General features: G+C 63.7%; 97 protein-coding genes (1 of these 97 running past the window's edge). 36 read left to right on the forward strand and 61 right to left on the reverse strand.

Annotated features, from left to right (window positions below; genetic code table 11):
* From shc to SO156_RS19210, 5 genes are all read right to left on the reverse strand, one after another.
* Positions 1 to 1944, reverse strand: a 1944-nt coding sequence (gene shc, locus SO156_RS19190; RefSeq protein WP_498535895.1) for a squalene--hopene cyclase, incomplete at its 3' end; no start/stop codon positions are given.
* Between the two features lie 53 nt (positions 1945 to 1997).
* The gene (gene hpnE, locus SO156_RS19195; RefSeq protein WP_498535896.1) at positions 1998 to 3254 is read right to left on the reverse strand and encodes a hydroxysqualene dehydroxylase HpnE; all 1257 of its coding nucleotides are present in this window, start codon (positions 3252 to 3254) and stop codon (positions 1998 to 2000) included.
* Entirely contained in the window at positions 3254 to 4093 is an 840-nt protein-coding gene (gene hpnD, locus SO156_RS19200; protein WP_498535897.1) for a presqualene diphosphate synthase HpnD, read from the reverse strand. Before hpnD ends, hpnE begins: the two co-directional genes overlap by 1 nt.
* The gene (gene hpnC / locus SO156_RS19205; protein WP_458147565.1) at positions 4083 to 4967 is read right to left on the reverse strand and encodes a squalene synthase HpnC; all 885 of its coding nucleotides are present in this window, start codon (positions 4965 to 4967) and stop codon (positions 4083 to 4085) included. The genes hpnD and hpnC overlap by 11 nt, the downstream gene beginning before the upstream one ends.
* A 183-nt stretch (positions 4968 to 5150) precedes the next feature.
* Positions 5151 to 5393, reverse strand: a complete 243-nt coding sequence (locus tag SO156_RS19210; RefSeq protein ID WP_498535898.1) for a hypothetical protein — start codon at positions 5391 to 5393, stop codon at positions 5151 to 5153.
* 460 nt (positions 5394 to 5853) lie between these two features.
* Here SO156_RS19210 and SO156_RS19215 point away from each other — a divergent pair, with 460 nt between their 5' ends.
* On the forward strand, positions 5854 to 6351 hold the full coding sequence (locus SO156_RS19215) for a hypothetical protein (protein ID WP_498535899.1): 498 nt from the start codon (positions 5854 to 5856) through the stop codon (positions 6349 to 6351).
* 250 nt (positions 6352 to 6601) lie between these two features.
* Here the strand turns inward: SO156_RS19215 and SO156_RS19220 are convergent, their stop codons facing one another.
* The 4 genes from SO156_RS19220 to SO156_RS19235 all read right to left on the reverse strand — a co-directional run bounded on the left by SO156_RS19220 (position 6602) and on the right by SO156_RS19235 (position 13105).
* Positions 6602 to 8968, reverse strand: a complete 2367-nt coding sequence (locus SO156_RS19220; RefSeq protein ID WP_458147567.1) for an efflux RND transporter permease subunit — start codon at positions 8966 to 8968, stop codon at positions 6602 to 6604.
* Between the two features lie 205 nt (positions 8969 to 9173).
* Positions 9174 to 9956, reverse strand: coding sequence for an ethanolamine ammonia-lyase subunit EutC (eutC, locus tag SO156_RS19225; protein WP_458147568.1), 783 nt, complete (start codon positions 9954 to 9956; stop codon positions 9174 to 9176).
* A gap of 6 nt (positions 9957 to 9962) precedes the next feature.
* Positions 9963 to 11549, reverse strand: coding sequence for a B12-binding domain-containing radical SAM protein (locus SO156_RS19230; protein ID WP_498535900.1), 1587 nt, complete (start codon positions 11547 to 11549; stop codon positions 9963 to 9965).
* A gap of 173 nt (positions 11550 to 11722) precedes the next feature.
* Positions 11723 to 13105: an ethanolamine ammonia-lyase subunit EutB gene (locus tag SO156_RS19235; RefSeq protein ID WP_498535901.1), complete on the reverse strand. Its 1383-nt coding sequence runs from the start codon at positions 13103 to 13105 to the stop codon at positions 11723 to 11725.
* A gap of 305 nt (positions 13106 to 13410) precedes the next feature.
* Between SO156_RS19235 and SO156_RS19240 the strand changes: the two genes are divergently transcribed.
* Complete coding sequence (locus tag SO156_RS19240) at positions 13411 to 15150, forward strand: methyl-accepting chemotaxis protein (RefSeq protein ID WP_458147571.1); 1740 nt, start codon at positions 13411 to 13413, stop codon at positions 15148 to 15150.
* Between the two features lie 9 nt (positions 15151 to 15159).
* Here the strand turns inward: SO156_RS19240 and SO156_RS19245 are convergent, their stop codons facing one another.
* The 15 genes from SO156_RS19245 to hpaR all read right to left on the reverse strand — a co-directional run bounded on the left by SO156_RS19245 (position 15160) and on the right by hpaR (position 34444).
* Positions 15160 to 15384: a LapA family protein gene (locus SO156_RS19245; protein WP_458147572.1), complete on the reverse strand. Its 225-nt coding sequence runs from the start codon at positions 15382 to 15384 to the stop codon at positions 15160 to 15162.
* A gap of 73 nt (positions 15385 to 15457) precedes the next feature.
* Positions 15458 to 16033 (reverse strand): HdeD family acid-resistance protein, encoded by a 576-nt coding sequence (locus SO156_RS19250; protein ID WP_458147573.1) that lies wholly within the window; start codon positions 16031 to 16033, stop codon positions 15458 to 15460.
* Positions 16034 to 16163: 130 nt separating this feature from the next.
* Positions 16164 to 17687: an FAD-dependent oxidoreductase gene (locus SO156_RS19255; RefSeq protein WP_458147574.1), complete on the reverse strand. Its 1524-nt coding sequence runs from the start codon at positions 17685 to 17687 to the stop codon at positions 16164 to 16166.
* A gap of 25 nt (positions 17688 to 17712) precedes the next feature.
* Positions 17713 to 18339: a GTP cyclohydrolase I FolE gene (gene folE, locus SO156_RS19260; RefSeq protein WP_458147575.1), complete on the reverse strand. Its 627-nt coding sequence runs from the start codon at positions 18337 to 18339 to the stop codon at positions 17713 to 17715.
* A 119-nt stretch (positions 18340 to 18458) separates the two neighbouring features.
* On the reverse strand, positions 18459 to 19352 hold the full coding sequence (locus tag SO156_RS19265) for an alpha/beta fold hydrolase (RefSeq protein WP_458147576.1): 894 nt from the start codon (positions 19350 to 19352) through the stop codon (positions 18459 to 18461).
* A 124-nt stretch (positions 19353 to 19476) separates the two neighbouring features.
* Entirely contained in the window at positions 19477 to 20304 is an 828-nt protein-coding gene (locus SO156_RS19270; protein ID WP_458147577.1) for an HD domain-containing protein, read from the reverse strand.
* A gap of 259 nt (positions 20305 to 20563) precedes the next feature.
* Positions 20564 to 22258: an ATP-grasp domain-containing protein gene (locus SO156_RS19275; RefSeq protein ID WP_498535902.1), complete on the reverse strand. Its 1695-nt coding sequence runs from the start codon at positions 22256 to 22258 to the stop codon at positions 20564 to 20566.
* Positions 22255 to 22935 (reverse strand): formyltransferase family protein, encoded by a 681-nt coding sequence (locus tag SO156_RS19280; RefSeq protein ID WP_498535903.1) that lies wholly within the window; start codon positions 22933 to 22935, stop codon positions 22255 to 22257. The genes SO156_RS19275 and SO156_RS19280 overlap by 4 nt, the downstream gene beginning before the upstream one ends.
* A gap of 275 nt (positions 22936 to 23210) precedes the next feature.
* Entirely contained in the window at positions 23211 to 24089 is an 879-nt protein-coding gene (locus SO156_RS19285; RefSeq protein ID WP_498535904.1) for a transglutaminase family protein, read from the reverse strand.
* Positions 24086 to 26605 (reverse strand): circularly permuted type 2 ATP-grasp protein, encoded by a 2520-nt coding sequence (locus SO156_RS19290; RefSeq protein WP_498535905.1) that lies wholly within the window; start codon positions 26603 to 26605, stop codon positions 24086 to 24088. Before SO156_RS19290 ends, SO156_RS19285 begins: the two co-directional genes overlap by 4 nt.
* A gap of 27 nt (positions 26606 to 26632) precedes the next feature.
* Positions 26633 to 29902 (reverse strand): transglutaminase family protein, encoded by a 3270-nt coding sequence (locus SO156_RS19295; protein WP_498535906.1) that lies wholly within the window; start codon positions 29900 to 29902, stop codon positions 26633 to 26635.
* Positions 29903 to 30093: 191 nt separating this feature from the next.
* Positions 30094 to 31617: a UxaA family hydrolase gene (locus tag SO156_RS19300; protein WP_458147583.1), complete on the reverse strand. Its 1524-nt coding sequence runs from the start codon at positions 31615 to 31617 to the stop codon at positions 30094 to 30096.
* 157 nt (positions 31618 to 31774) lie between these two features.
* A complete protein-coding gene (locus SO156_RS19305) occupies positions 31775 to 32551 on the reverse strand; it encodes an HpcH/HpaI aldolase family protein (RefSeq protein ID WP_498535907.1) in 777 nt (258 codons plus the stop codon).
* Positions 32552 to 32676: 125 nt separating this feature from the next.
* Positions 32677 to 33762, reverse strand: coding sequence for a malate/lactate/ureidoglycolate dehydrogenase (locus tag SO156_RS19310; protein ID WP_458147585.1), 1086 nt, complete (start codon positions 33760 to 33762; stop codon positions 32677 to 32679).
* 163 nt (positions 33763 to 33925) lie between these two features.
* Positions 33926 to 34444: a homoprotocatechuate degradation operon regulator HpaR gene (hpaR, locus tag SO156_RS19315; protein WP_498535908.1), complete on the reverse strand. Its 519-nt coding sequence runs from the start codon at positions 34442 to 34444 to the stop codon at positions 33926 to 33928.
* 117 nt (positions 34445 to 34561) lie between these two features.
* On the opposite strand from hpaR, the gene hpaH reads away from it, so the two are divergent.
* The 6 genes from hpaH to SO156_RS19345 all read left to right on the forward strand — a co-directional run bounded on the left by hpaH (position 34562) and on the right by SO156_RS19345 (position 40936).
* Positions 34562 to 35368: a 2-oxo-hept-4-ene-1,7-dioate hydratase gene (gene hpaH / locus SO156_RS19320; RefSeq protein WP_458147610.1), complete on the forward strand. Its 807-nt coding sequence runs from the start codon at positions 34562 to 34564 to the stop codon at positions 35366 to 35368.
* A 30-nt stretch (positions 35369 to 35398) separates the two neighbouring features.
* Complete coding sequence (locus SO156_RS19325; protein WP_498535909.1) at positions 35399 to 35797, forward strand: 5-carboxymethyl-2-hydroxymuconate Delta-isomerase; 399 nt, start codon at positions 35399 to 35401, stop codon at positions 35795 to 35797.
* The gene (gene hpaE, locus SO156_RS19330; protein ID WP_498535910.1) at positions 35790 to 37328 is read left to right on the forward strand and encodes a 5-carboxymethyl-2-hydroxymuconate semialdehyde dehydrogenase; all 1539 of its coding nucleotides are present in this window, start codon (positions 35790 to 35792) and stop codon (positions 37326 to 37328) included. Before SO156_RS19325 ends, hpaE begins: the two co-directional genes overlap by 8 nt.
* A gap of 104 nt (positions 37329 to 37432) precedes the next feature.
* Positions 37433 to 38416 (forward strand): 3,4-dihydroxyphenylacetate 2,3-dioxygenase, encoded by a 984-nt coding sequence (gene hpaD, locus SO156_RS19335; RefSeq protein ID WP_458147589.1) that lies wholly within the window; start codon positions 37433 to 37435, stop codon positions 38414 to 38416.
* Between the two features lie 3 nt (positions 38417 to 38419).
* Complete coding sequence (locus SO156_RS19340; RefSeq protein ID WP_498535911.1) at positions 38420 to 39289, forward strand: fumarylacetoacetate hydrolase family protein; 870 nt, start codon at positions 38420 to 38422, stop codon at positions 39287 to 39289.
* Positions 39290 to 39310: 21 nt separating this feature from the next.
* A complete protein-coding gene (locus SO156_RS19345) occupies positions 39311 to 40936 on the forward strand; it encodes a thiamine pyrophosphate-dependent enzyme (protein ID WP_498535912.1) in 1626 nt (541 codons plus the stop codon).
* An 89-nt stretch (positions 40937 to 41025) separates the two neighbouring features.
* Here the strand turns inward: SO156_RS19345 and alkB are convergent, their stop codons facing one another.
* The 4 genes from alkB to SO156_RS19365 form a co-directional block, all read right to left on the reverse strand.
* Positions 41026 to 41679 (reverse strand): DNA oxidative demethylase AlkB, encoded by a 654-nt coding sequence (alkB, locus tag SO156_RS19350; protein WP_458147592.1) that lies wholly within the window; start codon positions 41677 to 41679, stop codon positions 41026 to 41028.
* Between the two features lie 9 nt (positions 41680 to 41688).
* Positions 41689 to 42435 carry a 2OG-Fe(II) oxygenase gene (locus tag SO156_RS19355; RefSeq protein WP_458147611.1) on the reverse strand — a complete coding sequence of 249 codons (747 nt, stop codon included), beginning with the start codon at positions 42433 to 42435 and terminating at the stop codon, positions 41689 to 41691.
* 147 nt (positions 42436 to 42582) lie between these two features.
* A complete protein-coding gene (locus tag SO156_RS19360) occupies positions 42583 to 43269 on the reverse strand; it encodes a DUF2848 domain-containing protein (RefSeq protein WP_458147593.1) in 687 nt (228 codons plus the stop codon).
* Complete coding sequence (locus SO156_RS19365) at positions 43262 to 44614, reverse strand: amidase (RefSeq protein ID WP_458147594.1); 1353 nt, start codon at positions 44612 to 44614, stop codon at positions 43262 to 43264. The genes SO156_RS19360 and SO156_RS19365 overlap by 8 nt, the downstream gene beginning before the upstream one ends.
* Positions 44615 to 44815: 201 nt before the next feature.
* Between SO156_RS19365 and SO156_RS19370 the strand changes: the two genes are divergently transcribed.
* From SO156_RS19370 to SO156_RS19380, 3 genes are read left to right on the forward strand one after another with little or no spacing between them, the layout of a single operon-like run.
* Positions 44816 to 45229, forward strand: a complete 414-nt coding sequence (locus SO156_RS19370) for a Zn-ribbon domain-containing OB-fold protein (protein WP_458147595.1) — start codon at positions 44816 to 44818, stop codon at positions 45227 to 45229.
* 3 nt (positions 45230 to 45232) lie between these two features.
* Positions 45233 to 46372 (forward strand): thiolase C-terminal domain-containing protein, encoded by a 1140-nt coding sequence (locus tag SO156_RS19375; protein ID WP_498535913.1) that lies wholly within the window; start codon positions 45233 to 45235, stop codon positions 46370 to 46372.
* A 53-nt stretch (positions 46373 to 46425) separates the two neighbouring features.
* Positions 46426 to 47340, forward strand: a complete 915-nt coding sequence (locus SO156_RS19380) for an SDR family NAD(P)-dependent oxidoreductase (protein ID WP_498535914.1) — start codon at positions 46426 to 46428, stop codon at positions 47338 to 47340.
* Positions 47341 to 47403: 63 nt separating this feature from the next.
* Here SO156_RS19380 and ppc read toward each other — a convergent pair whose 3' ends face one another.
* Positions 47404 to 50214 (reverse strand): phosphoenolpyruvate carboxylase, encoded by a 2811-nt coding sequence (ppc, locus tag SO156_RS19385; RefSeq protein WP_458147598.1) that lies wholly within the window; start codon positions 50212 to 50214, stop codon positions 47404 to 47406.
* A gap of 264 nt (positions 50215 to 50478) precedes the next feature.
* Entirely contained in the window at positions 50479 to 50883 is a 405-nt protein-coding gene (locus SO156_RS19390) for a YccF domain-containing protein (RefSeq protein ID WP_458147599.1), read from the reverse strand.
* Positions 50884 to 50910: 27 nt separating this feature from the next.
* Between SO156_RS19390 and SO156_RS19395 the strand changes: the two genes are divergently transcribed.
* The 3 genes from SO156_RS19395 (at position 50911) to SO156_RS19405 (ending at position 54757) form a co-directional block, all read left to right on the forward strand.
* Complete coding sequence (locus SO156_RS19395; protein ID WP_498535915.1) at positions 50911 to 51321, forward strand: hypothetical protein; 411 nt, start codon at positions 50911 to 50913, stop codon at positions 51319 to 51321.
* A 208-nt stretch (positions 51322 to 51529) separates the two neighbouring features.
* On the forward strand, positions 51530 to 53140 hold the full coding sequence (locus tag SO156_RS19400) for an arylsulfatase (RefSeq protein ID WP_458147612.1): 1611 nt from the start codon (positions 51530 to 51532) through the stop codon (positions 53138 to 53140).
* Positions 53141 to 53290: 150 nt separating this feature from the next.
* Positions 53291 to 54757: an arylsulfatase gene (locus SO156_RS19405; RefSeq protein ID WP_498535916.1), complete on the forward strand. Its 1467-nt coding sequence runs from the start codon at positions 53291 to 53293 to the stop codon at positions 54755 to 54757.
* Between the two features lie 390 nt (positions 54758 to 55147).
* On the opposite strand, the gene SO156_RS19410 is transcribed toward SO156_RS19405, so the two are convergent.
* Positions 55148 to 56695 (reverse strand): acyl-CoA synthetase, encoded by a 1548-nt coding sequence (locus tag SO156_RS19410; protein WP_498535917.1) that lies wholly within the window; start codon positions 56693 to 56695, stop codon positions 55148 to 55150.
* 141 nt (positions 56696 to 56836) lie between these two features.
* Positions 56837 to 57646 carry a crotonase/enoyl-CoA hydratase family protein gene (locus SO156_RS19415; RefSeq protein ID WP_498535918.1) on the reverse strand — a complete coding sequence of 270 codons (810 nt, stop codon included), beginning with the start codon at positions 57644 to 57646 and terminating at the stop codon, positions 56837 to 56839.
* A gap of 105 nt (positions 57647 to 57751) precedes the next feature.
* On the opposite strand from SO156_RS19415, the gene SO156_RS19420 reads away from it, so the two are divergent.
* Both SO156_RS19420 and SO156_RS19425 read left to right on the forward strand, forming a co-directional pair.
* A complete protein-coding gene (locus SO156_RS19420; RefSeq protein ID WP_498535919.1) occupies positions 57752 to 58624 on the forward strand; it encodes an SDR family oxidoreductase in 873 nt (290 codons plus the stop codon).
* A gap of 230 nt (positions 58625 to 58854) precedes the next feature.
* On the forward strand, positions 58855 to 60435 hold the full coding sequence (locus SO156_RS19425; protein ID WP_458147605.1) for a fatty acid--CoA ligase: 1581 nt from the start codon (positions 58855 to 58857) through the stop codon (positions 60433 to 60435).
* 117 nt (positions 60436 to 60552) lie between these two features.
* Here SO156_RS19425 and SO156_RS19430 read toward each other — a convergent pair whose 3' ends face one another.
* A complete protein-coding gene (locus tag SO156_RS19430; protein WP_458147606.1) occupies positions 60553 to 61827 on the reverse strand; it encodes an acyl-CoA dehydrogenase family protein in 1275 nt (424 codons plus the stop codon).
* A gap of 209 nt (positions 61828 to 62036) precedes the next feature.
* Between SO156_RS19430 and SO156_RS19435 the strand changes: the two genes are divergently transcribed.
* Positions 62037 to 62816: an enoyl-CoA hydratase-related protein gene (locus SO156_RS19435; protein ID WP_458147607.1), complete on the forward strand. Its 780-nt coding sequence runs from the start codon at positions 62037 to 62039 to the stop codon at positions 62814 to 62816.
* A 247-nt stretch (positions 62817 to 63063) separates the two neighbouring features.
* Here the strand turns inward: SO156_RS19435 and SO156_RS19440 are convergent, their stop codons facing one another.
* From SO156_RS19440 to SO156_RS19450, 3 genes are read right to left on the reverse strand one after another with little or no spacing between them, the layout of a single operon-like run.
* Complete coding sequence (locus tag SO156_RS19440) at positions 63064 to 63441, reverse strand: DUF6285 domain-containing protein (protein WP_458144307.1); 378 nt, start codon at positions 63439 to 63441, stop codon at positions 63064 to 63066.
* 2 nt (positions 63442 to 63443) lie between these two features.
* Complete coding sequence (locus SO156_RS19445; RefSeq protein WP_458144308.1) at positions 63444 to 64430, reverse strand: phosphotransferase family protein; 987 nt, start codon at positions 64428 to 64430, stop codon at positions 63444 to 63446.
* A 10-nt stretch (positions 64431 to 64440) separates the two neighbouring features.
* Positions 64441 to 65229 carry an enoyl-CoA hydratase/isomerase gene (locus tag SO156_RS19450; protein ID WP_498535920.1) on the reverse strand — a complete coding sequence of 263 codons (789 nt, stop codon included), beginning with the start codon at positions 65227 to 65229 and terminating at the stop codon, positions 64441 to 64443.
* 170 nt (positions 65230 to 65399) lie between these two features.
* Here SO156_RS19450 and SO156_RS19455 point away from each other — a divergent pair, with 170 nt between their 5' ends.
* The 3 genes from SO156_RS19455 (at position 65400) to SO156_RS19465 (ending at position 68258) form a co-directional block, all read left to right on the forward strand.
* Positions 65400 to 66179: an SDR family NAD(P)-dependent oxidoreductase gene (locus SO156_RS19455; RefSeq protein ID WP_498535921.1), complete on the forward strand. Its 780-nt coding sequence runs from the start codon at positions 65400 to 65402 to the stop codon at positions 66177 to 66179.
* 132 nt (positions 66180 to 66311) lie between these two features.
* Positions 66312 to 66689, forward strand: a complete 378-nt coding sequence (locus SO156_RS19460; RefSeq protein ID WP_498535922.1) for a VOC family protein — start codon at positions 66312 to 66314, stop codon at positions 66687 to 66689.
* 294 nt (positions 66690 to 66983) lie between these two features.
* Positions 66984 to 68258 (forward strand): acyl-CoA dehydrogenase family protein, encoded by a 1275-nt coding sequence (locus SO156_RS19465; RefSeq protein WP_498535923.1) that lies wholly within the window; start codon positions 66984 to 66986, stop codon positions 68256 to 68258.
* Between the two features lie 125 nt (positions 68259 to 68383).
* Here the strand turns inward: SO156_RS19465 and yghU are convergent, their stop codons facing one another.
* Positions 68384 to 69265 carry a glutathione-dependent disulfide-bond oxidoreductase gene (yghU, locus tag SO156_RS19470; RefSeq protein ID WP_498535924.1) on the reverse strand — a complete coding sequence of 294 codons (882 nt, stop codon included), beginning with the start codon at positions 69263 to 69265 and terminating at the stop codon, positions 68384 to 68386.
* A 387-nt stretch (positions 69266 to 69652) separates the two neighbouring features.
* On the opposite strand from yghU, the gene SO156_RS19475 reads away from it, so the two are divergent.
* Complete coding sequence (locus SO156_RS19475; RefSeq protein WP_458144314.1) at positions 69653 to 71167, forward strand: acetyl-CoA acetyltransferase; 1515 nt, start codon at positions 69653 to 69655, stop codon at positions 71165 to 71167.
* Positions 71168 to 71598: 431 nt separating this feature from the next.
* Here SO156_RS19475 and SO156_RS19480 read toward each other — a convergent pair whose 3' ends face one another.
* Positions 71599 to 71949 carry a hypothetical protein gene (locus tag SO156_RS19480; protein WP_498535925.1) on the reverse strand — a complete coding sequence of 117 codons (351 nt, stop codon included), beginning with the start codon at positions 71947 to 71949 and terminating at the stop codon, positions 71599 to 71601.
* Between the two features lie 665 nt (positions 71950 to 72614).
* Between SO156_RS19480 and SO156_RS19485 the strand changes: the two genes are divergently transcribed.
* Positions 72615 to 73595: a helix-turn-helix domain-containing protein gene (locus SO156_RS19485; RefSeq protein ID WP_498535926.1), complete on the forward strand. Its 981-nt coding sequence runs from the start codon at positions 72615 to 72617 to the stop codon at positions 73593 to 73595.
* Between the two features lie 303 nt (positions 73596 to 73898).
* On the opposite strand, the gene SO156_RS19490 is transcribed toward SO156_RS19485, so the two are convergent.
* The 7 genes from SO156_RS19490 to ltnD all read right to left on the reverse strand — a co-directional run bounded on the left by SO156_RS19490 (position 73899) and on the right by ltnD (position 85838).
* Entirely contained in the window at positions 73899 to 75605 is a 1707-nt protein-coding gene (locus tag SO156_RS19490) for a methyl-accepting chemotaxis protein (RefSeq protein ID WP_498535927.1), read from the reverse strand.
* Between the two features lie 604 nt (positions 75606 to 76209).
* Complete coding sequence (locus tag SO156_RS19495) at positions 76210 to 77412, reverse strand: efflux RND transporter periplasmic adaptor subunit (protein ID WP_458144319.1); 1203 nt, start codon at positions 77410 to 77412, stop codon at positions 76210 to 76212.
* A complete protein-coding gene (locus SO156_RS19500; protein ID WP_498535928.1) occupies positions 77399 to 80584 on the reverse strand; it encodes an efflux RND transporter permease subunit in 3186 nt (1061 codons plus the stop codon). Before SO156_RS19500 ends, SO156_RS19495 begins: the two co-directional genes overlap by 14 nt.
* 397 nt (positions 80585 to 80981) lie before the next feature.
* Positions 80982 to 82673 (reverse strand): methyl-accepting chemotaxis protein, encoded by a 1692-nt coding sequence (locus SO156_RS19505; RefSeq protein ID WP_498535929.1) that lies wholly within the window; start codon positions 82671 to 82673, stop codon positions 80982 to 80984.
* Positions 82674 to 82853: 180 nt separating this feature from the next.
* Positions 82854 to 84131 (reverse strand): 3-oxo-tetronate kinase, encoded by a 1278-nt coding sequence (gene otnK, locus SO156_RS19510; RefSeq protein ID WP_498535930.1) that lies wholly within the window; start codon positions 84129 to 84131, stop codon positions 82854 to 82856.
* On the reverse strand, positions 84128 to 84910 hold the full coding sequence (gene otnI / locus SO156_RS19515; protein ID WP_498535931.1) for a 2-oxo-tetronate isomerase: 783 nt from the start codon (positions 84908 to 84910) through the stop codon (positions 84128 to 84130). Before otnI ends, otnK begins: the two co-directional genes overlap by 4 nt.
* Before the next feature lie 13 nt (positions 84911 to 84923).
* Positions 84924 to 85838 carry an L-threonate dehydrogenase gene (gene ltnD / locus SO156_RS19520; RefSeq protein WP_458144324.1) on the reverse strand — a complete coding sequence of 305 codons (915 nt, stop codon included), beginning with the start codon at positions 85836 to 85838 and terminating at the stop codon, positions 84924 to 84926.
* Positions 85839 to 85956: 118 nt separating this feature from the next.
* Here ltnD and otnC point away from each other — a divergent pair, with 118 nt between their 5' ends.
* Entirely contained in the window at positions 85957 to 86616 is a 660-nt protein-coding gene (gene otnC, locus SO156_RS19525) for a 3-oxo-tetronate 4-phosphate decarboxylase (protein WP_458144325.1), read from the forward strand.
* Positions 86617 to 86904: 288 nt separating this feature from the next.
* Here the strand turns inward: otnC and SO156_RS19530 are convergent, their stop codons facing one another.
* From SO156_RS19530 to SO156_RS19555, 6 genes are all read right to left on the reverse strand, one after another.
* Positions 86905 to 87609, reverse strand: a complete 705-nt coding sequence (locus SO156_RS19530; RefSeq protein WP_458144326.1) for an ABC transporter ATP-binding protein — start codon at positions 87607 to 87609, stop codon at positions 86905 to 86907.
* Positions 87593 to 88324, reverse strand: coding sequence for an ABC transporter ATP-binding protein (locus SO156_RS19535; protein WP_254106997.1), 732 nt, complete (start codon positions 88322 to 88324; stop codon positions 87593 to 87595). Before SO156_RS19535 ends, SO156_RS19530 begins: the two co-directional genes overlap by 17 nt.
* A complete protein-coding gene (locus tag SO156_RS19540; RefSeq protein WP_458144327.1) occupies positions 88321 to 89298 on the reverse strand; it encodes a branched-chain amino acid ABC transporter permease in 978 nt (325 codons plus the stop codon). Before SO156_RS19540 ends, SO156_RS19535 begins: the two co-directional genes overlap by 4 nt.
* On the reverse strand, positions 89298 to 90176 hold the full coding sequence (locus SO156_RS19545) for a branched-chain amino acid ABC transporter permease (RefSeq protein ID WP_458144328.1): 879 nt from the start codon (positions 90174 to 90176) through the stop codon (positions 89298 to 89300). The genes SO156_RS19540 and SO156_RS19545 overlap by 1 nt, the downstream gene beginning before the upstream one ends.
* Before the next feature lie 34 nt (positions 90177 to 90210).
* On the reverse strand, positions 90211 to 91455 hold the full coding sequence (locus tag SO156_RS19550) for an ABC transporter substrate-binding protein (RefSeq protein WP_458144329.1): 1245 nt from the start codon (positions 91453 to 91455) through the stop codon (positions 90211 to 90213).
* Between the two features lie 87 nt (positions 91456 to 91542).
* Complete coding sequence (locus tag SO156_RS19555; protein WP_498535932.1) at positions 91543 to 92358, reverse strand: putative hydro-lyase; 816 nt, start codon at positions 92356 to 92358, stop codon at positions 91543 to 91545.
* A 120-nt stretch (positions 92359 to 92478) separates the two neighbouring features.
* On the opposite strand from SO156_RS19555, the gene SO156_RS19560 reads away from it, so the two are divergent.
* Positions 92479 to 93396: a LysR family transcriptional regulator gene (locus SO156_RS19560; protein WP_498535933.1), complete on the forward strand. Its 918-nt coding sequence runs from the start codon at positions 92479 to 92481 to the stop codon at positions 93394 to 93396.
* A 30-nt stretch (positions 93397 to 93426) separates the two neighbouring features.
* Complete coding sequence (locus SO156_RS19565; RefSeq protein ID WP_498535934.1) at positions 93427 to 94677, forward strand: Zn-dependent hydrolase; 1251 nt, start codon at positions 93427 to 93429, stop codon at positions 94675 to 94677.
* A gap of 31 nt (positions 94678 to 94708) precedes the next feature.
* Here SO156_RS19565 and SO156_RS19570 read toward each other — a convergent pair whose 3' ends face one another.
* From SO156_RS19570 to SO156_RS19580, 3 genes are all read right to left on the reverse strand, one after another.
* Positions 94709 to 95437 carry a DUF4163 domain-containing protein gene (locus SO156_RS19570; RefSeq protein ID WP_498535935.1) on the reverse strand — a complete coding sequence of 243 codons (729 nt, stop codon included), beginning with the start codon at positions 95435 to 95437 and terminating at the stop codon, positions 94709 to 94711.
* Positions 95438 to 95489: 52 nt separating this feature from the next.
* Positions 95490 to 96014, reverse strand: a complete 525-nt coding sequence (locus SO156_RS19575; protein ID WP_498535936.1) for a hypothetical protein — start codon at positions 96012 to 96014, stop codon at positions 95490 to 95492.
* Positions 96015 to 96217: 203 nt separating this feature from the next.
* Positions 96218 to 97291, reverse strand: a complete 1074-nt coding sequence (locus SO156_RS19580) for a tartrate dehydrogenase (RefSeq protein ID WP_458144335.1) — start codon at positions 97289 to 97291, stop codon at positions 96218 to 96220.
* A gap of 178 nt (positions 97292 to 97469) precedes the next feature.
* Between SO156_RS19580 and SO156_RS19585 the strand changes: the two genes are divergently transcribed.
* Positions 97470 to 98246, forward strand: coding sequence for an SDR family oxidoreductase (locus SO156_RS19585; protein ID WP_458144336.1), 777 nt, complete (start codon positions 97470 to 97472; stop codon positions 98244 to 98246).
* A gap of 131 nt (positions 98247 to 98377) precedes the next feature.
* Positions 98378 to 99796 carry an amidase gene (locus SO156_RS19590; RefSeq protein ID WP_498535937.1) on the forward strand — a complete coding sequence of 473 codons (1419 nt, stop codon included), beginning with the start codon at positions 98378 to 98380 and terminating at the stop codon, positions 99794 to 99796.
* 152 nt (positions 99797 to 99948) lie between these two features.
* Here SO156_RS19590 and SO156_RS19595 read toward each other — a convergent pair whose 3' ends face one another.
* Both SO156_RS19595 and SO156_RS19600 read right to left on the reverse strand, forming a co-directional pair.
* The gene (locus SO156_RS19595) at positions 99949 to 101055 is read right to left on the reverse strand and encodes an amino acid ABC transporter permease (protein ID WP_458144338.1); all 1107 of its coding nucleotides are present in this window, start codon (positions 101053 to 101055) and stop codon (positions 99949 to 99951) included.
* A 2-nt stretch (positions 101056 to 101057) separates the two neighbouring features.
* Positions 101058 to 102245, reverse strand: a complete 1188-nt coding sequence (locus SO156_RS19600) for an amino acid ABC transporter permease (protein WP_498535938.1) — start codon at positions 102243 to 102245, stop codon at positions 101058 to 101060.
* 107 nt (positions 102246 to 102352) lie between these two features.
* On the opposite strand from SO156_RS19600, the gene SO156_RS19605 reads away from it, so the two are divergent.
* From SO156_RS19605 to SO156_RS19620, 4 genes are all read left to right on the forward strand, one after another.
* Positions 102353 to 103225: a MurR/RpiR family transcriptional regulator gene (locus SO156_RS19605; protein ID WP_498535939.1), complete on the forward strand. Its 873-nt coding sequence runs from the start codon at positions 102353 to 102355 to the stop codon at positions 103223 to 103225.
* Between the two features lie 3 nt (positions 103226 to 103228).
* Entirely contained in the window at positions 103229 to 104578 is a 1350-nt protein-coding gene (locus SO156_RS19610; RefSeq protein WP_498535940.1) for an aspartate aminotransferase family protein, read from the forward strand.
* Between the two features lie 12 nt (positions 104579 to 104590).
* Positions 104591 to 105604, forward strand: a complete 1014-nt coding sequence (locus tag SO156_RS19615; protein WP_458144342.1) for an amino acid ABC transporter substrate-binding protein — start codon at positions 104591 to 104593, stop codon at positions 105602 to 105604.
* Between the two features lie 162 nt (positions 105605 to 105766).
* Complete coding sequence (locus SO156_RS19620) at positions 105767 to 106417, forward strand: aspartate/glutamate racemase family protein (RefSeq protein ID WP_498535941.1); 651 nt, start codon at positions 105767 to 105769, stop codon at positions 106415 to 106417.
* Here SO156_RS19620 and SO156_RS19625 read toward each other — a convergent pair.
* A complete protein-coding gene (locus SO156_RS19625; RefSeq protein ID WP_458144344.1) occupies positions 106414 to 107058 on the reverse strand; it encodes a TetR/AcrR family transcriptional regulator in 645 nt (214 codons plus the stop codon). The genes SO156_RS19620 and SO156_RS19625 overlap by 4 nt on opposite strands.
* Positions 107059 to 107217: 159 nt before the next feature.
* Here SO156_RS19625 and SO156_RS19630 point away from each other — a divergent pair, with 159 nt between their 5' ends.
* The 5 genes from SO156_RS19630 to SO156_RS19650 are packed head-to-tail and all read left to right on the forward strand — an operon-like array spanning position 107218 to position 112010.
* The gene (locus SO156_RS19630) at positions 107218 to 107427 is read left to right on the forward strand and encodes a ferredoxin (protein WP_458144345.1); all 210 of its coding nucleotides are present in this window, start codon (positions 107218 to 107220) and stop codon (positions 107425 to 107427) included.
* 53 nt (positions 107428 to 107480) lie between these two features.
* Positions 107481 to 108701, forward strand: coding sequence for a cytochrome P450 (locus SO156_RS19635; protein ID WP_458144346.1), 1221 nt, complete (start codon positions 107481 to 107483; stop codon positions 108699 to 108701).
* A 29-nt stretch (positions 108702 to 108730) separates the two neighbouring features.
* On the forward strand, positions 108731 to 110053 hold the full coding sequence (locus SO156_RS19640) for an MFS transporter (RefSeq protein WP_449383252.1): 1323 nt from the start codon (positions 108731 to 108733) through the stop codon (positions 110051 to 110053).
* 19 nt (positions 110054 to 110072) lie between these two features.
* Positions 110073 to 110738 (forward strand): sulfite oxidase-like oxidoreductase, encoded by a 666-nt coding sequence (locus SO156_RS19645; protein WP_458144347.1) that lies wholly within the window; start codon positions 110073 to 110075, stop codon positions 110736 to 110738.
* Positions 110739 to 110786: 48 nt separating this feature from the next.
* On the forward strand, positions 110787 to 112010 hold the full coding sequence (locus SO156_RS19650) for a bifunctional alpha/beta hydrolase/OsmC family protein (RefSeq protein WP_498535942.1): 1224 nt from the start codon (positions 110787 to 110789) through the stop codon (positions 112008 to 112010).
* Between the two features lie 205 nt (positions 112011 to 112215).
* On the opposite strand, the gene SO156_RS19655 is transcribed toward SO156_RS19650, so the two are convergent.
* The 4 genes from SO156_RS19655 to SO156_RS19670 form a co-directional block, all read right to left on the reverse strand.
* Positions 112216 to 112707 carry a hypothetical protein gene (locus SO156_RS19655; protein WP_498535943.1) on the reverse strand — a complete coding sequence of 164 codons (492 nt, stop codon included), beginning with the start codon at positions 112705 to 112707 and terminating at the stop codon, positions 112216 to 112218.
* Between the two features lie 51 nt (positions 112708 to 112758).
* Positions 112759 to 113133: a hypothetical protein gene (locus SO156_RS19660; RefSeq protein ID WP_498535944.1), complete on the reverse strand. Its 375-nt coding sequence runs from the start codon at positions 113131 to 113133 to the stop codon at positions 112759 to 112761.
* 392 nt (positions 113134 to 113525) lie between these two features.
* On the reverse strand, positions 113526 to 114602 hold the full coding sequence (locus tag SO156_RS19665) for a YeeE/YedE family protein (RefSeq protein WP_498535945.1): 1077 nt from the start codon (positions 114600 to 114602) through the stop codon (positions 113526 to 113528).
* Between the two features lie 110 nt (positions 114603 to 114712).
* Positions 114713 to 115343, reverse strand: the 3' portion of a protein-coding gene (locus SO156_RS19670) for a quinone oxidoreductase family protein (RefSeq protein WP_458144350.1). The gene runs 374 nt beyond the window's last position; 631 of the gene's 1005 nt are visible here — the last part of the coding sequence; its start codon lies beyond the right edge, outside the window; the stop codon is at positions 114713 to 114715.

Raw genomic sequence — 115343 nt, forward strand, 5'->3', positions numbered from 1 at the left:
TACCACTCTGCTGTTGGTGTTCCGCAAGTTCCGATACCGCGCCAGCGCCCACAGCGGAAAGAACTTCGGGTAACCATGATACCGTAGATAGAATACGCGGGGAAAGCCCGTCGCCGTGTAGCGCTGCTCGTCCCACAGCCCTTTTTGGTTCTGTGTTGCAATCAGGTACTCCACCCCGCGGGCGACGGCCGGATGATCGACCTCACCGGCCGCCATAAGGGCAAGCAAGGCCCATGCCGTTTGCGAGGCGGTCGAGGGCGCGGCCTCCCAACCCTTGTAGTCGAGCCGGTAGCTGACGGCGTCCTCGCCCCAGCCGCCATCCTTGTTCTGGATCGAGACCAGCCAGTCGGCGGCCTTGCGAATCATCGGGTCGGTGTGGCCGACCCCGGCCGCATTCAGCGCGCACAGCACCGACCAGGTTCCGTAGACGAAATTCATGCCCCAGCGGCCGTACCAGGACCCCTCCGGGTGCTGGGTCCGCCGGAGATAGGCGACCCCATCGGCCACGTGCTTGCTGGTCTTCTCGGTCTCGCCGAGCTGGGCCAGCATCGAAATGCAACGCGCGGTGACGTCCTCGGTCGGCGGATCGAGCAGCGCGCCGTGGTCGGAGAACGGAATGTTGTTCAAATAATATTCGAGGTTGTTCACGTCGAAGGCAGCCCAGCCGCCGTCGTCGCTCTGCATGCCTTCGATCCACTCCCGGCCGCGGTCGATCGCGGCGTCATAGCCGGCCGCGCCATGCTCCCGGCGCATGCGGTCCATCGACATCACCACGACGGCGGTGTCGTCGAGATCGGGATAGTGGGCGTTGTTATACTGGAAGGCCCAGCCGCCGGGGCGCGTCTCCGGCCGCTTCACCGCCCAGTCGCCCTTCACATTGAGCTCCTGCTTTGGAATCAGCCAGTCGAGGCCCTGCTTCGCAGCCGGTATGGCTTGCGTGCCGCCGGCCTCGAGCAGCGCGTGGGCGGTCAGCGTCGTATCCCAGATCGGCGAGACGCAGGGCTGGCAATAGGCTTCGTCGTCCCTGATCACGAGCAGCTTGTCGATGCCCCGGCGCGTGGTCGCGCGCGGCGGATAGCTCTCGTCCTTGCCGAGCGCGTCGTACATCATGACGATGTTGGCCATCGGCGGATAGATCGCGCCCATGCCATCCTCGCCGTTCAGCCGCTCCTTGGTGAAGGCGAGCGCCGCGTCGATCGCGCGCTTGCGCAGGCTCTTGGGAAACAGCGGCTCGATGACGCGCAAGATAGCATCGAGCGAGCGGAACAGCACGAACCAGGCCATGCTCTGGTGCGGCGCCTTGGCGGTCATGCCGATCGACCGCGGATCCTGGAGAAACAGCTCGTCGATGCCGACGCCCTTTGGATTCCGCGCGCGCGGCTTGAGCGCCGCGAGCACCATCAGCGGCACCATCGTTGTGCGCGCCCAATAGGAGATCTTGTTGAGGTGGAACGGCGACCAGAACGGCAACAGCACGATCTCGACCGGCAGCACCGGCACCGCGCGCCAGGTCACGACGCCGAACATCGCCAGCGTGAAGCGGGTGAAGACGTTGCTGTGAATCGCGCCACCGCGCGAACGGATCGCCTCGCGCGCCCGCACCATATGCGGCGCGTCGATGGAATCACCGATGATCTTGAGCGCGAAGTAAGCCTTCACGCTCGCGCTCATGTCGAACTCACCGTCATGCACCAAGGGCCAGCCGCCATGGGCGCCCTGCACACGGCGCAGATAGTTGCCGATCTTGGTCTCGAGCACGGCGTCGACCGGCTCGGCGAGATGGTGGCGCAACAGGATATATTCGGCCGGAATGGTGCAGTCGGCCTCGAGCTCGAATACCCAATGGCCGTCCGATTGCTGAAAGCCGAGCACCCCTTGCGTGGCCGACGCAATGCTCGATTCCAAGACTTCGCGGTCGTTCGCGCTCTTGTTCACCGAATGCATCTCGCTCGATATCTCCGATAGTTGCTGGGAAAATTGACCGGGACCAACGCCCGTCAGGTCCGCTGTGCGGCCAGGGCCAAATCGGCGGCGCGATCGCCGGACCGGACCGATCCCTCAATGGTTGCTGGCAATCCCGTAGCAGTCCAGTCGCCGGCAAGAAACAGGTTTTTCAGCGCGGTGACCGGCCCGGGACGCAAGGAATTCTGCTCGGGCGTGGCGGCAAAGGTGGCGCGACGCTCGCGCACGATCTGCCAGGGTGGCAGCTCGCCGGCAACCCCGCCCGCCTTGCAGACGTCATTCCAGATCGTCTGCGCGAGTTCTTCGCGCGGCATCTCGACCAGCCGGTCGCCATTGCTGATGGTGACGGACAGCCGGTTGGGGAATGCGAACAACCACTCCACGACACCGCCGATCACGCCCAGGATGGGGGCCGAGCCCGGCGGCGGCTCAAAGCGGAAATGCGCATTCACGATGGCGCGGAATTGCGTCGGCGTTTTCAGGCCCGGCAGCAGTGAAGCGGCAGCACGCGGCGGCACGGCCATCACAATCACATCCTCGGGCCCGATCGCGACGACATCTTCACCGCCGAAATTGAGCGCGCTGACCTTGCCGTCCGTGGTCGCGTACGAGCGCAGCTCATGGCCGAGCTGCACGGAATGGCCGCGCTCGGCCAGGAACTTCACCGCGGGCTCGATCAGCACCGCGCTCAGGCCGTCGCGCGCAATCAGCGGGCGGCAGGCCTGGCCGCCGGCGAGCAGCGTCTCGCGCACGATCGCACCGGCAAGCCCCGCCGAGCCCTCGGGTGGATCGACGTTGAGCGCCGCGAGCAACAGCGGCTGCACCAGACGATGATATAGCACGCCCTCGCAGGGGATCGACTTACCAACCAGCGTCTCCTCCGACGCCCAGATCAGCGGCGCGAGCTTGAGATAGTCGGTCAATCCCGTGTCGGGGACACGACGGCTCTCGTCGAACACCCAACCCGGCAGGCGGCTGTCGCCGAGATCGAGCTGCCAGCGCTGCCCGGTCTTCAGATCAACGAAGGGAAACTGCGCGCGCGCCGGACCCACCAGCCCCGCCTCGGTGCCTATCGAGCGTGCATAGGCGAGCGCGTGACGGTTGCCTGACAACAGGAGATGGTTGCCATTGTCGATGACGAGATTGGTCGCGCCGTCGAAATAGGAGCGGCAGCGGCCGCCGGCCTGCTGCGTCGCCTCGTGCACGGCAACCTTGAAGCCGGCATTGACGAGCCGCACGGCGGCAGAGAGGCCGGAAATGCCGGCACCGATGATGTGAGCTGTCTTTTGCATCAGAAAAAAGCGTAGCGGAGAAGGATGGCGATACGTGCGACCTTGGACACACGCACCGGCGCGCGGGGCGCGGCAAAGCCGCGTTCGAGCAGGAGGTCCAGAATGGCGTGATAGTATTTCGACATGATCCGCGGCGCACGAACCGCGCGGCGCTTGTTGCGCGCCATGATCTCGTCCGACTTCTCGAAATGCGCTTTCGCGCGCTGGGCGAGCGGCAGGCACACCTTCGGCAGCGCGCGCTCGACAATCACGCGGGTCGGATCGTTGGAGGTGATGCCGGCATGCAGCAGGCCTTCGCGAGGCAGATAGAGCCGGCCGAGGCCAGCGTCCTCGTCGATGTCGCGCAGGATGTTGGTGAGCTGGAGCGCGCGGCCGAGATGATGGGCGAGCAGGATGCCATCCTCTTCCGGCATGCCGAACACCCGCACCGACAGGCGTCCAACGGCACTCGCGACGCGATCGCAGTAAAGATCGAGGACCGCCATGTCGGGCGCGCGGATGTCCTGCGGCACGTCCATCTCCATGCCGTCGACGATGGCGACGAAATCCTCCCGCTTCAGCCCGAAGGTCTTCACGGAAGCGACGTAGTCGGCAAGCCGCGCCGGCGGATGGCCCTGATAGAGCGCGTCGATGTCGTTGCGCCATTCCTGAAGCGCGGCGAGGCGTTCATCACGCGGGCCGTTGGAATCTGCGATGTCGTCGACCTGGCGGCAGAAGCTGTAGATCTGGAACATCGCCTCGCGCTGGTCGCGCGGCAGGATGCGCATCGCGGCATAGAACGAGCTGCCGGATGCAGTCGAGCCATAATTGGCGCCGGGCGAGGTCGCCTCAAGCGTCATGGGCCGGCCCCGGATTGGAGATTGGCCTGCGCCCGAAGGCGCGACGGCCAATTTCACCGGCGATACCGGCGAGGCTGAAGGTGAGGAGCTCGAGCTTGTTCAGATGCACGCGCTCGCGCAGGGGATCGCGCACCTTGAGCAGGCGCACGATGCGGTCCGCATAGGCCTGGATCACCGAGATATCGACGCCCAGGCGGAAGTCCCGCACCTCGGCGGAAAGCGACTTGCTCTCGTTCAGGAGCTCTTCGTTGCGCGCGGCGAGCGCCTGGAGGCAGGCCAGCATCTGCGGCGGCGAATGATCGCCGCCGAGCTGCTCGACCGAGGCGCCGCTGGCAGCCAGCGCATCGCGCGGCAGGTAGACGCGGTTGAGCGCGCGAAAATCCTTGCCGCAGTCCTGGAGATGATTGTTGATCTGGAGCGCCGCGCAGAGCGCATCCGAAGCGACCCAGGTCGAGGTCGCCTCGCCGTGCACGTCGAGCATGAAGCGGCCAACCGGCATCGCCGAATAGCGGCAGTAGTGGATGACCTCGTCCCAGGTCTCATAGCGCAGCTTCGTCACGTCCATGCGGAACGCGATCAGCACGTCCAGCGCATGGCGCGGCGACATACCGCGCTCGGCCAACGCACGGCGGAGAATGACGGCCTCGGCCTGCGAGTCGCCGTTGCCGTTGAGCTCGGCCTCGAGCAGGTCGAGATAGGCGAGCTTCTCTTCAGGCGGCAACGTCGCATGGTCGGCGATGTCGTCGGCCGTGCGGACGAAATTGTAGAAGGCGAGGATCAGCGCGCGGTGACGCGGATGAATGATCCACGACGCGACGGGAAAATTCTCGTCGCGGTCACCCTTGCCGGATCGCAATTCGCTCGCAGAGGTCATCGGGGACTGGTTAACAATCGTCTGAACAGGAAGGCTTTTTTCTTCGGCGCGCGGCCGAGCCGTCGCGGCCCCCATATAGGGGAATATGCCGGCAAAACCAACCTGTCTCGCGGGTCCCCTGCCCTCACGAAGCACGGCCGCCGCAAAGGCGGGCCCGTGACCGCTCACGGGCCGCGCACAAGCTTACTGGTTGTGGGTCTTCAGGACCTGGTCGCAAGCCTGCGAGATCTTGGCCCGGTTCTCCTTCAGGCAGGCCAGAATCGTGAAATCGCCCTGGTCGATGACCGGACGGCAGAACTTCTGCACGTCACGCGTGCAGGCCTTCTGCTCTTCGGCCGTGCCGCGCCCCTGCTGGGGCTGCTGTGCGAACGCCGCGGTCGAAAGGGATGCCGACAGCAGGGTGAGAGCGAGGAGAGATTTACGCATTGTAGTCCTTCATTCTGACGGCAGAATCTCTCCGTTCCCGGACAGCACAGGGCGGACGACCGGAACGGATTGTTCTGATGGCGTTGCCGCGGAGCACGCAGCAGTGGAGACATCACAAGCACTGGTAAATGCGGCCAAATTGGCACCAAGTCCACCACATCGCGCCTTCGCAGGGCTCTGATTGGCAGATGTAAGAGTTTGATACTATGAGATTATTCAGGCAGCCGGTGTTTTGCCGTGGACCTGTTGCAGACATGCATCGCAAGCCCTTGCATATGTCATCGAATAGGCACAGCTGAAACCCATGCGGGGAACGTTGAAAACGGTCGCGATCGTTCGCGGCTCTGACACCTCACAGGGGTATGGTTTGAACCTGCCAGCGGGTGGGGACACTAAACTTTCGATGCGGCGAGACGTTCTATTAGGAGCGAACGTCATTCAGAAAACGGGATATTCGAACATGAAATTCTTTGGACGGTCTGGACTGTCGATCAAGGCGGCAGGCATTGGCGCCGCGCTGCTCTTCTCGGTTTCGGCGAGCCACGCTCAGTCGTCCGGACCCTTTGCAGGCTTCGACGGCGCGTGGTCGGGCACCGGCACGGTGGCGCTGTCCGACGGCTCCACCGAGCGCATCCGCTGCAAGGCAGACTACAAGGTCGCGGCCAGCGGTCTCGGCTTGAAGCAGGCGCTGCACTGCGCCAGCGACAGCTACAAGTTCGACCTCACCAGCGACGTGACGAGCCAGGGCGACCGCATTTCGGGCAATTGGAGCGAAGCCAGCCGCAACATCTTCGGCAATCTGCAGGGCACCGCAGGCGGCGGCCAGATCGACGTATTCGTCGAGGCCAACGGTTTTGCCGCCAACCTGACGCTGCGCACCAACGGCAACAAGCAAACCGTGCAGATCAGCTCCAAGGGCGAGATCCGCGGCGTCAACATCACCATGGTGAAGAGCTGAACGCTTCACTCACCCGATGAGTGGACGACATGGCCCCTGGCTCTCGCGAGCCGGGGGTTTTTCATAGGAGGGACCACATCCGCAGAACTCAAGGCCGTCGGCCTCCTCGCCCCGCATTCCGCCTCGCGGGTGACACTCCGGTACTCAAAGTCTCGCACCAGACGAAGTTCCGCGAGGACGATTTCAAGTTCAATCCGTACGGGATCGTCCGGATCGAGGCGTGAGCCAGAGGCTCGCTAGCCGCTCTCGCTCAGATCGCGCGCTTGTCGGGTCCTTGCAGCTTCTCGTGCAGGTTGATCAGCCACATCGCCGTTGGGCGCAGGATGAAGAGGTCGGCTACCAGCGCTGCGACCATCGAGAAGGCGCTGAGCCAGCCGAACAGGCGCAGCGACGGCAGGTCGGAGAACACGGTCACGACGAGGCCGCAAGCGAGCACCACCGTGGTCAGGATCAGCGCAGGGCCGACCAGCACGGTGGCGCGCTCGACCGCAAGCGCCGAGGAGACCCCGGGCTTGCTCTCCAGCCTGAGGCGATTGAGGAAGTGGATGGTCGCGGAGAGGCCGAGGCCGAATGAGACGGTCAGTGCCACGACGCTGGCGAATTGTAGCCCCTCGCCCATCGCCCACAGCACCGTTCCCGACATCACCACCGGGAAGATGCCCGGCAGGATGCAGGCGAACATCACCACCCAGGAGCGGAAGGCGAGGCCAATGAAGATCGCGACCAGCGCGAATTCGACGGTGAGCCCGCGGTTCAGCTTCTCGATCATGCTGGCCGAGTTGCGGGCGGCGATCGCCGCAAGACCGGTCACTGCGACCTCGTAGCCGGGATGCTTCTTGCGAACTGCGTCGAGCTCCTGGTCGAGCTTGTCGACGATCGGCAGGAGCTGGCTCGAATCCTTGTCCGGCACGCGGCCTGCGACCACGACCGCGTCCTGCTCGGCGTCGATGAATCGTCGCACCAGATGCTCTGGGATGACGTTCACATATTCCTTCAACGTCGCGACGTCCGAGCTGCCCGCCTTTTCCGTCAGCCAGCGACGCAGCGTCTCAAGCGACCAGACGTTACCTACGCCGGCAGCCTTTTCGACCGTTTCGTGGACTTCGGCGATGGTCTGCAGCGTTTCCGGCGAATAGAGCGATTCACCCTTGGGGAAGGTGATCAGGACGTTGACGGGATTGGCGCCGGTCAACTTGGCGTCGAGCCGGTTGCTGGCCGCGACGGCCTGCCGCTTGTCGGGCACCTGGTCGGCAAGGCGGTAGCGCGGCTGGAGGTTGGCGTAGATCACCCCGAGGCTCGCCACGAACAGCACCGCGATCAGGCTGAACAGGCCCGGCCGGCCCACCATGCGCACCGCGATCCAGTAGCAGAAATTGCGCAGCGCCTGCACGCCGGCGTCCGCGCTCTGGAATTTGACGGCAAAGATCTTCTCGTTGCGCACGAACAGCACGCCGAACACCGGCACCAGCGAAAGCACCGTGACCAGCGCGATGATGGTGGCGGCGAGGCCCGCCTCGCCGAATTTGCGGATCAGGTCGGAGTCGGAGAATTGCAGCGCAATGAAGGAAATGCCGGCGGTGCCGTGCGTCAGCACGCAGGCCGGCCCCACCACCAGTACCGCGTTCCTGAACGCGGTGAACTTGTCCTGCCCTGCGATCAGCCGGTCGCGCGCCGCGAAGGTGAGCTGCATGGAGTCGGAGAAGCTGATGACCATGATGAGCGGCGTCATCACGTTCAGGAACATGTTCAGATTGAAATTGGCCCAGCCGAGCGCGCCCAGCGCCAGCAGGATCGCGATCATCGGCGGGAACGCCGCGACAACCATGAAGGAGATTTTTCGGAAGAAGATGATGGCGATGACGCAGCCGGCGAGAATGCCGAGGATGTTGTAGGTCAGCCCGTCGCGCTCGACCGCGTTGCGGATCTCGAGCTGCATCACCGGCACGCCGGAGAGCTGCACGCTGAGGCCGGTGTCGCCGAGGTCCTCCTTCATCAGCGCGCGGATATCGCCGACGACCTTGCCGAGCTTGCTGGAGGCAACCACCTCCGGATCGAGGGAGAGCACGACCAGAGCGAGGGTGCCGTCCTCCGACAACAGCTTGCCGCGGATGATCTCGTTGCTTTTGACGGTTTCGATGAACTTGTCGTAGGCGGCGCCCTCGGGCAGTTCGGCCGGGAAAAGCGCGGCCGGCAGCTTGCCCGGCGCCGGCGCCTGGCGTGCGGAGAACAGCGAGACGAGCCCGCGCGTGCCTTCGACGAGCTGCATGTCGGTGATGAAGTCGCGCAGCTTCATCAGGTTGTCGCGCGCGAGCAGGTTCTTGCCCTCGATCACGACAAGGACGTCGAATTCTTCCGCTGGGAACTTCTTGGTGACTTCCTCGTACTGGTGGAATTCGCGGGTGTTGGAGCGGAACAGCTGCGACAGCGAATCGTCGATCTTGATCCGCTGGATGCCGAAGACGGCACCGACTATCAGCGCGATCAGGATGATGCAGGACAGGACCGGCGCGCGAACGGCGATCAGCCCGATGCGTTCAAGTCCAAAAGCGATGGAGGACGAGGGTCCCTGCTCGACCTTGTCGACATGAACCTCACTCTCGCTGTGCTTTTCGAGCATGCCTTGTCCAGTTCCTAAATCGGCTCGGTTAGTGAGCTTATGCGCCCCGCATATCGGCCTGAAAACGCCATACAGATGGGAGGCTTGCTCTTTGAAAAAGCGCGGGAAATCGCCGCGAGGGGTTTAGCAGGTCGGCCTGCCCCCTCGCAAGCGCGCGCTGGGCAACAAAATCGATCAAGATGCGGCAATTTCGGCCCTTGATGGCTCATTCCGGCAGCGCTGTGCCGATTCGCGGCGGGAGATCGCCGCTCTCGTCCTTCAACGCCACGCCGGTCACGCCCCGCGAGAGGCCTGCGCGGACCAGCCAGGCGATCTTGAAGGCTGCCTCACGATAACTGAGACCAGCCCGGTGGATGTTGGAGACGCAATTGCGCTCGGCGTCGGTACGGCCAGGCTTGGGCGCAAAGGTCAGGTAAGCCCCGAGGCTGTCGGGAGCCGACAATCCCGGCCGCTCGCCAATCAGCATCACGACCATGCGCGACCCGAGAATGGCGCCGACCTCGTCGCCCAGCGCGACACGGGCGCCTGAGGCGACAATGATATGGCCGATCGCGACATGCGGCGCATCGGCGAGGTCCGGCAGCAGCGCGCGCAACAGCCCAACCGCGTGCGCATGCACCGCCGTCGGCGACAATCCGTCGCCGATCACGATCGCAAGCCGGCCGGGATCAGCGGCGCACGCCGCGAGATGCTTGGCGCAAGTCGGTTCGAGCTGGCGTCCGAGATCCGGCCGCCGCAGGTAATCGCCGCGGTCGGCGGCGCGGCTCTTCGTCGCAAGGACGGGAGCGCCGAACTCAGCGAGTTCGCCGATCATCCGCTCGGCATCGAAAGTGGCATGCACGGCGTCGCGGGCGCGCGCGTGATCGAGCGTGAAGTCGAGCAACGGCCTGGTCGGCAGGCTCGCCCCGCTGCGCCCGAGCGCGACGCGTGCAGGCGTTAGCGTCCGCAGGTCCAGGGTCGGGCGGTTCGGGACGGATGGGCTAGACATGTCGCATCATTCGGCGGGAACCGACGCCTCACGCAGCCGAAGCGAGTAGTTCGACGCGTTCTGCTGGCCGCTCGATGCCGCGCGCGCAAAGGTGATGAGATGATGCGCGATCATGGTGCAGCCGATCAGGCCTTCGAGATCGCCGTGCCTGATCCGGCCCAGCGCAAACTTCCAGAACACGCGCCTGTAGTCGCCGAGCACGCCGACCTTCCAGAAGATGTTGCGCAGCATGACGAGACCGCGCCGGATGTTGGGCCAGGTCTTCATCTCGGCAGGCACAGGGATCTTGAGGCGGTGCACATAGACGTGGTCGCATTGATACTGGAAGCGTGCGTAGACCTTCTCGGGCTCGTAAGCGACTCCCATCGCGTGCTTCCAGGATGCGACGACTTCGTCATAGGGCAACAGGAAGTTGACGTTGGAATCGCGGCCGTCGTCTTCGATCAGGCGTCCCTCACGCTCCAGCCGGTCCCACAGCGGCGTCTTCGGCAGCGCCTGCAGCAGGTTGATCGTGAGCAGCGGAATCCGGGACTCATCGACGAAGGCAAGCAGCGCGTCCGAGGTGTTCGGCTTGTCGGTGTCGAGCCCCATGATGATGCCCGAGACAACCTCCATGCCATAGGAATTGATGGTGCGCACGCCCTCCAGAATCGGGACCATCATGTTGTGGTCCTTGTGCATCGCCTTCAGCGCGTCCGGATCGGGTGTCTCGATGCCGCAGAAGATGGTGATGAAATAGGCCTCGCGCATCTTCTCGAGGATCTCGGGGCGCTTGGCGATGTTGAGCGTTGCCTCGCAGGCGAGCCGCATCACATAGCCGGTCTTCTTCTGCCACTCGATCAGGTGCGGCAGCAGATCCATCGCCGCCTTGCGGTTGCCGATGAAATTGTCATCGACGAAATACACCGTGTCGGTCATGCCGCATTCGCGCAGGCGATTGAGCTCGGCGATGATCTGCTGCGGTGTCTTGATGCGCGGATTGCGGCCGTAGAGGCCGGGGATGTCGCAGAACTCGCACTGATAGGGACAGCCGCTGGAATACTGGATGCTGCCGAGGAAATACTTCTTCACCTCCGCAAGCTCGTAGGCGGGAATCGGAAACTCGGTCATCGGGACGCGGTCGTTGGTCGTCAGCACGATTTGATGCTCAGGACGGGAAACGTCGCGCGACAAAATCGCGATCAGCTCGTTGGTGGCGTCGCCAAGCTCGCCGACATGGAGATAGTCGAAGGATGGATAGTAATCCGGGCAGGCGCTGACCGAGGGGCCGCCGAGCGCGACCGGCAGGTCAAACTCATGGGCGCGGCGGCAGATGTCGTTCATCTGCTGGCGCTGGATGTGCATGCCGCTGACGAAGACCGCTTCCGCCCATTCGAACTCCTCTTTGGTCGTCGGACGGAGGTTCTCGTCGACGAACTTCACCTGCCATTCCCTGGGCAAATAGGCGGAGATCAGGAGCAGTCCCTGCGGCGGCATGAACGCCTTGACGCCGTCCGTCAGGGGATAGGCATGTTCGAATGTGCCGAAAGACGACGTGTAGCGCGGAAAGACGCAGAGAATGTGCCGGACCGTTCCGTTGCTTTCAGCGCGCATCGAACTTCCCCCAACGACTTCCTACAAACCGTGCAGAATAGGCATCAAGACACATAACGTAACGCTGGGCCCGAAATTCCTCAATATTGTGGCATGGGCCTAATTCATAAGACGCACCAATGGTTTCCTCGGTTCACGCAGATCGTGCGCGATCATGCGAAATTGGCCCGGCCTCAGGCGATCAAGCGCGAGGCAAAATCGGGTAGCAGCCCCGCATCACGAGCAAGCCGGAAATCGGCACCCGCAATCCCGCTCTTCGCCAGCCAGTCGTCGAACTCCGGCGCGCGGTGCAGGCCGAAGACGTCGCGGATATAGAGCGCATCATGGAAGGAGGTCGACTGATAGTTCAGCATGACGTCGTCGGCGCCCGGCACCCCCATGATGAAGGTGACGCCGGCGGCAGCGAGCAGCGTCAGGAGATTGTCCATGTCGTCCTGGTCGGCTTCGGCATGGTTTGTGTAGCAGATGTCGACCCCGAGCGGCAGGCCGAGGAGCTTGCCGCAGAAATGATCCTCGAGCCCAGCACGGATGATCTCCTTGCCGTCATAGAGATATTCCGGGCCAATGAAGCCGACCACGCTGTTGACCAGCAGGGGTTGATACGCGCGGGCGACGGCATAGGCACGCGCCTCGCAGGTCTGCTGGTCGACGCTGTGATGCGCGCTGGCCGACAACGCCGAGCCTTGGCCGGTCTCGAAATACATCACGTTCTGCCCGACCGTGCCGCGTCCAAGCGACAGCCCGGCCTCGTTCGCTTCCCGGAGCAAAGCGAGATCTATGCCGAAGCTGCGGTTGGCAGCCTCGGTCCCGGCGACCGACTGGAACACCAGGTCAACCGGCACGCCCTCCCCGATCAGCGACAGCGTCGTCGTCACATGGGTGAGCACGCAGCCCTGGGTCGGGATGTTCAGCCGCGCGATGATCTCGTCCAGTAACCGCAGCAACTGGCCGATCGTCGCGGGGTCGTCGCTCGCCGGGTTGATGCCGATGCAGGCATCGCCCGCGCCGAGCAGGATGCCGTCGAGGATCGAGGCGGTAATGCCCCTGGCGTCGTCGAAGGGATGGTTCGGCTGGAGGCGTGTGCTCATCCGCCCCTTCAGGCCGATGGTGTTGCGGAACGATGTGATCACCTCACATTTGCGCGCTGCCAGGATCAGGTCCTGGTTGCGCATGAGCTTCGACACCGCGGCCGCCATCTCCGGCGTGATGCCATGGGCCAGCTTTCGCAAACCTTCCGTCGTCGCCGCGTCCGACAGCAGCCAGTCGCGGAAGCCGCCGACGGTGAGCGCAGCCACCGGCGCGAAGGCCTTTGCATCGTGGGTGTCGATGACGAGGCGCGTGATCTCATCGGTCTCATAGGGGATCACGGCCTCCTGAAGGAATTGGCCAAGCGGAAGGTCGGCAAGCGCCATTCGCGCCGCGATCATCTCTTCGGCACTGCTGGCCGCGATCCCGGCCAGCCGGTCACCGGAGCGCGGCGGTGTCGCCTTGGCCAGGAGGTCGCGCAGATTGCCGAAAACGTAAGTCGTAGCATCGATGGTGTGGCGGTAGACCAAACGTCCCTCCGGCGTCAGTCGGCCAATGGCCGATGCAGTACCAGTCTTGCCCCAAGGTGTACGAGCCTGGCAGCATTGGTGCATGCCGATCTTTGCGGCATGTGCCGATCCCGGAAGGCCCCTTGCCGAAAACCGACAGCCGCGCCAAGAGGCTGATATTCCTTATATTTTCTACGACCAAGGTCTGATGTGCAAGCCTGCCGCGTTAACGCTGCGTCCACCTTCGTTCTGCATAGTTTTTGTATCAATTTTACCGTTCGTGCTCACCGATCGTACATAAAAGGCCATTTGGGTCTCTGGAAGCCATGACAATTGACCGGATTGGGAATGCCGCCGGCCTGGCGGGCCGTTTCACGCTTGCCACCAGGCTCTATTCGATCTTCGCGCTGTTCGCGCTGCTCACCGCCGCAATCGCTCTGCTGTCGGACTACAACAGCCGCCGCGGCGCCGAGCTCACTGCCGCGATTGAGACCGCGAATGCGGCGGCGCTGAACGTCGAGCGCGTCAACTCGCTGGTCTACGCCGTGGTGATGGAATCCCGCGGCGTCTACATGTCGACGGATCCAAAGGCCGTGAAGAAGTTCGGGGACGGCCTGCTCAAGTTCAACGACGAGATCCTCGGCGTGGTGAAGGGCTGGGAAGGCATCGTCAAGACCGACGACGCCGACCAGTTCGCAACGTTCAAGAAGCGCATCGAGCAGTTCATCGATTTCCGGAAAGAACTGGTTCGCCGGGCCTATGAGATCGGTCCGGCAGCTGGCCGCGAATGGGGCGATAACGACGCCAATCGCAGCGTGCGGTCGGCGTTGAACAAGGATCTCGAGGCGCTGTCCAAAGTCTATGCCCAGCGCGCCAAGCAGATTGCGCAGGAGACCGAGACCAATCGTACGCTCTCCTTCGTGTTGACGTGCCTCGGCGGCGTCGCGCTGGCGCTCGTCGTGATAGGCATCGTCATCATCGCGCGCTCGATCGCCCGTCCGCTCTCGACGATCACCGCGACCATCAAGCAGGTCGCCGACGGCGAAGAGAACGTCGTGGTGCCGCATACCGAGCGTGCCGACGAGATCGGCGCGCTGGCGCGCGCGATCCGGATCTTCCAGGAGGCGATGGACCGCAACCGCAATCTGGCCTCGCAGGTCTCGCAGGACTCCGCGGCGCGCGACGAGCGCGCCCGCCATATCGAGACCTCCGTCGAGGCCTTCCGCGAGGCGATTGGCGCGGTCATGCGCGGCCTTGCCGACAACGCGTCGGCGATGCGCGAGACCGCGCAGACCATCACCCGCGTCACGGCGGATGCCAGCACTCGCGCCGGCACGGCGGCAGGCGCCACGGAGCAGGCCTCGCACAACGTCACGGCGGTGGCGAGCGCCGCGGAAGAGCTGTCGGCATCCGTCGAGGAGATTGGCCGCCAGGTGCGGCAATCGGCGAGCGCCGTCGAGCAGACCGGCCAGCGCACCGAGAAATCGATCTCCGAGATCGAGAGCCTGGCTGCCGCCACACAGCGCATCGACGGCGTGCTCAATCTGATCCAGGCGATCGCCGAGCAGACCAACCTCCTGGCGCTCAACGCCACCATCGAGGCGGCGCGCGCCGGCGACGCCGGCCGCGGCTTTGCCGTCGTCGCCCATGAGGTCAAGGCGCTCGCCGGGCAGACGGCGAAGGCGACCGCGGAGATCAGCGAGAATGTCGGCATGATCCAGTCCTCGACCCGCAACGCGGTCGAGGCCGTACGCGAGATCGGCGGCGCGGTGCGCGAGATCAACGACGTCACCTCGGCGATTGCCGGCGCCATCGGCCAGCAGGACTCCGCCACTCGCGAAATCTCCGCCAATGCACAGTCGGCTGCGCAAGGCAACGAGACGCTGGTCGCCAACATCACCTCGCTCCGCGACGCCATCGGCGAAACGGACACCGCAGCAACCTCCGTCCTGACCGCGGCAGGCAGCCTGACCGCAACGGCAGAAACGCTGTCGCGCGAGGTGGAAAAATTCTTCGGGAATTTGCGCTCTGGACCCGCTGAGCGCCCTATCGCCAAGGCGAGCTAGCTCTCCGCGTCAGCCGACGCTGCGCCACGAGCCCTTGTAGGAACGTCGCAGAAGCGCGAACAGACTTCCACCGGTCGCAGCGCCTAGCAAATAGACGACGACGGAGAGCAGCGCGAGCGGCAGGCTGAGGTTCACCCTGAAGAACGAGACCGTCACGGTCTCGAAGTTCTGCGCGGCGAACACCACGATCGCGGCCACGAACAGGGTGATGATGGCGAGATAAAACCAACGCATGACGCATTCCCCTTCGACCGCGCGCAAGCTCGCGCGGTCACCCGCGACCTAACATAACCTTTCCTCGCGCGCCTTAAGTGCCGCGCCGCAGGCTGAAGCCGAGGCTCAGCCAGCCCGCGCCGGCAAAGATCAGGTCGATACCGAGGAACAGGCCGAGGATGTAGACGCTGTTGACCGGCCAGCGCGCCAGGATCAACAGGCCGAGCAACAGGGTGATGACGGCCGAGAGCGCGACCCAGATCCAGGGGCTCTCCCGCTTCATGCTGAAGGCGAGAAACAGTCTGACGACGCCGGAAGCAATCAGCGAGGCACCGAGGAAGAGGGTCAATAGCACCGCAGCAAATAGCGGGTTCTCGAAGGTCAAAAAGCCCGCGATGACATAGAGCACGCCGAGCAGCGCCCAGATCAGGAACTTGCCCCAGCTCTTCATCTGGAACGCACCGATGACCTCGGTCACGCCGGCCACGATCATCATCGCGCCGACCACGATCACGCTGGCCACCGTCGCCATCACCACGCTACCGAGCGCAATGAAGCCGGCAATGAGGTAGACGACGCCGAGCGCGACGATCCAGCCCCATTTCGGGCGCAACGCCGCGATGCCGGAGCCCAAGCCTAGGCTGTGAGACATATCCGAAGCAGTTGTCATGACGGCTACTCCTTCAAGCGAACCCCCACGGCACACGTCAGAATAGCATGGGCTCAGTGGGGACAACAGCTAGAAGAGCAGCCGTCGCCAGCGTCGCTGTTGATGCAGGTCAAGGCCGCCCAGGCGCGCCTCAAGCGCGCGACCGCTCCATTTCGAGCTCGGCCTTGAGACTGTCGAGATCGCGATAAATTGAAGCCGCCGCGAGCACACGGCCGCCTTTCCGGTACCGGAGCAGGCAGTCTTTGCCCGCGATGCTGCCGTCGATCTCGATGTCATCCCAGCTTTCGGCGTGGCCGACATAATTGATCGGCACGTCATAATGCTGGCTCCAGAAGAATGGTACGGCGTCGTAGCGTTCGCGCCCGCCCAGCATGTTGCGCGCGGCGGTCTGGCCCTGACGCTCGGCAACCACCCAATGTTCGACGCGGATGCTGGCTTGCGAATGCTGATCCGGCCAGCGCGCGATGTCACCGGCGGCAAAGATGCCGGGCGCGCTGGTTTCAAGGTAAGCATCGACCGTCACGCCGCGATCGATCGCAAGCCCGGCTCGCTCGGCCAGTTCGAGGCGCGGCTTGACGCCGATGCCCACCACCACCAGGTCCGCCTCGATCACGTCGCCACTTTTCAGATGGGCGCGGCGGCCATCGAGCTTGTCCACAGTGTCCTTGAGGTGGAAATGGACGCCGTTCTCTTCATGAAGCGCACGGACGAAATCGCCCATCTCACGTCCCAGGATGCGCTCCATCGGCCGCTCCTCCGGCGCGACGACGTGAACCTCGAGCTTGCGCGCCCGCAATGAGGCGGCGACCTCGAGGCCAATGAAGCTCGCCCCGATCACCAGCGCGCGTTTGGCGCTACCGGCCGCCGTGATGATGGCGCGGCTGTCGGCGACCGATCGCAGGGTGTGGACATGCGGCTGGTCGCTGCCTGGAATTCTTAACTTCACGGGCTCGGCACCGGTCGCCAGCAGCAGCCGGTCGAACGGCACCTTGTCGCCGTTGCCCAATGTCACATGACGTTGTTTCGGATCGAGCTCGGCGACGGAGGTGTCGAGCCTGAGATTGATGCCTGCGTCTGCGTAGTAATCCTCCGGCCGGAGCGGCAGCCAATCCTCCGGCGCATTGCCGGCCAGATAGTCCTTGGACAGGTTCGGCCGGTCGACCGGCAAGGCACCGTCGTTGCTGAGCATGGTGATGCTGCCGGCAAATCCTTCACGGCGGAGCATTTCGGCCGCTGCAAATCCCGCCGCGCCGCCACCGACGATGACGAACCGGTCCGGCGTCGGCGCGGAGCGGTGCGGTGCGGCCAGTGGTGATGCCTCTCGCTTGCGGCGCACGACGATCTTGTCCTTCTCGCGTTCGACCTCCCAGACCGCCAGCGCATTCAGCGCCGGCGCCGCGACCGCCTCGCCGGTGCGCAGCGAGAAGCAGGCATGATGCCAGGGACATCGGATGGTGTCGTCGACGACGAGCCCTTCGGCGAGCGGACCATGATAGTGGGTGCAAGCCGGTTCGATCGCCACAACCTCGGCGCCGAACTGCACGAGGAGAACGTCTTCGTCACCGACATGGCCAAGCAGCCTGCCGTCGTTGAAATCGGCGAGGTCCACGCCCTTGCTCAGATTGGGTCCGCTCGGCTTCTTCTCATCGTTCATGCGCCGTCTCCCGTGGCTTTGCGTCTCAATCGTCCGAGTTGGCGAGGCCGAGCAGCTCCTGTCGCGTCAACGCGTTGTCGCGAAACACGCCGAGCATGCGGCTGGTGACGAGATCGGTGCCCGGCTTGTGCGCACCGCGCGTGGTCATGCAATGGTGCGTCGCCTTGATGATCACGCCGACGCCTTGCGGCCTCAGCACGTCATTGATCGAGTTGGCGATCTGCGCCGTCATCTTCTCCTGGATCTGGAGACGCTTGGCGTAGATGTCGACCACCCGCGCCAGCTTGGAAATGCCGACGACACGGCCCTGCGGGATATAGGCGACCCACGCACGCCCAACGATCGGCGCCATGTGATGCTCGCAATGGCTCTCGAAGCGAACCCCGCGCAGCACGATCATCTCGTCATAGCCTTCGATCTCCTCGAAGGTCTTTTGCAGGATTTCGGTCGGGTCCTGCGTGTAGCCGGTGAAGTATTCCCGAAACGCACGCGCTACCCGGTCCGGCGTCTCGCGCAGGCCGTCGCGCGCGGGATCATCGCCCGCCCAGCGGATCATGGTGCGCACTGCGTCCTCGACCTCCGCCTGGCTTGGCATGCCCGCCAGCGCTTGCGCGAGTGCAACGCGTTCCAGCCGTCGCGCCTGTCGTTCCATGTGAACTCCTCCCCCTGACCACCCGAAACAATCGCATTGCGGTACCAAGGCTTGGACGGCGGCAACGGAAAAAGGTTCCCAGGAATAGGGGAAAATTCAGGACGGGCCCGGAACCAGGCTCAACTGTCTGCGGCCTTACGCAGGTCGAGGACGGCCTGCGCCCATTCGGCGGGCCGCTCCTGCGGCAGATTGTGACCTGCCCCGTTGAACACGCGCCGCTCGAAAAAGCCCTCGAACCTGCGCGCGTGATGGGCGGTCCCAGGAATGACGCCATCGCGATCGCCGTCGATCGCGATCGTCGGCACGCGGATTGGCGGCTGCGCGGAAAGTTGTGCCTCAATGGCCGCATAGGCGGGATCGCCTTCAACCAGCGCGTAGCGATGCCGGTAGGAGTGGATCACGACGTCGACGAAGTCTGGATTGTCGAAGGCGACTGCGGTTGTGTCGAAAGTCGCATCGTCGAACACCCAAGTCGGCGACCACATCGACCAGAGCTGACGGGCAAAGCCGCGCCGGTTGCGCTCAAGCGCGCGGCGACCGCGTTCGTTGTGAAAGAGATATTGATACCAGAGCGCGGCCTCCTCCGGCGGCGAGGCCGGCTCCATCGACCGCGCGATGTTCTGGATGTTGTAGGAATTGCCAGAGACGAGCCCGACCACGCGCTCCGGATGGAGCGCCGAGACCACGCAGGCGGCACGCCCGCCCCAGTCGTAGCCGCCGACCACCGCACGCTCGATCTTCAGAGCATCCATGAAGGCCAGCAAGTCGGCGCCCAGCGCCGCCTGTTCGCCCGAGCGCAACGTCTTGTCGGACAAAAATCGCGTCCCGCCATAGCCGCGCAGCCATGGCACCAACACCCGCGCGCCTGATCGTGCGATCAGCGGCGCGGCTTCGGCATAGGCCTGGACGTCGTAGGGAAAGCCGTGGCCCATGATGCAGGGCCAGCCGTCCGGCGCGCCGAATTCGAGAAAGGCGACTTCGAGGACGCCGGCAGTCACTGTTTTCGGTTGCATTCTTGCGACACTCTCTGAACAAACTCGACCACGTAGCCCGGATGAAGCGCAGCGAAATCCGGGAGCCGCAGACGTTGGCATCCCCGCATTCCGCTTCGCTCCATGCGGGCTACAAGGCTCCGACCTACTTCTGTGGCCCCGACAGCGGGATGTCGCGCTCGGCGCGGAACACGTTGCTGTAGAGGTTGGCGATCCACTGCCGGCCGATGTCGGTCTGGTTGAGATAGCCGATCTCGGCCTGGATGTACGGCGCGACGCTGTCCCAATAGAATTGCGGATAGCGATGCACGATGTCGGCAGGCGAGTCATAGCCGAGCTGGCGGTTGATGCCGACCTCCTCGAACTCATAGTAGAGCGCATTGGCCTTGCGCAAATAATTGGGATCGCCGAGCTGGCCGATGAAATCGGCCGCACGCAGGACCGAAGCGTCGGCATCGTAGGCCTGGCCGTCTCGGGCCGGAAACCGCGTACCCTCGATGGCGCGGGCAATGCGCTCCGGATCGAGCTCTGGGATATGTTGCAGCCGCCGCATGACATAAAGCTTCGATCGGTCGACGTGATACATCATCAGGCTGGCATCGGATGCGCCGCGCGGCAGCGCGATCTTGGTGCCGGCGTCGTCGATCAGAAAACCGTCTTGGTCATCTTCCTCGAACAGGCCGCGCACATAGCCAATGTCATGGGCAAGGCAGGCAATCAGGACGTGGATGAAATCCTCCGCCTCCAGGTGGGTATGGAGGTATCGTCCGTTAAGGATGGAATGGCCCGCCAGCGTCACGAGCATCGTATGCTCGATATTGTGATAGAGTGCATCGCTGTTGCCGATGCATTCCATCGTCGTGCGGGTCGCGCTCTCGATCATTCTTGCAGCGGACTCGTCGTACCGGCGACGCATGAACGAGCCAAGCAGCTTTTCCAGAGATTCGGCAGCCAGTCTCGGTAACGTGATCATGGATGCAGCCCCGTTGTCGGTGGTGTCCCCACGCCAACTCCTGATGCCTCATTTTTCCTCGCCCAGAGGCAGCATAGCCTATCTCGGCCCCGCTCACCAAATCTCCAATGGCGACGTAAACGAAAAGATTTGGGTTGCGCGAGGCCTCGCAGCAGCTCAGCGATCCTGTCGAGGATGGCAAGGGTTACCCGTCAGGCCAAATCGCGCCTGTCGGTCGTCGGCGCCGGCCCCGCCTGTGAATGACCCGGAGATTTGGTTTTCAGGAGGCTCTCGAGATGAACGGCGCTGCCGCCGCGTGTTGGTTGGCCCGGGCCTCGTCGCATTCGCTCAATCGCCGCGCCAGCATGGCGTCGAACGCTGTCTTGATCCTGCGAACGAAAGGGTCTTTGTAGGGAAAGTCCGGGTTCTCGTCGTGCACCAGCATGGAGGCGTTGACCTCGAACACGACGAGATTGCCTTGGTCGTCGAGTGCGCAGTCGATACCAAAATAGTCGAGACCGATGCGGCTCCTGATCATGCGCAACACGTCATGGTGGCTTGCGGAAAAGACCGACGCGGGGTCGCGCAGGAACTGCTCCTCGTCGCGTTGCATCCAGTCCTGGCTGGCCATATCCGTGCTGTCGCGGTGGAGCTTCCAGCCCTCCCCGATCGCCAGATGATAGGGCAGGATTTCCTCGTCCACGAAAATGAACCGGTACTTGCGGAAAAAGCCGTCGGCGGATCGATAGTCGACAGGCTCGATCAGATAGCGATCCTCACTCACGCGTTCGGTGAGGAACGCCGTCAGAGTATCGGGATCCTCGAACCTGGCGAAGAAGTCCCCGCCATGGGTCCCCGCCGGCCTCGCCAGCAATGGAAACGTCAGTTCGTTTTCCGCGGGCGGAAGCACGTGACCGGCGGCGATGCGCAATGTGCGCGGCACGCGACAGCCCGGAATGCCGGCAAGCGCAATCGCGGTCGCATCGCGTGTCGTTCGCAAGACCTTTTCGGGTTCGTTGACGACCGGCTTGCCGAGCTGCCTGGCAATCTCATCGGCGAGCGGAAGAACGGCCGCGCCCTGGTCCGCATCACACACGAGGTTGACGACGACGTCGGCCTCCCGCGCGAGCGACCCGAGATCTGGCCTGATCGAGGGCGACAGCGAGAGAATGTCGGTCTGGTAGGCGCAATCCCGAAACAGATACGCAACCGGCGTGTTGCCGACGAAGGGCGCGAACAGAGCGAGCACGCGGAAGCTGGCCGGCGACCGCTTCGCGGGTCTGCGCAACACCGGGTGAAGCCGGACGGCTCGCTCATAGGCGGCCTCCGCGGCCTCGCTTTCGCCGATCGCCTGCCGGATGGCGCCGATCCAGTAGAAATTGTCGGCCCGCTCCGGTGCGAGCGCGGCGGCCCGCTCGAAATGCAAGATCGCGTCCTCGATCCGCTTCAGCTCGAAGCAGACCCTGCCGAGCTCGGCATGAAGGGCCGCGTCATCGGGCGTCTCCTCGATGAGTTCACCTAGCAGGATCTGCGCAAGCACGTATTGCCTGGTCGCGACGAGTGCCTGCACCAGATTGGTCAGTGCCGGACGATGCGCCGGGCTCAACCGCAGCGCTTCGAGATAGAGCGAGATGGCCTGTTGCGCCATCCCGGTCTTCAGATGCACGTTGCCGAGGTTGCACCAGCAGGCGACGAGATGCGGCGCAAGCCGCAACGCGGCCCTGTAGTTCTCGGCCGCGGAGTCGAGATCGTCACAGAGCATGAAGGCGTTTGCGAGCGCGGCGTGAAGATCGGCCGCAATGTCGGTGGTGGTACCGATCGACATCACGGAGACCTGCGCAAGACCGGCCCTGAAGATCGGGATCGCGTCGTTGAGCTCACCGCGCTTGTAATGCTCGCGTCCCATGCGCAGCAGGTCGGCGGCGCTCGGTCCGGTCGGAACCTGCGGCAAGAGAGAGGTCGACATTGGGCTCATGCGCTCTCTGCTGGAAACGTCGCCGTGAAGCTCACGCCGTGCAGATTGACGGTCGGCGCGATGCCGTAGTGATTGGCACCGAAGATGCGCATCCGGCGCCACAGCTCGTCCTTGCTGATATCCGGCGGAATGTCGCAGATCGCTCTGTAATTACGCCGCGAATTTCTTCGACCGCTCCATGGGATCGTCGGACGCGGCGTCGGAAGCAACAATTGATGGGCCAATCGATCGGCCCATTCAGCGAACAGGTTCAAGAGCTGCGCGTAAGTCAGCTCGCACAGACCGACGACACCGGCGTTTTCCGGAATGGCAAACGAGGTGACGTCGAGGATCATGCCGGTATCGACACGCTCGGCCATGGCGTGAAGGGTCACGCCGAACTCGGTCGCGCGGTCGTAGAGCGCGAAGTGCGTCGGTGCCCAGCCGGGATAGGTCGGCGGCCCCGGATGGAAATTGTAGGCGCCATAACCCAGGCTCGCGAGCAGGTCGGCGGGCACGATGGTGTTGGAGGCAAAGGCGATCAGCCGGGCTTGCCGAAGCAGCGGCGGCTCGAGACTCCTAAGCTCGTTGATCCCGGTCACCGGCCTGATCGTCAAGTCCTGCCGGTGCCTTCTCAATATCCGCGACAGCGCCACCTGCTCGGCAGCTTCCGTCAGCAACACTACGGCCTCGAACATCGGTTACCGCTTTGTTAACGATGATGGTGAGCCAAAATGTCGCAGCGGCCTGTTAACAGCGCACTAACGATGATCGACCGGACACACTCTGGAAACATCGAGAAACAAAATTGTTGAAAAAGGTGATTGTGTACAAACTGCCCACCACGCGCTCAGTCGTCATCGCCCGCGAAGGCGGGCGATCCAGTATCCCAGAGGCAGCGACGAATACGGAGAAGCCGCGGCGTACTGGATTCCCCGCTTTCGCGGGGAATGAAAGGAATGCGATTTGACAACTACTCCACCAGCAGCACATCCACCGCGACGCCGAGCTTCTGCTTCGGCGAGCCGACGATGATGCCGTCGACCGGCGAGACGTCGGAGAAGTCGCGGCCGACAGCGAGCACGATGTGATCGTTGGCGACCAGGAGATCGTTGGTCGGATCGAAATCGACCCAGCCGAGCTCAGGCCCGCACCACAGCGACACCCAGGCGTGCGTGGCATCGGCGCCTTGCAGGCGCGGCTGACCGGGCGGCGGGATGGTGCGCAAATAGCCGCTGACATAGGCCGCAGGCAGCCCGAGCCCGCGAAGTCCTGCGATCATCACATGGGCAAAGTCCTGACAGACGCCATGGCGCTTGTCGAACACCTCGTTGAGTGGCGTCGAGATCACCGTCGCCTTCGGATCGTAGCGAAATTCGCTGCGGATGCGATGCATCAGATCGACAGCGCCGGCGAGGATGCCGGCGCCGGACGCAAAGCTCATCGCAGCATAGGCGCTGACGGGACGCAGCACGGGCACCAGCGGGCTCGCGAAGACGTAGCCGACCGGCGACGACGGCCCGAGGCTCGTCGCCTCGAAGGCGAGATCGCGGATGCCTTCCCAGGGCGGACTGAAGGCATCGCGCGGCGGCGGCGTTCGCGACACCGACACGCGGGAGCGAGAATCGATGCGCAGGTTTCGATGCGACGCCTCGATCACGACGCTCTCCGTCAGCGTGCCGAAGAAATCGCGCCTGGCATGGCGATCCGCAGGCCGCGGCCGGATCTCGACGTGGTGCGAGATGAGTTGTTGCCCGTCGCCGGTTTTCGGTTCGAGCCGCAGCGTGCAGCGGGCGAAACTGACCGGACTCTCATAAGAATAGGTCGTGACGTGACGGATGTCGTAGATCACGCCAGCCCCGTCAGCTTTTCCGGCCTGCTGGCGTTGGGACCGTGCGGGAAGTAATGCAGCCCGATCGCCTCCGCGAGGTTGAGCAGGTCCTGCTCGAGCGAGAACAGCGTCTTGACCTCGAGCTTCTCGGCCTCGGCCGTGGCGAGCATCGCCTGCACGGCGACTGCAAGTCGTTGCGGCTTCTCGATCAGGCCGTACTCCTTCAGGCTCGGCAGCGCTGCGATGTGCTCGTTCAGGCTTGCGACCTGGAAGGCCACCGAGCGCGGATTGTAGGTGTCGAGCACCGCGAGATCGCGTACCGGCGCGAGCAGTGGCGCCAGCAAATAGCGAGAGCGATAGGTGATCTGGCAATCGACCAGCGTGAGGAGCACGTCGAGGTCCTCGTCGCCCGCCTCGTCATAGGCGAACTGCCGCGCAAAGCGAGTGGTGTTGATGGCGCGCTCGGCGCGGCGGCCCATGTCGAGGAAGCGCCAGCCGGCAGCGCGATTCATGTTCTCCTGCGCAAGGCCGGCAAAGCTCGCGAGTTCCTGCAAGGTGAGCTCGGCGGCGCTGAGCACGCTGTCGTCGTCCTCGACCTCATAGGCGAGCCGATCGGTCATCTCGGTGATGACCTGCCAGGCGTCGGGCGACAACCGCTCACGCAGACCGGTTGCCGTGCGTTGCGCCGCGCGCACCAGCGACAGCGCCGAGCCGAAACGGTCGGGGCTTTGCAGTGCTTCGGCCGCGATCCGTCCGGGGACCGTGCGCGAGGCTTGGGAGATCGCGCCCCAGGCGACGAGGATGCGCTGGATGCGCTCGGCCGACTGCATCGCGGTCGATGCGCCCTTGTTGTTGGGTCCGCGCATCGGCGAGCCGAGCGCGCGCACCAGCCGCAGCGTGGCCTCGGCGCGTTCGAGATAGCGGCCGAGCCAGAACAGATTGTCGGCGGCACGGCTCGGCAGCACGCCGGCGATGCGGCGGATCCGCACCTTGTCGGTCGCGGGCAGTAGCGTCGCGGTGGAGACCTGCTTCTCCGAGACGACCCAGACGTCGGCGGCGCGCGCGCCATCGCCCATCGACACGGCGCGCGCGTCGGCCTGTTCGGCGATCCGGCAGAAGCCACCGGGCATGATGGTCCAGCCGTCGGGCGTGGCCGCCGCGAACACGCGCAGCACGAAGGGGCGCGGGGTGAGCTGGCCCTGCTCCCACACCGGCATGGTCGACAGCCGCACCACCTCCTGGCCGACATAATCCATCCCGCGCCCGCCGATCGCATCGATCAGCCGCTGCCGCTCTGCTTCATCGAGCTCGCTCGCAAGCACCGGCCCCGTGCCGTGGAAGCCGGGAACACCACGGCGATAGGCGCCCTCGATCGCGACCTCGTCGAGCCGCGACAAGACCTCCTCACGCGCCGAGCGCTGGCCGCACCACCAGGTCGCGATGTGCGGCATCTTCAAGTCCTCGCCGAGCAGGCGACGGCTCAACGCCGGCAGGAAGCCGAGCAGCGCCCTCGCCTCCAGCACGCCGGAGCCGGGCATGTTGGCGACGACGACGCCATCCTTGCGCAGCACGTCGATCAGCCCGGGCACACCTAACCGCGAGGAGGCGTCGAGCTCGAGCGGATCGAGCGAATTGGAATCGACCCGGCGCAGGAGCACGTCGAGTCGCTTGAGGCCTGCGACGGTGCGGATGTGGATGCGGTTGTCGCTGACTGCGAGATCGTCGCCCTCGACCAGCAGGAAGCCGAGATAGCGCGCAAGCGTCGCGTGCTCGAAGTAAGTCTCGCTGAAGCTGCCGGGTGTCAGCACGCCGATGCGCGGCTCGTCGCGATCGGCGCTGGCGCGAAGGCTATCCCGAAACGCCTCGAAGAACGGCGCGACGCGCGGCACGTTCATCGACTTGTAGAGATCGGCAAATGCCCGCGACAGCACCAGGCGGTTTTCCAGCGCGTAGCCAGCCCCCGACGGCGCCTGGGTGCGGTCGCCGAGCACCCACCAGCGCCCGTCGGGGCCCCGGCCGACATCGGCGGCATAGATCGACAGGTACCGCCCGCCGGGCGGCGCCACGCCGCAGACAGGCCGCAGATATTCGGCGCTGCCGGCGATCGCAGCGGCAGGGAGCGCGCCTTCGGCGACCAGCCGGCCCTCGCCATAGATGTCGCGCAGCACAAGTTCGAGAAGCTGGGCACGTTGCTTGATGCCGGCCGAGAGCTGCTGCCAGTCGGCCTCGTCGATCAGAAGCGGCAGATGGCTGAGCGACCAGGGCCGGTCGGCGCTGTCGCCCGGTGTGCGATAGGTGACGCCGGCCTCGCGCAAATGCCGGTCAGCCATAGCGATGCGCCGCTCGATCTCGTCGGGTGCCAGCGCGCCAAAGGCGTCGAAGAAACGGCTCCAGACGGCGCGCGGGGCGCCATCGGGACCGAGGAATTCGTCGGGGATGCCAGGCAGCCGGCTATAGTCGCGGACCCATTGCGCGACGCGGCGCTGGCTGAGGCGCCTGCCCGCCTGGCCTTCTCCGTCGGTCGCGCCCTCGCCCATGCACCACTCCCTGCCCCATCACCATACTCAATGCAGGAGCGGCGTGCGCAAGTCGAGGGTCAGCGGAAACTCAATTGTGCGTTCCTCCGGCGGCGGCTGGCTGGGGCCCGGCGTATGGCCGTGGTCCTGGAAGCGGGCCAGCCGCCGCGCCTCGGCCTCGTAGGTGTTGACCGGCTTGGTGTCGTAGTTGCGCCCTCCGGGATGGGCGACGTGATAGACGCAACCGCCCAGCGAGCGGCCGTTCCAGGTATCGATGAGATCGAATGTCAGGGGCGCGTGGACCGGGATGGTCGGGTGCAGGCCGGAGGCCGGCTGCCAGGCCTTGAAGCGGACGCCGGCCACCGCTTCTGCCGAGCGTCCCGTCGGGGTCATCGGCAGGCGGCGGCCGTTGCAGGTCACGACATGGCGGCCCTCGATGAAGCCTTCCGCCTTCACCTGAAGCCGCTCAACCGAACTATCAACATAGCGCACGGTGCCGCCGGCCGAACCCTCCTCGCCGAGCACATGCCAGGGCTCCAGCGCCTGGCGCAATTCCAGCGTCACGCCGCCATGATGGACCCGGCCAAAGGCGGGGAAACGGAATTCGAGCTGAGCCAGATACCATTCCGGCTCAAAGGGATAGCCCGATTGCTTCAACTCAGAAAGCACGTCAACGAAATCCTCCCAGATGAAGTGAGGCAACATGAAGCGATCATGCAGAGCCGTGCCCCAACGCACGAACTTGCCGGCTTGCGGTTCGCGCCAGAGCTTTGCGATCAGCGCGCGGACCAGGAGCTGCTGGGCCAGCGACATGCGCGGATCGGGCGGCATTTCGAGCGCGCGGAATTCGACCAGGCCGAGCCGCCCCGTCGGGCCTTCCGGCGAATAGAGCTTATCGATGCAAATCTCGGCGCGATGGGTGTTACCGGTGATGTCGACGAGCAGATGCCGGAACAGCCGGTCCACCAGCCACAGCGGCGTTTGATAGCCCGGCGGCGGCACGTGCGAGAGCGCGACCTCGAGCTCGTAGATGCTGTCATGGCGCGCCTCGTCGATACGCGGCGCCTGGCTGGTCGGGCCGATGAACAGGCCGGAGAAGAAGTAGGACAGCGACGGATGGCGCTGCCAGTACAGCACCAGGCTCTTCAACAAATCGGGCCGGCGCAGGAACGGCGAGTCCTGAGGGATCGAGCCGCCGACCACGACGTGGTTGCCGCCGCCGGTGCCGGTGTGGCGACCATCGACCAGGAAGCGGTTGGCACCGAGCCGCACTTTCGCGGCGTCCTCATAAAGACCCGAAGTGATATCGACCGCCTCGCGCCAGTTCTTCGCCGGCTGGATGTTGATCTCGATCACGCCAGGATCGGGCGTCACCTTGATGACGTCAAGGCGCGGATCGAATGGCGGCGGATAGCCCTCGACATGAACCGGAAGCTGAATCTCCTCGGCGGTGGCTTCGAGCGCGGCGATCAGTTCGAGATAATCCTCGATCCGCTCGACCGGCGGCAGGAAGGCGCACAGCACGCCGTCTCGGATTTCGACCGCCATCGCGGTGCGCACCGGGATCGCCGTATTGAGATATTCAGGCGCAACCCGCGGCGGCGATGGCGGCCGCGGCATGCGGCTGAACACCGGCAGCTGCTTGCGCACCTCCATCGGGTCCTGCTCGATGATGTACGGATATTGGTTGGGCGGGACGTAGCCGAGCGAGCCCATCGGCAGCCGCAAGCCCAAGGGAGAGTCTCCCGGGGTCAGGAACAGATGGCTCCGCCGCAGACCCCAGCGTTCGCTGCGCCAGCGCGGCGGCGCATTCCAACGCTGCACCGGCAGCACGAACCCGCGCGGCGTGCCGAGCCCCTGGTCGAACACCCGCGCCATCCGCGCCCGCGCCTCCGGATCAGACAGCTTGGAGTCGGAGGGATCGACATTGACGGGAAGGTCGGCTTCCTTCTGCAGCCAATAGGCGGGATCTTCATACGCCGGCATGATGTAGCCGGGGTCGAGCCCGAGCCGCGCCGCCGTACCCTCCATGAAGGCCTCGGCATCCCCAACCTCGGCGCGGCGGGGGGTCTCGACCTTCGCGATCAGGTCGGCGTTCTTCCAGATCGGCACGCCGTCCTTGCGCCAATACAGACCGAAGGCCCAGCGCGGCAGGCTTTCGCCCGGATACCATTTGCCCTGGCCGTAGTGCAGCAGACCACCCGGCGCGAACCGCGTGCGCAAGCGGCGGATCAGATCGTCCGCGAGCGCACGCTTGGTCGGGCCAACGGCCTCGGTGTTCCACTCCGGCGCTTCGAGATCGTCGACGGACACGAAAGTCGGCTCGCCACCCATGGTGAGCCGCACATCCTGGGCAGCGAGATCGCCGTCGACCTGCTCGCCGAGCTCATTGAGCCGGGCCCAGGCTTCATCAGAAAAAGGCTTTGTAATGCGAGGCGCTTCGCGGATGCGCTTCACGCTCATCTCGAAGGCGAACTCGACCTCGGCAAAGCCGGCGCTGCCGGAGATCGGCGCGGCCGAACGGTAGTGCGGCGTCGCGGCCACCGGAATGTGCCCCTCGCCTGCCAGCATGCCGGAGGTCGCATCGAAACCAATCCAGCCCGCGCCCGGCAGATAAACCTCAGCCCAGGCATGCAGGTCGGTGAAATCGTTCTCCACCTCCGGCGGTCCCTCGATCGGATCGATGTCGGGACGGATCTGAATCAGGTAACCGGAGACGAAGCGCGCTGCGAGACCGAGATGGCGCAGCGTCTGGATCAGGAGCCAGGCGGAGTCGCGGCAAGAGCCTGCACCGGAGGACAAGGTCTCCTCCGGAGTCTGCACGCCCGGCTCCATGCGGATGATGTAGCGCACTCGCTTTTGCAGCTCGCGATTGAGATCAACCAGAAAATTGACGGTGTTGCTGGCCTCACGCGGGATCGACGCGAGATATTCGGCAAACAGCGGACCCGGAGTGATGGTCTCGAGATATGGCGCGAGCTCGGTCTTCAGATCCTTGGGGTACTGAAAGGGAAAGCTATCGGCATAGGGCTCGACGAAGAAATCGAACGGGTTGACCACGGTCATCTGCGCCGTGAAATCGACCTCGATCTTCAGCTCCGTCGTCTTCTCCGGAAAAACGTAGCGCGCCAGCCAGTTGCCTTGCGGGTCCTGCTGCCAGTTCACGAAATGATTGGGCGGCGTAACCTTGAGCGAATAGCTCAGGATCGGTGTCCGCGTATGCGGCGCTGGCCGCAAGCGGATGGTCTGCGGGCCAAGATCGATCGGGCGGTCGTATTTGTAGTGCGTGACGTGATGCAATGCGACGTAGATCGACACGGATGCGGTGCTCCAGCAGCTTTTTTGAGCAGAACACCTGATGTCATCGCGATCAAGCACTAACAACGGGCAGCGCGTGCCTAGGAAGTATCCGCCGTAGCCCGGATGGAGCGAAGCGTACTCCGGGACAATCGATCCAGGAATGACGAACCCCGGATTGCGCTTCGCTCCATCCGGGCTACGCGGTGACGCTACATCGTGGCGCCAATCACCCAGGGCGCGAATTCGGCGCCACCGAAATCAAAGCTCTCGCTCTTGGTCGGCTGTCCCGAGGCCGTCTTCAGGATCAGATCGAAGATGCGCTGGCCGCACTCTTCGACCGTCTCGGAGCCTTCGAGGACGGTGCCGCAATTGACGTCCATGTCCTCTTCCATCCGCTTGTACATGGGCGTGTTGGTCGCAAGCTTGATCGACGGTGCGGGCTTGCAGCCGAACACGCTGCCGCGGCCCGTCGTAAAGCAAACGAGATTGGCGCCGCCTGCTACCTGGCCGGTCGCGGCAACCGGGTCGTAGCCGGGCGTGTCCATGAACACAAAGCCCTTCTTCGTCACAGGCTCGGCATAGCGCAGCACGTCGACGAGATTGGTGGTGCCGGCCTTGGCCATCGCGCCGAGTGACTTCTCGAGGATCGTGGTGAGGCCGCCGGCCTTGTTGCCGGGGCTCGGATTGGCGTTCATCTCGGCGCCTTCGCGCTCGGTATACTCTTCCCACCAGCGCATGAGATCGACGAGCTTTTCGCCGACTTCGCGGCTGACCGCACGGCGCGTGAGCAGATGTTCTGCGCCGTAGGTCTCCGGCGTCTCCGACAGGATCACGGTGCCGCCGTGACGCACGATGAGATCGCTGGCCGCGCCGAGCGCGGGATTGGCTGATACACCGGAATAGCCATCCGAGCCGCCACATTGCAGCGCCACGGTCAGCTCGCTTGCCGGTACCGCTTCGCGTTTCACCTTGTTGGCGTCCGCAAGAGCCTCGCGTACGAAGGCAACGCCGGCCTCGACCGTCTTGCGGGTGCCGCCGACCTCCTGGATGTCCATCGCGCGCAGGCGCCCGGCGAGCTTCTGCTCCTCCATCAGGCCGCCGATCTGGTTCACCTCGCAGCCAAGACCGAGCACGATCACGTGCGAGAAATTGACGTGCCGCGCATAGCCGCCGAGCGTGCGGCGGAGCAGCGCCAAAGGCTCATTCTGCGTCATGCCGCAGCCGGTCTTGTGCGTCAGTGCGACCACGCCGTCGACGTTGGGGAATTCGGCCAACGGATTTTCGCCGGTGAAGGGATTCTTCTTGAAGACGTCGGCGACGAGACCAGCGACATGCGCGCTGCAATTCACCGAGGTCAGGATGCCTATATAGTTGCGCGTGGCGACGCGGCCGTCGGGGCGGCGGATACCCTCGAAGGTCGCAGGCAGATCGAAATTCGGCGTCGGCTTGACGTCGGCGCAATAGGCATAGTCCTTGGCAAAATCGCCCATGCCGCAATTCTGCGTGTGGACGTGCTGGCCGGGTGCGATCGGCGCGGTGGCAAAGCCGATGATCTGGCCATAACGCCTGACCGGCTCGCCGACAGCAATCGGCTTGATCGCGACCTTGTGCCCCGACGGGATGCGGTCGACCGTCGTCACGCCGTCAGCCACCACCGTTCCGGGCGGCAGGCTGGCACGCGCGATCACCACGCCATCATCAGGATGCAGGCGGATGACGGGGGCTGGGGTCATGATCGTTCTCCTTGGTCTTCAAAAGTATCGTGCCCCGGATGCTGCGCAGCGCGCAAGCGGTGCGCTGCTGATCCGGGGCCCACACGTGACGTCGGCAACTGGGTCCCGGCTCTGCGACGCGTCACTGCGTGCCGCACCGCGTCCGGGACACGCCAGATCAAGCCTTGCCGCCGGAATCCTTCCGGGTCTGGTTCACCTGCATCTTGGCGTAGATCGACATCAACCCGACCTCGTTCGCCAGTGTCACCAGCTTGAAGCCGATATTGATGGCGCGCGCGGCGCCTTCCGCACCACTGCAATGGATGCCGGCGTTGAGACCGCGCTTGCCACATTCCTTGATGATCTTCTCGTAGATCGCAAGAATCTCAGGCTCGGTGCGGTCGAGCTTGGGCTCGAGCCCGTAGGAGAAGCCGAGGTCGGACGGGCCGATATAGACGCCGTCGATACCCTCGACGTCGAGGATAGCTTCCATGTTCTCGACCGCCGTCCTGGTCTCCATCATCGGCAGCAACACGGTCTCGTCGTTCGCCGTCTTCTGGTACGTGCCCGCGGTGCCGTACATGCCGGCGCGGATCGGCCCGTTGGAGCGCACGCCCTTCGGAGGATACTTCGAATAGGAGACGAGGTTCCTGGCTTCCTGCGGCGTGTTGACCATCGGGCAGATAATGCCGTAGGCGCCGCCATCGAGCACCTTGCCGATGATGCCGGGTTCGTTCCAGGGCACGCGCACCATCGGCGTCACGGGATGCTTGTCCATCGCCTGGAAGCACTGAACCATCGACAGATAGTCCTGCACGCCGTGCTGCATGTCGACGGTGACGCTGTCGAAGCCGCATTGCGCGATCACCTCGGCCGAGAAGCCGGAGGGGATCGCAAGCCACGCATTGACGACGGCCTTGCCCGACTTCCAGATTTCTTTGACTTTATTCGCCACGTTGCCTTCCTTCCCTGTTGGTCTACTCGCCGTCATTGCGAGCGAAGCGAAGCAATCCAGAATTCGTCCGCGGCAACACTCTGGATTGCTTCGTCGCTGGCGCTCCTCGCAATGACGAAATTGAACTAGCTCGTCGCCCTCTGAATACTGCTCTCGCTGACACCGACATCGCGGGCAGTATTCACTATCGCCGCCCAGGTGTCGTCCGGCAAGGGCACGCCGTTCCGGGTGCGCTCGGCCCGGGTCTTCCTTTCGGGATCGCCGGGGACCAGGACCTGCTCGACACCGGCCATCGGCTTGGTGGCCCGGATGAAGTCGACATAGCGCGACACTTCGGCATCGAAAACATCTGATGTGTCGACCACTTTGGGGTCGACGAAGAACGCCAGCATGCCATTGGCGAAGCGGCGGCCGCCTGAGGTAGCGCCGGTTCCGGTCAGCGCGCCGCCGAGCAGCTCGCAAATGAAGGCCAGGCCCGAGCCCTTGTGCTCGCCAAAGGCGCGAATCGCGCCCGTTCCCTGAGTGTGGTCGCGCGGTCCGTCGGGCGTATACGGCCCATAGAGCACGACAGGGTCTTCGCTTAAGCTGCCGTCGGAATCCACCAACGCGCCCTTTGGCAACTTCTTGCCGCCACGGCTTGCGACCAGCACCTTGCCTTCGGCGACGATCGATGTCGCAAAGTCCAGCACGATCGGGTCCTGCCCCTCGCGCGGAATGCCGACGCAATAGGGAGCTGTCGACAGTCGCTTCTGCACGCCTCCGAACGGCGCGACCAGCAGCGAGCCGGCAGCGTTGACGAAATAGACCGAGACCAGCCCTTCGGCCGCGGCCATCTCGGCCCAGTCGCCGACGCGGCCGATATGACCGGCATTGCGCAGAGCGACCGCCGCGAGGCCCCCCTTCTTGCACTTCTCGATGCCGATCTTCACCGCCTGCGGCGCAACCGTCTGGCCGTAGCCGAACCTGCCGTCGACCACCGCGAGCGAGGGCGTATCAAGCACCACTTCCGCGTTCTGGTTCGGGATTACGTTCCCCGTCTTCTTCCAGCGGATGTAGACGGGCACGCGGATCACGCCGTGGCTGTCATGGCCGGTGAGATTGGCGGTGGTCAGATACGTCGCGATGCGTCTGGCTTCCTCGGACGAGGACTCCGCGTGCGAAAAAACCTCCGTGACGAAGTCGATCAGCTTCTCAACCTGAATGGTGACCATACGGGTCTATTTGCCTCTTGTTCCCTGCCGGATGAGCTAGCGCAGATGCGGCATCATCCGGTCCCGGCGCCGATTTTTGGGCGGATCGGCTTGGGCGGCACTTTGAGCGAAAAAAACCGACCGTGTCCATGCTTCTTGCCGCATCCGCGCGCATATCTGCTTTTCACTCCTCGGCTATTGCCTCATCGGCACTTCCAAGTCCTGCAAGGCTCTGCTCGAGCTCGCCCAGCATCTCCTGAAGCTCCGAGAGCTTGCGTGCGCCAAAGCGCCGCGTGATCTCGGCATAGATCGCTTCCGACGTCGGCGCCACGGCCGCCATGAGCTTCACGCCCTTCTCGGAGATCGACACCATGCTGCGGCGCTGATCGGCTTTCGCTGTCTTCCGTTCGATCAGGTGGCGAGCTTCGAGATCACGCAGGATACGCGACAGGCTGGGCCCAAGCAGAAACGCCGTGCGCGCGAGTTCCGTGACCTCGACAGCGTCGATGGCCGCGAGCGCTCGCAGTATGCGCCATTGCTGCTCGGTGAGACCATGCTGGCGCAGCGATGGCCGGAACTGCCGCATCACCGCTTCGCGCGCCCTCAGCAGCGACATCGGCAGCGAACGCGAAAACTCGCGCATTGGGACCTGCCGGGCGGCAGGCACGCCTCCATTCGCAGGATCAGCCGGTCTCTTCTTCAAGATGATGCTCCGCCCTCAAATCCAAAAACGTTTGCACTGCAGCAAACCAGAATAGGGTTTGACGAATTCATTTAACATGTTAAGTATCTCTCGGCACCACGATTCGTAATGTCAGAGATGGCGCTTTCCAACGACGATATTCTGAACTGCGCGAGGCGTCTGCACCAAGCGGAGAAGACGCGCACGCAAATCAGGCAGCTCTCGCAGGACTATCCCGCGATCACCATCGCTGATGCTTACGCGATTCAGAAGGCCTGGGTCGACATCAAGCTCGCCGAGGGCCGCATCGTCAAAGGCCACAAGATCGGCCTGACCTCGAAGGCGATGCAGAGCGCGCTCAACATCGACGAACCGGATTCCGGCGTGCTGCTCGACGACATGTTCTTCGCCGATGGCGGGCTGGTGCCGACGGGCCGCTTCATCGCGACGCGCGTCGAAGCCGAACTCGCCTTCATCATGAGCAAGCGGCTTTCGGGCCCAGACTGCACGATGTTCGATGTGCTCAATGCCACCGACTTCGTGGTGCCCGCGCTCGAGATTCTGGACACGCGTATCGAACGCGTCGATCCCAAGACCAAAGCAACGCGGAAAATCTTCGACACCATCGCCGACAATGCAGCCAATGCCGGCATCGTGCTCGGCGGCCGACCGATCCGCCCCTTGGAAGCCGACCTGCGCTGGATCGGCGCGCTCTGCTTCAAGAACGGCCAGCTCGAGGAGACCGGTCTTGCCGCCGGCGTGCTCAATCATCCCGCGACCGCCGTTGCCTGGCTTGCCAACAAGATCGCGCCGCTCGGTCTTGCGCTCGAGCCCGGCCAGGTCGTGCTCGCCGGCTCTTTCATCCGTCCGATCGAGGCCCGCAAGGGCGACACAATTCAAGCCGATTATGGCGCATACGGCTCGGTGAGCTGCTACTTCGCCTGACGAACAAGAAGCACAGGGAGTGAAACCGCCATGCCGCATTTCACCATCGAGTATTCGGCCAATCTCGATGACCGCGTCGACATGGGCGCGCTGTGCGAGATCGTGCGCAAGGCGGCGGTGGAGACCGGCATCTTCCCGCTCGGCGGCATCCGCGTCCGCGCGATCAAGTGCGAGCATTACGCGATCGCCGACGGAAGCAAGGACCTTGCCTTTCTCGACATGGTGCTGCGCATTGGCGAAGGTCGCGATCTCGCCACTCGCAAGACAGCCGGCGAGCACGTCTTCCAGGCGCTCTCCAGACATCTCGATCCCGTCTTCGCAAGCTCGAAATTCGCCCTGTCGTTCGACATGCAGATCAACGACAAGGAAACGAGCTGGAAACGCAACAACATCCACGATGCCCTGAAAGCAGAGGCCGCCCATGGATAAGCCCGCGCCGAAAGCCGACGTCTTCCAGGCCAACCGCGAGCGCGTCGCGCCGCTGCTGAAGAAATTGCGTGCCGACGGCATCGGCCACATGATCGACGGCAAGACCGTCGCCTCGATCTCTGGCGAGACCTTCGAGACAAAGTCGCCGGTCGATGGCACCACGCTCGCAAGCGTCGCCCGCGGCAATGCCGAGGATATCGACCGTGCCGCGACCGCCGCCGCGACTGCCTTCAAGTCCTGGCGCGACGTGGGACCTGCGATGCGGCGCAAGCTGCTTCATCGGGTGGCTGATGCGATCGAGGACAATGCCGACGACATCGCCGTGCTTGAATGCATCGATACGGGCCAGGCCTATCGCTTCATGGCCAAGGCCGCGATCCGCGCCGCCGAGAATTTTCGCTTCTTCGCCGACAAATGCGCCGAGACGCGAGACGGCCTGAACACGCCGAGCGAGGAGCACTGGAACGTCTCGACGCGCGTGCCGATCGGCCCCGTCGGCGTGATCACGCCGTGGAACACGCCGTTCATGCTCTCGACCTGGAAGATTGCGCCTGCGTTGGCGGCGGGCTGCACGGTCGTGCACAAGCCGGCCGAGTGGTCGCCGGTCACCGCCGATCTGCTCGCCAAGCTCGCCAAGCAGGCCGGTATCCCCGATGGCGTGCTCAACACCGTGCACGGCTTCGGCGAAGAGGCCGGCAAGACGCTGACCGAGCATCCCGCGATCAAGGCGATCGGCTTCGTTGGCGAGAGCGCGACGGGCTCGGCGATCATGAAACAGGGCGCGCCGACCCTGAAGCGCGTGCATTTCGAACTCGGCGGCAAAAATCCGGTGATCGTGTTCGACGATGCGGATCTCGACCGCGCGCTCGATGCGGTCGTGTTCATGATCTACTCGCTCAACGGCGAGCGCTGCACTTCTTCCAGCCGGCTTTTGATCCAGGCGAGCATCGCCGAAAAATTCGTCGAAAAGCTCACGGCGCGCGTGAAGGCACTAAGGGTCGGCCATCCCCTCGATCCTGCTACCGAGATCGGGCCGCTGATCCACGAGCGGCATCTCGCCAAGGTCTGTTCTTATTTCGACATCGCCCGCGAGGACGGCGCGGTCATTGCCGCCGGTGGCAAGGCGCATGACGGCCCCGGCGGCGGACACTACGTTCAGCCGACGCTGGTCACCGGTGCGCATTCCAAGATGCGCGTGGCGCAGGAAGAGGTGTTCGGGCCGTTCCTCACCGTGCTCCCCTTCCGCGACGAGACCGACGCGATCGAGATCGCCAACGACATCCGTTACGGCCTCACCGGCTATGTCTGGACCAACGACATGGGACGCGCGCTACGCGTCGCGGACGCGCTCGAAGCCGGCATGATCTGGTTGAACTCGGAAAACGTCCGCCATTTGCCGACGCCATTCGGCGGCATGAAGGCCTCAGGCATCGGCCGCGACGGCGGCGATTATTCGTTCGATTTCTACATGGAAACCAAGCACGTCTCGCTCGCGCGGGGCACGCACAAGATTCAGAAACTGGGGATCTAGAACAACCGTCGTTCCGGTGCGGCGCGCAGCGCGAACCCGGAACCTCTAGATTCCGGGTTCGGCTCTTCGAGCCGCCCCGGAATGACAATCTGAGGGGAAACGCAATGCCCGCACCGCAACACGTCTTCGAGCCGCCCTTCAACATCATCCGCTCGAGCCATGCCGTGCTCGACGTGACTGATCTGAAGCTCAGCCGCGAATTTTACGAGACCACCGTCGGATTGCATGTCGAGGATTCCGACGACAACGTCGTGTACCTGCGCGGCGTGGAAGAGCATCAGCATCATTCGCTGGTGCTGCGCAAGGCCGCCGTGCCGGCGTGCAACCGCCTCGGCTTCAAGGTCGGCAACGAGAAGGATCTCGACAACGCGACTGCGTTCCTCACTGAGAACGGCCTCAAGCACGCGTTCGTCGACCAGCCCTTCCAGGGCCGCACGCTGCAATTCACCGATCCCTTCGGATTCCAGATCGAGCTCTACGCATCGATGGAGAAGCGGCCGCATCTCTTGCGCCGCTACGATCTTTACCGGGGGTGCCATCCGCAGCGGCTCGACCATTTCAACGTCTTCGCGGCCGAAGTGCAGGACACGGTCGATTTCTACGCGCGGCTCGGCTTCCGTCTCACCGAATATGCCGAGGAGGACGGGCCGAACGGCCGCATCGCCGCCGCCTGGATGCATCGCAAGGGCAACGTCCACGACTTTGCCATCACCAACGGCAAGGGCCCGCGCCTGCATCATTTCGCCTACTGGACGCCGACCGCGATGAACATCATCCATCTCTGCGACGTCATGGCCTCCCAGGGCTTCGTGAAGAACATCGAGCGCGGTCCCGGACGCCACGGCATCTCGAACGCGTTCTTCCTTTACGTTCGCGATCCCGACGGCCATCGCCTCGAGCTCTACACCAGCGACTACTTTACAGGCGATCACGATCATGAGCCGCTGCGCTGGTCGCTGCGCGATCCCCGCCGGCAGACGCTGTGGGGCGCGCCAGCCCCACGCTCATGGTTCGAGCAGGGCTCGCCGTTCACGGGACAGGCCGTGCGCGAGCCGAAATTCGTGGCCGACGTGCTGGTGGCGGACTGAGTGATGACGCTCCCTCGTATTGCGACCTATTCCGTCAAGGGTGCAACCAAATATGGTGCCGTCGTGGACGGCGGCCTCTTCGACCTCTCCGCGCGCCACGCCAAGGACTATCCGACGCTGCGCGAGGTGATCGCAGCCGGCAAGCTGCTGAACTTTGCAGAAGACGCTGCCGGCCGTAGGCCGGATCATGCGATCGCCGACATCACCTGGCTGCCGCCCGTGCCTGCGCCGGAAAAGATCATCTGCATCGGTGTCAACTATCCCGACCGCAACGCCGAGTACAAGGACGGCCAGGAGGCGCCAAAATATCCGAGCATGTTCATGCGTTCGCCCCGCTCCTTCGTCGGCCACGAGACACCGCTGGTGCGCCCGCGCGCATCCGCGCAGCTCGACTATGAAGGCGAGATCGTGCTCGTGATCGGCAAGGCCGGCCGGCACATTCCGGAAAGCGCTGCGCTCGACCACATCGCGGGCCTCACACTCTGCAACGAAGGCTCGGTGCGCGACTGGCTGCGGCACGCCAAGTTCAATGTCACGCAAGGCAAGAATTTCGATTCCAGCGGCAGCTTGGGTCCGTGGCTCGTGCCCTATGTGCAGGAGTCGCAGCTCGTGGACGTACGGTTGACCACACGCGTCAACGGCGAGCTCCGGCAGGACGACTCGACCGGCCGGCTGATCTTTCCCTTCCGCTACCTCATCAACTACATCTCGACCTTTGCGACGCTCGTTCCCGGCGACATCATCGTCACGGGAACGCCGACCGGCGCCGGCGCGCGCTTTGATCCGCCGCGCTATCTCAAGCCTGGTGATGTCGTCGAAGTCGAAGCCGAAGGCATCGGCCTGTTGCGCAACGGCGTCGTCGACGAAGCCTGACATCTGGATTGGAAGACAACCATGACCACCCTCACCGGCGGCGAAGCGATCGTAAGCGGCCTTGTCGCCCATGGGGTCGACACCGTGTTCGGCCTGCCGGGCGCGCAGGTCTACGGACTGTTCGACGCCTTCCACCAGGCACAGCTCAAGGTGATCGGCGCGCGGCACGAGCAGGCCTGCGGTTACATGGCGTTCGGCTATGCGCGCGCCAGCGGCAGGCCGGGCGTGTTCAGCGTGGTGCCCGGCCCTGGCGTGCTCAATGCGAGCGCTGCGCTTTTGACCGCCTTTGGCTGCAACGAGCCGGTGCTGTGCGTCACAGGCCAGGTGCCAACGGCATTCCTCGGCAAGGGCCGAGGGCATCTGCACGAAATGCCGGATCAACTCGCGACCCTGCGCAGCTATGTGAAATGGGCTGACAGGATCGAAGCGCCGGCCAACGCGCCGACGGTCGTCGCACGCGCATTCCAGGAGATGCTGTCGGGACGTCGCGGTCCCGCCTCGGTCGAGATGCCCTGGGACATCTTCACGCAGCGCGCCGACACGGCGGCTGCGCAGGTGCTCGCGCCTTTGCCGGCACCACAGCCCGACCCCGACGCAGTGAAGCAAGCCGCTGGCCTGATCAAGGCCGCGAAGGCACCGATGATCTTCGTCGGCAGCGGCGCGATCGATGCGCGCGAAGAAATCCTCGAACTTGCCGAGATGATCGACGCCCCCGTTGTCGCCTTCCGAAGCGGTCGCGGCATCGTCTCCAACGCGCACGACCTTGGGCTCACCATGGCGGCCGCCTACAAGCTGTGGCCGAACACTGATCTCATGATCGGCATCGGCACGCGGCTCGAATTGCCCACCATGTCGCGCTGGCCTTATCGTCCGGACGGATTGAAGAGCATCCGGATCGACATCGATCCCATCGAGATGCGTCGTTTCTCCTCCGACACGGCGGTCATTGCCGATGCCAAGGCCGCGAGCGCCGGTCTTGCAGAGGCCGTGCGCAAGTCGGGCTACAGCAAGACCAGCGGCCGCCGCGCCGCGATCCGCGAAGCCACCGCCTCGGCGCAAGCGGAGATCCAGCGCATCCAGCCGCAGATGGCCTATCTCAACATCCTGCGCGAGGTGCTGCCGGCGAACGCGATCGTCACCGACGAATTGTCGCAGGTCGGCTTCGCCTCCTGGTACGGCTTTCCGATCTACGAGCCGCGTACCTTCATCACCTCGGGCTATCAGGGCACGCTCGGCTCCGGCTTCCCCACTGCGCTCGGCGCCAAAGTCGCCAATCCCGACAAGCCGGTCGTCGCGATCACCGGCGACGGCGGCTTCATGTTCGGCGTGCAGGAGCTTGCCACCGCCGTGCAGTTCAACATCGGCGTGGTGACGCTGGTGTTCAACAACAATGCCTATGGCAACGTGCGGCGCGATCAGCGCGAGCGATTTGACGGCCGCGTGGTGGCCTCCGATCTCGTCAATCCGGATTTCGTCAAGCTCGCGGAGTCCTTTGGCGTCGCGGCCGCGCGTGTAACCTCACCGGATCATTTCAAGGCCGCATTGGAGAAGGCACTCGACAATGGTGGGCCGTATCTGCTGTCGATCGAGGTGCCGCGGGATTCCGAAGTGAGCCCGTGGGCGTTCATTCATCCGCCGAAGCCCTGATATCGTTCCGGGGCGGCTCGCAGAGCCGAACCCGGAACCTCGAGATTCCGCGTTCGATGCTTCGCATCGCCCCGGAATGACGAGCGGCGTCAGCGCGTCTTGCGGAAGGTCAGGTTGATCCGTTGGCGACCGAGCAGCGCATGCTCGCCGTCGGCGAGCGGCGCGACGCCGTGGTAGGCGAGCCGGCTCGTCCCACCCCATACCACAACATCGCCATGCACGAGTCGAAAACGGCGCGGCTTGTCGCTGCGCGCCATGCCGCCGAACAGGAAGATCGCGGGAAGGCCAAGCGAGACCGACACGATCGGTGCCGATAAATCCAGCTCGTCCTTGTCCTGATGCAGCGACAGTCGTGTGCCCGGCTCGTAGCGATTGACGAGGCACGCATCGGGCGCGAAGCCGGGAAAACCTCCGTTCTCGGCCGCCCGCCGCGCCAGGTCTTGGAATATCGGCGGCATCGCTGGCCAAGGCTTTCCGGTCAGCGGATCGATCGGATCATAGCGATAGCCGGTGTGATCGGTGATCCAGCCGCGCTCGCCGCAATTCGTCATCGCCACCGACATCTGGTAACCGCCGGGCGTCGTCATCTGCCGAAATGACGATTGCACCGTGATCGCGCTGACGGCCGCGATCAGCTCGTGCTCGATCGGCCCTGCAAATCTACGCAGCAGCACGGCTCCGTCCGCGATGTCTTCGCGCGACGGCTGCGCCTCGGCGAGGCTGTCGAACAAATCCGCCGTCAACGACTGCGCTCACTTCGCATCATGAAATATCACACCCAGCGTATGGCGTTGTCCGGATCGGATCCGGCTGACTCCGTGGCGCAGATTAACGCGATAGGTGCCGCGCGTCCCCTGCACCGGGCGATGATGCACGGCGAAAGCTACCGCATCGCCCTGGGAGAGCGGCACGACCTCGGCACGCGACTGCATGCGCGGACGCTGCTCGGTCAGCACGAACTCGCCGCCGGTGAAATCCCGCCCCGGCTCGGATAGGAGGATCGCAACCTGGATCGGGAACACGTGCTCGCCATAGAGATCCTGATGCAGGCAGTTGTAGTCACCGGCCTCGTATTGCAGCAGCAGCGGCGTCGACCTGCCCTGGCCCGCCTCGTGACAGCGCTTGAGGAACGCCGAATGAGCCGCGGGATAGCGGATATCGATCCCCATCGCCTCGTTCCAGCGATTGGCCACGCCGTGTAAATGTGCGTAGAGCGCCGGGCGCAATTCCGCGATCAGGTCGGGGAGCGGATAGGAGAAATACTTGTACTCGCCGCGACCGAAACCATGGCGGCCCATCACGATGCGGCTGCGGAAGTGTGCGTCGTTGGGATAGAGCGAGGCGATGTCGCGGCATTCGCCGGACGTGAGCAGGCCTTTCAGGACCGCGCTGCCCTGGGCGTCGAGCTCGCCGGTGATCTGGGGCCAGTCGAGGGAATCGACGCGAGCGGCAAGGGCGGGAGAAGAAGGCTGTGTGGGTTTTCGTGCGGTCGCTGTCATAGCACTCATTCTCGCAGCCTGGCGCTCACGTCGCCACCCGATTTCCGATTGCTCACCATCATCGGGGCGAAGCCCGCAATCCAGAGTCGCGGAAGCAGTCTGGATTGCTTCGTCGCTATTGCTCCTCGCAATGACGATGGAGAGGCATCAACCCAGCACCGGCAGCGTGATCACGTCATACCCGTGCCGGATCGTGCGCTTGAGCACGGGGTCCTCCAGCTCGAACTCAAAGCGGTCAGCGGGGCGGATGCCGCCCTTCGCCGCAAAGGTGCCGCCGAACATGGCGCAGCCGTCGGGCAGCTTCTTGTCGTCGAAGCAGCGCGCGATCAGCTCGTCGATCGGCAGCATCGCATCCAGCGTGCCCTCCTGGTAGAGCACGCGCTCGCCGTCGATCCAGGCGTAGGAGCGCAGGACCATCTTGTCCCAATGGCCGATTACGTCCTCGAGTTCCCACAACACGGGCGCGACGACCTTGTCGCACATCTGCTTCGAGACGGTGACGCTGTAGGCCTCGACCTTGCGGTCGGTATGATCAGAGCCGCAGCCCACGAAAATGCGGCCCTGCCAGCCGATCAGTACGAACTCGACCTCGCCGGAGGACTCGCCGCCGCAACATTCGATACTGTCTTCCATCGTCAGCCGCCGCGCCGAGACGCGGTAATAGATCGGCGTCGATGCCGGCCGCGCGATGCCGACAGCCTCGAGCTCCGCGATATGCTTGTCGCGCGCGACGGGATCGCGGCCGGTCCAGCCGGCGATGACGGCCCGGTCGATCGCGAGCGTCAGCGGCGTTGTCGTGTCCTGGGCATCGACGGTGAAGGTCAGGTCAAACACGGATCACGGCCTCCATGCCGGCAGCAAGCTCGAAAATGCGATGGTCCGATCCGCCCGCGCCCGCCAGCATCAGGCCGACGGGAACCTCGCCCTCGCGATGGGCAGGCAGCGAGATGGCGCAACCATCGATCATGTTGATCAAGGTGCAGTTGCGCAAAGCACGCAGGTTCGCCGCGGTGAACGCCTTGTCGTCGGTGAGGTCGGCGATCTTCGGCGGCGTGTTGGCGGTGGTCGGCAGCACCAGCGCGTCATAGGGCGCGATCCGTGCATTGACCCGCGCGATCAGCGAGCGACGCTCATTGAGAAGATCGATGTAGTCGGCCGCGCTCTGCGCCTCGCCGCGCATGATCCGCACCGCGACGCGGGGATCATAGACGTCGCCCTTGGCCGTGATGAGATAGCGGTGCCAGGCGAAGCTTTCCGCCGCCGCAAAGCCGCCCTTGGCGTTCATCGGGCCGATGTCGTGGAATTCCGACATCTCGATGCGCTCGATGGTGGCACCGTGACTGGCGAGCGCTTCCAGCGCCCGCTCGAAGGTCTGCGCCACGGCCGTATCGAGGTCGTCGAGCGCAACGGTGGTCGGCACTGCAAGCCGCATGCCCTTCACCGGGCGCGGCGGCCTGAGCGGATCGATCGGCTCGTCCGCTAGCACGGCGTCGAGCACGGCGCAGCAATTGACCGTTCGCGCCAGCGGTCCGATGCTGTCGAGCGAGAATGACAGCGGCACTGAGCCATCGAGCGGCACGCGACGTTGCGTCGGCTTGTACCCGACGATGCCGTTATAGGCCGCCGGTATCCGGCAGGAGCCGCCGGTATCGGTGCCGAGTGCAGCATGCGCCATTCCGTCCAGCACGGACACCGCCGCACCCGAGGACGAGCCGCCGGGCACGTGGCCCTCGGCCCGGTTCCAGGCACCCTTCGGCGTGCCGAAATGCGGATTGATGCCGATGCCGGAATAGGCGAACTCGGTCATGTTGGTCCGGCCCATCACCACGAAGCCGGCGCGGCGCAGCCGCGCCACGGCCGCCGCGTCGTGCTCCGCCATAGGCGAGTCATCCAGCGCGCGGGAGCCGGCGCGCGTCACCTGGCCCTTGATGTCGAAGAGATCCTTGATCGAGATCGGAATGCCGGCATAGCGCGATGGCGCGGCATTGACCTCGCGCAAGCCATCCATCGCATCTGCCGCAGTCAACGCGGCCTGCCTGTCGACATCGACATATGCGCGTCGGCCCTCACCGGCCGGATCGGCGATCCTGGCGAGGCATTCTTCAACCAGCTTTCGGGAGGTTGTGCGGCCGCTCTCGAGGTCTTCGGCAAGCTTCGCCAGTGTCGGAAAGTTCGGCATGTCTGTCTCACGGAATATTGGCACGCGCAATCTATCGCGCTGGTTCGGTTCGACACAAGCATTGTGCGCGCTACGGTATGCTTACCATGCGCGCACATCGCTGGACCGTTGACGGCCAATAGTCAATTGTCGCATCAAGCTCGAAACGAGCGGGCGTCAAGCCTGCGTCTTGGGAGAACTTACTTGGGAGGATCTGCCGCAATGGCCGAACCGCAGCGCGCGCGACCGAAACCGACGCCGGAAACGCAGCATTTCTGGGACGGCACGAAAGCGGGCGAGTTGCGCCTGCAACGCTGCGATGCCTGCGCGCATGTCTATTTCCCGCCGCGTCCGTTCTGCCCCTCCTGCGCCTCCCGCAAGGTGAGCATCTTCAAGGCCAGCGGCAACGGTTTTCTCTACAGCTACGTGATCAATCACCGCCCCGCTGCACCGGGCTTCACGCCACCTTACGCGATCGCGGTGGTCGAGCTTGCGGAGGGACCGCGGATGATGAGCAACATCATCGACTGTCCGCAGACGCCGGAAGCGCTCGAGCTCGACATGAAGCTCGAGGTCGCCTTCCAGAAGCTCGATGACGCCATCACCCTCCCCGTGTTCCGTCCGGCGAAGGGATAGGCCATGCGCAGGAACCAGGTCGCCGTCGTGGGTGCGGCCGAAACCACCGAGCTCGGCGTCATCCCCACCATGTCGCAGCTCCAGCTTCATGCGGATGCGGCGCTCAATGCCATCGCGGATGCCGGGCTGAAGTTGTCCGACATCGACGGTTTTGCCACGGCCGTCGAGACGCCGCAGCAGGTCTGCCATTATCTCGGCATCAAGCCGACCTGGGTCGACGGTACCTCGGTCGGCGGGTGCTCGTTCATGCTGCATGTCCGTCATGCCGCGGCAGCGATCGAGGCCGGTCTGTGCAACACGGTGCTAATCACCCATGCCGAGAGCGGCAAGTCGATGATCGGCAAGCAGCCGCGCTTTACCGCGCCGGACAGCCTCAACGGCCAGTTCGAGGCCCCCTTCGGCGTCTACGGCCCGCCCAGCATGTTCCCGATTCCCGTGCTGCGCTTCATGAAGACCTACGGCATCACGCATGAGCAGCTTGCGATGGTGGCAGTAGTGCAGCGGGAATGGGCGGCGAAGAACCCGCGCGCGATGATGAAGGAGCCGATCACAGTTGTCGACGTGCTCGACTCGCGCATGATCGCCTATCCGTTCCGGCTGCTGCAGTGCTGCCTCGTCACCGACGGCGGCGGCGCGCTGATCCTGACCTCGGCCGATCGCGCCAAGGATTTTCCGAGGAGGCCGGTCTACATCATGGGCACTGGCGAGAGCGTGGAGACGCCGATGGTCAGCCAGATGGAGACATTCAACTCCTCGCGCGCCTTCAAGGTCGCGGGCCCCCTCGCCTTCAAGGAGGCCGGCATCGCACACAAGGACGTCGATCATCTCATGATCTATGACGCGTTCGCGCATCTGCCGCTGTTCGGCCTCGGCGATCTCGGCTTCATGCCCTATGAGGAAACTGGCAGTTTCATTGCCGACGGCAACACGAGGCCGGGCGGCAAGCTGCCGCTGAACACCAATGGCGGCGGCCTCTCCTACATGCATTCGGGGATGTACGGCATGTACGCGCTGCAGGAGAGCGTGCGCCAGATGCGCGGCATCGCGCCGGCGCAGGTGCCCAACGCAAAGATCTCGGTGTGCCACGGCGTCGGCGGCATGTTCGCGGCAAGCGGCACGATCGTGTTCACGAACGAGAGATAACGCGCTGCGCAGCGCGAGCCATACGAGAACGACGTACAACAGGAGGCATTCACATGACGAAATCACTGCAGGACAAGGTCATCGTCGTCACCGGCGCAGGGCGCGGTATTGGGCGGGAGATCGCGTTGCTGTGCGCGGCCGAAGGCGCCAAGGTCGTCGTCAACGACCCCGGCGGCGCGTCGGATGGCTCGGGCTCCAGCGCCGCGCCCGCCGAGGAGGTGGTCGAGGAGATCAAGAAGCGCGGTGGCACGGCGGTTGCCAATTTCGAGAGCGTTGCCGAAGCCATTCCTGCAAGCAAGATCGTCAAGAGCGCGACCGATCATTTCGGCCGACTCGACGGCGTCGTCAACAATGCCGGTATTTTGCGCGACATGATCTTCCACCGCATGAGCGTGGAAGCCTTCGAGGCCGTCATCAAGGTGCACCTGATGGGCTCGTTTTACGTCTCCCACGCCGCGGCACGGCTGTTCCGCGAGCAGGAGAGCGGCTCCTTCGTGCACTTCACCTCGACATCGGGCCTGATCGGCAATTTTGGCCAGGCCAACTATGCCGCAGCGAAACTCGGTATCGTCGGCCTGTCGAAATCCATCGCACTCGACATGAACCGCTTCAACGTGCGCTCGAACTGCGTCTCGCCGTTCGCCTGGAGCCGCATGATCGGCACCATCCCGACCGAGACCGAAGCCGAGAAGGCGCGCGTAGCGAAAATTCAGAAGATGGGCCCGGAGCTGATCGCGCCGGTCGCCGCCTATCTCCTCAGCGACGCCGCCAAGGACGTCACCGGGCAGATCTTTGCAGTGCGCATGAACGAGATCTTCCTGATGAGCCAGTCACGTCCGATCCGATCGGTGCAGAGCAGCGACGGCTGGACGCCGCAGTCGATTGCGGAGCATGCGATGCCGGCACTGAAGGGCTCGTTTTACAAGCTCGATCGCTCGGCGGATATCTTTACGTGGGATCCGGTGTAGCGCCGCATCGTCGTCATTCCGGGGCGGCTCGCAGAGCCGAACCCGGAATGACGAGACTTGGGGCTAACCCGTGTTCCGCAATCCCGCCGAGATGCCGTTGATGGTGAGCTGAATGCCGCGCAGCACCTGCTCGTCCGGATTTTGCGCGCGATGCTCTTTCAACAGCTCCACCTGCACGTGATTGAGCGGGTCGAGATACGGGAAGCGGTGGCGCACGGAGCGCTCGAGCAGCGGGTTGCCTTGCAGCAACCGGTCCTGGCCCATGATGTCCAGGAGCGTCTCGATGCATGAATGCCATTCGCGGCGAATGCGGCCAAATATCTTTTCGCGCAAAGCCTCGTCCGGCACGAGCTCTGCATAGCGCGAGGCGATCGCGATCGAGCTTTTTGCGAGCACCATGTCCATGTTCGAGAGCAGCATGCGGAAGAACGGCCATTCCTTGTAGAGCTCTTTGAGGAACGGCATGCCCTTGTCGGGATGCTCCGCGATCCAGGTCTCGACAGCGCTGCCAAAACCGTACCAGCCGGGCAGCATCAAGCGGCATTGCGCCCAGGAGAACACCCAGGGGATTGCGCGCAGATCCTCGATCGCGCGGGTCTTCTTGCGCGAGGCCGGTCGGCTGCCGATGTTGAGCGTCGCGATCTCGTTGATCACTGTCGACGACCAGAAATAGTCGACGAACCCATCGGTCTCGTAGACAAGGCCGCGATAGGCCTTGAATGCGAGGCTCGACAATTCATCCATCGCGGTCAGATATTCGTGGCGCGGCGCGCTCTGGCGCGGATGCAGGAGGCTCGCCTCCAGCGTCGCGGCGGCAAGGATCTCCAGATTGTTGCGGCCGACTTCGGCGTTGGAATATTTCGACGAGATGATCTCGCCCTGCTCGGTGATGCGGATCTGGCCGTTCACTGCGCCGCCCGGCTGCGCGATGATGGCGTCATAGCTCGGGCCGCCGCCACGGCCGACCGAGCCGCCGCGGCCGTGGAACAGGCGCAGGCGCACGCCGTGGCGCTCGAACACTTCGACGAGATTGATCTCCGCCTTGTAGAGCTCCCAGCCCGAAGTGACGAAGCCGCCATCCTTGTTGCTGTCGGAATAGCCGAGCATCACCTCCTGCACGCTGCCGCGGCTGTCGACGAGCCTGCGGTAATCGTGGAGCGCCAGCATGCGGTCCATGATGCCGGATGAGGCCTGCAGGTCCTCGATGGTCTCGAACAGCGGCACGACGTTGATGGCGCTGCGCCCCGACGGATTGACGAGACCGACCTCCTTGAGCAGCACGGCCACTTCGAGCATGTCCGACATGCCCTTGCACATCGAGATGATGCACTGGGGAATGGCGTCGGAGCCGAACTTCGCATGCGCCTCCGCGGCAGCATGGAATACGTTGAGCTCGCCCATCGTCTCGTCACTGTACTTGATGAATTGCGAGACCAGCGAGCGCGTGCTGCGCAATTCGTTGGTGAGCAGCGCAATGCGCGCCTCCTCGCCGAGCGCGAGATAGGACATGCCGGGGTTCGCCGCGTCGATCAGCTCGGCGATGGTGCGCTCGTGCACCGCCGAGTTCTGGCGGATGTCGAGCCGCGCCAGATGGAAGCCGAAGCAGTCCACGGCGCGCCGCAACAGCCGCAACCGGCCGCGGGCGATGACGCGGGCGTTGTTGGAGATCAGCGAGCGATGCAGCACGTCGAGATCGGCCTGCAGCTCCCTGACGCTCTCGTAAGGCGCGCCTTTGCCGACCGGACGACGCGTGATCTCGACCTGGAGCTTTTCGGCCGTCGCGGTCAGGCGGGCATAGATGCCGGAGACCGCGAGGCGGTAGGGTTCGCCGCTTCGGTGCGGCGAGGTGTCCGGCGAGCGCTCGGCGAGCGCGCGCAGCTCCTCGGAAACGTCGGCAAGATACGCCGCGATCGACAATTCCGAGCCGAGCACGTGCAGCTCGTTCAGATAGAACTGCATCACCCGGCTTGATTGCAGCCGCAGCGTGCCGCGCATCACGTCGGCGGTGACGAACGGATTGCCGTCGCGGTCCCCACCGATCCAGCTTCCCATGCGCAGGAACGAGGCGAGTTCGGCCGCCGCCTGCTCGCCGCCCTCCTCCAGCCGGTCCTCCAGCGCGTTGATGAGGCGCGGAACCTCGCGCAGGAAGGTGTAGTCGTAGAACGACAGGCCGTTGGCGACCTCGTCGAGCACGGTGAGCTTGGTCCGGCGCAACAGATTGGTCTGCCACAACGTCAGCACCTCGCGCCGCAACTGCTCGTCGCTGGCCGCGGCCTCGTCGGCCGTCATGGCAAGCCGCTCGCGGCTGTCCAGGAGAGCGGCGATCTCCATCTCGCGATCCATCGTGCTCTTGCGGCGAACCTCGGTCGGGTGCGCCGTCAGCACCGGGCTGACGAGAGCCTCCTTGAAGAAGCCGCGTAACGCGTCGGGGCTCACGCCGGCGCTCTTCGCATGCGCCAGCGTCTCCGCGAGCACGCCCGACCCGCCGCGTGATCCAGTTTCCCTGGCAGCGCTCCGGGCGCGCATCTGGCGGATGTTATTCTGGTCCTCGGCGATGTTGGCGAGGTGGGAGAAATAGCTGAAGGCGCGGACGATGCGCAAAGTATCGGGGATCGACATGCTGTCGAGGATCTGCTCGAGCTCGCGCCGGGCGAGCCGGTCCTCGTCCCGGTGGAACCGGATCGAGGTCTGGCGGATGCGCTCGACCAGGTCGAACACGTCAGGCCCCTCCTGATCGCGCACCGTGTCGCCGAGGATGCGCCCGAGCAGGCGGATATCGTCCCGCAGCTGCGCATCCGCCTCCAGCGCCTGGGCCTCTTCGGCGCGGTTGGGGCGGTCGATCGCTGTGTCAGATGGTACGGTCTGGAGGGACATGGCTCAATTCCCTTCGAGGTCCCTTGGCTGCCCGGCCCAGCAAGTGTGCAAGTTTTTTGCCGCAGTGCAAGATAAACTTGGAGGCGGCGCACACTGGGGACCAAACGGGCAAAGTCGTAAAGATGATCCGCCCAACGGCGCAAGCGGTTTGCTTTTCTCGAAATCAACCCCATGCAAAGTAGGGCTTGCCCGACGCATCAAGCAGAAACACTAGATATCGTAGTCCGGCCGAGCGACTTCGCCGTAGCTGAGCGAACGCTGCCCCTAGGCCGGCACGATCACCTTGCCGATCGGCCAGAGCGCGATGCCGGCGAGCTTCAGGTGGGCCCAGGCGAAGGGAATGCCGATGATGGTGATCGCCAGGATCACGGCGGTAACGAGGTGGCCGAGCGCCAGCCACCAGCCGGCGAGCAGGAACCAGATGATATTGCCGAGCACCCCGAGCGGACCGGTGCCGATATCGCTCATGCCGGTGACCTCGTCGCGCCGCACCGCCTTTGAGCCGAACGGCAGGAGCGTGTAGACGGCGATGTTGAACGCAGCCCGCGCCCAGGGCAGGCCGACAATGGTAATGGCCATGATGACGGAAGCCACCAGCCAGCCGAACGCCATCCAGGCACCACCGATGAGAATCCAGAGCAAGTTGAGCAGGATGGAGACCGGAGCCATGGGACTTTCCGCCGTCAATGATCCTGCTTGTATAAGCTCGAAAGCTGTCGCTGCGAAGACATCTCCGAGATCCGCTCCCGTTTGACCACGCGCAACTTTCGCCAGCCACTCGTGGTGGCGAGGCTCGTCGGAAATGAAGCGAAGCACATCTCGATTGATCTAAATCAACATCGCAGGACGCGGCATCTCGTTTCAATTGGCGCGTGCGGAGATTTCGCCGTGCGCGACCTCAAATATCTCCCGATCGCGACTTTTCTACTTGTCGGAGGGGCGCTGTCGGACAGCGTACCCTTCCGCTCAATCGCAAAAGCTGCCGACGAAACGCCCAAGGACATGCTGGCAGCTCAAATCCGCAGCCAAGGTATCGTTTGCGACAAGCCGCAGCGTGCGAACAGGATACCGCGCGATCAAAGCCGGATCACGAGGTCTGGGTTCTGACGTGCGACAACGCAACCTACAGGATCAGCCGATATCCCGACATGGCTGCAAAGGTGGAGCAATTGCGATAGCCACATCGTCGATCAAGGGCTCGATAAGCCATGCCGGGTTCAGGTCCATCCCACAACCGGAGAAAGCAATGCCCAATTCGATCAACGAAAACAGCGCGAACTCGGACAAGAGCAAGCTCAATCGCCGCGATATATTGATGGCCAGCACCGCCGTTGCAGCAACGTCGGCGCTCGGTGCGATCGCGAGCGTGCAAACGGCGATAGCGCAACAGGCGGCCGGCCAGAAGCCGAACATTGTCGTCATCATGGGCGATGACATCGGCATCTGGAACATCGGTGCCTATCACCGCGGCATGATGGCCGGACGGACACCGAACCTCGACAAGATCGCGGCCGAAGGCATGCTGTTCACCGACTATTACGCCGAAGCAAGCTGCACGGCCGGCCGCGCCAACTTCATCACGGGTGAGTTGCCGATCCGCACCGGCATGACAACCGTCGGACAAGCCGGCGCGCCCACCGGCTTGCCGGCGGAAGCCGTGACGCTTGCGACTGTCCTCAAGGACATGGGCTACGCGACCGGACAGTTCGGCAAAAATCACCTCGGCGACAAGAACGAGTTCCTGCCGACGGTGCACGGCTTCGACGAATTCTTCGGCTATCTGTATCATCTGGATGCGATGGAAGACCCGGCACATCCCGCCTACCCGCAGGAACTGCTGAACACCGTCGGCCCGCGCAACATGATCCACTCCTACGCGACGGACCGCGACGATACGACGGTCGATCCGCGCTGGGGCAAAGTCGGCAAGCAGAGGATCGAAGATGCCGGCACGCTCTACCCCAAGCGGATGGAGACCGTGGACGACGAGATTCGGGACTTTGCCCTCAAGTTCATCGAGAAAGCAAAGACCGACGGCAAGCCGTTCTTCCTGTGGCTCAACCCGACACGCATGCATATCGTCACCCACCTCTCGCCCAAATACGAGGCAACGCGCAATTCGAGGAACGGCTGGACCATTCATGAAGCCGGCATGGCGCAGCTCGATGACGACGTTGGTCTGGTGATGCAGAAGCTCAAGGATATGGGCGTCGACAACAACACCATCGTCGTGTTCACGACCGACAACGGGACTGAGGTCTTTACCTGGCCCGACGGCGGGCAGACGCCATTCGCGCAGAGCAAAGGCACCGTTCTGGAAGGCGGCTTTCGTGCGCCCGCGATGGTCCGCTGGCCGGGCAAGGTCCCGGCGGGCAAGGTCGAGAACGGCATCATCTCAGGCCTCGACTGGTTCCCGACCCTGGTGGCGGCCGCCGGAAATCCGGACATTGCCGAACAGCTGCGGAAGGGCAAGCAGATCGGCGACCGCACATACAAGAACTATCTCGACGGCTACAACCAGATGGACATGATCACCGGCAAGGGGCCGTCAAACCGGCATGAAGTCTGGTATTTTGGAGAGAGCGAACTCGGCGCGGTCCGCATCGACGACTTCAAATATCGTTTCATCGACCAACCCGGCGGGTGGCTCGGCGAGAAGACCAAAGTTGACGTGCCGTATCTGACCAACCTGCGCCTCGATCCATTCGAGCGCACGGGGTGGCCCGACAGCGGGACCAAGTTCGGGGCACAACAATATTTCGACTGGTTCAAATACGAATTCTGGCGGTTCGTATTCGTTCAGCAGCAGGTCGAGAAGCTCGCTCAGACCGCAATCGAGTTTCCGCCAATGCAGCGGGGCGCCAGCTTCAATCTCGATGCGGTGAAAGCCAAGATAGAGGCAGCCAGGACGGCAATGGCCAAATAGCTCATTCAACTGGATGAGTGAATACGCCTTTGGCCGGCGGGCCCGCGCTATGTGCCGAATGTGCCATAGCCGGGCGCCGGCCCAGCCGCCTAATTTTACGTTCCGAGCTTCTTAGTCGGTTGTCTTCCTGAATGGCCATGGAGGCCAGACATGATCGTGTCGCGGCGCACTTGCCTCGATTTCCTGGCGGCTTTCGTTGCAACCACGGCACTCGCGGACACTCCGGCCAAGGCGCAGGGCCACAAGACCAACATCGTCGTCATGCTCACGGATAATCTGGGCTATGGCGAGTTGGGCGTTTACGGCGGCGGCATCCTTCGGGGCGCGGCCACCCCGAGGATTGACCGGCTTGCAGCCGAAGGAATGCGCTTGCTCAACTTCAACGTCGAGGCGCAGTGCACGCCGTCGCGATCCGCGTTGATGACCGGGCGCTTCTCGATCCGTTCCGGAACCTATCAAGTCCCCATCGGCGGCGTTCCCGACGGGCTGACACAGTGGGAAATCACCATTGCTCAGCTACTGTCGCAGCAAGGCTATGCCACAGGCATGTGGGGCAAATGGCATCTCGGAAGCGCCGAGGCCCGGCTGCCCACAAACAGGGGTTTCGATGAATGGTATGGCATTCCGCGTACCTACGACGAGGCGGAGTGGCCTTCTCTCAATCAGACAAACAGCATGTGGCCATCGGTCGGCAACAAGCAGGGTTGGAATGCGAAGGAAGTCGCGCCCCAAATGATCTACGATGCCCGCAAAGGTGATAAGCCGCGAGAAGTCGCGATACTCGACGTTGATCGCCGCCGAACAATGGAAGCCGAAATTACCAGCAGGGCGGTGGATTTCATCAAGCGCAACGCGGGCGCTGGTAAACCATTCTTCGCCTATGTGTCATTCTCATTGATGCACATGCCGACATTGCCAAACCCGGATTTCGCCGGGAGAACCGGTAACGGGGATTGGGCCGATTGCTTGGCGGAAATGGACTACCGCACTGGACAAATTCTCGACGCCATCAAACAAGCGGGCGTCGAAGATGACACGCTGGTCATTTTCACCAGCGACAATGGCCCAGAAGCAACCCGCCCGTGGGAAGGAGACAGCGGACCTTGGCGGGGCACGTACTTCACGGCAATGGAGGCCTCGCTGCGAACACCGTTCATCATCCGCTGGCCTGGTAAAGTGCCCGCTGGCCACGTCAACAACGAGATAGTTCACATCGTCGACCTATTCGCGACGCTCGCGCATATCGGCGGCGCGGACGTTCCAACGGATCGCCCGATTGATGGGGTTGACCAGTTGGACTTCTTCCTCGGCCAGAAGGAAGCCTCTAACCGCGAAGGTTTTCCCGTCTACGTGGCCGACCGGCTGACCGCCGTCAAATGGCGGAACTGGAAGATGCATCTCATCAAGCAAGACAGCATGTACGACGTCCCGGAGAAGCTTCCATTGCCGAGGATCATCAACCTGCTTACAGATCGCAAGGAAGAGCGCGACGCGGGTCCCTACAACACTTGGGTGGCAGATCCGATGTTGAAGATTATTGCCGAATTTGAGGCCAGCCTGAAGAAATATCCGCCGATCAAACTCGGCACGCCAGACCCGTATACAACGCCTCAGTAGCTACTGCCTCAACACCGCATCGGAGTCGCCTACCGGCCGCTCGCAACATTCTCGGTAACGCGACATTGCTCCGAAAATCGGACAAATGAACTGAAAGTGCGGCGCATGAAGTCTAGGCGCGGCCGTTGACCCGTCAAGTGCGGAGACCGAGGCAAAACATCGTGCCGCTCGTTTGCGCGGAGCCGGCCTTCGCTGTCTCTAGAGCTCGTTCACGCGGGGCCTCGCGTAATACTGCGATGATGAAGACTGCCGCAAGCAAGGGAAACACGAATGGCCGGCTCGTGACGCGCGTTGGAACTAGGCAGCCGTCGAAGACGATTGGAACCGGCCAAATTTTCGGGATATCGAGTGGAGGTAGGGTGGGGGCGCGCCAGCCGTCGGTCCGTCCTGTCAGATCTTCCGCCCCGCCTGCTCCCAATAGGGATCGCGCAGGCGGCGCTTGAAGATCTTGCCAGAGTCTTCGCGCGGCAATTGAGTACGAATTTCGATGTACTTGGGCACCTTGTAGTCCGCCAGTTGGGCCTTCAGGCGCGCGCGGATGTCCTCGGCCTCCAGTGTCACGCCGGCTTGCGGCTCGACCACCGCCATCAGTGCCTCGCCGAACTCGGCATCGGGGATGCCGAACACGGCGCAGTCATGTACGCCCTGAACAGCGTGCAGCACGGCCTCGATCTCGGCCGGATAGATGTTGACACCGCCCGAGATCACCATGTCGCGCTTGCGGTCGCAGATGAAGACGTAGCCGTCCTCGTCGATATAGCCGACGTCGCCCGAGGTGATGAAGCCGTCGCGGTCGATCTCGCGGCGTTTCTCGGGCTTGTTGTGATAGGTGAAATCAGCCGTCTCGCGCATGCGCGAATAGATTTCGCCAATCTCGCCGACGCCGAGCACGCGGCCATCTTCGCCAATGAAACGCAGCTCTGCGCCGGGCGAGATTTTGCCCACCGTGCCCGGCTTCTTCAGCGCGTCCTCCGACGTGGCGAAGGTCACGGCGCCGGATTCGGTCGAGCCGTAGAACTCATAGATCACCGGCCCCCACCATTCGATCATGGCGCGCTTGACGTCGGGCGGACAGGGCGCGGCGGCGTGGATCACGTGGCGCAGCGAGGACACGTCGTATTTTTGGCGCAGCTCTTCCGGCAGTTTCATCAGGCGGATGAACATGGTTGGCACCATGAAGATGGTGTCGATGCGATAGTGCTCGATCAGCGCCAGAAATTCTTCCGGCTCGAACCGCGGCATCAGCACCAGCGCGCCGCCGAGCCGCCCTGCGCGGATGCCGAACGAGTTCGGCGCGGAATGATAGAGCGGCCCCGGCAACAGCGCGCGCGAGCCGGGCTTGAGGCCATAGATCATCGCGCGCATCCGATCGCCGGCAGCCAGTTGCTCCCCCGTCGGCGCGTTGCGCCGCACACCCTTGGGATGACCCGTGGTGCCCGAGGTGTAGATCATGTTCATGGGCTGTGGCACGACTTGGCCGTCATAGGGCTGGAATTGCGCGAGCCAAGAATCGAAATCGATCGCAAAATCCGGCGTCGCCAGATGATCAGGATCGATCTTGTAGGTCTTCAGGATTTCGGACGGCGTCGGCACGCTCAGCACGGTGACGCCTTCAGGGATCGCCTCGCGCAAGGCGTGCAGCATGTCGGCATGCGCGATCAAAACCCGCGTGCCGGAGTCTTGCAGGATGTAGTTGATCTCATCCGGCTTGAAGTGCCAGTTGATCGGCACGCCGTAGGCACCTAGTCGCATCGCGGCGTAGGCGGCTTCCAGGAAGGCAATGTCGTTGCGCATGAGCACGCAGACGCAATCGCCTTGCTTGACGCCGAGCTTGGCGAGGCCGCTTGCGATGCGTCCGGCGCGGTCGGTGACTTCGGAGTGGCTGCGACGGCGCTCGCCGGAGACGAGGCCGAGGAAGAGTTTGGACGTTTCGCTCATGTTGTTTTTCTTCGTTGTTCAGCGACAGTGTCGGTTATTTCGTCATCACCGGGCTTGTCCCGGTGATCCACGCTCTTGCTTCGTCGCCTTGGACCAAGAACGTGGATGGCCGGGACAAGCCCGGCCATGACGGAGAGTGCATCAATCCGCAAACTTTGGCGCGCGCTTCTCCATATTCGCACGAACGGCTTCGGTCTGGTTCGCGCTGCCGATCAGCTTCTGCTGCTCGACGGATTCGGCGAGCAGCGCGGCAGCCGGATCGACCGAGAGATTGTTCAGCATGCGCTTTGCCGCACGGATCGCATCCGGACTCTTGCCTGCGATCTCGTGCGCCACCTCAAGCGCCGCGGCGCGCGGATCATCGCAGATGCGCGTGGCGATGCCGTATGACATCGCCTCCTGCGCCGAGAAGATGCGCCCCGTGTAGGTCAGCTCACGCAGGATATCGTCGCGCACAAGCGAAGCCAGGATCGGCGTCCCCGCCATGTCGGGCACGAGGCCCCATTTGATCTCCATGATCGACATCCGCGCATCGGGCGCGACGAAGCGCATGTCCGCGCCCAGCGCGAGCTGAAAGCCGCCGCCGAAGGCGACGCCGTGGACTGCGGCGATTACGGGCACGGGAAGCTGACGCCAGCCCCACACTGCCTGTTGTGCGAAATTCGCCTTGCCGTGCGTGCGCACGGTGAGATCGCGATTTTCGCCACCCGGAATTCCGTTGCCGCCCTTCTCCTTCATGGCGGCAAAACGTCCCATATCGAGGCCGGCGCAGAACGCCCGCCCCTCACCGGACAGCACCACAGCGCGTACGCCTTTTTCTTTGGAAAGCCGGTCGGTTGCGTCGACCAATGCCTGAAACATCGCCTGATCCAGCGCGTTCATCTTGTCTGCCCGCACCAGGCGGACGTCGGCGATGCCTTCCGAAATCGAAATCGAGACGCGGTCTTCCATCGACGAATTCTCCCCTGATCTTGAACGGCAGCCGCTTTACAGAAGGGCGGTGGCCGGATTTAGTCAATCGACCAATTAACTCATAATCCATCGAGGGGAAACGCCATGTTCAAGGAAAATCTTCTGGCCGGTCGGCGCATCCTTGTGACCGGCGGCGGCACTGGTCTTGGCAAGTCGATGGCGGCGCGCTTTCTCCAGCTCGGCGCCGAGGTGCACATCTGCGGCCGGCGCAAGATCGTGTGCGACGAGACCGCGACCGAGCTGATGGATCTCTACGGCGGCCGCGTCACCAGCCATGGCGTCGACATCCGTAACGCGCCCGCGGTCGAGGAGATGATCGAGAACATCTTTCGCGATGGCGCGCTGACCGACCTCATCAACAATGCCGCCGGCAATTTCATCTCGCGCACGGAAGAGCTTTCGCCGCGCGGCTTCGACGCAGTCGCCAACATCGTCATGCACGGCACGTTCTACGTGACGCATGCCGTGGGCAAGCGCTGGATCGCTGCCAAGCAGCCCGGCAATGTCGTCTCGATCACGGTGACCTGGGTGCGCAACGGCTCGCCTTACGTGGTGCCGTCGGCGATGAGCAAATCCGCGATCCATGCCATGACGATGTCGCTTGCGACCGAGTGGGGCCGCCACGGCATCCGCCTCAACACCATCGCGCCGGGCGAAATCCCGACCGAGGGCATGAGCAAGCGCATCAAGCCGGGCGATGAGGCCGGCGCCCGCACCAGGGCGATGAACCCGATGGGCCGTGTCGGCTCCATGGAGGAACTCCAGAACCTCGCGGTGTTCCTGATCTCGGGCGGCTGCGACTGGATCAACGGCGAGACCATCGCCATGGACGGCGCGCAGGCGCTCGCCATGGGTGGCAATTTCTACCAGCTCCGTGACTGGAGCGACGACGACTGGACCAAGGCGCGCGAGTCCATCATGGCGCAGAACGAGAAGGATCGCGCTGCGAGAGGCTAGGTCTGGTGCCCCGGACGCAACGCAGCGCGCCTTGCGGCGTGGTGCGTTGCAGAGCCGGGGCCCAGCCTGCTCGCACGTGCGCGAAAGTGTGGGTCCCGGCTCTGCGCAGCAGCGCAAGAGCGCTGCAGCGCGTCCGGGACACGAAACCACGCCGCGCCCCTCCCCGTATTGTCTTTGCGCGCGGATGACGCCACACTCCGCGGCATAAGACAAGACGCCACGGGAGAGACATGTCCACTTCACAGCCATCGGCGAACCTTGCCGAGATGGTGCGCGAGCGCGCGAAGAGCCGCGGCAACGCCACCGCTTATGAGTTCGAGGGACGCCTCACCAGTTTTGCCGAATTCGACGTCAAGACGAACAAGGTCGCCAATGCGCTTCTTGCGATGGGCGTCAAGCACGGCGACCGCATCGCCTATCTCGGCAAGAACAGCGACATCTATTTCGAGCTGCTGATGGGCGCGATGAAGGCCGGTGTCGTGATGGCGCCGGTGAACTGGCGGCTCGCGGGGCCGGAAGTTGCGTTCATCGTGGAGGACTGCAAGGCGCCGGTGCTGTTCGTCGGGCCCGAGTTCATCACGCTGGTGCGCCAGATCGGGGACAAGCTGCCGAACGTCCGCAGCGTGATCACCACGGAAGGCGGGGCGCTGGAATGGCCGGATTTCACCGCCTGGCGGGATGCGCAAGAAGGCAACGATCCGAACGTGCCGATCAACGCGAAGGACATTGCAATCCAGCTCTATACGTCCGGCACCACGGGCAAGCCGAAGGGCGCGATGCTGTCGCATGCAAACTTCCTCAACCTCGTGCAGTCCGGCACCGAAGCCGAGAAGCCAGAGTGGAACCGGTGGACCACCGATGACGTGTCGCTGGTAGCGATGCCGATCTTCCATATCGGCGGCTCGGGCTGGGGCGTGGTGGGGCTCTATCACGGCGCGCGCGGCGTAATCGCGCGCGAGTTCGATCCGACAAAGGTGCTCGACTTCTTCGAGCAGTCTGGCATCACAAAACTCTTCATGGTGCCGGCGGCGATGCAATTCGTGGTGCGCCAGCCGCGCGCGAAGACTGTGGATTTCTCGCGGCTGAAATACATGCTCTATGGCGCCTCACCCATACCGGCGGCGTTGCTGAGGGAGTGCATCGAGGTCTTCAAATGCGGCTTCGTGCAGATGTACGGCATGACCGAGACGACGGGCACGATCGTCGCGCTGCCGCCGGAGGATCACATCGAGGGGCTGGAGCGGATGCGTTCGGCCGGCAAGGCGCTGCCGGGCGTCGAGATCGCGATCCTTGACGCCGACGGCAAACCGCTGCCGCCGCGCCAGGTCGGCGAGATCGCGACGCGCTCGGGCTCCAACATGGCGGGGTACTGGAACCTGCCGGAGGCAACCGCCGCGACGCTGCGCGCCGACGGCTGGCTGCGCACCGGTGATGCCGGCTACCTGGACGAGGATGGCTATCTCTACATCCACGACCGCATCAAGGACATGATCATCTCCGGCGGCGAGAACATCTATCCGGCCGAGGTCGAGAGCGCGCTGTGCGATCACCCCGATGTGGCGGAGGCCGCCGTGATTGGCGTCCCCGACGACAAATGGGGCGAGGCGGTGAAGGCCATCGTGGTGATGAAGCCGGGCAAAGAGGCTGAAGCCACCGACATCATCAATTTTATCCGCGAAAGGATTGCCGGCTTCAAGACGCCGAAAAGCGTCGAGTTCGTCCCCGCGCTGCCGCGCAATCCGTCAGGCAAGATCTTGCGGCGACAATTGCGGGAGCCGTATTGGGCGGGGAAGGAACGACGGGTGAATTGAACGCGCGGTCCCGTAGGGTGGGCAAAGGTGCGCAGCGCCGTGCCCACCATTTTTCCACGTTGGCGACAGAAGTGGTGGGCACGCTTCGCTTTGCCCACCCTACGACAGCGGCGGGCCTCAATGCTTCCCCGGCCCCATATAGCCGAACAGGAACCCCGCCACCTTCCGCATCTGAATCTCCTCGCTACCCTCGGTGATCCGGTAGCGCCTGTGATGCCGGTAGATATGCTCAAACGGCTTGTGGCGTGAATAGCCCATGCCGCCATGGACCTGCATGGCACGGTCGGCGGCTTCGCAGCACAGACGGTTTGCCCAGTAGTTGCACATCGAGACGCGGTCGGAGAGCGTTCGCTCGATCTGCTCCTCGGTGAGCTTGTCCATCTCCCAGGCGGTCTTGCGGATCAACAGGCGCAACATCTCGGCCTGGGTGGCAAGCTCGACCAGCGGGAACTGAATCGCCTGGTTCTCCGCGAGCGCCTTGCCGAACGGCTTTCGTTCGCGCGCATATTTCACGCTCTCATTGATGCAGTAGACGGCAGCTCCAAGCGAGCTTGCGGCCTGCCGGATTCGGTTCTGGTGCACGAAGCACTGCGCAAGCGACAGGCCGCGGCCGACCTCGCCGAAAAGCGCATCCTCGGGCACGAACACCTCCGTAAAACTGACACGGGGATGGTCCGTCGGCATGTTGAAGGTCCACATATACTCTTCGACCTTCACGCCATGGCTGTTCGCCGGCACCAGGAAGCAGGTGATGCCGCGCGCATCGCCGTCATCGCCGCTGGTGCGTGCGAACAGCGCGCAATGGGTGGCGACGTGCATACCCGTCGTCCACATCTTCTCGCCGTTGATGATCCAGCCCTTGACGTTGTCGCGGGTCGCCGGCACCGCGCGCGTCGCCATGTGGGTGGCGTCCGAGCCGTGATGCGGCTCGGTCAGGCCGAAGGTGATGCGGTATTTTCCCTTGATCGAGCCGTCGATCATCGCCTTCTGGTCGTCGCGACCGTAGCGGTCGAGCATGGTAACGACGGGGAAATTGCCGACGATGGAATGCTCGTTCTGGAGATCGTTGTGCAGGCCAAGACCCTTTGCAGCAAAGTGCTCGCGAATGACCGCCATCCAGAGATTTGAACCGTCCTTGCCGCCATATTGCCTGGACACCGCGAAGCGCAGATGACCTGCGGCGTCCGCGACGTCCTTCGCCTTGCGCAGCAGCGCCTCCCATTCATGCCGCGGCAATCCGCCATTCTCGAAATCGGTGCGCGCCCATTCGCGGCGATGGTCGAAGAAGCGGATGTTGTCGTCGGCCTCCTCCAGCGGTTTGATCTCGCGGGCGATGAAGGCATCCAGCTCTCCGAGATAGGCGACGAGATCAGCAGGCAATGAGAAATCCACGGTTCGCTCCCGGATTGATTTTGTCGTTTTGCGTTAAGGCGCTACGCGCATTCTGCTCGCATGATTAAGGTGAGAAGGGTGCGCGCAAGTCAAGCAAGCCGAGGCTTGTGAGCGGCGCAAGGCGCGTTGCGCAATTCGATGGTGCTCGGGCACTGACGCGCGCTAATATGACGCCAATATTCCTTCACGAGAAAATGCGGGAGCGCGCGATGGAGCTGAAGTTCTCAAAGGTGGAACGCAAGGGACCGGTCACGATCGTGACGCTGTCGCGGCCCGAGGTCTACAACGCGCTTCATATCGATGCGCATTTCGAGCTCAACAAGGTGTTTGACGATTTCTCGGCAGACCCTGCGCAGTGGGTCGCGATCGTCACGGGGGCCGGCGACAAGGCGTTCTGCGCCGGCAACGACCTGAAATGGCAGGCAGCGGGAGGAAAACGCGGCTGGGACAAGGGCGGCTTTGCCGGGCTGACCTCGCGCTTCGATTGCGACAAGCCGATCATCGCCGCAGTCAACGGCGTCGCGATGGGCGGCGGTTTCGAAATCGCGCTCGCCTGCGACCTGATCATCGCCTCGGAGAACGCAACCTTCGCCCTGCCCGAGCCGCGCGTCGGTCTCGCCGCGCTCGCCGGCGGCCTGCACCGCCTGCCGCGGCAGATCGGGCTGAAGCGCGCCATGGGCATGATCCTCACCGCGCGCCACGTCAGCGCCAAGGAAGGTCTCGAGCTCGGCTTCGTCAACGAGGTGGTTCCGCAGGGCGAAGCGCTCAACGCCGCGCTGCGCTGGGCGGAAACGATCACCAGGAACTCGCCGATGTCGATCCGCGCGTCGAAGCAGACCATCCAGAAGGGACTCGCCGTGTCGCTGCAGCAGGCGATCGAGGAGCAGCGGGAGTATCCAGCGGTGAAGGCGATGGTGGCCTCGCAGGATTACATCGAGGGGCCGAAGGCGTTTGCCGAGAAGCGGCCGCCGAAGTGGTTGGGCCGGTAGGACCCTGCGCCTGTCATGGCGAGTGCCCGAACATCACCGCTGTCATGCCCCGCCACCGGGTCTCGCCCTCGGCGAGCCCGATGACAGGCTCCGGCGGGGCATCCAGCATTCCAGAGGCAGCGAGATCCATAACAACTGCCGCGGCGTACTGGATCGCCCGGTCAAGCCGGGCGATGACGGCTGAGAATGCGGCGCGCCCACCCACAATCTCGTCAGTGCAAACTTAGCGAAGCAATCCAGACTGTCCCTACCCGCCCCTCGACAGCTCCCGCTTGTACGACGCGTAGTTCGGCTGATCGACGGCGAGCTTGTCCATCGTGGTCTGCCAGAGATGTTCGGCAAGCCCCGGTGTTTCAAGATCGATCTCGCCGCTCGCGATGCGCCCGGCAAGCGCGCGGTTGAGCTCGGTCACTGATCCGTCGGCTCCGAGCAGCGCGCGGAGCCGTGCCACCTCCCGCGCATCACTCCCCTCCTCCATCGTCAACTGCCGCACAACGAGGTCGAGGGCGTTGATGGCCACGCGCAGCTTGAATGCCTGGTGGCCGGAGATCAGCAGCGCGATGTCGCTCCGGAGGAAATCGGCAACAGCTTTGCTCAGCTCGATCGGGCTCGGCTCGTCCTGCATGGTCAACTCCCTCGCGGCGCCAGCAGGCGCAACAGGTCGATTTCGGTCTCAGAAGCGCGGCGGCCGATCATGGCGCGCTCCATGGAATGATCGGGTCCGGTGCGAAACCGCTGCATCATGCCGCAGCACATGATGCCCCAGCGCAGCGTGCCCATCACTTCCCAGAATTTCACCCGCGCCGGATCGACCTTGCGGCCCCCGGCCTCATAGCCCGCGAACAAGTCTTCGCGCGGACCAAAACCACCGACGGGCTTGTCGATCTCGCCAAAGCGCCAGGAGTTGACGCAGAGCCAGCCAAGATCCTCCATGGGATCGCCGAGATGGGCGAGCTCCCAGTCCAGCACCGCACGCAAGCCGTCAGCGCCGATGATGAGATTGCCGTTGCGGAAATCACCATGCACCAGCGTGACCTCGGCGGATGGACCTGGATCGTGATCGCGCAGCCAGCGCAATGCGACTTCAAACACCGGCTTCGGCCAGTCGAGGCTGCGATAGTCGCGCTCGAACTCGTCGATCTCCTTCGCTGCGGTCATGCGCCGGAGCTCGGGCAGTTCCGCCAGCGGCAGCCTGTGCAGACCCGCCAGCACGCCGCCGAGCTGCCGTGCGAGTATCGGCCGCGCTGCGGCAAATGCGTCATCGCGCAGAATCTTGCGCGCGATGGTTTCGCCTTCGACGCGCTGCATGATGAAGCCGGTGCCGAGATCATCCTTCGGCTCGAGCACATGCAGCACGCGCGGCGACGGCAGTCCCGCCTCGAACGCGAGCTGCATGAGCCTTGCTTCGGCGCCGAGGCCCGCGGCGCGCGAGGGAGCGGCGCCATAGCCCTTCGGCGCACGACGCAGGATCGCGCCGATCGTGCCGTCCGGATGCGCAATGTCGAAGCGCCAGGTTTCCTGGCTCGCACCGCCCGACAGTTTTGCCGCGCCAGTCGCGCCGGTTGCGCCAGGGCACCAGCGCGCGACGCTGCGCGAAAGCTCCGCCTCGATCATTTGGCTCTGATCATTTGCCTTTGAATTTGGCCGGACGCTTCTCGAGGAAGGCGCCGACGCCCTCGCGGAAGTCCTCGGTGTCACCCGCGCGGAGCTGGCACTGGAATTCGAGATTGAGCTGCTCCTCGAAGGAGTTTTCCGGGCTGTCCCAATAGAGCTTGCGGATCAGCGACAGCGCGACCGTTGGCCCGTTGGCGAGCTCATGCGCGAGCTTCATCGCCTCCTCCATCAGCACGCCGTCGTCATAGACGCGGTTGACGAGACCCCATTCCAGCGCCTTCTCTGCCGGCAGCCGCTCGCCCATCAGCGAAAGCTCGATCGAGCGCGCCTTGCCGACGAGGCGCGGCAACAGCCAGGTCGAACCACAATCGGGCACGAGGCCAATGCGGCGGAAGGCTTGCAGGAAATAGGCCGAGCGCGCGCACAGGATCATGTCGCCAAGCAGCGCGAAGCTCATGCCGGCGCCGGCCGCCGGCCCGTTGACCGCGGTGACGATTGGACAATGCAGATTGCGGATCCGCCGCAGGAACGGATGAAAGCCGGTCTCGAGTGTCAAACCAGCCTTGGTCTTCTTCGACTGATTGTTGCGGCCCTGCAAGTTCGCGCCGGTGCAGAACGCGCGCCCCGCGCCGGTCAGCACCACGCAGCGGACCTCGCCCTTCCGCTCCTCGATCTCGTCGAGAGCCTCAGTGAGCCCGCCCAGCATGTCCACCGAGACGGCGTTCATGACCTCCTGGTGATCGAGCTTGAGAATGGCGACCGGCCCGTCGAAATCGAGCGTGACGTGTTTGAACTGCATGGTTTCCTCACCCGCGTTGCGGCCGCGATGTTCCGCAGACCGGAATTGGTTTTCGTCGGGGCGCATATTTGATTTTTGCCGGCGGCTTGTCCATGGTGATCGGGACATAGCGGACAATCTTGTGCGCACAGGCTGATGCGAGTCATGCCAAACACAGCGGGGAAACACCCATGACCATTTTCGATCTCACCGGCCGCGTCGCCGTGATCACCGGCGGCAATGGCGGCATCGGGCTCGGCATTGCACAGGCGCTCGCCGCGCAAGGCTGCAACGTCTCCATCTGGGGCCGCAACGCCGAGAAGAACAAGGCCGCCGCCGCGAGCCTGGCGGGCTCGTCCGGCAAGGTCGATGCCCGCGTCTGCGACGTCGCCGATCCTGCCTCAGTGAATGCGGCGATGAAGGCGACGCTCGACACTTTCGGCCGGGTCGACGGCTGCTTCGCCAATGCCGGCATCGGCGGCGGCGGACGGCGCTCCTTCGTCGAGCGCACCGAAGAGGAATGGCGCACGATGTTCTCGACCAATCTCGACGGCGTGTTCCACGCCTTCCAGGCCGCCGCCAGGCACATGACCGACCGCGCCAATGCCGGCGATCCCTTCGGCCGGCTGGTTGCGACCTCGAGCCTCGCCTCGATCTTCGGCACGGCGCGCAACGAGCATTACGCCGCGACCAAGGCCGCGATCAACGCGCTGGTGCGCGCGCTCGGCGTCGAGCTCGCGCGCTACGGCGTCACCGCGAATGCGATCCTGCCAGGTTGGATCAGGAGCGACATGACCGCCGGCATCATGGCCAACGAGAAATTCGTCGCCAACGTGATGCCGCGGATTCCGCAGCGGCGCTTCGGCGAGCCATCCGATTTCGGCGGCATCGCGGTGTATTTGATGAGCAAGGCGTCGTCCTACCACACCGCGGATACGTTCGTGATCGACGGCGGATATGCGGCATTTTGAGATTTTGTAGGGTGGGCAAAGGCGCGTAGCGCCGTGCCCACCATTCAGTGTTTCGCTTGTGATGGTGGGCACGCTTCGCTTTGCCCACCCTACGAATTGAGTCAAAAACAACTACAGGGGGAGGAAGAAACCATGTTCTCGCACGTGATGATCGGCACCAACGATCTGGACAAGGCCAAGGCGTTCTACGACAAGCTGCTGGCGACGCTCGAGGTGCGGCCTGCGCGGGTCGACGGCCATCGCATCTTCTACATCACCAGGACAGGCGTGTTCTCGGTGAGCAAGCCGATCAACGGCGAGCCTGCGACGCACGCCAATGGCGGCACCATCGGATTTGCCTGCAGTTCTCCCGAGCAGGTCGAAGCCTGGCACGCGGCCGGCCTCGCTGCCGGCGGGACGACTTGCGAGAATCCTCCCGGCATTCGTGAGGGCTCTGCCGGCAAGGCCTATCTTGCGTACCTGCGCGATCCCGACGGCAACAAGATCTGCGCAATGCACCGCGTGGTGTGAGCTCGCCACATGTACCGCGCGGCCTGCCACAATCTCCGCCGTCATCGCCCGACTTGATCGGGCGATCCAGTATCCCGAGGCGTCGGAGATTCACGGAGAAGCCGCGGCGCACTGGATTCCCCGCTTTCGCGGGGAATGACAGTGGTACGTTGGCGACACGGTTCAAACAACATTTCAAACGCCCGCGCGATATTCCATCGAATGGCCGTCGCGTGAAAATGTGCGCTCGCGCTTTTTGCGCGTCGCGTCTATGGTCGGCGGCAGAACGGCTATCTCGAAACGGGAGGAACAAGAATGAAACACGCCTATGTGCCCCGCGCCACCAACTACACGCTCAATCCCGGCGACGAGCTCAATGATCTGCGCATGTCGGACCAGGTCCGGCCGCTCTATGACCACGTGAAGAAGTTCATTCGCGAGACCGTCGAGCCGATGACGGTAGAGTTCATCAAGCACGGCGAGAAGAAGGACGACCGCTGGAGCTTTACGCCGGGTCAGCTCGAGGTGCTGGAGAAGGCCAAGAACAAGGCCAAGGAGGAAGGCCTCTGGAACTTCTTCCTGCCCGATGACGAGACCGGCCAGGGCCTGAAGAACCTCGACTACGCCTATATCGCCGTCGAGCTCGGCAAGAGCCCGCTGGCCTCGGAGACCATGAACTGCTCGGCGCCCGACACCGGCAACATGGAGGTGCTGGAGCGCGTCGGCACCAAGGCGCAGAAGGAGACGTGGCTGATGCCGCTTCTGAACGGCGAGATTCGCTCGGCCTATGCGATGACGGAGCCGAACGTCGCTTCGTCCGATGCCAAGAACATCTCGACCACGGCAAAGCTGGTCGGCGACGAATGGGTGATCAACGGCGAGAAATATTACATCTCAGGTCTTGGCGATCCCCGCTGCAAAATCATGATTGTGATGGTCAAGACCAATCCGGATGCGCCGCCGAGCAAGCAGCAGTCGCAGATCCTGGTGCCGAAGGACACGCCTGGCGTCGAAATTCTGGGACCGATGCACGTGTTCGGCCAGGACCACGCGCCGCGCGGACATATGCACATGCGCTTCAACAATGTGCGCGTGCCCAAAGACAACATCCTGCTCGGTGAAGGCCGCGGCTTCGAGATCTCACAGCTCCGCCTCGGACCCGGGCGCATCCACCACTGCATGCGCACCATCGGCAAGGCCGAGAAGGCGCTCGACATGATGGTGCAGCGTGGGCTCACCCGCGAAGCCTTCGGCAAGAAGATCGCCCATCTCGGCGGCAACCTTCAGATCATCGCGCAGGCGCGCTGCGAGATCGAGTCGATGCGGCTGATGGTGCTGAAGGCGGCAAAGGCCATGGACGTGCTCGGCAACAAGGAGGCCCGCGTCTGGGTCTCCATGGTCAAGGCCATGGTGCCGGAGCGCGCCTGCACGATCATCGACCAGGCGATCCAGATGCACGGCGCCACCGGCATCTCGCAATGGACGCCGCTCGCCGAGATGTATCAGGACGTCCGCCACCTGCGCTTTGCCGACGGCCCGGACGAGGTGCACTGGATGGTGGTGGGACGGCATGAGCTGAGCATGCCGTAAAGGCGCGGCTGTCGTAGGTGGGCAAAGGCGCGCAAGCGCCGTGCCCACCATCCATCCAACTGATCGGCAGGAGTGGTGGGCACGGCGCTGTGCGCCTTTGCCCACCCTGCAATTCGTGGAGGCGCTTACGACGCAGCCACCGCCTGAAGCTTATCCTGCGTCTTGGTCTCGAAATCCGATGCGTCGTGGCGCTCGTGCAATTGGCTCGCGGGATCGCCGGAGACGCGGTTGACCATGCGGCCGCGCTTCACCGCCGGACGCTTGGCAATCTGATCGGTCCAGCGCTGCACGTTCTTGTAGTCCTGCACGGACAGGAATTCGCCCGCGCCATAGACCAGCCCCTTGGCGAGCGCGCCGTACCACGGCCACACCGCGATGTCGGCGATCGTGTACTCTCCGCCGGCAAGGTACTCGCTCTCGGCAAGCCGCCGGTCGAGCACGTCGAGCTGGCGTTTGGTTTCCATCGCGAAGCGGTCGATAGCGTATTCGATCTTGGTCGGCGCATAGGCGTAGAAATGACCGAAGCCGCCGCCGAGATAGGGCGCACTGCCCATCTGCCAGAACAGCCAGGACATCGCCTCTGTGCGTCTCTTGACATCCTTGGGCAGGAAGGCGCCGAATTTTTCGGCGAGGTAGACCAGGATCGAGCCGGACTCGAAGACGCGGATCGGCTCGGGACCGGAGCGGTCCAGCAGCGCCGGGATTTTGGAGTTCGGATTGATGGCGACGAAGCCGCTGCCGAACTGATCGCCCTTGCCGATATTGATCAGCCAGGCGTCGTATTCAGCGCCCTTGTGGCCGAGCGCCAGAAGCTCCTCCAGCATCACGGTCACCTTCACGCCATTTGGCGTGGCCAGCGAATAGAGCTGGAGCGGATGGCGGCCGACCGGCAGCTCCTTGTCGTGCGTCGGGCCTGCGATCGGCCGGTTGATGCTGGCAAACTGCCCGCCACTCGGCTTATTCCAGGTCCAGACTTTGGGCGGCTCGTAGGGGGGGGCGTCGGTCATGAAAAAGGGCTCCAGCGCGGAAGGCGCGTGGGCTGTTAGCTAGCGATAGCGGCGAGATTGGCAAGAGCGCCGGGTTGCATTGGCAGATGGGCGCCCTCCCCGTTTCGTCATGGCCGGGCTGCCCGGGCGTATGGCGCCTGCACGCAAGAAGCCCACGGCGAACCGGCTTTGCATGGCGACGAGGCTGGGCTAGCGTTTCGCCGGACCCGTCGAGCACATGAATGCCCTGGTGGCGGAGTGATCGTGACGGACCTTCATGGCGAGGAGGCGCACAGCGCCGTCTCGAACCACGAAGTGCCTAGCGGCCATCCTTCGAGACGACCGCTTCGCGGTCTCTTCATCAGGATGAGGGCTCCGAGTTGTTGAGAAAGTGAAGAAGCAAGAACAATGACTGTCCCACCAGACCGCATTCCCGTCATCGTGGGTGTCGGCGAGATCGTCGACCGGCCCAAGGAGATCACCGCGGGCCTCGAGCCGCTCGATCTTCTCGAACAGGCGCTGCGGCGCGCCGAAGGAGATGCCGGCGCAAAGCTGCTCTGCGAGGTGCAGTCGCTCGACGTCGTCAACTTCCTGAGCTGGCGCTATCGCGATCCGGAAGAACTGCTGGCGCAGCGGCTCAGCATCCAGCCTTCGCATTGCTACTACGGCCCGGTCGGCGGCGAGAGCCCGATCCGCTATCTGCACGAAGCCGCCCAGCGCATCGCGCGCGGCGAATGCAGCGTTGCCGCCGTCTGTGGCGCGGAGGCGCAATCGACCGCGACCAAGGCGGAGCGTGCCCGAGCCAAGCTGCCGTGGACGCCGTTTGCGCATGACGTCGAGGAGCCGAAGCGCGGTGCGGCGTTCCAGAAGCCGCTGGCGGTGAAGCTGGGCGTGTTCCGCCCCGTCACGGTCTATCCCTTCTACGAGGCCGCATCCTCGGCGCATTGGGGTCAGGCACCAGGCGAGGCGATGGCGGAGTCAGGCACGCTGTGGTCGCGCTATTCGGAGGCCGCCGCACAAAACCCCAATGCCTGGCTGAAGCGGCGCTTTGCGCCGGACGAGATCACGACACCGACGGCGGACAACCGCCTGATCGCCTGGCCCTACACGAAACTGATGGTCGCCAACCCGATGGTCAATATGGGCGGCGCGCTGCTGCTCACCAGCCTTGCGAAGGCGCGCGCGGCCGGCATTGCCGAGGATCGGCTGGTCTATCCGCTCGGCGGCGCCTCGGCCGAGGAGCCGCGCGACTATCTCCTGCGCGACCAGTTTTATGAGAGCCATCCGCAGAATGCGGTACTGAAGGCGGTGACGGACCTTGCCGGCGGCGACGGCAAGCAGTTCGACGCCATCGAGCTCTATAGCTGCTTTCCTTGCGTGCCGAAGATGGCTCGGCGGACGCTGGGCCTCGGAGCCGACGTGCAGCCGACCGTGACCGGCGGCCTCACCTTCTTCGGCGCGCCGCTCAACACCTACATGACACATGCGGCCTGCGCGATGGTGCGCAAGTTGCGCGGTGGCGCGAAGCTCGGCCTGCTCTACGGCCAGGGCGGCTTCGTTACTAAGCACCACGGGCTCGTGCTCTCGAAGACGCCGCCGCGCGAAGCGCTGGCGCAGGAGACGAGCGTGCAGGCGGAGGCCGATCGCCACAAGCGCGTTGTGCCTGAGTTCGTGGCCGAGGCCTCAGGCCAGGGCGAGGTCGAGAGCTTCACGGTGATCTACGGCCGCAACGGCGACGTCGAGCACGGCGTGGCGATGCTGCGCACGGAGGACGATCGGCGGACGCTGGCGCGCATTCCGGCGAGCGACAACACGACGCTGGCGCATCTGCTCGATATGGCGCGCACGCCTGTCGGCTCGCTCGGCGCCATCACGATGGCCGCCGATGGCGTGCCGGAGTGGCGGGTCGGCAAGATCTCGTAGGGTGGGCAAAGGCGCGTTAGCGCCGTGCCCACCATTGGTTCCGCGATTGTCGTGACGTAGTGGGCACGCTTCGCTTTGCCCACCCTACAATCTGTTGAGTCAGTCTTCGTCGAACAGCGTTCGGAAGGCAGGTGTTTCCTTGTCTTGTGCTTCACGATGCACCGATCATCTCTCGTCCGCTCGCAGATGCCAAACCTCAGACCGAAGCCCACCACAATGCTCGTCACCAAGAGGCAATGCTGATAGGTCACCTCGTGGTGTCGACGGACGATCGTCCGCTAATTCTCCAAACCATCCTCGACGATATTGTCGGCGATCTTGTCGCCAACACGATTGATGTGTGCGACGTCGACCGTGCTGCCACTTCTCACCGCACGGAACATCGACGCAAAACACGCAGCCCCTTCTTCTCTGCCCGAAAGGCCTTCGGTTTAACCGATACCCCCGGCGAGCTTGGCGAGCAATTGAACAGGTTTGACCGGATTGATCAGAACATCCGTAGCGCCCAAAGCACAAGCCTGCACGATCGCAAGGCGTCTACGTTCGTCAATGACGAATATCCGCTTTGGGGACCGCCATAATTGGCGGCTCAGAATCTTTAACGCCACAATGTTTTCAGCTATCCGCAGGTCGATGTTGACTACAATCGCATCCGCGACCAGCGCACCAAGGTACGGTTTGCCAGCGCCCAGCAACTCGGCTGTTGTATCATATTTTTGTGCGAGGATGCTCAAGATGGCACAGAGCTTCGCGCGGCTTTCTGCGACAATATGAACCGACATGAGATATTACTCCCGTCCCTTTTACCGAAGCTCTGCTACGCGACCTTTTCGCATCGTCGCTTGGCCGTGCTTGATGCATCCGCACTCGGCTCGCCAGCGACACGATATTCGTCAGGTTTGTCCTCGCTGGTGTTCAGCGAGAACGATGGCGATGCGTTCCGCGATCACCGATGACCGGTATCACTCCAACAAGGAGAGCGCCCAGCGCAGATGCAATTCCCCAATTCGGCGCTGATACGCAGCTTCAGAATGAACTCCGTGATGACAACCATGTCCCCAAACAGCGGAATTGCTCCGAACAACGACCGTCGCCTCGCCGACTCGCGCTCCGATCGAATTTCATTTTCTTGAAACGGCCTTAAGTTTCGAAAAATTCCGTAACTGCCAAGACATTCGTTGCCTGCCAGCCCAGCGTTTGCAGTCTGGATGCAGACTGTAGCGTGACCGCGCCATCCCTGAGATCGTGGCGCGCGCCTCGGTCCTGCGCAATCCGGTGCGCCAAACCCGCGATCATTCAATGCAGGGATCTATCCCCATACCCGCTGATGAAAGGAGCCTTTAATCCGCCACTGCCAATCTCGCCAAATATCATCAACCATCATGGCTGCGCCGAGGCTATTCCGATGATAGTTTGCTCAGGCACCAGAACATTCCACGGAAGGTAAATGCTGAAGAACTACCCTGAATTCCAGTCCGACAAGCTTGACGAGGTAGAGACGTTGATCCGGGTAAGGGGACAGGCAAATCGAGTTGATCTGCCCCACAAACAGACCAAAGCCCCGTTTGTCACAAATGCCGTGTATTTCGACCAAGGTGCGCTAGCGTTCATTCGTTTTGATCGCCCAATTGGGTGCAGATTTGATCCTGCAAGTCATTTCCACCTATCGTTTCAGACGGCCCCGGAAGTGAGTGAAATCGTTCTCGACGGCAAAGTCGTCGAAAATGCAACGTCGTCGGCAGCATATATCATTCAGAGCGACCAGCCTTGGTCTGCGCGATATCCCGCCGGATTGCACAAACTGTGCCTGCGCGTGGACGGCGGCATGCTGCGACGCAAATGGTCGGCGTTGCTTGACTCCGACAGTATCCGCATGGATCTGAGGCAGCCTTCGCTGTGCGACTTTCGCCACACTCGGTTCCTGCGTCAATCGACGTTTCGCTTCGCAAGGGAGCTCGAGATAGCAGATCAACGGTTCGTGCCGGCCCTCGTCGCGACCGCAGTCGAGGACATTTCAGTGAGGATGCTGGTGTACCTTGGCAACTGGGACGCAGTGGCAAGTCGTCCGCCCGCTGCCCCGGCCCTGGCCCAGTTGAAGCGGATCGAGGACTACATTGTCGCAAACTTGGCCGAACCGCTGCAGGTGGAGACCCTCGCGCAAATATCGAGCGTCAGCGCCCGCAGCATCTTTCGGTATTTCCATTCGCGGCACAATTGCACGCCGCAAGAATATCTCAGGCGCGCGAGACTTGAGCAGGCAAACCTGCTTCTGCAAAACGCAGACGACACGACTTCGGTGATTTCGGTTGCGCTCCGATGCGGCTTTCACAGCCTTGGTCATTTTGCGCGATCATATCGCGAAATGTTCGGCGAACTCCCGTCAAACACTCTTGGTAGACGGCGCAGAGGCTTGAATCATCGGGGATGATCGAGCGCTGAGTCAAGTCGATCTGTCTTCCTCCACTGTCACCCGTAATTCGTCAGAGCATGCCCAGAAAAGGTAGGCGTGGGACCGAATAGAAATACACGGTATCACGCGCCGCATCATCGCGCCACGGCGAGGCAATCGTGCCCATCTTCATCGTCCGTGGCGCGCCATTTCGGCAATGCACCGTTGAAGCCGAAAACTCTGTTCTCCCGATGCAAGCCGTCGCGTTGGCCCGGAGCGGCATCGTCGCTTTTATCCCGCGGTCTGGCGAAGCCCGGCTAGATGTCGAGCCGGGCTTCGGTATTACGCGGCGCGGACCGTGTTGAGGAACTTACCGACCTCGAGCTTAAGGCGGTTGCTGTCGCTCGACAGCGATTGCGCCGCAGAGAGCACCTGAGAGGAGGCCGATCCGGTCTCGCCGGCGCCGCGCTGAACGTCAACGATATTGTACGACACCTGTTGGGTGCCTGCGGCCGCTTGTTGCACGTTGCGGGAAATCTCCTGTGTCGCTGCGCCCTGCTCTTCGACGGCGGATGCGATGGTAGTCGATATCTCTGACAGCTTTTCGATCGTTCCGCTGATCTCCATGATCGCGCCGACCGACTCTTGTGTCGCAGCCTGGATACTGTCGATCTGCTGACCGATCTCGCCGGTGGCCTTTGCGGTCTGCTCGGCTAGGGCCTTCACCTCGGAAGCCACGACTGCGAAGCCACGACCGGCCTCACCGGCGCGCGCTGCCTCGATGGTGGCGTTGAGCGCCAAGAGGTTTGTCTGGCCGGCGATGGTGTTGATGAGCTCGACCACGGCGCCGATGCGGGCCGCCGCCTTCGATAGTTCCCCGACGCGGTCGTTAGTCTTGCGAGCCTGGTCAACGGCTTCGCGGGCCATGCGCGCCGATGCCTGGACCTGCCGGCTGATCTCGTTGACCGATGACGACAGCTCTTCCGTTGCTGACGCCACGGACTGCACGTTGGTGGAGGCTTCTTCCGACGCCGCCGCGACCGTGGTGGTCACTTCCTGCGCACGCTCCGCGTTCGCGGTCAGCGTCGAAGCAGAGGCTTCAAGCTCGGTCGATGCCGACGACACGGTTTCGACGATTTCGCCAACCGCCGCTTCGAATTGATCGGCAAGCTTCATCATGTCTGCCTTGCAGCGCTGCGCCGCGATTCGATCCTGCTCGACCTTGGCTTCCGCCTCGTCGCTCGCCTTCTGCGCCAGCATGACCTTGATCCCGTTAACTGCCTGGGCGGTCTCGCCGATCTCGTCCTTGCGCTCGGTGCCTGTGATCTCGATATCCTCGCCCTTTGCCAGGCGTTGCAGTAGGCCAACGAGGCCGCGCATCGGCTTGGCGATTCCGAACTGGCCGATCAGGAAACCGATCGAAAGACCGAGTACGATGCCGACCCCGGCCACCGTCTCCATCAGGCGCGACGTGGTTTCGTATTCCCCGGCAGCCGCCTTGGCGAAAGCTTCCACGCGCTCGCTCAACCGATCTGCAATGGCCCGCACGGTGGCCTGCAATCTCTCCGCATCGGCCTCGCCATGCGTGACCGCACGGCGCAACTGTTCGCCTTGTTCGCTCAACTGGACGTCCTTCAGGCCATCGACAAGGCGGAGAGTCGTCTCCATGCTCTTCTGATAGGCGGCCCAGGTCTCCTTGACGGCCGGTATCATGGCCCTGGCCTTTTCGTCCCGGGTTTGGCCGACTTCGTCGATTCTCTCCAGGAAGCTCTTCATCTGTTCGGCGACAATCTTGTGCACTTGCTCGCGGTTCTCCTGACGCGGGTCCAGGGCCGCTCGGAACTCGGAACGGCTGAGCGCGAGCACGTTCTGATTGGCGCGGGCAGCCAAAAGCGCGCGTGTCGCGGCTTTTCTCATGTTTTCGGCCCCTTCGTTCAGCGTGCTCAACGCGCCAATGCCAAGCCAGGTGATGGAGCAGGCGACGATGGCCATCAACGCGATGACGGCGAGAATTTTGGTCAGGATACGGAAGCGACCGAGGAAGGACATGGCAACCTTTCGAAGCAATCACGGAAATGAAGGAAGCAGAAATCGCCGTCGCGGCGGCCGGAGGCGCCCGGGCGCGAAACGCAAGAGCCCGACCGGCATTTCAGTTTGTCGGCGACGTGCGCGAGTACCGCCCCCACAAAAAGAGAGAACGCCCAGCACAGATGTAATCCTCCCATTTGGTGCTGATGCGCAGTTTCAGGACGAATCGGTGATGATAAACATTTGCCCCTCGAGAGAGCAGAATTGCTCAATGACCGTCGCCTCGTCCGATTTGCATTCCGATCGAACTGATCTTCTCGAAGCGGCCTTAAGTTTCGAAAAATTCCGCAACTGCCAAGACATTCGCTGCCTGCCAGCCAAGGCTGCGGCCTCGATATACAGACTGCAGCGTGAACTATTTCAGAATCACGTTCTTAGGACGATGCAATGGCGAAGCCAAGCCATCCTACGCCGCACCGGCGTCCCCGCGTCTCGCAGCTACCCGGCGCGCGGCACTCAGTCGTCGCAGAGATCTGCAAGCAACGTAGTATACTCTGGGAAGGATCGGCCCCGGCTCAGCAGCGCATCACTTCGTGCTGTGCTGCGTCCGGGGCACGAGACCATCTTACCCCTTCGGCGCCTGCTTTTCCGACGCCGTTGCCGGCTTGCCGTTGGCGCCGGCGCCCACCACGCGCACCTGGTCGCCGTCGGCGAGGCCGTCGGGTGGCGCGGTGATGACGCGGTCGTCGGGAGCGATGCCGGAAGCAAGCTCGATTTCGCGGCCGAGATCGCGCGCGATGGTCACGGTTTTGAACGCCACCTTGTCGTCGGGCGTGACGGTCGCAACGCGCAGGCCGCTGCCGTTGAAGATCAGGGCGCTTGCGGGAATGCTGAGCGGCGCGGAGTCGCGCTGCAAGTTCAGCTTCACGCTGGCATAGCCGCCGGGCATCAGCTCGCCAGTGGAATTGTCGAGCCCGAGTTGCATGCGCGTGGTGCCCGAGGAGACATCGACGGCCTGCGAGGAGGCTTCGACCGTCGCCGGGAAGGTTCGGTTCGGATACTCCGGCAGAGTGATGGTGGCCTTGGCGCCGATCTTGATCGCCGGCACGTAGTTCTGCGGCACGTTGACGTAGACGCGCAGCTTGCTGATATCTGATATCACGAACATCGCAGGGCCCGAGCCGCCGCCGGCATTGATCAGCGCGCCGACGTCGGTATCGCGCGCCGTGACGACACCATCGAACGGCGCGGTGATCTTCTTGTAGCCGGCGAGCGCTTCCAGCCGCTCCACATTGGCCTGGCCTGAATTGACGGCGGCCTTCTTGTTGGAGAGATCGGCGGTGCGCTCGTCGATCTCTTGCGCGGAGACGAAGTTGGAGGCGACCAGCGTCTTGCGCCGGTTCAAGGTCGCTTCGGAGAGCCTTGCACTCGCCTGCTGGCTGGCAAGATCGGCGCGGGCCTGCAGGAGTTGCTGGTCGAGGTCCGGCGCTTCGATCTCGGCGATCACCTGGCCGGCCTTGACGCGGGCACCCATGTCGGCGCTCCAGCTCTTCAAATAGCCCGATACGCGAGCGAAGATCGGCGCGCGGTAGTAAGCCTCCAGCCGGCCCGGCAGGTCGATGGCGGCGCTGAGGGCTTTGGCATTGGGCAGGGTCACCGCGACGCTGGGAACAGCCTGATCTTCGGTCCACTGCTTGAGCTTGGAGCCCTGCTCCTCACGCGCGCGGATGCCGGTGCCGACGACGAGACCCGCCCCGATCAGCGCCACCACGCCAAATATGCCCAATTTCCGGCGCGACACCGGCGAGCGCGGTTCAGTGGACGGCATGCGGCATCTCCGGTGAGGCAGCGGCGGCGGCTTTGGCGCCTTGCTTCTTGTGTACCATACTAAAGACCACGGGAACAAACATCAGCGTGGCGAAGGTCGCAAAGATCAGGCCGCCTATCACGGCGCGCCCGAGCGGTGCGTTCTGCTCGCCGCCCTCCCCCAGCCCCAACGCCATCGGCGCCATGCCGATGATCATGGCAAGCGCCGTCATCAGCACAGGGCGGAACCGCACGAAGCCTGCCTCGAGCGCAGCAGCGACGGGATCGCCGAGCTCCTCATAGCGCTCCCGGGCGAAGGAGATGACGAGCACGCTGTTCGCGGTCGCAACGCCCATGCACATGATGGCGCCGGTGAGCGCCGGCACTGAGAGCGTGGTCTCGGTCGTGAACAGCATCCAGACGATGCCGGCCAGCGCGGCCGGCAGCGCCGTGATGATCACGAAGGGATCGGACCAGGACTGGAAGTTCACCACGATCAGGAAATAGATCAGCACGACCGCCCCTAACAGGCCGAACAGCAGGCCGGTGAAGGCGCTGTTCATGGTCTGCACCTGGCCGAGCAGCACAACTGAGGAGCCTTTCGGCACTTCCTTAGCGGTGTCGGCGATCACCCGGCGAATGTCGGCGGCGACAGCGCCGAGATCGCGCCCCTGCGTGGTCGCAAAGATCTGCACCAGCGACTGGATGTCGTATTGCGACACCACCGCGCTCGACGTCGATCGCTTGATGTCGGCGATGCCACCGAGGATCGGCGATTGCGAATTTCCGGCGGCCGTGATCGGCAGTGTCTGGAGCGCACTGAGCGAATCGATCTGATACTGCGGCGTCTGCATCACGATGGAATAGGACACGCCGTTATCCGGGTTGAGATAGTAGGTCGGCGCGACCTGCGAGGAGCCGGCGAGATTGACCACGAGGCTGTTGGTGACGTCGCGCTCGGTCAGGCCGACATATTGCGCGCGGGTGCGGTCGACATCGATGTTGAAGGTTGGGTTGTTCGGCGACTGCTGGATACGCGCATCCGCGACGCCGGGAATGCGCCGGACCTTTGCGAGCAGCTTGTTGGCATAGGCGAAATTTGCGTCGAGATTGGCGCCGCGAATCTGGAGGTCGATCGGTGCCGGCGCGCCGAAATTCAGGATCTGGCTGACGATGTCGGCCGGCAGGAAGGCGAAGCTGACGCCGGGGAACAGCCGCGGCAACTGCTCACGCAAGACGCGCACGTGCTCCTCGGTAGGCTTATGCCCCTCCTTCAGCTTGATCTGGATGTCGCCGTCCTGCGGACCGATCACGCCGGTGTTGTTGTAAGTCATGTTGATGCCGGAGATCGGCATGCCGATGTTGTCGGTCAGCGTCTCGATCTCGCCCGGGACCAGCTTGCGGATCGCCTTCTGCACGTCGGCGAGCTGGTTGGCGGTCTCCTCGACGCGGGTGCCGACCTGGGTGCGGACATGCATCAGGATATTGCCGGCATCGACCGCGGGGAAGAAGTTGCGTCCCAGGAATGGTACCAGCGCGAACGACGCGCCGATCACGCAGAGGAAGCTGATCACGAACACCGCGCGATGCGCCAATGCCATGCCCAAAAGGCCGCGATAGCCACCGCGGATGCGCTCGAACCTCGCCTCGAAGCCGCGCTGGAACCAGACCAGAGGATTGCGCGACTTCGGCGGCGCGCCGTCATGATGGACATGCGCCTGCAACAGATAGTTCGCCATGGTCGGCACCAGCGTGCGCGACAGGATGAACGACCAGATCATGGCGAACATCACGGCTTCGGCCATCGGCACGAACAGGAAGCGCGCGACACCGGTGAGGAAGAACATCGGCACGAACACGATGCAGATGCAGAGCAGCGAGACGAAAGCCGGCGTCACGATCTGGTTGGCGCCGTCGAGGATCGACTGCTCGACCGGCTTGCCCTGCTCCAGATGGTAATTGATGTTCTCGATGGTCACGGTGGCGTCGTCGACCAAAATGCCGACCGCGAGCGCCAGGCCGCCGAGCGTCATGATGTTGAGCGTCTCGCCGATCGCCGACAGCATGATAATGGCGCCCAGCACCGACAGCGGAATCGAGACCGCGATGATGACGGTCGAGCGCCAGCTCCCGAGGAACAAGAGGATCATGACGCTGGTGAGCAGCGCCGCGATCACGCCTTCGAAGGCGACGCCCTCGATCGCGCCGCGCACGAACACCGATTGGTCGCCGATGAAGCCGATCTTCAGCGCATCCGGCAACTGGTCCTTGACCTCGATCACCTTCTGCTTGATGCCGGCGATGATATCGAGCGTCGACGTCGCACCCGCCTTCAGCACCATCATCAGCACCGAGCGGTTACCGTCGACGTGGACGATGTTGGTCTGCGGCGGGTTGCCGTCTCTGACGGTCGCCACATCGCGCACATAAACCATCGCGCCGTTGACGGTCTTGATCGGCAGATTGCCGAGCTCCTCCATCTTCAGTGGCGAGTTGTTGAGCTGGATGTTGTACTCGAAGGTGCCAATCTTCTGGGTGCCGACCGGCGTAATCAGGTTTTGGGCTGCGAGGGCGTTGGCCACGTCCTGCCCCGACAGCCCACGCGCCTGGAGCGCGGTCGGGTCGAGGTCGATCTGCACCTGACGCTGCTTGCCGCCAAAGGGATAGGGGATCGCCGCGCCCGGCACGGTCACGAGCGGCGTGCGGAGCTGGTTGATGCCGATATCGGCGAGGTTTTGCTCGGTGAGCCCCTCGCCCGACAGCGCCACCTGGATGATCGGCACGGTGGAGGCCGAATAATTCAGGATCAGCGGCGGCGTCGCGCCCGGCGGCATTTGCTTCAGCAGCGTCTGCGAGATCGCGGTGACCTGCGCATTGGCGGTTCGGATGTCGACGTTCGGCTGAAAGAAGATCTTGATGATGCCGAAGCCGTTGTAGGAGTTTGCGACGATGTGCTCAATGTCGTTGACCGTCGTCGTCAGTGCGCGCTGGAAGGGCGTGGTGATGCGGCCAGCCATCTGGTCCGGCGGCAAGCCGGTGTACTGCCAGACGACGCCAATCACGGGGATGCGAATGTCCGGGAAGATGTCGGTCGGCGTGCGTAGCGCCGCGAGCGGTCCGACGATCAGGAGCAGGAGCGCGAGCACGACAAAGGTGTACGGCCGGCTCAGGGCGATGCGGACCAGAGCTATCATTCGCCAGTCAGTTCCAGGTCAAGCGAGAGGTGGAATCCGCCCCCGCGGGCATTCCTCTTTCCCTTTACCCGAACCCCTCCTCGACGCCAACGCGAAGCAGCGCGGGATCATTCACTTCCCTGCTACCGCACTGCGGAATAGGCATCGCAGCTATGCCAGAGGACACGACGGATGCCGCGGCTCGATCACCGTCACCCCGAGGATGAGGGATTGAGAGCGGGGCTTTTCTCTCTCCCTTCGTCATTTCGGGGCGCGCCCTCTTGGGCGCGAGCCCGGAATCCACTGCGCGGCAGTCTGTGCGTCCCGATGGATTCCGGGCTCGCGACTTCGTCGCGCCCCGGGATGACGAGAAAACTCACAAGCTGTCAGGATGACGGAATTGGCCGGCAACTTTGAACTACGCCGCGCGCACGTTGGTCAGGAACTTGCTGACCTCGGTCTTCAGGCGGCTCGAGTCGTTCGACAGCATCTGCGCCGCCGACAGCACCTGCGAGGAGGCCGTGCCGGTCTCGGTCGCGCCGCGCTGCACGTCGGTGATGTTGGAGGAGACCTGCTGGGTGCCCTGCGCCGCCTGCTGCACGTTGCGGGCGATCTCCTGGGTCGCTGCGCCCTGCTCTTCCACGGCCGCCGCAATCGCCGAAGAGATCTCGGAGAGGCGTTCGATGGTCGAGGAGATTTCCTTGATCGCGCCGACGGAGTCGTTGGTGGCGGCCTGGATGCCGGTGATTTGCTGGCCGATCTCGCCGGTCGCCTTCGCAGTCTGCTCGGCGAGCGCCTTCACTTCGGATGCCACCACTGCGAAGCCGCGGCCGGCTTCGCCGGCACGCGCCGCCTCGATGGTCGCGTTCAGCGCCAAAAGGTTGGTCTGGCCAGCGATGGTGTTGATCAACTCGACGACGTCGCCGATGCGCGAGGCGGCCTTGGAGAGCTGGCTGACGCGTTCGCTGGTGGTGCGAGCCTGGCCGACGGCGTCGCCCGCCATCCGCGCCGATTCCTGGACCTGGCGGCTGATCTCGCCGACCGACGAAGCCATCTCCTCGGTGGCTGAAGCCACCGACTGCACGTTGGTGGAGGCTTCTTCCGAAGCGGCGGCGACCGTGGTCGCCATCTGCTGGGAGCGATCGGCGGTCGCCGTCAGAGTCGAGGCAGAGGCTTCGAGCTGGGTCGAGGCCGATGAGACGGTCTGCACGATTTCGCCGATCATGGATTCGAATTCGCGGGTAATGTTGTCGACGCGGCGGCCGCGCTCGATCTTGACCTCCGCATCACGCGCGGCGGCTTCGTCAGCCGCCTTCTTGGCGACCAACGCCTCCTTGAACACCTGAAGCGCATCGGCCATGGCGCCGATCTCGGTCTTCTCTCCCCGATGCGGCACTTCCGCGCTCAGGTCACCCTTGCCGAGCGCCTGCATCGGCTTGACGATGGAATTGATGCCGCTGGAGACATCGCGGATCATGTAGAAGCTGACGCCGATGCCGATGACGAGCGCGACGCCGAGAATGACGCAGACCAGCATGAAGGCGAAGGCATAGCTGTCGGCGGCATCCTGGGCGGCCTGGTTGCCGCCTTTGTTGTTGAGCTCGATATCCTTTCTCAGCACCTCGTCCGATTGCAGGCCGATCTTACCGACGGCTTTGGTGTTCAGCTCACGCGCTTCGTGCGAGATCTTGCCGACATCCTTGCGCGACAGCGCCATGACATCGTCCGTACCCTTCTTGTAGTCGTCCCACAGCTTGGACCATTCGGTATACAGCGCTCGCTCCTCTGGCGAGGTGATCATCGGCTCGTATTGCTTGCGGGACTTGGCCAGCGCGTCGATCACGTCCCCGGCCGTCTTTTCTGCCGCAAGCTTTTCCTCGATCGTCTCGGCCAACATGTGAGCGCGTACCACGGTGCGATAGGTGAGGACGTTGGCGCGGACCTCGCCGAGCACCCGAACGCTCGGCATCCAGCTCGTTGCGATATCGACGGTGTTGGCGTTGATCGCCCGCATCTTGATGACGGCAAGCACACCCATGCCGGCCATCGCGGCCAGAAGGAAGGCCACGACGCTGATGATCTTGGCACGAATGGAAATTTTCGCGAGCATTGCTAGGGTCTCTTGTCTTGGATCGCGGCTTTGGGCCACGACCGCGCGTCATGAAATGGCTGCAACCAAAGGGAGTGCGGCCGACATCAAACAACAAACGACCTGAGCAGATGTTAACTACGACTCCGTACGAGTACGGAACCCGAAAGAAATAAACAGAGGACTAAGACAGCCCTGCGCTCAGCGCATGAGCCCAAGCGCGTCGGAGAAAAACTCCGGCCCGCCGAAATTGCCTGATTTTAGGGCAAGCAGCATGCTGCCTTCGTTTGCGCCCACCGCGCGCAATACCGGGACTCCCGCAGCGATCTCCGCGCCAACGAGAAAGCCTGGAATTTTCAGGCGATCGACGACGGCGCCCGATGTCTCGCCGCCGGCAACGACAAGACGCCGAACACCCGACTGCACCAATCCTTCGGCGATATCCGCCATGGCCTGCTCGATCGCGTGACCGGCGGCATCTCGGCCGTAACGCGCCTGCACCGCACCGACTGCCTCGGGCGTGGCGCTCGAAGCGATCAGCACCGGACCATCAGCGAGCCGGGGCTTCGCCCAGGCGAGCGCGCGCTGCGCTTCGCTTCCACCTGCGACAATTTGCTCGGGGTTTAAATGTAACACCGGCATGACACGTTCGGCATTCGCGATCTGCTGAAGGGTCGCCTGCGAGCAGCTTCCGGCGAGACACGCCGCCGGTCCGCCGACCGGCGCGCTCGCGTCGGCGGCTGCGACAATCGGACTCACCCTCCCCGTGGAGACGAGCGCCCGCGCCAGCCCAAGGCCGATGCCGGAGGCGCCGACCAACAGCCGATGGCCAGCTGCGACGAGGCCGATGGTCTCGAGATCGCGATCGAACACGGCATCGATGATCGCCGCTCCCGTGCCCCTGGCCGACAGCTCCGCGAGCTGCGCGCGCACGGCATCGGCGCCACGCGTCACGCTTCCGAGGTTGACGAGACCGACCTTGGTCCTGCTCTGCCGCGCCAGGACCCGCACCAGGTTGGAATCGTGCATCGGGTTGAGCGGGTGGTCCTTCAGCGGGCTTTCGTTGAGCGGAACGGTGCCGACGAAGAGATTGCCCTGGTAGACGGTGCGGCCGGTCTCCGGGAAGGCCGGCGTCACCAGCACGATCGTCTCGCCGCAGTCGTCGCGCAGCGCGTCCATCACCGGGCCGATATTGCCCGCGTCGGTGGAATCGAAGGTCGAGCAGATCTTGAACAGCACGTGACTCGCGCCGCGGCCGCGCAGCCATTTCTCCGCCGCGCGCGAGCGCGTCACCGCAAGGCCTGCCTCGATCGAGCGACTCTTCAGCGATACCACGACGGCATCGACCTCGGGTAGCGCCAGGTCGTCGGACGGCACGCCGATGGTCTGCACGGTACGCAGGCCCGCGCGCGTCAGCGTGTTGGCGAGATCGGAGGCGCCGGTATAGTCGTCGGCGATACAACCCAGCGCAAGTGTCACGACTTTGCTCCGGCATAAGGCTTGAACCAGGCGAGACCATCGGCGGTCTTGCCGCGCGGATTGTATTCGCAGCCGACGAAGCCGGCATAGCCGAGCCGGTCGAGCTCGGCGAACAGGAAGGGATAGTTCAGCTCCTCGCTATCGGGCTCGTTGCGCGAGGGAATGCTGGCGATCTGGATATGGCCGATGATCGGCATCATCTCGCGCAGGCGCATGGTGACGTCGCCGTGGATGATCTGGCAGTGATAGATGTCGAATTGGAGCTTGAGGTTCGGGATCCTCAGTTCCTCGACCACGTCGCGCGCGAAGCCGAAGTCATTGAGGAAATAGCCGGGGACGTTGCGCGGGTTGATCGGCTCGATCACGATGTCGATGCCATGCGGCGCAAAGAACTCCGCGGCCCACGTCACCGACTTGTAGAAGGCCTCGATCGCGAGACGGTCGCCGCGGTTGGCCATGCCGGCCATCAGGTGCAACCGCTTGACGCCGGTCGCTTTGGCATAGGGCAGCGCCGTCTCGAGACTCTGCTTGAGATCGGCAAAGCGCGAAGGCAGCGCCGCAAAGCCCTTCTCGCCGGCGTCCCAATTGCCGGGCGGCAGGTTGAACAGCGCCTGCGTCAATTCGTTGCGCTTCAAGCGCTCGCCGACCGCTTCGGCCGGGTGCTCATATGGAAACAGGAATTCGACGGCGGTGAAACCGGCCTGTGCGGCGGCATCGAAGCGGTCGAGGAACGGTACCTCGATGAACATCATCGAGAGGTTGGCGGCAAAGCGGGGCATCGGAATCCTCTTGTTATTTATCGCCTGGCAGCTTCACGCCGGTGACCTGCGCATACATCCGCGCCACCGACGCATCGTCGTCTCGGCCCATGCCGGCCGCTGCGGTCATGAGGAACATCTGGAGAGCAGCGGCCGAGACCGGCACCGGGAATTTTGCCGACCGCGCCATGTCCTGGATGATGCCGAGGTCCTTCACGAAAATCTCGACCGCGCTGCGCGGGGTGTAGTCGCCGTCGAGCACATGCGGCATGCGGTTCTCGAACATCCAGGAATTGCCGGCCGACGCCGTGATCACCTCATACACTTTCCGGATGTCGAGACCCTGCTTGGCGGCGAAGGCGATCGCTTCGCTGGCCGCGGCGATGTGCACGCCGGCGAGGAGCTGGTTGATCATCTTGAAGGCGGCGCCCTGGCCCGCGGCATCGCCGAGCTCGTAGAGCTTGGCCGCCATGGCATCGAGCGCGGGGCGCGCCTTGGCGAACGCGGCCGGACTGCCGGAGGCGAGGATGGTCAATTCGCCTTGCGCGGCGCGCTGCGCGCCGCCGGAGATCGGCGCATCCAGGTAGTGCCGGCCGGTTTCCTCGAGCTGCTTTGCGAGGCGCCGGGCGACGTCGGGGTCCATGGTGGCGGAGGAGATGAAGACGCTGTCCCTCGGCATGGTCTCCGCGGCCCCGCTTTGGCCGAACAGGATCGCCTCAGTCTGCGCCGCGTTGACGACGACGCTGACGACGATGTCGGCGTCCCTCGCCGCCTCCGCCGGCGACTTTGCGCCGGCGCCGCCGTCCTTCACGAAGCGCGCGACCGAGTCGGCCGAGACGTCGCAGCCGGTGACGGCAAATCCCGCCCGTTTCAGCGATGTGGCCATGCCAAAGCCCATCGAGCCGAGCCCGATGACGGCGATACGCGGGTTCTGCGAGGCTGACGACATGCTATTGATCCCTTGGAACGTTCCTCAATGGCCGGTCTCGGCGGCCTCGTGAACCGCATATCACGGCTTGGCCGCGCTGCCAAAGCGTGAGACAACGAGTGCACGAGGCGTCCCTTCCATGAGCAATGAGAGCAAACTTCGCGAGGATATCTGCCGCTTCGGCCGTTCGCTGTTCGAGCGCGGTCTGACGCCGGGCTCGTCCGGCAATATCAGCGTCAAGCTTCCCGACGGCGGCTGGCTGGTGACGCCGACCAACGCCTCGCTCGGCTTCCTCGATCCAGCGCGGCTGTCACGGCTGGATCAATCCGGCCGGCTCATCTCCGGCGATGCGCCGACCAAGGAGGTTCCGCTGCACACCGCGCTCTATGAGACGCGGGGCGCGGCGCGCGCGATCGTGCATCTGCACTCGACCCATTCGGTTGCGCTCTCGATGCTGCCCGAGATCGATCCGCGCGCCGCATTGCCGCCGATGACGGCCTACTATCTGATGAAATGCGGCGCCACCGCGCTCGTGCCCTATTACCGCCCTGGCGATCCGGCGGTGGCGGATGCGATCAAGGGGCTGGCCGGGAAATATTCATCCGTGCTGCTCGCCAATCACGGCCCGGTCGTCGCCGGCGACACGCTGGAAGCCGCCGTGTTCGCGACGGAGGAGCTGGAGGAGACGGCGAAGCTCTATCTGCTGCTGCGCGGGTTGAACGCGCGGCATCTGTCGCCGGAGCAGGTGAAGGATCTCGTGAAGGTGTACGGGCTGACGCTGCCGGAGCATGAGCACTAGTGTAGCGCGGCCAAGGGCGGCATAGCGGCACCTCCGCGATCGATGTCATTCCCCGCGAAAGCGGGGAATCCAGTACGCTGCAGCTCATCCGTATCTCTCTGGCGTCTCGGAGTACTGGATCGCCCGATCAAGTCGGGCGATGACACCGGCAGCGCGGGACGCGCGTGCCCAAGACTTTGCATCTCGTAGGGTGGGCAAAGCGAAGCGTGCCCACCAACTATGCTGCCACAAAAACGGCTGGCACGGCGCTTGCGCGCCGTCGCCCAGTCTACGAAATGTTCTTCGCGGCTAGAGCCCCAGATACGCCTTGCGTACGTCCGGGTTGCCCTTGATCTCGGCGGAAGGGCCCTGCATCAGCACGCGGCCGGTTTGCAGGATGTAGGCGCGATCGGCGATCTCCAGGCACTCGGCCATGCGTTGCTCGACGATCAGCACGGTCATGCCGGCGTCGCGGATGCGCTTGACGGCCTGAAAAATCTCGTCGACGAGCTTTGGCATGATGCCCTGCGAGGGCTCGTCGAGCATCAACAGCCGTGGGCGCGTCATCAACGCGCGGCCGATCGCGAGCATCTGCTGCTCACCGCCGGAGAGCGTTTCGGCGCGCTGCTCGAGCCGTTCGGACAGACGCGGGAACAGATTGAACACGAGGTCGAGCGGCCCTTCGCGATCCGCCTCGCCGCGGTAGAGATAGCTGCCAAGGCGAAGATTGTCGCGCACCGACAGGCGCGGGAACAGGCGGCGGTTCTCCGGCACATAGGCGATGCCAGTGGCCGTGATGCGATGCTGCGCCATGCCGTCGAGCCGCTTGCCGTCGAACGTCACGGTGCCAGAGCGCGGGCGCTCGGCGCCAGCGATGGATTTCAGCAGCGTCGACTTGCCCGCACCGTTGGCGCCGGCGACGCAGACGATCTCGCCCTTCTCGACGTCGATCGACACGGAGGAGATCGCAACCAGCCCCTGATAGGCGGTCGTGATTTCATGCACTTTGAGCATGACGATCTCCCAGATATGCGCTGATCACCTTGGGATCGCGGACCACGTCGGCCGGCTTGCCCTCGACCAGCACCTTGCCGAGGTCGAGCACGATGGCGCGGTCGACCAGCGGCATCACGATCTCCATGACATGCTCGACCATGAGCACGGTGATGCCGGCATCGCGCACCTTGCGCACCAGCGCGACGCCGGTCTGCGCTTCCGTCGGCGTGAGGCCGGTGAGGACTTCATCGAGCAGCAGGAGCTTCGGTTCGGTCGCAAGCGCGCGCGCCACTTCGAGGCGCCGCTTCTCGGCCGGCACGAGGTCGCTTGCGAGCACGCCGGCGCGCGCTGCAAGGCCGGTGAACTCCAGCACCTCATGCGCCTTGCGACGGGCCTCGCGCATCACGGTGTTGCGCACCAGCGCGCCGACGATGACGTTGTCGATGACGGTCATGGTCTCAAAGCTCTTGACGACCTGGAAGGTGCGCCCGACGCCGCGCTGGCAGCGCTCGGCTGCCGGCATGCGCGTGACGTCCTCGCCGTCGAACCAGATCGAGCCTTGCGTCGGCGGCAGGACGCCGGCGATGAGATTGAACAGCGTCGACTTGCCGGCGCCGTTGGGGCCGATCAGCCCGACGATCTCGCCGCGGCCGACCGAGATCGAGACGTCGGAGTTGGCGACGAGGCCGCCAAAGCGCTGCCAGACGCCGCGCGTTTCGAGGAGCGCGGTCATCGTGCGGCTCCCTTGCGCGAGGAGAACAGGCTCACCAGTCCCCGCGGCAGCGCCAGCGAGATCAGGATGATCAGTGAGCCATAGACGATGAGATCGACGCCGCGCCCCGAACCGCCGATATAGGAGCGCGTCAATTCCGTCAGCGGGATCAGGATGATCGCGCCGAGCGCGGGCCCCCAGAGGGTGCCGATCCCGCCCAGCACCGCCGGCAGCGCCATCAGCAGCGAGAACTGGAAACCCATCACGCTTTCGGGATCTATATAGGAGACGAACTGCGCGTAGAAGCTGCCGCCGACCGCGACGAGAAAGGCCGAGACGGCTGCGGCGCCCATCTTGGAATCGAACACGTCGACGCCCAGACTCTCGGCCGCCTGCGGATTATCCTTCACTGCGCGCCACCAGAAGCCCCATTTGGAATCTTCCAGCCACCAGGTGACGAACCAGGCGACGCAGGCGAGCGCGAGGGCAAAGTAGAAGTAGGGCAGCTTGCTTCGCGTGAACTGGAACTTCAACCAACTGTCGCCGCGCACGGGAATGTCGATGCCGAGCGCCGCGCCCGCCCAATCCCAGTTCTGGATCAACAGCAGCGCAATCTCGGCGATCACGATGGTAGCAATCGCGAAATAGTGGCCGCCGAGGCGGAAACAGGGATAGCCGAGCGCCATCGCGATCGCTGCGGAGATCAATCCGCCGGCGATCATCCCGAACCACGGCAGCACCCCGAACTTCATGAAGAGAAGCGCGGTGGTATAGGCACCCAACCCGAAATAAAGGGCGTGGCCGAGCGAAATCTGTCCGCAATAACCGGAGAGGATATTCCAGCTCTGCGATAACGCTGCGTACATCAGCGTCAGGATCATGATGTTCTGGACGTAGACGTCCTTCACGAACAGCGGCACCAGTGCCGCGATCACCGCCAACACGGCGGCAATGATCAGGTCGCGGCGGCGCCGCGCAGAAAAATTCTTGTCCATCACATCGACCCGAACAGGCCGCGCGGCCGGATGAAGACAACGAGGAGATAGACGGCGTAGATGCCGACTGATTTCAGCGATGGCGGCAGCACCAGCGCCGTCGTCGCCTCGACGAGGCCGACAATGATGCCGCCGGCAAAGGCGCCGAACACGCTGCCGAAGCCGCCGAGCGCCACCGTGACATAGGCGATCAGCGCAAAGGATGCCCCGACATCGGGATAGATGTAGAAGAAGACCGCCATGATGGCACCGGACAAACCGACCAGGGCGGCGCCAAGGCCCCATCCGAGCGCGAACACGCGGTTCTTGTCGATGCCGACCAGCGCGACCGCGCCGGGGTCTTCACGAGTTGCCTCCAGCGCGCGGCCGAAATCGGTGCGGTTGATGAAGAAATAGAGCCCGGCAAACGCCGCGATCGACACCAGAGCGCCAACCAGCTGCGGCGCCGGCAGGAAGATGCCGGCGACCGAGATGGTCTTGCCGCCGAGCCAGGAGTGGGTGACGCTGCGATAGTCCGGCGTGAAGAAGAGCTGGGCCAATCCCCGCATCACGATCGCCAGGCCAAAGGTCGCGAAGATCTGCACCATGCCGGCATTGGCCTTGGCACGCATCGCAAAGCGAACGACCAGGAGATAGATCACGGCCCCGAACACGAACAAGGCCGCAGCAACCAGCGGCGCCGACAGCAAGGGATCGATCGCAAAGAACGTGAACAGGAAGAAGGTCGCATACATCGCGATCATCAGGAACTCGCCATGAGCGAAGTTCACGACGTCCATCAGGCCGAAGATCAAAGCGAGCCCGACGGCGATCAGCCCGTAGAGCAGCCCCATGAGAAGGCCGCTCGCAAGACTTTGGATAATGGTCTCGGCTGTCACAGTGCTTGGTCCCCCACCCTGCCCTGCGGCCTGTCTACTTCATCGGCCAGATCGGTTCGGCCACTGCCGCCTGCGCCGGAAAGATGGTGACGAACTTGCCGCCGACATATTGCAGCAGCACCGGGTCGGCATCGTTGTTCTGGCCCATCTCGTCGAATTTGACGCGCTTCCAGGGCATGATGGTCTGCTCGCCCGGTATGTCGGTTGCAGCCATTGCATCGCGGATCTTCTCGCCGTCGGTCGACTTGGCGCGGTTGATGGCGTCCGCAATCACGATCATTGCCATGAATTGCCGCGAGGTGTTGTCGTTGAGGTCCTTGCCCGACTTCGCCTTGAACAGGTCATTGATCTTGCCGACCATGGGCCGCTTGGCGGCGAGATCGAGCGAGAAGCTGCCGCGGGTGATCGCACCCTCGAGCTTGTCGCCGACAGCATCATAGAGCGCCTTCTCGGAGAAGCCGGCGGCCTGGGCTACGATGTTGTTCGGCTTGTAGCCGAGCTCGGCCATGGTCTTGACCAGGAGAATGCCGTCAGTCGTGTAGCTTGAGGGCATCAGCACGTCGGCATTGGCGGCCTTGAGCTGCTGGACTTCGGCCGACAGCGACGGCGAGTTGGCGCGATACTTGATGTCGGCGACGATCTTGTAGCCGCGCTCGGCTGCGAGCTTGATCTGGGCATTCGCAGAGTCGGTGCCGAAGATCGTGTCCTCGTGGAACAGCGCCAAGGTCTCGATCTTGGTGCCCTTTTTCTTCATCGCATCGAGGAAATCGAACATCCCGGCCGAGAACATCTCGTCATGCGGCGAGGCGCGGAAATAGTACTTCAGACCGCGGCGATGCAGGCTGGGCGAGGAATTGTCCGCCGACAGGAACGGCGTCTGGTAACGCTCGCAGATCTGGCTGACCGTGACCGCGACCGCGCTCTGATAGGAGCCGAGCACCGCGCAGACCTTTTCCTGCGTGATCAGTCGCTCGGCTTCGGCGCGCCCCTTTTGCGGGTCGCCCTGATGGTCGGCGTACACAATGCGGATCTTCGCGCCGCCGAGGCCGGGCAAACCGACGCCCTTTGCCAGTGGAAGGTCGAAGTCTTGATCGTTGTTGATGATATCGACCGCGGTCTCGAACGCCCGTTGCGCATCAACACCCACCTGGGCGCCGGAGCCCGACAACGGATAGGTCGCGCCAATCACCACTTCGGAGGTCTGCGCGCGCGCCACGATCGGCATCAGCGCGGCAGCGGCGGTTGCACCCAGCAACAATTCACGGCGATTCATCGTCATTGCAGCGTCCCCTTGCAAAAATCTGCGGCTATCGATGGAGCGATTGGTGTGTACGGTAAAGCCCGAAGAAGCAGCATATGCTGCCCACTAAATCACGGCCATGTTCTTGTTTTTCAGGTCCGTGACCAGCATCAGGCCCGGCGAATGCGTGATCGCGAACGGCAGCCTGGCGGCGTTGATCACGGACTGCGGCGTGACGCCGCAGGCCCAGAACACCGGAATCTCGTCATCGGCGACCGGCACGGGATCGCCGTAGTCGGGCTTGGCAATGTCCTTGATGCCGATCAGGTGTGGATGGCCGAGATGCACGGGCGCGCCGTGCACAGCGGGATAGCGCGAGGTGATCTGCACCGCGCGGATCGCATCCGCCGGCTTGAACGGACGCATCGACACCACCATGGGACCGGCGAACGGACCTGACTCGCCGCAGGCTATGTTGGTGCGGTACATCGGCACGCGCACATTGTGCTCGATGTGGCGGATCGGCATGCCCTCGTCGAGCAGCGCCTCTTCAAACGAGAACGAACAGCCCAGCACGAAGGTCACGAGATCGTCGCGCCAGTGTTTCGTGATGTCGGTCGGCTCCTCCACGACCTCGCCGTCGCGCCACACACGGTAGCGCGGCACGTCGGTGCGGATGTCGAGATCGGCGCCCAGTGCCGGAATGAAAGGACTTCCGACATCGGACATGCCGATGATCGGGCACGGCTTGGGATTGAGCTGGCAGAAACGGTGAAAGGCGCTGGCGTATTTCTCGGGCAGGATCGCCAGATTGCCCTGAACGAAGCCGGGGGCGACGCCGGCCGTCGAGCCGACCTCTCCCCCGCGGTAGACGAGCCGGGCCCGACGGCTCGGAAGGGTATCGCTTGTTTCAGTTTGCTGCACTGCCACCAAAACAGTCATTTGATCGACCTGCCTATAATCTCGACAAGGACAGCGAACACCAAGCATGTTATAAAGTCTAATCTTCCTTTCTAATATAGATCGATAAACTTCATTTATCGACCGGAAAAAATCCTCCCAATGCTGGACTTCAGGTCGATCGAAACCTTCCTTTGGGTCGTGAAGCTCGGCAGCTTCCGGGGAGCCGCGGCGCGGCTCAACACCACCCAGCCGGCGATCTCCCAGCGCATCGCCCAGCTCGAGCGCGAGATGGGCGTAAAGCTCCTCAACCGCGATCATCGTATCGCATCGCCGACGCCGAGCGGACGGCAGATGATGGTCTATGCGGAGAAGCTGATCGGCCTGCGCGCGGCGATGATGGCCGAGATCGGCAACGCGTCCGCGATGCGCGGCGTGATGCGGCTCGGCGTCGCCGAGACCATCGTGCACACCTGGCTGCCGCGGCTCGTCAAGAGCGTGAACGAGATCTATCCGAACCTGTCGCTGGAGATCGAGGTCGACATCACGCCGAACCTCACAGCGCGCCTCTTGGCGCAGGAAATCGAGCTGGCCTTCGTGGTCGGGCCGCTATCGGCTGCCGGCGTGCACAATCGCATGCTCTCCGACTATCCGATCGGCTTTCTCGCAAGCCCTTCGCTCGGGCTCGGCCACGGTCCCGTCACCCGGCAGGACCTCGCGCGCTTTCCGATCATCACTTTCCCGCGCAAGACAAAACCCTACGAGGTCGTGCGCGAGGTGTTCGACCGGCCCGAGTTGCCGCCGATCCGGCTGCACGCGAGCGCATCGCTTGCGACCGTCATCCACATGGCCGTCGAGGGACTCGGCATCGCCGTGATACCTGCAGCGATCGTCGAGAAAGAACTCGCCGACGGACGGTTGCAACTGCTCGATACCGACCTGAACATCACGCCGCTGACCTTCACGGCAAGCTGGCTCGCCTCGCCCGATGTCATCGCCGTCGAGCGTGTCGCAGATCTCGCGCAGCAGATCGCGCAGAAGAGCCTCGCGGTTGACGCGGAGATGACGGCGCGTCATTGAAAGTGGGCCGGACGAGAATGGAACGAACGCATGAGCCGAGCCGCCACCAATCTACAAATCGATTCCGCGCGCCTCTGGGGCTCCATCCACGAGACCGCGCAATTCGGCGCGACGCAGAAGGGCGGCGTGCGGCGGCTGACGCTGAGCACCGAGGACAAGCAGGTGCGCGACTGGTTCCGCAAGGCATGCGAGGACGCAGGGCTCGAGGTGCACGTCGACGCGCTGGGCTCGATGTTCGGATTGCGGAAGGGCCGCGACATGTCGAAATTGCCCGTCGGCATCGGCTCGCATCTCGATACGCAGCCGACCGGCGGCAAGTATGACGGCATTCTGGGAACGCTCGGCGCGCTCGAGGTGATCCGCACGCTGAACGACGCCGGCATCGAGACCGAGGCGCCGATCTGCGTCGTCAACTGGACCAACGAGGAAGGCTCGCGCTTTGCGCCGGCCATGATGGCCTCTGCCGCCTATGTCGGCGATTTCACCACCGACGATATCCTGTCGCGAAAGGATGCCGAGGGCGTCACGGTGGGCCACGCGCTGGATACGATCGGCTACCGCGGCGACAAGCCGGTCGGCTTCCAGAAGCTCGGCTGCTTCGTCGAGCTTCATATCGAGCAGGGACCGATCCTGGAGGCGGAAGCCAAGACCATCGGCGTCGTCGACTCGGGCCAGGGCGTGTTGTGGTACGACGGTCATATCACCGGCTTCGAAAGCCATGCCGGCTCGACACCGATGCCGCTGCGTCGCGACGCATTGGCGACGCTCTCGGAGATCGTGCTGGCGATGGAGACCATCGCGAAGAAGCACGGGCCGAAAGCGGTCGGCACGATCGGCGAGGCCGTGATCGCAAATCCGTCGCGCAACGTCATCCCCGGCGAGATCGCCTTCACGGTTGATTGCCGCAGCGCGGATGCCGCGATCATGGACGCGCTCGATCGCGACCTGCGTGCGGCGATTGCCGAGATCGCCGCGCGCCGCAAGGTCGAGGTGAAGCTTGATCTGGTCTGGCGCAAGGCGCCGACGCATTTCGACCCCAAGCTGATTGCGGCCGTCGAGAATGCCGCCAATACGCTCGGCTATTCCAGCCGCCGCATCACCTCCGGCGCCGGTCACGATGCCTGCAACCTCAACACCGTGATGCCGGCGGCGATGGTGTTCGTGCCCTGCAAGGATGGCATCAGCCACAACGAGCTGGAGGATGCCACGCAGGTAGACTGCACCGCGGGGACCAACGTGCTGATGCACACCGTGCTGGCGATTGCGGGCGTGGCGCCCTGAGGAGAGAAGCGCCATGCGCGGAGTTTTCGCGTCAGGACGCGTTGAATACGGCCTTCCACTGCGGCTTGAGATATTTCGCGAAAACGGTTGCGGGCACAGCTAGCCGGAAATCGCCCAGCACATGCGGCCATGCCTGGCCTGCGCCGTACAGCAGCACGATTCCATTGGCAGCCATCTCCCCCTTGGCGTAGGTCAGCGCATAGGCCTTGAGCTTGTCAGGGTCTGCAGCAATACCATTCCCGGCAACATCAGTATCCGGCCCGGGTTGCTGACCGCTGCGCTGCGTATAGGTTCTGGCCCAGGCCTTAGCAGCCGCATCAGCGATCGCCGTCAGCGCATCGCGGACCTGTTCCGGCTGGAATAGCGCATCGATCGGCACTGCGCGGTCGGCTTTCTTGTCCCAGACAAGGGTCTGGAATGCCTGATTGGGATGGGCGCCGCCGGTGTCTGCATTGGTCTCGGCTGAAAGGCTGAGCACGGCGTCGCTTTCGAAGGTCACGCGCCAGTTGGTGTCGATGCTGTAGGGATGGAAACTCGGGTTTCCTTCCCTGTCGTCCTTGGCGTCGCTCTTGGCCTGGTCGGCGTCGACTTTGTACAGCGCCAGGATCCTGAGCTTCAGCGCTGCGATCGCCACGGCGCTCGCGGGTATCCGCAGATGCAGCTCATAAAGTGGTGATTTTTCTCTCGTCTCATAGTCAGCGCCAAGCGCGGGCGCCGCTGCCAGCGCCAGGCAGACAACGGCTGCGGCAAACGACCTCATATTCGAAATCTCCGGAGAAAACGCGTATCGCGCGATGAAGCCGCTCGGATGGTCAACTGCAGGTGGTGTTCATGTTGGTGCAGACCGCCGTGGTCCAGCCCGTGCCCTTCTTGACATGAACCTTGAGAAATTCACCCCAGCAACCCAACATGTCGACACGCTGATCGCCGGCGGCATGAGGATCAACCAGGCCGCTTCTGATGTCGTGGTTGAGATAGACTGCACCGCCATTTTGCATGCCGCTGACGCCCACCACGCTTTTGTGCAAATATCCCTTGCCCTGGAATACGACCTTGCCTCCGGGCGGCTGATCGGCGTCGATCAGGCTGGCGCGGTCGATCTCGTACCAGTCGCCGAACTGGCCGGTGACATGCACGCCGATCCAGCCGTCACTCGTAGTGTTCTTCAGCGACGCGATGGCAGCTCCTCCCGGAGTTGCCCTTACGTTGGTGCCCTTGGGGTCGGCATCGGTAATGTCGACGTTCACATTGCAGGCCTGCTTCTCCGCGGTCTGGGCCAGGCAGACCGTGGTCGACGTCAGCGCCAGAAACAGGACGAAGACAGCGGGACTTTTCATCTGAATTTCACGGTTGGATTTGGGTGAGAGTTGCGCCGCGGCTTGGTTACTCTGTCGAAGCCCGTCGATCTCGGGTTCGAGGGACGCCGAAAAAAATCGGACGAAGCAATCGTAGGGTGGGTTGCGTAACCCACCGCTTCTCCCGTCGCGCGGAAAGCAAAGAGGTGGGTTACGCTTCGCTAACCCACCCTACGCACCGAGGCCTAATCCACCATCTCCGCGACCGCCTTGCCGCAGGCGGTCGTGTCGGCGTTGCCGCCGAGGTCTTTCGTGCGCAGCGTGCGTTCGGCGAGCGTGCGCTCGATGGCGTCGACGATCGACTTGCCGGCTTCCTTCTCGCCGAGATGCTCGAACATCATCGCGCCGGACCAGATCATGCCGATCGGGTTGGCGATGCCCTGCCCCGCGATATCGGGCGCCGAACCGTGCACGGGCTCGAACACCGACGGGAAATTGCGCTCGGGATTGATGTTGCCCGACGGTGCGATGCCGATGGTGCCGGTGCAGGCTGGGCCGAGATCGGAGAGGATGTCGCCGAACAGGTTGGAGCCGACCACGACGTCGAACCAGTCCGGATGCAGCACGAAGTTCGCCGTCAGGATGTCGATGTGGTACTTGTCCCACTTCACGCCTGGATAGTTCTTCGCCATCGCCTCCACGCGCTCGTCCCAATAGGGCATGGTGATCGAGATGCCGTTGGACTTCGTCGCCGAAGTCAGGTGCTTCTTCGGTCGCGACTGCGCGAGTTCGAAGGCGAATTTCAGGATGCGGTCGACGCCGACGCGGGTCATCACGGTCTGCTGCGTAACGAATTCACGGTCGGTGTCCGGGAACATGCGGCCGCCGACGGATGAATACTCGCCTTCGGTGTTCTCGCGCACCACCCAGAAATCGATATCGCCGGGCTTGCGGTTCGCGAGCGGTGACGGCACGCCGGGCATGAGCCGGACCGGGCGCAGGTTCACATACTGGTCGAACTCGCGGCGGAACTTGATCAGCGAACCCCACAGCGAGACGTGATCCGGAATTTTCGCCGGCCAGCCGACCGCGCCGAAGTAGATCGCATCATGCTTGCCGATCTTCTCCTTCCAATCGTCAGGCATCATCTGGCCGTGCTTCTCGTAATAGTCGTAGGACGAGAAGTCGAAATGGTCGAACTGCACGGAGACGCCGTGCTTCTTCGCGGCAGCCTCCAGCACGCGCAGCCCCTCCGGCATCACTTCCTTGCCGATGCCGTCGCCGGGGATCACTGCGATCCGGTATTGTTTCTTGCTCATCGAAAATGTCCTGGAAGTTGTCTTGACTTGATCTGGCCGGGCTGACCATGAGCCGTGGTTGCTGGCCCTGCAATGGACCAAACTCGTCGGCAGTGCAACGCTGCACTGCAATGTTGACGATGGCGCGGGCGACCGCCTACTGATTTCATCCTCTTCCCCGAGGTCAGCGAGAATCCCAATGGACCTGCATCTGCGTGGCAAGCGCGTCCTGATCACCGGCGCGTCCAAAGGCATCGGCGCGGCCGCAGCTGAAGCGTTCGCCGAGGAAGGATGCCACCTCCTGCTCGCCGCCCGCAGCAGCGACCAACTCAAGGCGCTGGCTGACCGTTTGCGCTCGGCGCATCAGATCGACGCGGCAACGAGCGTCGTGGACCTGCGTAAGGCCGAGGACGTCGCGCGGCTCGCCAAGGATGCCGCCGAGATCGACATCCTCGTCAACAATGCCGGCGACATTCCCGGCGGCTCCATCGACAAGATCGACGAAGCGACCTGGCGTCACGCCTGGGAATTGAAAGTGTTCGGCTACATCAATCTCACGCGCATGATCTACGCGCAGATGAAGACGCGCGGCGGCGGCGTGATCGTCAACGACATCGGCGCGGCCGGCGAGAAGTTCGACGCCAACTACATCTGCGGCAGCGCCGGCAATGCGGCGCTGATGGCCTTTACCCGCGCGCTCGGGGGCAAGAGCCTCGCCGACAACATCCGCGTGGTCGGCATCAATCCTGGCCCGGTCGGCACCGATCGCCACGTCACGCTGCTCAAGACCCGCGCCAAGCACCAATTCGGCGACGAGACCCGCTACAAGGAATTCCAGAAGGGCCTGCCGCTGGGCCGGCCCGCGCATGCGCGCGAGATCGGCGACCTGATGGCGTTTCTGGCCTCGGAACGCTCCGGCTATACGTCGGGGGTCATCTATACGGTGGATGGCGGGATCAGCGCGGGTTGGGGCTAGAGTCTATCCTCGTTGTTGCGCGCGAACCAACAACCGGTCATTCCAGGGCGCCCGAAGGGCGAACCCGGAATTTAGAGATTCCGGGTTCGATGCTTCGCATCACCCCGGAATGACGATAAGGAGCAAGATAATTGACTCAGGACCTGATCCACGAAACCGCATGTGCCGTCGTCGACAAGCTGCGCGCCGGCGACGTCACGCCGCTTGATCTTCTCGACGTCCTGGAGAAACGCATCGCGGAGGTCGACGGCAAGGTCAACGCGCTTCCCACGCTGTGCTTCGATCGCGCACGGACTGGTGCCAAGGCTCTGATGCAAAAACCGATCACCGAGCGCGGACTGCTCGCGGGCCTGCCGGTGCCGATCAAGGACCTGACGGATGTTGCCGGCGTGTTGAACACGCAGGGCTCGCCGATCTTCAAGGACAATATTTCGGCGCGATCGGACCTCCTCGTCGAACATCTCGAAGGCAATGGCGCGGTCGTCTACGCAAAATCCAATACACCGGAATTCGGCGCCGGCGCCAACACGTTCAACGAGGTATTCGGCGCGACGCTCAATCCCTGGGATACATCGAAATCAGCGGCCGGCTCCTCCGGCGGCGCGGCAGCGGCGCTTGCAACCGGCATGGCGTGGCTCGCGCATGGCTCCGACATGGGCGGCAGCCTGCGCAGTCCTGCCAGCTTCTGCGGCATCGTCGGCATGCGGCCGAGCATCGGCCGTGTCGCCCATACGCCCACGGCCGGCGTCGACCGCAATCTCGGACAACAGGGACCGATGGCGCGCAACGTCGAGGATCTCGCGCTGCTGCTCGACGCCATGAGCGGCGATTATGCGGCCGATCCGCTGTCGCTGCCTGCACCGGCAGTCTCGTTCCTCTCCGCCGCCCGCTCGGGCAAGAAGCCGAAGCGCATCGCCTATTCGCCCGACCTCGGCATCACGCCCGTCGACCCCGAGGTCAAGGCGATCACGCGGAAGGCGGCAGAGCGTTTTGCGGAAGCCGGCGTGATCGTGGAAGTGGCGCATCCGGATTGGCGCGAGGCGCATGAATGCTTCCACGTGCTGCGCGCGCTCGACTTCGCGATGACCAAGGCAAAGCTCCTGCGCGAGAAGCGCGATCTGCTGAAGCCCGAGGTGATCTGGAATATCGAGGAAGGGCTCCGCCTCACGGTGGACCAGATCGCGCGCGCCGAGGCGCACCGCCTTGCGATGACGGCGCGTGCTGTCGAGTTCTTCAAAACCTACGACCTTCTGCTCACACCCACGACGATCGTGCCGCCCTTCCCGATCGAGAACCGCTATGTCGCCGAATGTGCTGGCAAGCGGTTTGACAATTACATCGAGTGGCTCGGGATCGTCTACGCCATCACCCTCGCCTGCTGCCCGTCGCTATCGCTGCCCTGCGGCTTCACAGAGTCGGGATTGCCGGTCGGCGTACAGGTCGTCGGCGCGCCGCGCAGCGATGCCCAAATCATCGCGGGCGCCAAGGTGCTGGAGGATATTCTGGGTCTGCGCGGCACGACGCCAATCGATCCGAAGGTGAAGAGGTAACTTCTTTCGTTCCCCGGACGCAGCGCAGCGCTGCTTCACCGGTGCGCTGCAGAGCCGGGCCCATCCCTCAACGATCCATCGTGCGTCCCCCGGGTCCCGGCTCTGCGGCGCAGCGCTAACGCGCTGCACCTTGTCCGGGACACAAGAGAGGGTCACCTCGCCGTCCCCGCCTCCAGGCTCCGGCTGTAGCGCGACATGGCGAAACAGAAGGCGAAATAGATCGCGGCGATGAAGATGTAGACTTCGACCGAGAACTGCTGCCAGGCGGGATCGATGATCGCGGTCTTGGCTGTCGTGAGCAGGTCGAAGATGCCAATGATCAGGACGAGGCTGGTATCCTTGAAGAAGGCGATGAAGGTGTTGACCAGCGGCGGGATGACGTGACGGATCGCCTGCGGCAGGATGATCAGCCGCTGCTTGCGCCAGTAGGACAGTCCCAGGGCATCAGCGGCCTCATATTGCCCGCGCGGCACGGCCTGCAGACCGCCGCGGATCACTTCGGCGAGATATGCGCCGGCGAACAGGATGATCGCGATCTGCGCGCGGAGCAGCTTGTCGATATTGAAGCCCCCCGGCATGAACAGCGGAAACATGACGCTCGCCATGAACAACAGGCTCACCAGCGGCACGCCTCGGATGAGTTCGACATAGAGCACGCAGAGCGAACGGATCGCCGGCAGTTTCGAGCGCCGACCGAGCGCCACCAGGATGCCGAGCGGAAAGCCGAAGGCGAGGCCGAAGGTCGCCAGGATCAGCGTCACCGGCAATCCGCCCCAACGGTCCTGCGAGACGAAGGACAGCCCGAGCACGCCACCCCACATCAGCACGCTGATTACGGCCAGAACGGCGATCCAGACATAGACGAGCTCGCGCCGCCACCACGCGCGGCGGCTCGAGACGTAGAACAGCGCAATGAAGAGCAGGACCGCGAGCGCCGGCCGCCACTGCTCGTCGAACGGATAAGTGCCGAACAGGATGAAACGATACTTTTCGGGAATGACGGCCCAGCAGGCACCTGCCCCACGTGCCGCGCGACAGGCGCTCGAATCGTTCGGAGGTGTCAGCCAGACCGCGTTCGCAATACCCCATTGCACGAAGCTGACCACGCCCTTGGCGAGCACTGCAAAGAGCACGAGTGTGATGATCCCATTCGGGATCGACGAAAACAGGTTGGCGCGCAGCCAGCGCAGCACGCGATTGCCGGATTGCGGGCGGCGCATGGCGCGCGGCGATTCCGGAATGTCGGTGACCGCGGTCATTGTCAGCCCTCCACCAGCGCAATCCGCGCATTGTACCAGTTCATGAAGAAGCTGATCGACAGGCTGATGGTCAAAAACACCGCCATGATCAGCGCGATCGCTTCGATCGCCTGCCCGGTCTGGTTCAGCGTGGTATTGGCGACAGATACCACGTCCTGGTAGCCGATCGCGACAGCGAGCGAGGAGTTCTTGGTGAGGTTCAGATACTGGCTCGTCATCGGCGGCACGATCACGCGCAGCGCCTGCGGCAGGATGATCTGCCGCAGCATGAAGCTGCGGCGCAGGCCGAGCGCATTGGCGGCGTCCCACTGCCCCCGCGGGACCGACTGAATGCCGCTGCGCACGATCTCGGCAATGAATGCCGACGTGTAGGTGACGAGCGCGATCAGCAGCGCAAAATATTCTGGCGCGAGCGTCAACCCGCCGACGAAATTGAACCCACGCAGCTCGGGCCATGCGATGGTCCAGTGCACATCGAGCCACCACGACACCAGCGCCGGCAGTACGACGATGAGGCCGAGCGCAAACGGCCAGGCGGGTCTCGGCTTGCCATCGCGCATCTGCTGCGCGATCAAGACTCGCCTTATGAGGTAGAACAGGACTGCGCCCATAAGGGCGGTGCCGAGCACCCAAAGTTGCCCCTCGCCGATCGGTATCGACGGCAGGATCAGGCCGCGATTGGACAGGAAGATGCCCTCGATCGGCCGCCATGCGGCGCGCGCGGCGGGCAGCGCCTGCATCAGCACGTACCAGAATAGAAGTTGCAGCAGCAGCGGAATGTCGCGCAGCACCTCGACATAGACGGCGGCGAGCCGCGATAGAAGCCAGTTGGCCGACAGCCGCGAAATCCCGATCAGCGTTCCCAGCAGGGTCGCGAGCACGATGCCGATGACGGCGACGCGCAAGGTGTTGGCGATGCCGACGACGAACGCCCAGAAATACGTGTCCTTCGGGCTGTAGGCGAGCAGGCTGTCGGCGATCGGCATGCCGGCTTCGCGGCCCAGGAACGCAAAGCCGGTCGAGATGCGGCGCGCCGAGAGATTGTGAACGGTATTGGACCAGAGGAAAACGATGATGGCGAGGGAAATGCCGACGACGAGGATCTGCCACAACAGCCCCTTGAGCTGCGGGCCTCCCAGCGCGAGCGAGAATGTCCGACGCGGCGGCGGTCTGGGGCTATCAGTCGTCACAGCACAAAAATCCTCAAAGCGCTTCGAAAGCAGCGATTTCCGGCCATGCGCTTCCTCGGCGCGCATCAACTGTTGCACCAAACTAAGAGATATGCAACAAATGTTTCATGGCCGAGCCGGCGAAATCCTCACCCCTGAGCGAACTCTGCAGCGCACTGCCATCGCTCCCGATGCGGCTGCAGGAGGTCGGGCGGTTTGTCGCGGCCAACGACTACGACGCCACCACGCGCTCAATGCGCGATCTCGCGGCCGAAGCCGGCGCTGACCCTGCCGCGTTCACGCGGCTTGCCAAGGCGATCGGCTATTCCGGCTGGGACGCGCTGCGCGCGGCGCTGACGGAAGCGCGACGCCCGTCGCAGACATCGCCCTTCTCGGGTCGCGCCAAAGGACGCCGCCACGGTCCGGATTCCGACGTTGCGCTGATCACCGACAAGCTCGAAGCGGAGGCCGCCGGTCTACCGCGGATCTCGGCCTCCTCCGTGGCCGATGCCGCAAAGGCCCTGTACAGCGCAAAGCGCATCTGGATTGCCGGCTTCCGAAGCTGCCGCAGCGTCGCGGAGCTGCTGAACTATGAGCTGCGGCTGTTTCGCCCCGGTGAGGTGCAGATCGTCGGCGGCTCTGGTCCTGACGATCTCGACCTCGGCGCCTTCCGTGCCGACGAGGCGGTCGTGGTGATCGGCTTCACGCCTTACACAGGCGCAAGCGTTCGTGTTGCTCAGGCTACCTATCGCGCCGGCGCGACGCTGATCTCGATCGCGGACAGCGTTGCCGCACCAATGGCCGAGGGCGCGGACCACGTGCTGCTGTTTGAAGCTGCGTCCTCGCCCGGATTCTTCCCGAGCCTCACCGGCGCGATCGCGATCGCGCAGTCGCTCGCCGCGGTGACGTTCTCGCTCGGCGGCGCGGCGGCGAAGAAGCGCCTCCAGGACACCGAGGCGCGATTGACTGCGACCTCCATCTACGTATCAGAGAAAGGTTGACCCATGAGCACCCGTACGAGCCGCGTGCTGCACCGTTCCTTGCGCGAGACACCGCCGAAGGCAATCGGCGGCGAAGGCGTTTACCTCTTCGCCGAGGATGGACGCCGCGTGCTCGACGCCTCCGGAGGCGCGGCCGTCTCCTGCCTCGGCCATAAGCATCCGCGCGTGATTGCGGCGCTGGCGAAGCAGGCCTCGACGCTGGCCTATGCCCACACCGCGTTCTTCTCCTCCGAGGCGGCGGAGCGGCTTGCCGAAACGCTGGTCGGCCAAGAGCCCGGCGGTCTCGCCTACGCCTATTTCGTCAGCGGCGGTTCGGAGGCGATCGAAGCCAGCATCAAGCTCGCGCGGCAATACTTCATCGAGCGCGGCGAGCCGCAGCGGCGGCACTTCATCGCGCGGCGCCAGAGCTATCACGGCAATACGCTCGGCGCGCTCGCCGCCGGCGGCAACGCCTGGCGCCGCGAGCCCTACGCGCCGCTGCTGTCCGGCGCTTTCAGCCATGTGACGCCGGCCTTTGCGTATCACGAGAAGCACGACACTGAATCGGATGCCGCGTTCGTGGCGCGGCTCGCAGCCGAGCTCGAGGCCGAGTTCCAGCGGCTCGGTCCCGACACCGTCGCAGCGTTTCTCGCCGAGCCGGTGGTCGGCGCCACCGCCGGTGCCGTCACTGCGCCCGACGGCTACTTCAAGGTGGTTCGCGAGATCTGCAACCGCTATGGCGCGCTGCTCATCCTCGACGAGGTCATGTGCGGCATGGGCCGCACCGGCACGACGCATGCCTGGCAGCAGGAAGGCATCGCGCCCGACATCCAGGCGATCGCCAAGGGTCTTGGCGGCGGCTACCAGCCGATCGGCGCGATGCTCGCAAGCGGCAGGATCATCGACACCATCCGCGCCGGCAGCGGTGCGTTCCAGCACGGCCACACTTATCTCGCCCATCCCCTCGCCTGCGCGGCGGCACTCGCCGTGCAAGAGGTGATCCGCGAAGACGCCCTCCTCGATCGCATCAAGGAACGCGGGCGTCAGCTCGAGCAGCGGCTGACCGAGCGTTTCGGCAATCACCGCCATGTCGGCGACATCAGGGGCCGCGGCCTGTTCTGGGCGATCGAGCTCGTTGCCGATCGCGCGACGCGGACCTCCTTCGATCCCGCGCTCAAGCTGCACCAGAAGATCAAGGCGGCTGCCTTCGCCGAGGGGCTTGGCTGCTATCCCGGCGGCGGCACCGTCGATGGCGTCCGCGGCGACCACGTGCTGCTGGCGCCGCCTTACATCGCCTCGGCGGACGAGATCGACCTGATTGTCGACAGGCTCGGCACGGCCGTCGACAACGTGTTGCGTAGTGTCAATCATTGAGGGGAGAGTAGCATGATGAGGAACGTGATTATCGCGGCAGGCTTGCTCGCGGCTTCGAGCAGCGCGACGTCGGCTGCGACGCTGGACACGGTGAAGAGCCGCGGCACGCTGGTGTGCGGCGTCAGCACCGGCTTTGCCGGATTCTCCGCACCGGACTCGCAGGGCAATTTCAAGGGCCTCGACGTCGACTACTGCCGCGCGCTCGCCGCCGGCGTGTTAGGGGATCCCAACAAGGTGCGCTATGTCGCGCTGACCGCGCAGAACCGTTTCACCGCGCTGCAATCGGGCGAAATCGACGTGCTCTACCGCAACTCGACGCAGACCTATCTGCGCGGCACGACGCTGGGCCTGCGGCAGGGACCGATCAACTTCTACGACGGCCAGGGCTTCGTCGTGAAGAAGGACCTCGGCGTGAAGGAGCTGAAGGATCTGAAGGGCGCCACCGTCTGCGTCGCGCAGGGCACCACGCATGAGGTGACGCTCGGTGACTACGGCCGCGCGAACGGCATCGACTGGAAGCCCCTGGTGTTCGACCGCGTCGACACCATGTACCAGACCTTCTTCGGTGGCCGTTGCGATGCCATGACCCAGGATGCTTCGGCACTCGCCGGCGCGGTGACCACGGCTGCACCGAATCCGGCCGATTACGTCGTGCTGCCGCAGACCATCAGCAAGGAGCCGCTCGGACCCTTCACCCGCAACGGCGACGAGGTCTGGAGCGACATCATCACCTGGCTGCATTACGGGCTGATCGAGGCAGAAGAGCTCGGCGTAACGCAAGCCAATGTGGAGGAGATGGCGAAGTCGCAGACGCCCGCGGTGCAGCGGCTGTTGGGCGCCTCCGGCGATCTCGGCTCGCGGCTTGGGCTCGACAACAAGTGGCTGGTCACGGCGATCAAGGCAACCGGCAATTACGGCGAGATCTACGAGCGCAACGTCGGCAAAGGCAGCCCGCTGAAGCTCGAGCGCGGCCTCAACGGCCTCTGGGAAAAAGGCGGCTTGATGTACGCCATTCCGTTCAAGTAAACGGTTTCAGTATAAGCAACCCGTGCCCCGGACGCGCAGCAGCGTGTAACGCTGCTGCGCAGAGCCGGGACCCAGGGGCCCAAATGGACCCCGGCTCAGCAGCGCAACACTCCGCGTTGCGCTGCGTCCGGGGCACGAGACCCTGCCAGGCAGCCACGTTCGATGATGACGCCCCCTCGCATCACACTGATCCACGCGCTCAAGCATTCCATCGCGCCGATCGAGTCGGCGTTCGCGCGCCTGTGGCCGGAAGCCCGGCTCATGAACCTGCTCGACGACAGCCTTTCGGCGGATCTGGCGCGCGACGGCGCGCTGACGGATGCGATGACCGGCCGCTTTCTCGCGCTCGGGGATTATGCCGTCGCGACTGGGGCAGATGCGATCCTGTTCACCTGTTCGGCCTTTGGACTCTGCATCGAGACGGTTGCGCGCGCGCATGCGCCAATGCCGGTCCTGAAACCGAATGAGGCGATGATCGAGCAGGCGGTGACGATGGGCCGGAAAATAGGCCTGCTCTCGACCTTCCCACCGACGCTGCAATCGATGCCGCCGGAGTTTCCGGCCTCCATCGAGATCGTTCCGAAGCTTGCCGAAGGCGCGCTCGCGGCGCTCGACCGCGGCGATCGCGCAACACATGATCGCCTGATTGCGGAAGCCTCAAAAGACCTGCGCGATTGCGATGTGATCGCGCTCGCCCAGTTCAGCATTGCGGCCACGGCGCCGCTGGTTGAGGATGCCGCCGGCAAGCCAGTGGTGACGACGCCTGATAGCGCCGTGCTGAAACTGGCAAAGCTGTTATCGGTGAAGCGCTAGTCCGCTTTCCCGCGACGGCGGGCTTCCTTGATAGCGGCATCCAGCGCGAGCTTGGTCTCGGCCACGAAATCCTCGACCAGTTCCTCACGTGTCGTGTGCGCGGCCTCGCCGGTGAACAGCCCCTGCTCGGCCAACATCACCACACCGTGCAATGCCGCCCAGATCTTCAGCGCATGCCGCTCGCGCAGATAGCCGACGGCAGGCGCTTCCAACGCGTCGAGCACCAGCGCGAACGTTTCGTTGGTCGCGGCGTGCAACTCACTGCCCTTGTCAGCGCACGAGACCGTGCGCGAGGCGAACATCAGCCGGTAAACGCCGTTGCGGCGCAGGCCGAATTCCAGCGTGGCCTGTGCCAGCCGCGAGAGTTTCGACTGCTTCGACGGTATTGCCATGGCCTCGCGCAGCTTGGCCGTGAATTGCCGAAAGGCCTCCGCCGTCACCGCGGCGAGCAGCGCCTCGCGGTCGGCGAAATGACGATACGGCGCCGGCTGGGAGACGCCGAGTTCCTTCGCCAGCGCCTTGATGCTGATCGCCTCCGCCCCGCCCTGCTCCGCCTCGCGCAAGGCGGCCTTGATCAGGGCGTCGCGAAGATCACCATGGTGATAGGCGTTTTGCGGCTTGCGGGCGAGTTGTGTCGGCATGTTGAGCGAAAACCTATAAGTTTGCGCTTGACAGGGGAAGCCCGTCCGCAATGTAATATACTATAACTTAATTCGCAGGAACCACTGCGGAGAAGAATCAATTGAGGAACGCGCCCGGCCCCTTAAGGGGCCCGCATGCGCACGACCGAGGGAGCTTAAATGGCAGAACGACTGAGAGTTCAGGTCGATCCCGACAAGTGCCAGGGCCATGCCCGCTGCAAGGCGCTGGCGCCGGAACTGTTCGAGCTCGACGAATACGGCAATGCGCATCAGATCGGCGACGGCACCGTGCCAGCCGGCCTGGAAGACAAGGCCTGGCTCGCCAAATCCAACTGTCCGGAAATCGCGATTGAAGTGACCGAGGAATAGCGCGCCGCGCGTTCCTGCGTTCTTCCGTGAACACAAGCCCCGAGGATCCAGAGATGTCCGACGTCAGCCAACCCGCCGCCCATCCGCCCGTCACCGATTGGCTCCACGATTTCGATCACACCGATCCGCGCTGGACGGAAGACCCCTTCCCGATCTGGGACCAGATGCGTGCCGCAAGTCCCGTCGTACACACCGAGCGCTTTCTCGGCTGCTATCTGCCGACGACCTACGAGGCAGTGCGGCAGATCGCCAACGACAGCGAAAGCTTCTCCTCGCGCCGCATCATCGTTCGCGACGAGCGGCCCGAAGTCGCCAAGAACGCGGCGCCGCCGATCACCTCGGATCCGCCCGACCACAAGCCGGCCAAGCAGTTGCTGCTGCCGCCGTTCACGCCGGATGCGATGAAGAAGCTCGAGCCGCGCGTCCGCGCCATCTGCAACGAGCTGATCGACGAATTCATCGCCGACGGCAAGGTCGACGCCGCCGCGAGCTACACCAAGCACATCCCGGTGCGCGCGATCGCCCACATGCTCGGCATCCCCGAGAGCGACGGCGACCTCTTCATCAAATGGATCCACATGATCCTCGAGCTGAGCATCAAGAACGAGATGATGCTGAAGCAGGCGGCCGACGAGATGACCAACTATTTCGCCGGCCATGTCGAAGCGCGCAAGGCGAAGCCGGGCGACGACCTGATCTCCTATCTGCTCAACGCCCGTGACAAGAACGGGCAGCCGCTCGAGGACTCCCACATCTACGGCTCCCTGCGGCTCCTCCTGATCGCTGGCATCGACACCACCTGGAGCGCGATCGGCTCCTCGCTCTGGCACCTCGCGAAGACGCCTGCGGACCGTGAGCGCCTGATCGCCGAGCCCGAGTTGATACCGATCGCGGTCGAGGAGCTCCTGCGCGCCTATTCGCCGGTGACGATGGCGCGCGAGGTGATCAAGGAGACGACCATTTCCGGCTGCCCGGTCAAACCGGGCAACATGGTGCTGCTCTCCTTTCCCGCTGCCAACCGCGACCCCAAAATGTTCCCCGATGCCGACAAGGTCGTGCTCGATCGCCGGGAGAACCGCCATGCCGCCTTCGGCCTCGGCATTCACCGCTGCGTCGGTTCCAACCTCGCGCGGATGGAGATGCAGGTGGCAATTGAAGAGTGGTTGAAGCGAATCCCGGACTTCCGGCTCGACCCGGAGGGCATCGTGACCTGGTCGCAGGGGACCGTGCGCGGTCCCCGCCAGTTGCCATTTCTGCTCGGAAAGGCCATGTAGCAGACGGCAAAAGTTCTGGGAGGCCGGTGATGACAGACCAAGCAATCAAGCCGGCCTCCGAGCACTTCGACATTGCCGACGCCCAACGCCGCATCAAGGCGATCTTCATCGGCTCGATCGGCAATCTCGTCGAATGGTATGATTTCTACGCCTATACGGCGTTCGCGCTGTATTTCGCCCCTGCCTTCTTCCCTGGCAACGATCCTGTCGTCCAGCAACTGAACGTCGCCGTCGTGTTCGCGGCGACCTTCCTGATGCGCCCCTTGGGCGGCTGGTTCTTCGGCTATCTCGCCGATCATTTCGGGCGCCGGATCTCGCTGACGCTTTCCGTCGTTTTCATGTGCTTCGGCTCGCTGATCATCGCGGTGACGCCGACCTATGCCTCGATCGGCCTTGCCGCCCCGGCCATCCTGGCCGTCGCGCGCGTGATCGAGGGCTTAAGCCTCGGCGGAGAATATGGCGCCAGCGCCACCTATTTGAGCGAGGTCGCAGATCCCAGGCATCGCGGCTTCTATTCGAGCTTTCAGTACGTCACCCTGATCGGCGGGCAGCTCACCGCGATCATCGTGCTGCTGCTCCTGCAAAAGGTGTTCCTCACGCCCGACGAACTGAAGGCCTGGGGCTGGCGTATTCCGTTTGCGATCGGTGCGGGGCTTGCGATCTTCGCCGCGGTAATGCGGCGCGGCCTGCACGAGACCGAGGCGTTCGAGGAAGCCAAGAAGGTGGTGAAGCCGACCGGCTCCATCGCAAACCTTCTGAAATATCCGCGGGAGCTGTTGCTGGTGGTGGGGCTGACCGCCGGCGGTACGGCCGCGTTCTACACCTTCACCACCTACATGCAGACCTTCGTCAAACTCTCGGTCGGGCTCACCGAAGACCAGACCACCTTCGTGATCTTCGGCACGCTGATCTTCGCGACCATCCTGCAACCGATCTATGGTGCGATCTCCGACAAGATCGGACGCAAGCCGCTGCTGATCTTCTTCGGCGTCGCCGGCACGCTCGCAACCGTCCCGCTGCTGATGACGCTGAAGGAGACGAAATCGCCCTTCATGGCGTTCGTGCTGATCTGCTGCGCCTGGCTGTTCGTTGCCGGTTACACCTCGATCAACGCGGTGGTGAAGGCCGAGCTGTTTCCGACCAACGTACGCGCGCTCGGCGTGGGACTTCCCTATGCGATCACGGTGTCCCTGTTCGGCGGCACGGCGCCGGCGATCGCACTCTACTTCAAGACCATCGGACACGAGGACTGGTTCTACTACTATCTCAGCGGCATCATCTGCCTCTCGCTGATCATCTATGCTACGATGCGCGACACCAAGCATGCCTCCGCGATGCATCGTCACGAGTAGACACCGCCACGAGTAGATCATGGCTGACGAGAACGAGCCGCCGCCCGAAAGCAAGCTGACGCGGACCAAGGAGAAATGGGCGCGCGAGGGCCGCTTCCTCACCGGCAGGATCACGCGCCCGGAAGATCAGCGCCTGCCGCCCGGGCAGCATGTCACAAACGATTGGCCCGTGCTCGATCTCGGCCTCACACCGGAAATTTCGCGGGAACGCTGGCGGCTCGACGTCTATGGCGCAGTCGAAAACCCGGTGTTCTGGACGTTTGCGGAATTCACGGCGCAGAAGCAGACGCAATGCACCTCCGACATCCATTGCGTGACGACCTGGTCGCGCTACGACAACCAGTGGGAGGGGCTTGCGGCACGCGAGCTGCTGGCAGCCTGCCAGCCCCGCAATGATGCACGCTTCGTCGTGCTGCACTCCTATGACGGCTACACCACCAATCTGTCGCTGGAAGATTTCGCCACTGAGGACGCCCTGCTCGCCCACAGCTGGTCGGGCCAGCCGCTGTCCGAAGAACATGGCGGTCCGGTGCGACTGGTCGTGCCGCATCTCTATTTCTGGAAGAGCGCCAAATGGCTACAGGCGATCGAGTTTCTGACCGAGGACGCACCCGGCTACTGGGAAGTTCGCGGCTATCATAACCGCGGCGATCCTTGGACTGAAGAGCGCTACTCCGGGGACTGACATTCCCCCCTCCCTGGAGAGGTGGACGCCAACATCGAGGAGATAGCCATGCCGATGGAACGCTTTCAATTCACAGGCGAAGGTGGCCATCTGCTGGCGGCCGCACTGGAGTTGCCGGAGGGTGAACCCGCGGCCTACGCGCTGTTTGCGCACTGCTTTACCTGCGGCAAGGACGTCTTGGCCGCCCGCCGCATCGCGGTCGCGCTCGCGGGCAAAGGCATCGCCGTGCTGCGCTTCGATTTCACCGGGCTTGGCTCGAGCGAAGGCGACTTCGCCAACTCCACCTTCTCTTCAAACGTCGCCGATCTCGTGCACGCCGCCGATCATCTGCGCACGACACGCGAGGCACCGGCGATATTGATCGGCCATAGCCTCGGCGGCGCTGCGATCCTGGCAGCAGCCGGAAAGATTCCGGAAGCCAAGGCGGTGGTGACGATTGCAGCGCCGTCGGACCCTGCGCATGTCACCGGGCTGTTCGGGAATCATCTCGACGACATCCGCACCCAGGGCGAGGTCGAAGTGTCGCTCGCGGGGCGGCCCTTCCGCATCAAACGCGAATTCCTCGACGACATCGTCGAGCACGAGTTGATGAAGGATATCACGGGCTTGCACAAGGCGCTGCTGGTGATGCATTCGCCAGTCGACGATACCGTCGGCATCGACAACGCGACAAAGATCTTCGTCTCGGCGAAGCATCCCAAGAGCTTCGTCTCGCTCGATCACGCCGATCATCTGCTCAGCAAGGTGAGCGACGCCGTCTATGCCGCCGACGTGATCGCAGCCTGGGCCAGCCGCTATGTCGAAGCGGCAAGACCGGCGAAAGTGGCCGATCTCCCCGAGGCGCCGCGCCTGGTGGTCGTGCAGGAGACCCGCAAGAGCAAGTTCAACCAGATGATCTCCGTCGGGCCGCATCGGCTGGTGGCCGACGAGCCGGTCGCAGCCGGCGGCGAGGATGCCGGCCCCGGCCCCTATGATTTCCTGCTTACGGCCCTCGGCGCCTGCACGTCCATGACCATGCGGCTCTATGCCGACCGCAAATCGCTGCCGCTCGATCGCGTCACGGTGACGCTGAAGCACTCCAAGATCCACGCAAAAGATTGCGAGGAATGCGAGACGCGCGACGGCATGCTCGACCAGATCGACCGCCTGATCGCGATGGATGGTGCGCTCGATGCAGAACAGCGCAAGAAGCTGATGGAAATCGCCGACAAGTGCCCGGTACACCGCACGCTGACGTCGGAGATCCGGATCGTGACCAAGGCGGCGGAGTAGCTGGTCTTCTTCTTTCTCCCCTTGTGGGAACTGGGGCCGCCGCTCTGATAGCACTGGGGCGGAAAAGCGCTTGGACGGGCCGCTACGGCCCTGCCGCCGCTGCGGCCAGCTCGCGATATCCTCCTATCAGCCCCGCAGCGCCGTGCGACGGCCTTGTCCCTGACGCGATGCCTGCTGCTTGCCCGTCTACTCGATGAGCAAGTCATCAACCGAGCGGCTCTCCAAGATTGAGCGTCAGTGGCTCATCCTGCACCATCGAGCAGACCTCCTGTTGGTTGATCTTGGTGCGCTCCAAGGTTATCGCCTTCGCTACACGGTCGAACTTTAGCGTTTCGCGAATGCACAGCAAGCTTCGTTCAGCCAAGACGCTTTCGGCATCAAGCTTCTTGATACGGAACGACTGGCTGTTCATGGAGAGAAATGGCCTTCCGCCAAACGACACTACGTCGGCTTGATTAAGATCACAGGTCATCTCGGAGGCGAAGCAGGTGATCTCAACCGTATTGATCTTGGTGGCTAAGTCGGTCCCTCGCCAACTCCCCTCCGCGTTGAGATACGCTGCCTGCCGGTCGGTCAGATTGTCCCTAAATCTGAAATTTGTGCTGGCGCGAACATCCTGCACGGTAAATCCGTGCGCGTACCAGCCTACACCGCCACCGATCGCAAGCCCCAAGAACAAGCAAAGTCTAGGCTTCATACTGCTCTCCCCAACCGCGATGTCGACGCTCGCCGTAAGAGCAGTCTTCAATCAAGTGGCCGGCGGCTTACCCTGAAATTGAATGTTGCACTTCTTCGCAATGGACGCTTGCTCGATTGCGACCATCTGCCCCTTCATCTGACCGAGTTCCGCCGCGGTTTGTTTGTCTCCGCTCACAAGAAACGCTGCTGGCCAGAAAATCACGACCGCCGCCGTCGTCGCGATTGCGTCCTTTGTTCGTTGATTGTCCTGTGCTCCCGAGAGTGCAGCGGCGCGCGCCGACGCCGATTGAGCTTCCAGCCCTAACTGCTGGCAGTTATAGGACGAATATTGAACCGGTGAGACGTAGCTCGGCGTGATGTCCGCTGCGGATGAGGCGCAGCCAACCAGCCCGGCGGCAAGTACCACCACTCCCAATTTTCGCATGATCTCAGACCTCCCTGTTGAGCAATCGTCAGCGCTCTCCACCAAACCGCATTGGCTCGGAAGCCGAACGAAATTTGACTTGCTATTGATGCGGCTCACACCGCGTCCGGATTGAACCGGAGCGAGCCAACGGGACGCCCTACGACGATGACAGCAACTTGGTCTTGCTATGGCGCGCCAAAATCTTGCGAATTTGAGCCAAGAAGGAATTCCTCACCCGGCTAAGGTACTTTGAGACGGGCGTGCTACGCGCGACGGAATCTATTGAGGATATTTGGTGCCAGAAAACCCGTGGTTGCAGTTACACGAAAGGCGGTATGGTAGGCCAACGGCGACAATTGAATCGCCGAGCAGGCGGCGACCTAATGCTTGGACTAAACGAGGGTGCAGCGTCACGCTTGGCTGGATGCAGCTTCAGCCGTCTTGAGCGGCTGAACGCGGAGCGCGCCGCGCAAACCGGCGGCAGTGCCAAGCAAAATGCCGGCAACGGCGACGAACGAGGCCAGCGCGAGTGTCGAGAGGCCAGTGAGCCCCTGCCCGATCGAGCAGCCGAAGGCCATGACGCCGCCGATGCCCATCAGCGCCGCGCCGCCCGCCGAACGCAGCATGTGGCGCGGCGACGTGTAGCCCTCGAGCTGAAAACGCCCCGTCGCGAGCGCAGTGATAAGGCTGCCAGCGAACACGCCGGCGACAGTGGCGACGCCGAAATTGAGCGTCAGGCCGGTCGACAGCATGGCGTATTGCAGCGCGTCCGCGATCGGCGCGATGAAGGTCAACGAGGTCACCGGCACCGGATTGAAATCATCGGCGCCGAGGAAGCCGGTGACGCACCAGCCGCCAGCGATCAGGAGACCGACGATAGCGCCTGCCGCAATCTGGCCCGGCGAGCGGCGGAACGCGGCGTGGGCGAATGCGAACAGCACCAGCGCGGCCGCGATCACGGCGGCAGCGAGCGTTCGCGAGGCAGCATCGCCGAGCCCGAAGGCAGACAAAAGCGCGGGCAGCGAATTCGCGCTCGCGGTGGTCTGTGAGGCCTGCACGAGCGCGATGCGCGCCGGCGCGATCAGGCCTTTCAGTGTCATCTGCGCTGCGATCGCCAGGACGATCACGACGACGAAGGAGCGAAGATTGCCGCGGCCGAGCAGCACCAGCGCGCGCGAGCCGCAGCCGTTCGACAGCACCATGCCGTAGCCGAACAGGAGCCCGCCAAGGAACAGCACCGGCGCCGAGAAGGTCTGTTGCAGATAGATCGACTTGCCGAGATCGACCATGCCGCTTCCGGCGAGGAACTGGCTGGCGGCGATAGCGACCGCCATCGCCAGCGAGTAGGTGCGGACCAGCCGACCGTCACCCTTGGCAAGGAAGCCACGCATACTGCTCATCAGGCAAAACCCGCTGAGCAGGCCAACGGCGCCGTAGACGAGGCCGATGGCGAGGCCAGCAAGGATGACGAGTTGGGCGGGTTCCATCGGTTGCTCTCAGACTTCTCGTCGTTTCCCGTCATTGCGAGCGCAGCGAAGCAATCCAGACTGTCGCCGAGGAAAGATTCCTGGATTGCTTCGCTGCGCTCGCAATGACGCTAGGGCCGCAGAATTACGCGATCACGCGAGGAGCCGGCGACGGCAACATACGCTTCTTTAGCGTGCTCCAGCGCATAGATCGCGCCTTGCTTGATCGGAAACGGTTTCAGGTGTCCGCTGGCAAAGCCGGGACCGAGATCGCGCAGCACGGCCCCGGTTGCGATCGACGACAAGCCCAGCGTGTCGATGCCGACGTAGGTGTGCTGACCGCGGTAAAACTCCAGAATGTTGAACTGCACGATGCGGTCGATCGCCGCAATCAGGATCTGCCGGCCGCGCAGCGCGAGCGACTTGTGCGCGGCCTGGAAATAGGGGTCGCCGACCGTGTTGAAGACGACATCCGCACCCTTGCCGGCGGTCACCTCGCGCACGCGCGCTGCGACATCGATGGCGGAGGCGTCGACGACTTCGACCGGCGCGTTGGAGTGGCCTTCATAGGCCTCTGCCTTGCGCACCACGCCGATTGCGCGCGCGCCCTGCCAGGTCGCGATCTGCACGGCAGCCTGGCCGACCTTGCCGTTGACGCCCATCACCAGCACCGTCTCTCCCTGCTTCGGCAGGCCGGCGCGGCGAAAACCTTCCATTGCGGTAACGAAGGGCACGCCGATGCCGGCGGCCTCCTCCCAGGAC

Source organism: Bradyrhizobium sp. UFLA05-125 (assembly GCF_059803515.1).

What these genes read in the sequence shown, in the direction of transcription:
- SO156_RS19560 (WP_498535933.1), top strand. Translation starts at nt 92,479, where the DNA reads ATGCTGGACTTCAGGTCGATCGAAACCTTCCTTTGGGTCGTGAAGCTC.
- SO156_RS19280 (WP_498535903.1), bottom strand. Translation starts at nt 22,935, where the DNA reads ATGTTCGAGGCCGTAGTGTTGCTGACGGAAGCTGCCGAGCAGGTGGCG.
- SO156_RS19645 (WP_458144347.1), top strand. Translation starts at nt 110,073, where the DNA reads ATGGCTGACGAGAACGAGCCGCCGCCCGAAAGCAAGCTGACGCGGACC.
- SO156_RS19605 (WP_498535939.1), top strand. Translation starts at nt 102,353, where the DNA reads ATGGCCGAGCCGGCGAAATCCTCACCCCTGAGCGAACTCTGCAGCGCA.
- SO156_RS19490 (WP_498535927.1), bottom strand. Translation starts at nt 75,605, where the DNA reads ATGTCCTTCCTCGGTCGCTTCCGTATCCTGACCAAAATTCTCGCCGTC.
- SO156_RS19610 (WP_498535940.1), top strand. Translation starts at nt 103,229, where the DNA reads ATGAGCACCCGTACGAGCCGCGTGCTGCACCGTTCCTTGCGCGAGACA.
- SO156_RS19245 (WP_458147572.1), bottom strand. Translation starts at nt 15,384, where the DNA reads ATGCGTTGGTTTTATCTCGCCATCATCACCCTGTTCGTGGCCGCGATC.
- hpnC (WP_458147565.1), bottom strand. Translation starts at nt 4,967, where the DNA reads ATGACCTCTGCGAGCGAATTGCGATCCGGCAAGGGTGACCGCGACGAG.
- hpnD (WP_498535897.1), bottom strand. Translation starts at nt 4,093, where the DNA reads ATGACGCTTGAGGCGACCTCGCCCGGCGCCAATTATGGCTCGACTGCA.
- SO156_RS19425 (WP_458147605.1), top strand. Translation starts at nt 58,855, where the DNA reads ATGTCCACTTCACAGCCATCGGCGAACCTTGCCGAGATGGTGCGCGAG.
- SO156_RS19355 (WP_458147611.1), bottom strand. Translation starts at nt 42,435, where the DNA reads ATGACAGCGACCGCACGAAAACCCACACAGCCTTCTTCTCCCGCCCTT.
- SO156_RS19265 (WP_458147576.1), bottom strand. Translation starts at nt 19,352, where the DNA reads ATGCAACCGAAAACAGTGACTGCCGGCGTCCTCGAAGTCGCCTTTCTC.
- SO156_RS19410 (WP_498535917.1), bottom strand. Translation starts at nt 56,695, where the DNA reads ATGAGCGAAACGTCCAAACTCTTCCTCGGCCTCGTCTCCGGCGAGCGC.
- SO156_RS19505 (WP_498535929.1), bottom strand. Translation starts at nt 82,673, where the DNA reads ATGCTCGCGAAAATTTCCATTCGTGCCAAGATCATCAGCGTCGTGGCC.
- SO156_RS19625 (WP_458144344.1), bottom strand. Translation starts at nt 107,058, where the DNA reads ATGCCGACACAACTCGCCCGCAAGCCGCAAAACGCCTATCACCATGGT.
- SO156_RS19270 (WP_458147577.1), bottom strand. Translation starts at nt 20,304, where the DNA reads ATGATCACGTTACCGAGACTGGCTGCCGAATCTCTGGAAAAGCTGCTT.
- SO156_RS19480 (WP_498535925.1), bottom strand. Translation starts at nt 71,949, where the DNA reads ATGTCGGTTCATATTGTCGCAGAAAGCCGCGCGAAGCTCTGTGCCATC.
- otnI (WP_498535931.1), bottom strand. Translation starts at nt 84,910, where the DNA reads ATGCCCCGCTTTGCCGCCAACCTCTCGATGATGTTCATCGAGGTACCG.
- SO156_RS19255 (WP_458147574.1), bottom strand. Translation starts at nt 17,687, where the DNA reads ATGAACGATGAGAAGAAGCCGAGCGGACCCAATCTGAGCAAGGGCGTG.
- SO156_RS19220 (WP_458147567.1), bottom strand. Translation starts at nt 8,968, where the DNA reads ATGCTCGAAAAGCACAGCGAGAGTGAGGTTCATGTCGACAAGGTCGAG.
- SO156_RS19345 (WP_498535912.1), top strand. Translation starts at nt 39,311, where the DNA reads ATGACCACCCTCACCGGCGGCGAAGCGATCGTAAGCGGCCTTGTCGCC.
- SO156_RS19620 (WP_498535941.1), top strand. Translation starts at nt 105,767, where the DNA reads ATGATGACGCCCCCTCGCATCACACTGATCCACGCGCTCAAGCATTCC.
- SO156_RS19635 (WP_458144346.1), top strand. Translation starts at nt 107,481, where the DNA reads ATGTCCGACGTCAGCCAACCCGCCGCCCATCCGCCCGTCACCGATTGG.
- SO156_RS19215 (WP_498535899.1), top strand. Translation starts at nt 5,854, where the DNA reads ATGAAATTCTTTGGACGGTCTGGACTGTCGATCAAGGCGGCAGGCATT.
- SO156_RS19465 (WP_498535923.1), top strand. Translation starts at nt 66,984, where the DNA reads ATGAAACACGCCTATGTGCCCCGCGCCACCAACTACACGCTCAATCCC.
- eutC (WP_458147568.1), bottom strand. Translation starts at nt 9,956, where the DNA reads ATGTCTAGCCCATCCGTCCCGAACCGCCCGACCCTGGACCTGCGGACG.
- SO156_RS19375 (WP_498535913.1), top strand. Translation starts at nt 45,233, where the DNA reads ATGCGCAGGAACCAGGTCGCCGTCGTGGGTGCGGCCGAAACCACCGAG.
- hpaH (WP_458147610.1), top strand. Translation starts at nt 34,562, where the DNA reads ATGGCGCTTTCCAACGACGATATTCTGAACTGCGCGAGGCGTCTGCAC.
- SO156_RS19540 (WP_458144327.1), bottom strand. Translation starts at nt 89,298, where the DNA reads ATGGACAAGAATTTTTCTGCGCGGCGCCGCCGCGACCTGATCATTGCC.
- SO156_RS19455 (WP_498535921.1), top strand. Translation starts at nt 65,400, where the DNA reads ATGACCATTTTCGATCTCACCGGCCGCGTCGCCGTGATCACCGGCGGC.
- SO156_RS19660 (WP_498535944.1), bottom strand. Translation starts at nt 113,133, where the DNA reads ATGCGAAAATTGGGAGTGGTGGTACTTGCCGCCGGGCTGGTTGGCTGC.
- SO156_RS19585 (WP_458144336.1), top strand. Translation starts at nt 97,470, where the DNA reads ATGGACCTGCATCTGCGTGGCAAGCGCGTCCTGATCACCGGCGCGTCC.
- SO156_RS19615 (WP_458144342.1), top strand. Translation starts at nt 104,591, where the DNA reads ATGATGAGGAACGTGATTATCGCGGCAGGCTTGCTCGCGGCTTCGAGC.
- hpnE (WP_498535896.1), bottom strand. Translation starts at nt 3,254, where the DNA reads ATGCAAAAGACAGCTCACATCATCGGTGCCGGCATTTCCGGCCTCTCT.
- SO156_RS19555 (WP_498535932.1), bottom strand. Translation starts at nt 92,358, where the DNA reads ATGACTGTTTTGGTGGCAGTGCAGCAAACTGAAACAAGCGATACCCTT.
- SO156_RS19640 (WP_449383252.1), top strand. Translation starts at nt 108,731, where the DNA reads ATGACAGACCAAGCAATCAAGCCGGCCTCCGAGCACTTCGACATTGCC.
- SO156_RS19380 (WP_498535914.1), top strand. Translation starts at nt 46,426, where the DNA reads ATGACGAAATCACTGCAGGACAAGGTCATCGTCGTCACCGGCGCAGGG.
- SO156_RS19370 (WP_458147595.1), top strand. Translation starts at nt 44,816, where the DNA reads ATGGCCGAACCGCAGCGCGCGCGACCGAAACCGACGCCGGAAACGCAG.
- SO156_RS19210 (WP_498535898.1), bottom strand. Translation starts at nt 5,393, where the DNA reads ATGCGTAAATCTCTCCTCGCTCTCACCCTGCTGTCGGCATCCCTTTCG.
- ltnD (WP_458144324.1), bottom strand. Translation starts at nt 85,838, where the DNA reads ATGTCGTCAGCCTCGCAGAACCCGCGTATCGCCGTCATCGGGCTCGGC.
- SO156_RS19440 (WP_458144307.1), bottom strand. Translation starts at nt 63,441, where the DNA reads ATGCAGGACGAGCCGAGCCCGATCGAGCTGAGCAAAGCTGTTGCCGAT.
- SO156_RS19450 (WP_498535920.1), bottom strand. Translation starts at nt 65,229, where the DNA reads ATGCAGTTCAAACACGTCACGCTCGATTTCGACGGGCCGGTCGCCATT.
- SO156_RS19475 (WP_458144314.1), top strand. Translation starts at nt 69,653, where the DNA reads ATGACTGTCCCACCAGACCGCATTCCCGTCATCGTGGGTGTCGGCGAG.
- SO156_RS19550 (WP_458144329.1), bottom strand. Translation starts at nt 91,455, where the DNA reads ATGACGATGAATCGCCGTGAATTGTTGCTGGGTGCAACCGCCGCTGCC.
- SO156_RS19250 (WP_458147573.1), bottom strand. Translation starts at nt 16,033, where the DNA reads ATGACAACTGCTTCGGATATGTCTCACAGCCTAGGCTTGGGCTCCGGC.
- SO156_RS19485 (WP_498535926.1), top strand. Translation starts at nt 72,615, where the DNA reads ATGCTGAAGAACTACCCTGAATTCCAGTCCGACAAGCTTGACGAGGTA.
- SO156_RS19595 (WP_458144338.1), bottom strand. Translation starts at nt 101,055, where the DNA reads ATGACCGCGGTCACCGACATTCCGGAATCGCCGCGCGCCATGCGCCGC.
- SO156_RS19230 (WP_498535900.1), bottom strand. Translation starts at nt 11,549, where the DNA reads ATGCGCGCTGAAAGCAACGGAACGGTCCGGCACATTCTCTGCGTCTTT.
- otnC (WP_458144325.1), top strand. Translation starts at nt 85,957, where the DNA reads ATGAGCAATGAGAGCAAACTTCGCGAGGATATCTGCCGCTTCGGCCGT.
- SO156_RS19530 (WP_458144326.1), bottom strand. Translation starts at nt 87,609, where the DNA reads ATGCTCAAAGTGCATGAAATCACGACCGCCTATCAGGGGCTGGTTGCG.
- SO156_RS19460 (WP_498535922.1), top strand. Translation starts at nt 66,312, where the DNA reads ATGTTCTCGCACGTGATGATCGGCACCAACGATCTGGACAAGGCCAAG.
- SO156_RS19580 (WP_458144335.1), bottom strand. Translation starts at nt 97,291, where the DNA reads ATGAGCAAGAAACAATACCGGATCGCAGTGATCCCCGGCGACGGCATC.
- SO156_RS19275 (WP_498535902.1), bottom strand. Translation starts at nt 22,258, where the DNA reads ATGAGCCCAATGTCGACCTCTCTCTTGCCGCAGGTTCCGACCGGACCG.
- SO156_RS19405 (WP_498535916.1), top strand. Translation starts at nt 53,291, where the DNA reads ATGATCGTGTCGCGGCGCACTTGCCTCGATTTCCTGGCGGCTTTCGTT.
- SO156_RS19575 (WP_498535936.1), bottom strand. Translation starts at nt 96,014, where the DNA reads ATGAAAAGTCCCGCTGTCTTCGTCCTGTTTCTGGCGCTGACGTCGACC.
- hpaD (WP_458147589.1), top strand. Translation starts at nt 37,433, where the DNA reads ATGCCCGCACCGCAACACGTCTTCGAGCCGCCCTTCAACATCATCCGC.
- SO156_RS19650 (WP_498535942.1), top strand. Translation starts at nt 110,787, where the DNA reads ATGCCGATGGAACGCTTTCAATTCACAGGCGAAGGTGGCCATCTGCTG.
- SO156_RS19535 (WP_254106997.1), bottom strand. Translation starts at nt 88,324, where the DNA reads ATGACCGCGCTCCTCGAAACGCGCGGCGTCTGGCAGCGCTTTGGCGGC.
- SO156_RS19400 (WP_458147612.1), top strand. Translation starts at nt 51,530, where the DNA reads ATGGCCAGCACCGCCGTTGCAGCAACGTCGGCGCTCGGTGCGATCGCG.
- ppc (WP_458147598.1), bottom strand. Translation starts at nt 50,214, where the DNA reads ATGTCCCTCCAGACCGTACCATCTGACACAGCGATCGACCGCCCCAAC.
- SO156_RS19240 (WP_458147571.1), top strand. Translation starts at nt 13,411, where the DNA reads ATGACAATTGACCGGATTGGGAATGCCGCCGGCCTGGCGGGCCGTTTC.
- SO156_RS19310 (WP_458147585.1), bottom strand. Translation starts at nt 33,762, where the DNA reads ATGGTCACCATTCAGGTTGAGAAGCTGATCGACTTCGTCACGGAGGTT.
- SO156_RS19500 (WP_498535928.1), bottom strand. Translation starts at nt 80,584, where the DNA reads ATGATAGCTCTGGTCCGCATCGCCCTGAGCCGGCCGTACACCTTTGTC.
- SO156_RS19570 (WP_498535935.1), bottom strand. Translation starts at nt 95,437, where the DNA reads ATGAGGTCGTTTGCCGCAGCCGTTGTCTGCCTGGCGCTGGCAGCGGCG.
- SO156_RS19290 (WP_498535905.1), bottom strand. Translation starts at nt 26,605, where the DNA reads ATGGGCGAGGGCGCGACCGACGGAGAAGGCCAGGCGGGCAGGCGCCTC.
- hpaE (WP_498535910.1), top strand. Translation starts at nt 35,790, where the DNA reads ATGGATAAGCCCGCGCCGAAAGCCGACGTCTTCCAGGCCAACCGCGAG.
- SO156_RS19300 (WP_458147583.1), bottom strand. Translation starts at nt 31,617, where the DNA reads ATGACCCCAGCCCCCGTCATCCGCCTGCATCCTGATGATGGCGTGGTG.
- SO156_RS19495 (WP_458144319.1), bottom strand. Translation starts at nt 77,412, where the DNA reads ATGCCGTCCACTGAACCGCGCTCGCCGGTGTCGCGCCGGAAATTGGGC.
- yghU (WP_498535924.1), bottom strand. Translation starts at nt 69,265, where the DNA reads ATGACCGACGCCCCCCCCTACGAGCCGCCCAAAGTCTGGACCTGGAAT.
- SO156_RS19565 (WP_498535934.1), top strand. Translation starts at nt 93,427, where the DNA reads ATGAGCCGAGCCGCCACCAATCTACAAATCGATTCCGCGCGCCTCTGG.
- SO156_RS19420 (WP_498535919.1), top strand. Translation starts at nt 57,752, where the DNA reads ATGTTCAAGGAAAATCTTCTGGCCGGTCGGCGCATCCTTGTGACCGGC.
- SO156_RS19415 (WP_498535918.1), bottom strand. Translation starts at nt 57,646, where the DNA reads ATGGAAGACCGCGTCTCGATTTCGATTTCGGAAGGCATCGCCGACGTC.
- SO156_RS19655 (WP_498535943.1), bottom strand. Translation starts at nt 112,707, where the DNA reads ATGAAGCCTAGACTTTGCTTGTTCTTGGGGCTTGCGATCGGTGGCGGT.
- SO156_RS19665 (WP_498535945.1), bottom strand. Translation starts at nt 114,602, where the DNA reads ATGGAACCCGCCCAACTCGTCATCCTTGCTGGCCTCGCCATCGGCCTC.
- SO156_RS19445 (WP_458144308.1), bottom strand. Translation starts at nt 64,430, where the DNA reads ATGATCGAGGCGGAGCTTTCGCGCAGCGTCGCGCGCTGGTGCCCTGGC.
- SO156_RS19325 (WP_498535909.1), top strand. Translation starts at nt 35,399, where the DNA reads ATGCCGCATTTCACCATCGAGTATTCGGCCAATCTCGATGACCGCGTC.
- SO156_RS19630 (WP_458144345.1), top strand. Translation starts at nt 107,218, where the DNA reads ATGGCAGAACGACTGAGAGTTCAGGTCGATCCCGACAAGTGCCAGGGC.
- SO156_RS19390 (WP_458147599.1), bottom strand. Translation starts at nt 50,883, where the DNA reads ATGGCTCCGGTCTCCATCCTGCTCAACTTGCTCTGGATTCTCATCGGT.
- SO156_RS19435 (WP_458147607.1), top strand. Translation starts at nt 62,037, where the DNA reads ATGGAGCTGAAGTTCTCAAAGGTGGAACGCAAGGGACCGGTCACGATC.
- SO156_RS19365 (WP_458147594.1), bottom strand. Translation starts at nt 44,614, where the DNA reads ATGCCGAACTTTCCGACACTGGCGAAGCTTGCCGAAGACCTCGAGAGC.
- SO156_RS19340 (WP_498535911.1), top strand. Translation starts at nt 38,420, where the DNA reads ATGACGCTCCCTCGTATTGCGACCTATTCCGTCAAGGGTGCAACCAAA.
- folE (WP_458147575.1), bottom strand. Translation starts at nt 18,339, where the DNA reads ATGGAACGACAGGCGCGACGGCTGGAACGCGTTGCACTCGCGCAAGCG.